The sequence below is a fragment of the Pseudomonadales bacterium genome, from assembly GCA_024234165.1.
Taxonomy (GTDB): Bacteria; Pseudomonadota; Gammaproteobacteria; order Pseudomonadales; family UBA5518; genus UBA5518.
Window position 1 is genome coordinate 220,172 of the sequence record JACKOP010000004.1, and the last position, 114,962, is coordinate 335,133.

General features: G+C 64.6%; 110 protein-coding genes and 1 tRNA gene (2 of these 111 running past the window's edge). 47 read left to right on the top strand and 64 right to left on the bottom strand.

Annotated features, from left to right (window positions below):
* A protein-coding gene (locus H7A12_13810; protein ID MCP5321879.1) for a DUF1631 family protein crosses the window boundary here: on the bottom strand, positions 1-273 show its start. 1,749 nt of this gene lie to the left of the window's left edge; the window shows 273 of its 2,022 coding nt (coding positions 1-273); its start codon is at positions 271-273; its stop codon lies off the left edge, out of view.
* Positions 274-444: 171 nt separating this feature from the next.
* Here H7A12_13810 and H7A12_13815 point away from each other — a divergent pair, with 171 nt between their 5' ends.
* The 4 genes from H7A12_13815 to H7A12_13830 all read left to right on the top strand — a co-directional run bounded on the left by H7A12_13815 (position 445) and on the right by H7A12_13830 (position 2,366).
* The gene (locus tag H7A12_13815; protein MCP5321880.1) at positions 445-702 is read left to right on the top strand and encodes a type II toxin-antitoxin system Phd/YefM family antitoxin; all 258 of its coding nucleotides are present in this window, start codon (positions 445-447) and stop codon (positions 700-702) included.
* A 5-nt stretch (positions 703-707) separates the two neighbouring features.
* A complete protein-coding gene (locus H7A12_13820; GenBank protein MCP5321881.1) occupies positions 708-1,151 on the top strand; it encodes a type II toxin-antitoxin system VapC family toxin in 444 nt (147 codons plus the stop codon).
* Between the two features lie 94 nt (positions 1,152-1,245).
* A complete protein-coding gene (locus H7A12_13825) occupies positions 1,246-2,085 on the top strand; it encodes a carboxylating nicotinate-nucleotide diphosphorylase (GenBank protein MCP5321882.1) in 840 nt (279 codons plus the stop codon).
* Entirely contained in the window at positions 2,085-2,366 is a 282-nt protein-coding gene (locus H7A12_13830; protein MCP5321883.1) for a DUF503 domain-containing protein, read from the top strand. The genes H7A12_13825 and H7A12_13830 overlap by 1 nt, the downstream gene beginning before the upstream one ends.
* Positions 2,367-2,558: 192 nt before the next feature.
* Here H7A12_13830 and H7A12_13835 read toward each other — a convergent pair whose 3' ends face one another.
* The 7 genes from H7A12_13835 to H7A12_13865 form a co-directional block, all read right to left on the bottom strand.
* Positions 2,559-3,818, bottom strand: coding sequence for an ATP-binding protein (locus H7A12_13835; GenBank protein MCP5321884.1), 1,260 nt, complete (start codon positions 3,816-3,818; stop codon positions 2,559-2,561).
* A 287-nt stretch (positions 3,819-4,105) separates the two neighbouring features.
* Entirely contained in the window at positions 4,106-4,816 is a 711-nt protein-coding gene (locus H7A12_13840) for an RES family NAD+ phosphorylase (protein MCP5321885.1), read from the bottom strand.
* Positions 4,809-5,483: a DUF2384 domain-containing protein gene (locus H7A12_13845; GenBank protein MCP5321886.1), complete on the bottom strand. Its 675-nt coding sequence runs from the start codon at positions 5,481-5,483 to the stop codon at positions 4,809-4,811. Before H7A12_13845 ends, H7A12_13840 begins: the two co-directional genes overlap by 8 nt.
* Positions 5,484-5,786: 303 nt before the next feature.
* Positions 5,787-6,077, bottom strand: coding sequence for a type II toxin-antitoxin system RelE/ParE family toxin (locus H7A12_13850; protein MCP5321887.1), 291 nt, complete (start codon positions 6,075-6,077; stop codon positions 5,787-5,789).
* A gap of 6 nt (positions 6,078-6,083) precedes the next feature.
* Positions 6,084-6,332, bottom strand: a complete 249-nt coding sequence (locus H7A12_13855; protein MCP5321888.1) for a type II toxin-antitoxin system ParD family antitoxin — start codon at positions 6,330-6,332, stop codon at positions 6,084-6,086.
* A gap of 348 nt (positions 6,333-6,680) precedes the next feature.
* Positions 6,681-7,103, bottom strand: coding sequence for a type II toxin-antitoxin system VapC family toxin (locus tag H7A12_13860; protein MCP5321889.1), 423 nt, complete (start codon positions 7,101-7,103; stop codon positions 6,681-6,683).
* The gene (locus H7A12_13865) at positions 7,100-7,354 is read right to left on the bottom strand and encodes an Arc family DNA-binding protein (protein MCP5321890.1); all 255 of its coding nucleotides are present in this window, start codon (positions 7,352-7,354) and stop codon (positions 7,100-7,102) included. Before H7A12_13865 ends, H7A12_13860 begins: the two co-directional genes overlap by 4 nt.
* Before the next feature lie 341 nt (positions 7,355-7,695).
* Between H7A12_13865 and H7A12_13870 the strand changes: the two genes are divergently transcribed.
* Complete coding sequence (locus H7A12_13870) at positions 7,696-7,929, top strand: CopG family transcriptional regulator (protein ID MCP5321891.1); 234 nt, start codon at positions 7,696-7,698, stop codon at positions 7,927-7,929.
* Positions 7,916-8,179, top strand: a complete 264-nt coding sequence (locus H7A12_13875) for a type II toxin-antitoxin system RelE/ParE family toxin (GenBank protein ID MCP5321892.1) — start codon at positions 7,916-7,918, stop codon at positions 8,177-8,179. Before H7A12_13870 ends, H7A12_13875 begins: the two co-directional genes overlap by 14 nt.
* A gap of 163 nt (positions 8,180-8,342) precedes the next feature.
* Here H7A12_13875 and H7A12_13880 read toward each other — a convergent pair.
* A tRNA-Thr gene (locus H7A12_13880) sits at positions 8,343-8,418 on the bottom strand.
* Between the two features lie 272 nt (positions 8,419-8,690).
* Between H7A12_13880 and H7A12_13885 the strand changes: the two genes are divergently transcribed.
* The 4 genes from H7A12_13885 to H7A12_13900 all read left to right on the top strand — a co-directional run bounded on the left by H7A12_13885 (position 8,691) and on the right by H7A12_13900 (position 13,467).
* A complete protein-coding gene (locus H7A12_13885) occupies positions 8,691-9,584 on the top strand; it encodes a glycosyltransferase family 4 protein (protein MCP5321893.1) in 894 nt (297 codons plus the stop codon).
* Between the two features lie 4 nt (positions 9,585-9,588).
* Positions 9,589-10,560 carry an NAD-dependent epimerase/dehydratase family protein gene (locus tag H7A12_13890; protein ID MCP5321894.1) on the top strand — a complete coding sequence of 324 codons (972 nt, stop codon included), beginning with the start codon at positions 9,589-9,591 and terminating at the stop codon, positions 10,558-10,560.
* 30 nt (positions 10,561-10,590) lie between these two features.
* Entirely contained in the window at positions 10,591-11,661 is a 1,071-nt protein-coding gene (locus tag H7A12_13895) for a glycosyltransferase family 2 protein (protein ID MCP5321895.1), read from the top strand.
* Between the two features lie 87 nt (positions 11,662-11,748).
* Entirely contained in the window at positions 11,749-13,467 is a 1,719-nt protein-coding gene (locus tag H7A12_13900) for an ABC transporter ATP-binding protein (protein MCP5321896.1), read from the top strand.
* A 51-nt stretch (positions 13,468-13,518) separates the two neighbouring features.
* Here the strand turns inward: H7A12_13900 and asnB are convergent, their stop codons facing one another.
* The 9 genes from asnB to H7A12_13945 form a co-directional block, all read right to left on the bottom strand.
* A complete protein-coding gene (gene asnB / locus H7A12_13905) occupies positions 13,519-15,510 on the bottom strand; it encodes an asparagine synthase (glutamine-hydrolyzing) (protein ID MCP5321897.1) in 1,992 nt (663 codons plus the stop codon).
* 46 nt (positions 15,511-15,556) lie between these two features.
* Entirely contained in the window at positions 15,557-16,693 is a 1,137-nt protein-coding gene (locus H7A12_13910) for a glycosyltransferase (protein MCP5321898.1), read from the bottom strand.
* Positions 16,690-18,063 (bottom strand): glycosyltransferase, encoded by a 1,374-nt coding sequence (locus H7A12_13915; GenBank protein ID MCP5321899.1) that lies wholly within the window; start codon positions 18,061-18,063, stop codon positions 16,690-16,692. The genes H7A12_13910 and H7A12_13915 overlap by 4 nt, the downstream gene beginning before the upstream one ends.
* The gene (locus tag H7A12_13920) at positions 18,060-19,151 is read right to left on the bottom strand and encodes a DegT/DnrJ/EryC1/StrS family aminotransferase (protein ID MCP5321900.1); all 1,092 of its coding nucleotides are present in this window, start codon (positions 19,149-19,151) and stop codon (positions 18,060-18,062) included. The genes H7A12_13915 and H7A12_13920 overlap by 4 nt, the downstream gene beginning before the upstream one ends.
* A gap of 2 nt (positions 19,152-19,153) precedes the next feature.
* Positions 19,154-19,741, bottom strand: a complete 588-nt coding sequence (locus H7A12_13925; protein MCP5321901.1) for an N-acetyltransferase — start codon at positions 19,739-19,741, stop codon at positions 19,154-19,156.
* Positions 19,735-20,664: a Gfo/Idh/MocA family oxidoreductase gene (locus tag H7A12_13930; GenBank protein ID MCP5321902.1), complete on the bottom strand. Its 930-nt coding sequence runs from the start codon at positions 20,662-20,664 to the stop codon at positions 19,735-19,737. The genes H7A12_13925 and H7A12_13930 overlap by 7 nt, the downstream gene beginning before the upstream one ends.
* A gap of 10 nt (positions 20,665-20,674) precedes the next feature.
* Positions 20,675-21,574, bottom strand: a complete 900-nt coding sequence (locus tag H7A12_13935) for a glycosyltransferase family 2 protein (protein ID MCP5321903.1) — start codon at positions 21,572-21,574, stop codon at positions 20,675-20,677.
* 11 nt (positions 21,575-21,585) lie between these two features.
* Positions 21,586-23,487 (bottom strand): hypothetical protein, encoded by a 1,902-nt coding sequence (locus H7A12_13940; protein ID MCP5321904.1) that lies wholly within the window; start codon positions 23,485-23,487, stop codon positions 21,586-21,588.
* Positions 23,488-23,642: 155 nt separating this feature from the next.
* On the bottom strand, positions 23,643-24,104 hold the full coding sequence (locus H7A12_13945) for a pilin (GenBank protein ID MCP5321905.1): 462 nt from the start codon (positions 24,102-24,104) through the stop codon (positions 23,643-23,645).
* Positions 24,105-24,531: 427 nt separating this feature from the next.
* On the opposite strand from H7A12_13945, the gene pilB reads away from it, so the two are divergent.
* From pilB to H7A12_13960, 3 genes are all read left to right on the top strand, one after another.
* Complete coding sequence (gene pilB, locus H7A12_13950; protein ID MCP5321906.1) at positions 24,532-26,253, top strand: type IV-A pilus assembly ATPase PilB; 1,722 nt, start codon at positions 24,532-24,534, stop codon at positions 26,251-26,253.
* A 2-nt stretch (positions 26,254-26,255) separates the two neighbouring features.
* Complete coding sequence (locus H7A12_13955) at positions 26,256-27,491, top strand: type II secretion system F family protein (protein MCP5321907.1); 1,236 nt, start codon at positions 26,256-26,258, stop codon at positions 27,489-27,491.
* 304 nt (positions 27,492-27,795) lie between these two features.
* On the top strand, positions 27,796-28,686 hold the full coding sequence (locus tag H7A12_13960; protein MCP5321908.1) for a prepilin peptidase: 891 nt from the start codon (positions 27,796-27,798) through the stop codon (positions 28,684-28,686).
* A gap of 372 nt (positions 28,687-29,058) precedes the next feature.
* On the opposite strand, the gene H7A12_13965 is transcribed toward H7A12_13960, so the two are convergent.
* Together H7A12_13965 and H7A12_13970 are read right to left on the bottom strand one after the other, a co-directional pair.
* Entirely contained in the window at positions 29,059-29,682 is a 624-nt protein-coding gene (locus tag H7A12_13965) for a dephospho-CoA kinase (GenBank protein MCP5321909.1), read from the bottom strand.
* A 32-nt stretch (positions 29,683-29,714) separates the two neighbouring features.
* Positions 29,715-31,127 carry a tetratricopeptide repeat protein gene (locus H7A12_13970; protein MCP5321910.1) on the bottom strand — a complete coding sequence of 471 codons (1,413 nt, stop codon included), beginning with the start codon at positions 31,125-31,127 and terminating at the stop codon, positions 29,715-29,717.
* A gap of 250 nt (positions 31,128-31,377) precedes the next feature.
* Here H7A12_13970 and H7A12_13975 point away from each other — a divergent pair, with 250 nt between their 5' ends.
* The 4 genes from H7A12_13975 (at position 31,378) to H7A12_13990 (ending at position 37,163) form a co-directional block, all read left to right on the top strand.
* Positions 31,378-32,856: a MinD/ParA family protein gene (locus tag H7A12_13975; protein ID MCP5321911.1), complete on the top strand. Its 1,479-nt coding sequence runs from the start codon at positions 31,378-31,380 to the stop codon at positions 32,854-32,856.
* A gap of 231 nt (positions 32,857-33,087) precedes the next feature.
* Positions 33,088-35,166, top strand: a complete 2,079-nt coding sequence (locus tag H7A12_13980; GenBank protein ID MCP5321912.1) for a M13 family metallopeptidase — start codon at positions 33,088-33,090, stop codon at positions 35,164-35,166.
* A gap of 52 nt (positions 35,167-35,218) precedes the next feature.
* A complete protein-coding gene (gene lipA, locus H7A12_13985; protein ID MCP5321913.1) occupies positions 35,219-36,208 on the top strand; it encodes a lipoyl synthase in 990 nt (329 codons plus the stop codon).
* 268 nt (positions 36,209-36,476) lie between these two features.
* Positions 36,477-37,163: a glutathione S-transferase family protein gene (locus tag H7A12_13990; protein ID MCP5321914.1), complete on the top strand. Its 687-nt coding sequence runs from the start codon at positions 36,477-36,479 to the stop codon at positions 37,161-37,163.
* Between the two features lie 172 nt (positions 37,164-37,335).
* On the opposite strand, the gene H7A12_13995 is transcribed toward H7A12_13990, so the two are convergent.
* From H7A12_13995 to miaB, 8 genes are all read right to left on the bottom strand, one after another.
* Positions 37,336-38,337: a DNA polymerase III subunit delta gene (locus H7A12_13995; protein MCP5321915.1), complete on the bottom strand. Its 1,002-nt coding sequence runs from the start codon at positions 38,335-38,337 to the stop codon at positions 37,336-37,338.
* Between the two features lie 15 nt (positions 38,338-38,352).
* Positions 38,353-38,865, bottom strand: a complete 513-nt coding sequence (locus H7A12_14000) for a hypothetical protein (protein MCP5321916.1) — start codon at positions 38,863-38,865, stop codon at positions 38,353-38,355.
* 5 nt (positions 38,866-38,870) lie between these two features.
* Positions 38,871-41,369 (bottom strand): leucine--tRNA ligase, encoded by a 2,499-nt coding sequence (locus H7A12_14005; protein ID MCP5321917.1) that lies wholly within the window; start codon positions 41,367-41,369, stop codon positions 38,871-38,873.
* A 78-nt stretch (positions 41,370-41,447) separates the two neighbouring features.
* The gene (lnt, locus tag H7A12_14010; GenBank protein MCP5321918.1) at positions 41,448-42,944 is read right to left on the bottom strand and encodes an apolipoprotein N-acyltransferase; all 1,497 of its coding nucleotides are present in this window, start codon (positions 42,942-42,944) and stop codon (positions 41,448-41,450) included.
* A 5-nt stretch (positions 42,945-42,949) separates the two neighbouring features.
* A complete protein-coding gene (locus tag H7A12_14015; protein ID MCP5321919.1) occupies positions 42,950-43,807 on the bottom strand; it encodes a CBS domain-containing protein in 858 nt (285 codons plus the stop codon).
* A gap of 18 nt (positions 43,808-43,825) precedes the next feature.
* Positions 43,826-44,266: an rRNA maturation RNase YbeY gene (gene ybeY / locus H7A12_14020; protein ID MCP5321920.1), complete on the bottom strand. Its 441-nt coding sequence runs from the start codon at positions 44,264-44,266 to the stop codon at positions 43,826-43,828.
* Positions 44,267-44,280: 14 nt separating this feature from the next.
* Positions 44,281-45,435: a PhoH family protein gene (locus H7A12_14025; GenBank protein ID MCP5321921.1), complete on the bottom strand. Its 1,155-nt coding sequence runs from the start codon at positions 45,433-45,435 to the stop codon at positions 44,281-44,283.
* 223 nt (positions 45,436-45,658) lie between these two features.
* Positions 45,659-47,005 carry a tRNA (N6-isopentenyl adenosine(37)-C2)-methylthiotransferase MiaB gene (gene miaB, locus H7A12_14030; GenBank protein MCP5321922.1) on the bottom strand — a complete coding sequence of 449 codons (1,347 nt, stop codon included), beginning with the start codon at positions 47,003-47,005 and terminating at the stop codon, positions 45,659-45,661.
* 122 nt (positions 47,006-47,127) lie between these two features.
* Between miaB and H7A12_14035 the strand changes: the two genes are divergently transcribed.
* On the top strand, positions 47,128-47,481 hold the full coding sequence (locus tag H7A12_14035) for a DUF1820 family protein (protein MCP5321923.1): 354 nt from the start codon (positions 47,128-47,130) through the stop codon (positions 47,479-47,481).
* Between the two features lie 124 nt (positions 47,482-47,605).
* Here H7A12_14035 and H7A12_14040 read toward each other — a convergent pair whose 3' ends face one another.
* Positions 47,606-48,880, bottom strand: coding sequence for an aminotransferase class I/II-fold pyridoxal phosphate-dependent enzyme (locus H7A12_14040; GenBank protein ID MCP5321924.1), 1,275 nt, complete (start codon positions 48,878-48,880; stop codon positions 47,606-47,608).
* 221 nt (positions 48,881-49,101) lie between these two features.
* On the opposite strand from H7A12_14040, the gene H7A12_14045 reads away from it, so the two are divergent.
* From H7A12_14045 to H7A12_14055, 3 genes are all read left to right on the top strand, one after another.
* Positions 49,102-50,253, top strand: a complete 1,152-nt coding sequence (locus H7A12_14045) for an aminotransferase class I/II-fold pyridoxal phosphate-dependent enzyme (GenBank protein MCP5321925.1) — start codon at positions 49,102-49,104, stop codon at positions 50,251-50,253.
* Positions 50,241-51,020: an amidohydrolase gene (locus H7A12_14050; GenBank protein ID MCP5321926.1), complete on the top strand. Its 780-nt coding sequence runs from the start codon at positions 50,241-50,243 to the stop codon at positions 51,018-51,020. Before H7A12_14045 ends, H7A12_14050 begins: the two co-directional genes overlap by 13 nt.
* A 247-nt stretch (positions 51,021-51,267) precedes the next feature.
* Positions 51,268-51,657, top strand: coding sequence for a helix-turn-helix transcriptional regulator (locus tag H7A12_14055; protein ID MCP5321927.1), 390 nt, complete (start codon positions 51,268-51,270; stop codon positions 51,655-51,657).
* Here the strand turns inward: H7A12_14055 and H7A12_14060 are convergent.
* Positions 51,644-52,405 (bottom strand): enoyl-CoA hydratase/isomerase family protein, encoded by a 762-nt coding sequence (locus H7A12_14060; GenBank protein ID MCP5321928.1) that lies wholly within the window; start codon positions 52,403-52,405, stop codon positions 51,644-51,646. The genes H7A12_14055 and H7A12_14060 overlap by 14 nt on opposite strands.
* A gap of 94 nt (positions 52,406-52,499) precedes the next feature.
* Between H7A12_14060 and H7A12_14065 the strand changes: the two genes are divergently transcribed.
* On the top strand, positions 52,500-53,651 hold the full coding sequence (locus H7A12_14065; protein ID MCP5321929.1) for a 1-acyl-sn-glycerol-3-phosphate acyltransferase: 1,152 nt from the start codon (positions 52,500-52,502) through the stop codon (positions 53,649-53,651).
* Between the two features lie 18 nt (positions 53,652-53,669).
* On the opposite strand, the gene H7A12_14070 is transcribed toward H7A12_14065, so the two are convergent.
* The gene (locus H7A12_14070; GenBank protein ID MCP5321930.1) at positions 53,670-54,620 is read right to left on the bottom strand and encodes an MBL fold metallo-hydrolase; all 951 of its coding nucleotides are present in this window, start codon (positions 54,618-54,620) and stop codon (positions 53,670-53,672) included.
* Positions 54,621-54,695: 75 nt separating this feature from the next.
* Between H7A12_14070 and dinG the strand changes: the two genes are divergently transcribed.
* From dinG to H7A12_14085, 3 genes are all read left to right on the top strand, one after another.
* Complete coding sequence (gene dinG / locus H7A12_14075; GenBank protein MCP5321931.1) at positions 54,696-56,774, top strand: ATP-dependent DNA helicase DinG; 2,079 nt, start codon at positions 54,696-54,698, stop codon at positions 56,772-56,774.
* 1 nt (position 56,775) lies between these two features.
* Complete coding sequence (locus tag H7A12_14080; protein ID MCP5321932.1) at positions 56,776-57,096, top strand: YqcC family protein; 321 nt, start codon at positions 56,776-56,778, stop codon at positions 57,094-57,096.
* Positions 57,097-57,604: 508 nt separating this feature from the next.
* Positions 57,605-58,249, top strand: coding sequence for an MBL fold metallo-hydrolase (locus tag H7A12_14085; protein ID MCP5321933.1), 645 nt, complete (start codon positions 57,605-57,607; stop codon positions 58,247-58,249).
* Positions 58,250-58,451: 202 nt separating this feature from the next.
* Here H7A12_14085 and H7A12_14090 read toward each other — a convergent pair whose 3' ends face one another.
* The 4 genes from H7A12_14090 to H7A12_14105 form a co-directional block, all read right to left on the bottom strand.
* Positions 58,452-58,880 (bottom strand): hypothetical protein, encoded by a 429-nt coding sequence (locus tag H7A12_14090; protein MCP5321934.1) that lies wholly within the window; start codon positions 58,878-58,880, stop codon positions 58,452-58,454.
* Between the two features lie 62 nt (positions 58,881-58,942).
* Positions 58,943-59,911 (bottom strand): alpha-L-glutamate ligase-like protein, encoded by a 969-nt coding sequence (locus H7A12_14095; GenBank protein MCP5321935.1) that lies wholly within the window; start codon positions 59,909-59,911, stop codon positions 58,943-58,945.
* Position 59,912: 1 nt separating this feature from the next.
* Entirely contained in the window at positions 59,913-61,445 is a 1,533-nt protein-coding gene (locus H7A12_14100) for a UUP1 family membrane protein (GenBank protein ID MCP5321936.1), read from the bottom strand.
* 32 nt (positions 61,446-61,477) lie between these two features.
* Positions 61,478-62,185 carry an ATP-dependent zinc protease gene (locus H7A12_14105; GenBank protein MCP5321937.1) on the bottom strand — a complete coding sequence of 236 codons (708 nt, stop codon included), beginning with the start codon at positions 62,183-62,185 and terminating at the stop codon, positions 61,478-61,480.
* 136 nt (positions 62,186-62,321) lie between these two features.
* Between H7A12_14105 and glpK the strand changes: the two genes are divergently transcribed.
* The gene (glpK, locus tag H7A12_14110; protein ID MCP5321938.1) at positions 62,322-63,842 is read left to right on the top strand and encodes a glycerol kinase GlpK; all 1,521 of its coding nucleotides are present in this window, start codon (positions 62,322-62,324) and stop codon (positions 63,840-63,842) included.
* A 212-nt stretch (positions 63,843-64,054) separates the two neighbouring features.
* Here glpK and lipB read toward each other — a convergent pair whose 3' ends face one another.
* The 11 genes from lipB to H7A12_14165 form a co-directional block, all read right to left on the bottom strand.
* The gene (gene lipB, locus H7A12_14115; protein ID MCP5321939.1) at positions 64,055-64,702 is read right to left on the bottom strand and encodes a lipoyl(octanoyl) transferase LipB; all 648 of its coding nucleotides are present in this window, start codon (positions 64,700-64,702) and stop codon (positions 64,055-64,057) included.
* Positions 64,702-64,971 (bottom strand): DUF493 domain-containing protein, encoded by a 270-nt coding sequence (locus tag H7A12_14120; GenBank protein MCP5321940.1) that lies wholly within the window; start codon positions 64,969-64,971, stop codon positions 64,702-64,704. Before H7A12_14120 ends, lipB begins: the two co-directional genes overlap by 1 nt.
* A gap of 28 nt (positions 64,972-64,999) precedes the next feature.
* Entirely contained in the window at positions 65,000-66,241 is a 1,242-nt protein-coding gene (locus H7A12_14125) for a D-alanyl-D-alanine carboxypeptidase (protein ID MCP5321941.1), read from the bottom strand.
* Between the two features lie 290 nt (positions 66,242-66,531).
* Positions 66,532-67,428 carry a septal ring lytic transglycosylase RlpA family protein gene (locus tag H7A12_14130; GenBank protein ID MCP5321942.1) on the bottom strand — a complete coding sequence of 299 codons (897 nt, stop codon included), beginning with the start codon at positions 67,426-67,428 and terminating at the stop codon, positions 66,532-66,534.
* The gene (gene mltB / locus H7A12_14135; protein ID MCP5321943.1) at positions 67,425-68,303 is read right to left on the bottom strand and encodes a lytic murein transglycosylase B; all 879 of its coding nucleotides are present in this window, start codon (positions 68,301-68,303) and stop codon (positions 67,425-67,427) included. The genes H7A12_14130 and mltB overlap by 4 nt, the downstream gene beginning before the upstream one ends.
* Positions 68,304-68,449: 146 nt before the next feature.
* Positions 68,450-69,598, bottom strand: a complete 1,149-nt coding sequence (gene rodA / locus H7A12_14140) for a rod shape-determining protein RodA (GenBank protein MCP5321944.1) — start codon at positions 69,596-69,598, stop codon at positions 68,450-68,452.
* On the bottom strand, positions 69,585-71,579 hold the full coding sequence (gene mrdA, locus H7A12_14145; protein ID MCP5321945.1) for a penicillin-binding protein 2: 1,995 nt from the start codon (positions 71,577-71,579) through the stop codon (positions 69,585-69,587). The genes rodA and mrdA overlap by 14 nt, the downstream gene beginning before the upstream one ends.
* A 9-nt stretch (positions 71,580-71,588) precedes the next feature.
* Positions 71,589-72,050, bottom strand: a complete 462-nt coding sequence (gene rlmH, locus H7A12_14150) for a 23S rRNA (pseudouridine(1915)-N(3))-methyltransferase RlmH (GenBank protein ID MCP5321946.1) — start codon at positions 72,048-72,050, stop codon at positions 71,589-71,591.
* The gene (rsfS, locus tag H7A12_14155) at positions 72,050-72,394 is read right to left on the bottom strand and encodes a ribosome silencing factor (protein MCP5321947.1); all 345 of its coding nucleotides are present in this window, start codon (positions 72,392-72,394) and stop codon (positions 72,050-72,052) included. Before rsfS ends, rlmH begins: the two co-directional genes overlap by 1 nt.
* Entirely contained in the window at positions 72,391-73,080 is a 690-nt protein-coding gene (nadD, locus tag H7A12_14160) for a nicotinate-nucleotide adenylyltransferase (GenBank protein ID MCP5321948.1), read from the bottom strand. Before nadD ends, rsfS begins: the two co-directional genes overlap by 4 nt.
* 9 nt (positions 73,081-73,089) lie before the next feature.
* On the bottom strand, positions 73,090-74,346 hold the full coding sequence (locus tag H7A12_14165) for a glutamate-5-semialdehyde dehydrogenase (protein MCP5321949.1): 1,257 nt from the start codon (positions 74,344-74,346) through the stop codon (positions 73,090-73,092).
* Between the two features lie 165 nt (positions 74,347-74,511).
* On the opposite strand from H7A12_14165, the gene H7A12_14170 reads away from it, so the two are divergent.
* Positions 74,512-75,111, top strand: coding sequence for a 2-hydroxychromene-2-carboxylate isomerase (locus H7A12_14170; GenBank protein MCP5321950.1), 600 nt, complete (start codon positions 74,512-74,514; stop codon positions 75,109-75,111).
* A gap of 75 nt (positions 75,112-75,186) precedes the next feature.
* Here the strand turns inward: H7A12_14170 and H7A12_14175 are convergent, their stop codons facing one another.
* Positions 75,187-77,175: a hypothetical protein gene (locus tag H7A12_14175; GenBank protein ID MCP5321951.1), complete on the bottom strand. Its 1,989-nt coding sequence runs from the start codon at positions 77,173-77,175 to the stop codon at positions 75,187-75,189.
* An 80-nt stretch (positions 77,176-77,255) separates the two neighbouring features.
* The gene (locus tag H7A12_14180) at positions 77,256-77,873 is read right to left on the bottom strand and encodes a CoA pyrophosphatase (GenBank protein ID MCP5321952.1); all 618 of its coding nucleotides are present in this window, start codon (positions 77,871-77,873) and stop codon (positions 77,256-77,258) included.
* An 86-nt stretch (positions 77,874-77,959) separates the two neighbouring features.
* Here H7A12_14180 and H7A12_14185 point away from each other — a divergent pair, with 86 nt between their 5' ends.
* The gene (locus H7A12_14185; GenBank protein MCP5321953.1) at positions 77,960-79,450 is read left to right on the top strand and encodes an ATP-binding cassette domain-containing protein; all 1,491 of its coding nucleotides are present in this window, start codon (positions 77,960-77,962) and stop codon (positions 79,448-79,450) included.
* 11 nt (positions 79,451-79,461) lie between these two features.
* Here the strand turns inward: H7A12_14185 and H7A12_14190 are convergent, their stop codons facing one another.
* From H7A12_14190 to H7A12_14205, 4 genes are all read right to left on the bottom strand, one after another.
* Positions 79,462-80,181: a tetratricopeptide repeat protein gene (locus tag H7A12_14190; protein ID MCP5321954.1), complete on the bottom strand. Its 720-nt coding sequence runs from the start codon at positions 80,179-80,181 to the stop codon at positions 79,462-79,464.
* A gap of 75 nt (positions 80,182-80,256) precedes the next feature.
* Positions 80,257-82,746: a penicillin-binding protein 1B gene (gene mrcB / locus H7A12_14195; protein ID MCP5321955.1), complete on the bottom strand. Its 2,490-nt coding sequence runs from the start codon at positions 82,744-82,746 to the stop codon at positions 80,257-80,259.
* Between the two features lie 231 nt (positions 82,747-82,977).
* Complete coding sequence (locus H7A12_14200; protein ID MCP5321956.1) at positions 82,978-84,018, bottom strand: DUF2333 family protein; 1,041 nt, start codon at positions 84,016-84,018, stop codon at positions 82,978-82,980.
* Between the two features lie 2 nt (positions 84,019-84,020).
* A complete protein-coding gene (locus tag H7A12_14205; protein ID MCP5321957.1) occupies positions 84,021-84,467 on the bottom strand; it encodes a copper chaperone PCu(A)C in 447 nt (148 codons plus the stop codon).
* 154 nt (positions 84,468-84,621) lie between these two features.
* Here H7A12_14205 and H7A12_14210 point away from each other — a divergent pair, with 154 nt between their 5' ends.
* From H7A12_14210 to purD, 10 genes are all read left to right on the top strand, one after another.
* The gene (locus H7A12_14210; protein ID MCP5321958.1) at positions 84,622-86,403 is read left to right on the top strand and encodes a protein-disulfide reductase DsbD; all 1,782 of its coding nucleotides are present in this window, start codon (positions 84,622-84,624) and stop codon (positions 86,401-86,403) included.
* A 209-nt stretch (positions 86,404-86,612) separates the two neighbouring features.
* Positions 86,613-87,056 (top strand): type II 3-dehydroquinate dehydratase, encoded by a 444-nt coding sequence (gene aroQ / locus H7A12_14215; protein MCP5321959.1) that lies wholly within the window; start codon positions 86,613-86,615, stop codon positions 87,054-87,056.
* 20 nt (positions 87,057-87,076) lie between these two features.
* The gene (locus tag H7A12_14220; protein ID MCP5321960.1) at positions 87,077-87,544 is read left to right on the top strand and encodes an acetyl-CoA carboxylase biotin carboxyl carrier protein; all 468 of its coding nucleotides are present in this window, start codon (positions 87,077-87,079) and stop codon (positions 87,542-87,544) included.
* Between the two features lie 34 nt (positions 87,545-87,578).
* The gene (gene accC / locus H7A12_14225; GenBank protein MCP5321961.1) at positions 87,579-88,919 is read left to right on the top strand and encodes an acetyl-CoA carboxylase biotin carboxylase subunit; all 1,341 of its coding nucleotides are present in this window, start codon (positions 87,579-87,581) and stop codon (positions 88,917-88,919) included.
* Between the two features lie 7 nt (positions 88,920-88,926).
* The gene (gene prmA, locus H7A12_14230) at positions 88,927-89,823 is read left to right on the top strand and encodes a 50S ribosomal protein L11 methyltransferase (protein ID MCP5321962.1); all 897 of its coding nucleotides are present in this window, start codon (positions 88,927-88,929) and stop codon (positions 89,821-89,823) included.
* On the top strand, positions 89,820-90,833 hold the full coding sequence (locus H7A12_14235; protein ID MCP5321963.1) for a zinc-ribbon domain-containing protein: 1,014 nt from the start codon (positions 89,820-89,822) through the stop codon (positions 90,831-90,833). Before prmA ends, H7A12_14235 begins: the two co-directional genes overlap by 4 nt.
* Before the next feature lie 46 nt (positions 90,834-90,879).
* Positions 90,880-91,926, top strand: coding sequence for a tRNA dihydrouridine synthase DusB (gene dusB / locus H7A12_14240; protein ID MCP5321964.1), 1,047 nt, complete (start codon positions 90,880-90,882; stop codon positions 91,924-91,926).
* Positions 91,923-92,228: a DNA-binding transcriptional regulator Fis gene (gene fis / locus H7A12_14245; protein MCP5321965.1), complete on the top strand. Its 306-nt coding sequence runs from the start codon at positions 91,923-91,925 to the stop codon at positions 92,226-92,228. Before dusB ends, fis begins: the two co-directional genes overlap by 4 nt.
* A gap of 58 nt (positions 92,229-92,286) precedes the next feature.
* Positions 92,287-93,864, top strand: a complete 1,578-nt coding sequence (gene purH, locus H7A12_14250; GenBank protein MCP5321966.1) for a bifunctional phosphoribosylaminoimidazolecarboxamide formyltransferase/IMP cyclohydrolase — start codon at positions 92,287-92,289, stop codon at positions 93,862-93,864.
* A 17-nt stretch (positions 93,865-93,881) separates the two neighbouring features.
* Entirely contained in the window at positions 93,882-95,174 is a 1,293-nt protein-coding gene (purD, locus tag H7A12_14255) for a phosphoribosylamine--glycine ligase (protein ID MCP5321967.1), read from the top strand.
* A 43-nt stretch (positions 95,175-95,217) separates the two neighbouring features.
* On the opposite strand, the gene H7A12_14260 is transcribed toward purD, so the two are convergent.
* Positions 95,218-96,714, bottom strand: a complete 1,497-nt coding sequence (locus H7A12_14260; protein MCP5321968.1) for an AAA family ATPase — start codon at positions 96,712-96,714, stop codon at positions 95,218-95,220.
* 2 nt (positions 96,715-96,716) lie between these two features.
* The gene (locus H7A12_14265) at positions 96,717-97,196 is read right to left on the bottom strand and encodes a VOC family protein (protein ID MCP5321969.1); all 480 of its coding nucleotides are present in this window, start codon (positions 97,194-97,196) and stop codon (positions 96,717-96,719) included.
* 127 nt (positions 97,197-97,323) lie between these two features.
* Here H7A12_14265 and coq7 point away from each other — a divergent pair, with 127 nt between their 5' ends.
* Positions 97,324-97,965 (top strand): 2-polyprenyl-3-methyl-6-methoxy-1,4-benzoquinone monooxygenase, encoded by a 642-nt coding sequence (gene coq7 / locus H7A12_14270; GenBank protein ID MCP5321970.1) that lies wholly within the window; start codon positions 97,324-97,326, stop codon positions 97,963-97,965.
* 11 nt (positions 97,966-97,976) lie between these two features.
* Here the strand turns inward: coq7 and H7A12_14275 are convergent, their stop codons facing one another.
* Positions 97,977-98,390 (bottom strand): OsmC family protein, encoded by a 414-nt coding sequence (locus tag H7A12_14275; GenBank protein MCP5321971.1) that lies wholly within the window; start codon positions 98,388-98,390, stop codon positions 97,977-97,979.
* Between the two features lie 182 nt (positions 98,391-98,572).
* Here H7A12_14275 and crp point away from each other — a divergent pair, with 182 nt between their 5' ends.
* Complete coding sequence (crp, locus tag H7A12_14280; GenBank protein ID MCP5321972.1) at positions 98,573-99,211, top strand: cAMP-activated global transcriptional regulator CRP; 639 nt, start codon at positions 98,573-98,575, stop codon at positions 99,209-99,211.
* A 1-nt stretch (position 99,212) separates the two neighbouring features.
* Here the strand turns inward: crp and trpC are convergent, their stop codons facing one another.
* From trpC to rpe, 7 genes are all read right to left on the bottom strand, one after another.
* On the bottom strand, positions 99,213-100,016 hold the full coding sequence (gene trpC, locus H7A12_14285) for an indole-3-glycerol phosphate synthase TrpC (GenBank protein ID MCP5321973.1): 804 nt from the start codon (positions 100,014-100,016) through the stop codon (positions 99,213-99,215).
* Positions 100,013-101,050 (bottom strand): anthranilate phosphoribosyltransferase, encoded by a 1,038-nt coding sequence (gene trpD, locus H7A12_14290; GenBank protein ID MCP5321974.1) that lies wholly within the window; start codon positions 101,048-101,050, stop codon positions 100,013-100,015. Before trpD ends, trpC begins: the two co-directional genes overlap by 4 nt.
* Before the next feature lie 3 nt (positions 101,051-101,053).
* Positions 101,054-101,650 (bottom strand): aminodeoxychorismate/anthranilate synthase component II, encoded by a 597-nt coding sequence (locus H7A12_14295; GenBank protein MCP5321975.1) that lies wholly within the window; start codon positions 101,648-101,650, stop codon positions 101,054-101,056.
* A 40-nt stretch (positions 101,651-101,690) separates the two neighbouring features.
* Positions 101,691-102,284, bottom strand: a complete 594-nt coding sequence (locus H7A12_14300) for a D-sedoheptulose 7-phosphate isomerase (GenBank protein ID MCP5321976.1) — start codon at positions 102,282-102,284, stop codon at positions 101,691-101,693.
* Between the two features lie 150 nt (positions 102,285-102,434).
* Positions 102,435-103,922, bottom strand: coding sequence for an anthranilate synthase component I (locus tag H7A12_14305; protein MCP5321977.1), 1,488 nt, complete (start codon positions 103,920-103,922; stop codon positions 102,435-102,437).
* A 30-nt stretch (positions 103,923-103,952) separates the two neighbouring features.
* Positions 103,953-104,639 (bottom strand): HAD-IA family hydrolase, encoded by a 687-nt coding sequence (locus H7A12_14310; protein MCP5321978.1) that lies wholly within the window; start codon positions 104,637-104,639, stop codon positions 103,953-103,955.
* 4 nt (positions 104,640-104,643) lie between these two features.
* Positions 104,644-105,321, bottom strand: a complete 678-nt coding sequence (rpe, locus tag H7A12_14315; GenBank protein MCP5321979.1) for a ribulose-phosphate 3-epimerase — start codon at positions 105,319-105,321, stop codon at positions 104,644-104,646.
* Between the two features lie 257 nt (positions 105,322-105,578).
* Here rpe and H7A12_14320 point away from each other — a divergent pair, with 257 nt between their 5' ends.
* Entirely contained in the window at positions 105,579-106,298 is a 720-nt protein-coding gene (locus H7A12_14320) for a DUF3530 family protein (protein ID MCP5321980.1), read from the top strand.
* Here the strand turns inward: H7A12_14320 and H7A12_14325 are convergent.
* Positions 106,231-106,953 (bottom strand): nucleotidyltransferase family protein, encoded by a 723-nt coding sequence (locus tag H7A12_14325; protein ID MCP5321981.1) that lies wholly within the window; start codon positions 106,951-106,953, stop codon positions 106,231-106,233. The genes H7A12_14320 and H7A12_14325 overlap by 68 nt on opposite strands.
* On the bottom strand, positions 106,950-107,966 hold the full coding sequence (locus H7A12_14330; protein ID MCP5321982.1) for a phosphotransferase: 1,017 nt from the start codon (positions 107,964-107,966) through the stop codon (positions 106,950-106,952). Before H7A12_14330 ends, H7A12_14325 begins: the two co-directional genes overlap by 4 nt.
* Before the next feature lie 181 nt (positions 107,967-108,147).
* Between H7A12_14330 and H7A12_14335 the strand changes: the two genes are divergently transcribed.
* The 6 genes from H7A12_14335 to H7A12_14360 form a co-directional block, all read left to right on the top strand.
* Positions 108,148-110,703, top strand: a complete 2,556-nt coding sequence (locus H7A12_14335) for an LPS-assembly protein LptD (GenBank protein MCP5321983.1) — start codon at positions 108,148-108,150, stop codon at positions 110,701-110,703.
* A 13-nt stretch (positions 110,704-110,716) separates the two neighbouring features.
* On the top strand, positions 110,717-112,003 hold the full coding sequence (locus H7A12_14340) for a peptidylprolyl isomerase (protein ID MCP5321984.1): 1,287 nt from the start codon (positions 110,717-110,719) through the stop codon (positions 112,001-112,003).
* The gene (gene pdxA / locus H7A12_14345) at positions 111,975-113,003 is read left to right on the top strand and encodes a 4-hydroxythreonine-4-phosphate dehydrogenase PdxA (protein ID MCP5321985.1); all 1,029 of its coding nucleotides are present in this window, start codon (positions 111,975-111,977) and stop codon (positions 113,001-113,003) included. Before H7A12_14340 ends, pdxA begins: the two co-directional genes overlap by 29 nt.
* Entirely contained in the window at positions 113,003-113,809 is an 807-nt protein-coding gene (gene rsmA, locus H7A12_14350; protein ID MCP5321986.1) for a 16S rRNA (adenine(1518)-N(6)/adenine(1519)-N(6))-dimethyltransferase RsmA, read from the top strand. The genes pdxA and rsmA overlap by 1 nt, the downstream gene beginning before the upstream one ends.
* Positions 113,809-114,615, top strand: a complete 807-nt coding sequence (locus H7A12_14355; GenBank protein MCP5321987.1) for a symmetrical bis(5'-nucleosyl)-tetraphosphatase — start codon at positions 113,809-113,811, stop codon at positions 114,613-114,615. Before rsmA ends, H7A12_14355 begins: the two co-directional genes overlap by 1 nt.
* Before the next feature lie 62 nt (positions 114,616-114,677).
* Positions 114,678-114,962: the 5' end (the start) of a multifunctional CCA addition/repair protein gene (locus H7A12_14360; GenBank protein ID MCP5321988.1), read on the top strand. The gene runs 975 nt beyond the window's last position; 285 of the gene's 1,260 nt are visible here — the first part of the coding sequence; its start codon is at positions 114,678-114,680; the stop codon falls past the right edge of the window.

Consider the following 114,962-nt stretch of genomic DNA (forward strand, 5'->3'; position numbering starts at 1 on the left):
CGCCGCTGAGGCGCCCGCGTTCGATGCGGGCACGAACGCATCGAAGCCCGCCAGCACGGCCTGCATGAAATGTTCCCCCACCCGCGCACGCCGGATCTCCCACTCGCGCGCACCGGCGTGCAGGTCCGCCCGCTCGACCTTGCTCTGCGCCTTGGTCGCCAGCAGTTGCAGGTGCGCGTCGCCGTTGGCGTTCAGAAAATTCAGCATGAAACGCAAGGCCCGCCGCACACCCTCGCGCAGCGTCGCCAGTCGATCATCGGATGTATCGGTCATCGCGGTATCTGTCCCGGTTCATGAGAAGTCCGCCGTCCCACCTGGCCGCCTGGTGGCACAAGGGGCATTGTTGTCGGCAAAGAGTATAGATATGAAGAAAGAAGGCTGCGCTTGATCCTGCTTCGATCAGGGAATAAACTAGTCATCCAACTAGTCATCTGAAGATAGGCAATGCGTAACTGGCCGGTCCAGAATGCCAAGGCGAGATTCAGCGAGCTCCTGGATGCCTGTGTCAACGATGGTCCTCAGATGATCAGCCGTCGTGGCACCGAGACTGCGGTTCTGATCCCTATCCACGAGTGGCGGCGACTTCAGGCAAGCGCGCAACCCTCGCTGAAGCAATTGCTTCTGGACGATTTCGCTCGTACTGACACGCTGGCGCCCACAAGGGGCAAGGCTCGGCGCCGGCAGACTGCTGCGCTCGGGTAAGTGCCGTGTACCTGCTCGACACCAACATCGTTTCGGAACTGCGAAAGCCACGTCCGCACGGCGCGGTTGTCGCGTGGCTCGAATCCGTCGATGACGCCAGGCTTCACCTTGCAACGGTCACGCTGGGCGAGATCCAGGCCGGCATAGAACTGACCCGGGAGCGTGATCCACACAAGGCAGAGGAAATCGAAGCCTGGCTCAACCTCATTGCAGGCGTCTACAACCTATTGCCCATGGATGGACCTGCATTTCGATGCTGGGCAAGATTCATGCACCGCAAATCGGACTCGCTTTATGAAGACGCCATGATCGCTGCGGTCGCCCATACCAACGAGCTGACGGTGGTTACCCGCAATACCGGCGATTTCGCGACCTTCGGCGTTCCTTTGCTCAACCCCTTCGAGTTCGGCAGCAATCTCTCCGCACCATCCAGCGAATCGGGTGCGTAGCCACCCACGCTCTTCCGCCGTGGTCTCCGCCGACCGCCTTTCTCCCGCTCTTACACGCTAGAATGCCCCGACATCGCCGCGCGGGAGTCCACCGATGAATCGCGACCTGCTGCAACCCGAAGTGATCGCTGCGAACGTACGTGCCGCGCTGGCCGAAGACATCGGCAGCGGCGACATCACGGCGCTGCTGATTCCTGCGAGCCAAGCCGCCCACGCGTGCGTCATCACGCGCGAGCGCGCGATCGTATGCGGCCGCGCATGGGCGGAAGAAGTCTTCCGCCAGGTCGACCCTGGCATTCGGCTCACCTGGCACTGTGACGATGGCGACACCGTCGATCCGGGCAAGGTGCTGTTCGAGGTCCGCGGTTCCGCCCGTGCGCTGCTCACGGCCGAACGCACCGCGCTCAATTTCCTGCAACTGCTGTCGGGCATCGCCACCCGCTGCCGGCGCTTTGCCGATCTCGTGATCGGCCTGCCCACGAAGCTGCTCGACACACGCAAGACGATCCCGGGGCTGCGCATCGCGCAGAAATACGCCGTGAGCTGCGGCGGCTGCCACAACCACCGACTCGGGCTGTACGACGCGTTCCTGATCAAGGAAAACCACATCGCCGCCTGCGGTTCGATCCACGCTGCGATCGCCACCGCGCGCCGCCAGGCGCCCGACAGGCCGGTACAGGTGGAAGTGGAGACGATCACGCAACTGACCGAGGCACTGGAAGCGCGCGCCGACTCGGTCATGCTGGACAACTTCAACCTCGAACAGATGCGCGAAGCGGTGCTGTTCACCGCCGGGCGCACCCCGCTCGAGGCAAGCGGCGGCGTGCGCGAACTCACGCTGCGCGCGATTGCCGAGACCGGCGTGGACTATGTCTCGATCGGCACGCTGACCAAGGACTGCAAGGCGATCGACCTGTCGATGCGACTCACCTGATGCACATCGCCGTGCTCAGCCTGCGGCTGCACCTCGAAGGCTGCGCCTCACTGAAGGAAAAACGCCACCGCGTGAGCGGACTGCGCGAGCGCTTCGGCAGACTACCCAGCGTCGCCGTGTGCGAGAGCGGCGATCAGGACGCGCTGCAACGCAGCGAGTGGAGCTTCGTCGTCGTGGGCGGCACGCGATCACTGGTCGACCGCCAGGTCGCGGAGATCGAGCGCTTCATTGCCGAGTCGGTGGATGCACGCGCCAGCGAGCGCAGCCTGGATTTCCTGTAAGACCGCCGGGCGACCGCGGGTCGCCCCTACGGATGTGGAGTCGCGCCGCGGGGGCGGGGTGTACGGGCGATCGGCGGTCGCGCTCCTACGGATGCGGGGCATCGCCGTGGGGTGTACGTGTACGGGCGACCGGCGGTCGCCCCTACGATACCTGCGGCACTGCCCCCCCCCACATATCCCGAGCCATGCCCGTCATCCCGTTTCACTTCTGAACCACCAGGCCGACAGCGGAACTGCAAACATCGCATCGCCGAAGGCCACGCACTCACGGCCGGTATGGAACACGATGCCGCGCCCGAAGCGTTCGGGTTCCGTGTCGCGCAGATGGCGCAGTCCCTTGAAATCCCCCTGGGTCACCGTCGCGGCGGCCTTGACTTCGATACCCGTCAGTCGGCCCCGCCTGTCTTCGAGCAGGAAATCGACCTCGATGCCCGACTGGGTGCGGTAATGCCACAGCGTGAGTCCGCGAGCGGAGAAAGCCAGGTGCTTCAGCAGTTCGCCGTACACGAAGGTTTCGACCATCTCGCCCGGCAAACCGGGGCTTGCCGTGAGCGTATCCAGCGCATGACCCCGCAGGTGCGCGAGCACGCCCGAATCGGGCAGAAACACCTTCGGCGCCTTGACCAGGCGCTTGCCCGGATTGCGCTCCCAGGCCGGCACGTGCCCGATCAGGAACAGCGTTTCGAGCAGCGCGAAGTAGCGCTTCAGCGTCGTTTGCGGCAGCGCACTGCTGCGCGCAAGTTCGGAAAAGTTGAGCAGGCTGGCGCTGCGATGGGCGAGCAACCGCAGCAGGTTCGGCATTTCGAGGAACTGTTCGAGATTGGCCAGATCGCGAACATCGCGTTGCAGCACGGACTGCAGGTAGCTGTCGAACCAGGCATCACGGCGGTGTGGCGCGCTGCGGGCAACCGCCTCGGGAAACCCACCGGCCAGCAGTTCGCCAATGAGCAGGCCCCGATCGCAGGGAGGCAGTGAATGCACCGAGAGATCGCCATCGAAAAGCCAGTCGACGCGATTGAACAAGGGATCACCGCCACGCTCCGCGCATGACAGCGGCAGCAACGGCACGATTTCCATGCGCCCTGCAAGGGATTCGGCCAGAGCAGGCAACAGCACCACATTTGCCGATCCGGTCAGCAGGAAGCGCCCGGCCGCCTGACCATGCAGGCGAGCATTGTCGACCGCAGCCTTGATGGCGAGAAACAGTTCGGGGGCTCGCTGGATCTCGTCGATGGTCACCGGCCCGGCAAGCGCCCCGATGAAACCGACCGGATCGGTACGCGCGGCAGCCAGCGTGGTGTGGTCATCCAGAGTCAGGTAGCGGCGTGACACCGTCTCCGAGAGCGACTGCGCGAGCGTGCTCTTGCCCGTCTGCCGCGCACCGTTGAGCAACACCACGGGCGTATCGGTCAGCGCTTCGAGCAGCAATGGGGCAATATGGCGGTCGTACATACTCGCACTGTACAAACAATTTGATGAAATTCAACCACTGTCTGGATGAATATCAGCCATTCGATGGTTGACAATCATCCGCACACCTTCTGGTGTCGCGAGGTGTATCCGGGCGACCGCGGGTCGCCCCTACGGATGCGGCGCATCGCCGCGGGGGCGGGGTGTGCGGGCGATCGGCGACCGCGGGGTGTGCGGGCGATCGGCGACCGCGGGGTGTGCGGGCGATCGGCGACCGCGGGGTGTACGGGCGACCTGCGGTCGCCCCTACGGATCCGGAAGCACTCCATTCAGCTTTTCCCCGGCACGATGTTGACGCCGATGCGATCGGCCAGGTCGAGCACCGCATCGTAAGCGTCCCCATCGTCCAGCAGGCTGCGTGAGTTGCCGCCCGGTTGAAGGGCTCCATCGGGGATGCGGTCACCGAAAAGAATGACAGCGCGCGCCGAGTCGTCCTGCCTTGAGACCCAAGACAACCCCTGGGCCTGTGGACATTGGCGATGGATCGCCTCCGCCCACTTGCGGGTGGCGGGATATTGGTCCTTCCCGGTGTCGATGAGCTGCTTACGTGTCACGCCCAGTTTACGCAGCGGCACGCTCGCCAGATCGACGAGTTGAAGCTCCTGTTCGACCTGGACAGTGGAATGCACCTGGCCAACCAGTTTGTCCTTGTCGAAGCTCTTGAAACCGGCGGTATGCGGAACGTCATGGAAGACCGTCTCCATCAAGGCACATTCCATCGTCGTGCCGCCGTACAGCATGGGAATCGGCTTTTCATGTTCATCCTGAATCGGGCTGAAACGCGCATTGCCATGTGCGCCCGGGTTGAACTGGTCAGCCCGATATTTGCTCTGATGCACACGATGCAGCACCGCGCCCTGCGCGAGCGCGGTGAGCGTGGCATGGAGCTTGTCTGGAGGAGCTGGCGTGCTGGAAGACACCTCGCCGGCAGGGAGCGACGGGGTCGTGCCGCCCACCCGCCTGGCGCTTCGCTTAGCCATGGGCTATTTCCTGAATCTCGTCCATCGCCGCTTGAATCACCTGCTCGGGCGCCGATGCCAGCAGATCCTGTGGCCGCTTACCGCCCAGGAAGCTGTTGTCCGAGCGGAACCAGTAGGCCATGCCCCAGCCATCCTTGTGTCCACCAAAGATCTCGATGACCCTGGCGAGCGCCTTCACCGGCCGGAAGCCGGCGTCACAGTCCAGCCCATAGCCAGGGAAGTAATCAACGCCCCCATGCTTGATGGCGAAGATCAACCCTTGCTTCTTCCATTTGTTGGGCTGTGCGCTGGGATTCCGGGTGCTCAGGCCCGCCAATTGCGCGATGTCGGCCGCGGTCAACCAGTCCCCGCTTTCCAGCACGGCTTTGCGTGCCTGCACCAACATGGCCGCCTCCCTGAGCAGACGGGGAGACGGTGGTGTGCGAGGCACCAAGACCTCGGCCAGGCGCTCCAGCGACTCCCGGTCTTGATGCTTCAGTAATACCTCGAACATGGAGGACGCCACATTGGCGAAGTTCTCCGCCAGGGCCTGGAAGACGTTCGGTTTGATATGGTCGAACGCGACCACGAGCACGCGATCGGCATGCGATTTCTCAAGACGAGCCTGCACTTCTTTCGGGGTGCCAACCAGGGTCGAGACTCCCGGATGGTCTACAGCGACGCTCATGGATGCTCTCCTTTGGAGAGTTATCAAGGTTATGGAGTTTTATCATATTCTCGATAACCTTAAAAGCAACCGTACCAAATGTCGCACTAACCCGTAGGGTATCGCGACGTGTACACGGGCGACCGCCGGTCGCCCCTACGGATCGTGAAACTCGTAGGGTGCAACCATCCCTACGGTGCTGCGGCGCTCTGCACCGTACGGTCGGCCGTTCTACCAATCCCGTACGTGAGGTTCAACAACACGGACGGTGCAACGAACGAGATCTCGCCGAAGGACCAATCGCACCGATCCAAGCCATGAACGCTACAGATGCAACGACGCAAGCATGCATTCGTGCAAGATACGAATCACAGCGATGCCATAGCTCGTGGTGCGGTAGTAGATGAAATGATGCTCGACCAAACGACGCCGGTATCCTGATCGAATATGCCCGCAGTCTTGCCCCTGCAAAGGAGACTCGGCAAGGTCTGTACACGTGGCTTCGAGCAGTCGCGTATAGCGTATGGCTTGCTCAAGCCCCCACTCCGCCACCGTATAGTCGAAAATACCGTCCAGGTCGGTTCGAGCTGCGGGACCGAGACGATATTCAGCCACGCGCGTTCAACCGTCGTGCTGCACAATTTTCCTGCGAATGAAAGCACCAAAGTCAAAAGTTTGCGGCTCTCCGCTGCGCTCGCCTTCGATCAGTGCCTGACGCACCGCGTCGACCTGTGCGACCCGCTCCTGTTCGCGACGGATAAGGTCACGGATCAACTCACTGTCATTGGTGAAGTGGCCCGCCTGGACCTGTGCGGCGATCCATGCATCCTGAGTCCGGGTAACGGTAATGGTCTTGCGTACAGTGCTCATGACTGGCTGCCTCTTCCAGGACCGACTGCCACGATAGCGATCAGTTCGGCCTGGATGCGTGAATGATCATACTATTTCATGCAACATCAGAAAGAGTGCAACGGTACGGCACGAAATACGGCATAGCCGCCACCAACCCGTAGAGCGCAGCGGTGCCGCACCGGATGCCGCACCAACCCGCAGGGTATCGCGACGTGTACACGGGCGACCGCCGGTCGCCCCTACGGATGTCGTCAAGGTGGAGCATCGCCGTGGGGTGTGTACGGGCGACCCGCGGTCGCCCCTACGAATCGTGAAACTCGTAGGGTGCAACCACCCCGTAGGGTCAGCGGCGCTGCACCCTGCGGGCTACCGTTCCTCCCAGGGATTGATGACGGTCAGCCCGGCAGCCCGAAACGGGCTTGCATCACGCGTGGCCACGGTAAATCCATTTGCCAGGGCTACGGCGGCAATGCACGCATCGAACGCCTCGATGCCATTGCCGGCCTTGCGAACTGCCACCAGCAGCTTGGCATAGGCGCTCGTGCAAGCCAGATCGAACGGCAACACGCGTCCGACGAACGAGGGCAGCACACGCCTTTCCAGATCTTCATGCAGTCTGTCCCTGCGCTTTCCCGCCGGCAGCAACGCTACGCCCGCGCGCAGTTCGGCAACGGTCATTGCGGATAAATAAAGCGTTTCCAGTGGCTGCGCGTCGATCCATTCGATGACGCTGGCCTCGGGTGCTGGCCGCAACGGCTCTGAAACCACGTTGGTATCAAGCAGGATCATTCAAAGCTCACCGTACGGGCCGGGGTCTTGCCGCGTGCACTCTCGAAAATGGCAAACTCTTCTTCGGTCAGATTCACTTCACGGCCGATCTCGGCCAGCAACGAGCCGAGCTTGACCCGGCCTTGCGGCTTTACCGCGGATTCCAGAATGTTGCGTATTTCGGCCTCGATGCTGCGCCCATGCTGAGCGGCTCGCACACGAATGGCACGATGCACCTCATCGGGCACATTGCGGACAGTGACGGATGGCATCTTTCAAAAGCTCTCGATGATGCGAATGCTTGCACTTTAGTGAGCTGCAAGCATTGCTGCAATCATCAGCGGTGTACTACGGGCGACTGCGGGTCGCCCCCACGGACGTCGTCAAGGTAGATCATCGGCGCGAGGTGTGTACGGGCGACCCGCGGTCGCCCCTGCGAATCGTGAAACCCGTACGCTGCAGCCAACCCGTAGAGCACAGCCGCGCGGTACCGGATGCAGCCAACCCGTAGGGTGCAGCGGCGCTGCACCCAATCACCTTGCCTTTGACCTCAAAACATCACAACGCCATAATGTTACAACGTCATAGCGACCACCACTCAGGAGCCACCATCGTGAGCGAGCCTTCAACCCGCGCGACCATCTATTTCGAACCCGACCTGCACAGGGCACTGCGCCTGAAGGCAGCCTCGACGCGCCGCTCCCTGTCTGAACTGGTCAATGAGGCCGTACGAGCCGCTCTGGCCGAAGACCAGGAAGACCTGTCGGCCTTCGAGGAACGCGCAGCCGAACCGACCCTGAGCTACGAAACCCTACTGAACGAGCTCAAGGCAGATGGCAAGATTTGAAATCGTCTTCAAGCGGTCGGTAACAAAGGATCTGCGTGGCATCCCCAACCCGGACGTGGCGCGCATCCTGGCACGCATCGAGGCGCTGCAGGATGACCCGCGTCCACCCGATTCCCGCAAGCTCTCCGCACAGGGGCGCTACCGCATCCGCCAAGAGATCTATCGCATCCTGTACGAGATCCGGGATACGCAAGTACAGGTGATCGTCGTCAAGATAGGCCATCGCCGCGAGGTGTATCGCCACACATGAAATACCCCGCAGGGTGCAGCGGCGCCGCACCAAATGCCGCACCAACCCCGTAGGGTGCAGCGGCGCTGCACCAAATGAGGTCCGGTGATCTATAGTTGGCGGGACTTGCAACCTCGCGCAGAACGCGCGCGAGGCCAGGCGGCGCCAAACGAACGAGAGAGGATGGTGCCGGAGATAGGAGTCGAACCTACGACCTTCGCATTACGAATGCGCTGCTCTACCAGCTGAGCTACACCGGCGTGGGGCGCGAATTCTAGGCTGAGATCACCTCAATGGCAACCACGATCCAATGACACGGGTTCTGTTCTCATCCACCTCATACCCTCGTAGCCAAACCGACTGGCAGGGAATTTTCATCCGCCGAATGGCAGACAGTCTCGCAGCTCGCGAAGACATCCAGCTACGCGTCTGGGCACCTCCAGGTCCTCTCCATCCAAACGCCAACTATGTATGTAATGAGCGAGATATCAGATTTTTGTCACGCCTTGCCGAGAAAGGCGGAATCGCACACTTGCTCCGCAGCACACCACCACGTGGCGTTTGGTACGCCGCGGAGCTGCTCGTACGCCTGCACAATGCATTCCGGCGCAACAGGACATGGACCGACGTTTGCCATGCGAACTGGTTGCAATGTGCACTCGGGCAAGTTGGCTTGGCCAATCCAATTGTCGCAACAGTACTCGGCAGCGACCTGGCATTGCTCGATCGCCCGGGAATTTCTGCAGCTCTTCGACTCACCTTCCGGAACAGAAACGTCGTTCTTTGCCCAAATGCGCCCTGGATGATTGAGCCGCTACGCAGGCATTTTGGTGACAATTGTCCGAAGGTAGTATGTGTTCCGTTCGGAATCGATGACGTCTGGTTCAATGTAGAAAGGAATCCGTCCCAAGGCCGGAACGTGTGGATAATAGTTCTGCGAGTCACACGCGCAAAGCTCGGACCTCTTTTCGAATGGACCAAAGACCTGGACCCGAATCGACACGAATTCCATCTGTTCGGTCCGCGTCAAGAGGCAATCGAAGCCCCACCATGGATCAATTACCATGGTGCGGCAACACCAGAGCAACTCGCAACGCAATGGTTTCCGATAGCCACCGGCATGATTTCACTCAGCCATCATGCCGAGGGGCGCCCGCAGGTAATGCTGGAAGCAATGGCGGCAGGGCTCCCACTGGTAGCGTCCCGCATAGCAGCACATGAAGATGTCATGCAGGGCGGCGACTTCGGGCTGCTCGTTTCAGATAAGGAGCAGTTTTATTCCGCACTGTCTGAATTGGCAGATCCTGACACGAACAGGGCAATAGCCTGCCGCGCTCGGGACCACGCTCGGATCACGTATGGAAACTGGGCAAAGTGCGCCGAGCGGTTCGCACACATCTACCAAACGATCAGCGCGAGCAGCTAACCACATGCGGATTGCGATTCTGGGTGCACGCGGATTTCTAGGACAGAAATTGACGCACAGCCTGTCTGCGCAAGGTCATGATGTCATCGCCGTTTCGAGAGGAGCGCCGCCTGCTGGTCTACCTACGTCCGTGCATTACATCCAAGCGCCCATAGACGATGCCGTGGTCATAAAATCAGTTCTGGCGATTTCAGACTTCGCAATTCATCTTGCCTGGGACACGACACCGGGTACGTCTGAAAGACAGCCCTTGCTGGAAGCCAGTTGCAACATCCTCAGCAGCGCACGTTTGCTTGAGTTACTGCATGATCAGCCATCATGCAATTTGATTTTCATATCAAGCGGCGGTGCTCTCTATGCCGATCTAGTCGCCCCCCGTACCGAGTCATCTCCCATCGCTCCACGGTCCTACTACGGCGCAGCCAAGGCTGCGGTCGAACAGCTGATTCATGCGTTCCACTGTCAATCCAGGAATACGACACTGGTGGTGCGTCCATCAAACATCTACGGCCCTGGTCAGATCGCAAAGCGCCAATTCGGCGTGGTGCCGACACTCATGCGCTGTGCCAGTGACGGAACATTGTTTTCAGTCTGGGGCGATGGCTCTGCAATTCGTGATTATCTTTATATCGAAGATTTCGAACAATTCATATCGAACCTTCTGAGTTTTTCCTGGCCACACGGATCATTCGAGTGCTTCAATGTCGGAAGCGGGTTTCCACTCAGCATGAACGCGCTGCTGCACCAGGTAGCGGTCGCAACCGGGCAGCGCATACAATTCGAACACAAGAAGCCTCGTCTCATCGATCCTCTATCAATCGTTCTGGATTCATCCAAGGCCAGGAAAATGCTGGGATGGGAACCCCGCATAGCGATAGAGACCGGCCTACGCAAAACATGGGAATGGATGGAAAAACAGGCGCACACACCGTACTCCGTTGCCCCTTCGATATCATGTAGCGGCAACGCCAACTAATTCGTGGTTGAAGTGAAAATATACTGAGTAATGATAGCTGCCACGCGCGCACAAGATAACACTCACGATGACACCTCGGCCTGCCACCTCGATGCACGCCCCTTGGTATCCGTTTGCATCGCCAATTACAACGGTGAAGCCTTCATAAGGGAATGCCTCGATTCCGTTCTCAATCAGACTGGTTCCCCTTCGTTTGAGATCATCGTGCACGACGACGCCAGTACTGATGGCTCGCTCGACCAGATCACATCTTATCCCATGGTGCGCGTGATTCGCTCCGCAACAAATGTCGGCTACTGCGTAGCAAACAACCGTATGGCAACCGTCGCACGAGGTGCATATCTCCTGCTCCTGAACAACGACGCCGTATTGGAACCAGATGCGCTGTCCACTCTGATGGCATCTGCGACCACAATGGCCACACCCGCAATATTAGGCTTGCGTCAGTACGACTACCATTCACGAAACTTCATCGACGCAGGGGCATGGCTCGACCTGTTCATGAGTCCCATTCCAATCCGGAGAGACGAACCGACTCATCCAGCAATGGTTATCGGTGCCTGCCTGTGGATTCCACATTCACTCTGGGATGAACTCGGCGGATTTCCCGAATGGTTCCATACCAACGCCGAGGACGTTTATCTATGCTGTGCAGCACGCATGCGAGGATATGACATCTTCGTACCGAACGTCTCGGGCTACCTGCATCGAGTTGGAGCGACGCTGAGCAACCGCAGCGGAGACTCCGATAAGCTCACAACGACGATTCGTCGACGCTATCTGAGCGAACGCAATCGAACTCGATTGATGCTGATATTCTATCCGTGGCCGTTACTGATTGTGGCCCTGATGCTTCACCTCTCAACCCTGTTAATCGAAGGCATCGTTGTTGCTGCCGCCAATCGCGACTCAAACATCCTGATTGAAATATATATGCACGCAATGCGCGATGTTGAATGGAGATCCCTGCAGCTATCAGCCGCACGTCGCCAGGTCGCCGCAACTCGTCAAATCCCGTTCTATGCATTCTTGTCCAGATTCCGCGTCATCCCAAGCAAGATCCGCTCTGTGGTCCACTTGGGTTTACCACGGGTAAGATGATATTTTCGATGCTAGGGTCGCTTCCGACATAGAGCATCACACCCGAACCCAATAACCCCACCCAACGACAGCCAACCCATATTTCACATGCTAATCACTCTGAAAAAGCTCCGAGCAATCCTTACGCCGGGCGAGCAGCGCCAGGCAGTGTGGATGCTTTTCATAGCACTGTTAATGGCAATGGCTGAAATGGTCAGCGTGATTTCAATTATGCCATTCCTATCCGTGCTGACGCGCCCGGGTATAGTTGAACAAAATCCTTGGCTTCATCGACTTTACAGTTACACGGGATTTCCAGAGCCGCATACATTCATATTTGCCCTCGGCGCCGCGTCAATTGTACTCGTCGCCGGATCGTCCTTATTCAAGACAGTCACTCAGCATCTTCTTAATCGATTTGTTCAGCTTCTGCGACATTCCATCAGTCATCGCCTCCTTGCGACATACCTGCGTCAGCCATACGAATTTTTTCTTGATCGCCATAGCGCCGACCTGTCAAAAGCCATCCTGACCGATGTCGACCTCCTTCTCGGAAGCCTAATCCAACCCTTATCCCAACTCATAGTGCAAGGGATAATCGTGATTACCATACTGATTTTGATATTTTCCTATGATGCACCCACCGCACTGATTACAACCTTGGTGGTCGGCAGCCTGTACGGCTCCCTGTATGCATTGATTCGACGGCGACTACGCAGAATGGGTGAGGAACTGCAAGACGTTAACGAACAGCGCTATCGGGCGTGTAGCGAATCATTGCATGGGGTTCGCGACATTAAGATAAATCACGCAGAATCCGCATATTTGGACCGATACTATCAGGCTTCTCGCACGCAAGCTCGACATCTGGCAGCGACTGATACGCTCAGCCAGGTTCCGCTTTATTTCGTGGAGTCCATTGCTTACAGCGGACTCATCCTTATTGCCCTGATGCTACTGAACAAAACGGGAGATGTTGCTCATATCATGCCAGCGCTGGGCTTATATGCGTTTGCCGCATATCGCATGCTACCTGCCGCACAGCTCATGTACCGAGGTTTTGCTCGTCTGGAATTTTCATTGGCATCGCTTAATGCGATTTACGACGATCTCACATTATCCGGCTCAATGACAACACAAACAGATGCCACTGCAATGCCGGTATCGGTAAAATCGGAAATCAGACTCCGTGGGATCAAATACTCTTATCCTTCCAACCCTGACAAATTCGTTCTGGACGAGTTCAACTTGGTCATTCCCGTGAATACCAGCATCGGCATCGCGGGAGCCAGTGGCTCCGGCAAAAGCACAATCATGGATATTCTGCTCGGATTATTGAGACCTCAAGCCGGGAGCGTGATCGTTGATGGAGCAGTCATTACAGATGATGATATTTCGACCTGGCAGCGCTCTATCGGCTATGTACCACAACACATTTATCTGGTTGATGCGAGCATCGCCGAGAACATCGCCTTCGGAGTTCCGAGGTGCGACATTGACATGGCATCCGTCAAGCGCGCGGCGTGTGCCGCCCAAATCCATGACTTCGTTATCGCAGAACTCCCGAACGGCTATGCAACCACTGTCGGCGATCGCGGAATTCGATTATCGGGTGGCCAACGGCAACGGATTGCGATCGCACGAGCACTGTATAGGGATCCTCCCATACTCTTCATGGATGAAGCCACATCCGCGCTTGATCACCAGACAGAGACGGCTGTAAATGAGGCAATCCGATTCTTGTCTGGCCGCAAGACCATTGTTGTTATTGCGCACAGGGAAAGCAGCTTGAAATACTGCAATCATATCATTTCAGTAGGAAAGTAATAGTGACAATTTGCGACTCGCAGATCAAATACATTGGCCTCGCTCGCCGACCTACCCACCTATCATGGCGGCAGATCCGACATCAACTGCAAAGCGGTCGATCCAGTCACTGAAACTGATGACTCTCCACGGCAAGAAACTGAAGCGCGCTTGACCGTGCATCATCTCTTGCAACAACGAATGGATTTGTGGTCGGATGATTCCATGGGACGTTTCGATAGCACTATCGATTGCAGTCTCGAAGCGCCGTGCTCCGGTCGATTTCAACCAGAACTCCTCCGCTGTCGCAAACCCGATTTTGTCCTTCCTGCACCGAATCGATTCGGGCAACACGCCATACATCGCCTCTCGCAATACGCGCTTGGTGACACCCCGGTGGAGCTTGTATCGAGCCGGCAACCCAAGAACGAACTCCACCAGATCATGATCAAGAAACGGCATCCGCGCCTCCACGGAGTGTGCCATTGAGCTTCTGTCTTCCCAATGGAGCAACATCGGTAAGTTAGTGCGCCGGAGCTGTGCAGCCGACAGACCTTGTACCGTAGAATTTCGGACGCCTGACGAGACAAATGGATCACGGGGAACTGCTTGCAGTCGCGCGAGATCCAGCCAGCTTGGTTCGTGAGGAAAGAGTCCGAGCAGAGCAGCCCCAGCCCTCACGAGTCGAGGGGGAAAAACATGGTGGCATGTCATGATTGCAAGCGATCGCATCTTGATATCATGATTTTGTAAAGCGGCTAAAGCGTCCCGACCGAACTCGAGTAACGCGCCTCGTTTCAGTTGCTCCCCCAGCGAGGCTCCAAAAAAGTTAAAATATCCGCCGAAAAGTTCATCGGCGCCTTGTCCGTCCAGCATCACGCGGATCTGCTCTTCTGCTGCAAGCTGAAACACACTCCATTGTGCATGTATGCTCGTGGACCCGTACGGCTCATCCTGATGCCAAACAATCTGACGGCGCTGGTCAAAAACCTCATCCATCCGGGGCATCACGGTCTTCGATTCCAGACCTGTGTGTCGTATCACCTCGTCAATCCATCTCCCTTCATCCACAAGCGATGATTCGGAGCGGGCCGAAAACGTCAGTTGCGATCCATTCATGCCGCGATCCTGTCGGATCGATTTCAGAAGGCATACAATCGAAGAGGAATCCAGCCCGCCCGACAGACACGAACCCACGGGGATATCCGAACGCATGTGCCGTGCGACCGAATTGGTCAAAAGATCACGTACGGCACTGGTCGCGACGTCAAAGCCTGGAGGAATGGATGCCGTTGGCAATTCGTACCAACTGGTTATCGGAACCGCACGGCCCGAAGAGCCGCGTCCGACCCATTCATCCACGTCGAGCCTGGCAAAGCAGCCAGCGGGCAACTGCATGACACCTTCGAACATCGTCTCGTCTGTATGATCAGCAATGCCCCACACCAGAAAATCGTAAAGGCGCTGACCGTTTCCTTTCGCACTCCAGCCCGGAATCGCAGTGAACTGCTTGATTTCAGATCCAAATGCAAACACGCCAGACGGCGAGACCCAGTAATACAGCGGCTTGATACCGAAGCGATCGCGCGCCAGAAACAGCTCTCGTCGACTGGTATCGTAGATTGCGAATGCCCACATCCCATTGAACCGCTGGAGACACGCCGGCCCCCATTCCGCATAGGCCGCGAGTATTACCTCCGTGTCTGTGCGGGAAACAAAGCTATGCCCCAGGGATTCCAACTGCAGGCGCAATTCGGGAAAGTTGTATATTTCGCCATTATAAGTAATCCACAAGTGCCCCTTGTAGCACATCGGCTGATGCCCGGCAGCAGACAGGTCCATGATCGCAAGGCGCCGATGACCCAGCGCCACACCTGCAAACGCTTCACCGTTGGGAGACGATGATGCTGCTGCGAGGCTGGAATTTTCCTGCCGAACTGCCTCTGCTGTTTCCGGGCCAAAGAGCGACTGCACTCCCGTTTCCGTCTGGACCAGGAATCCCTCATCATCTGGCCCCCGGTGGGCAACCAGTTTGTTCATCGCCAATATCACGTCCCTGGACATGGGGACTGGCGACAATAGCCCGGAAATGCCACACATGCGGACTTCCCTATTTCGCTTCTAGATTGGATGCAACAAGCATTTCGAATCTCTGCGCATACGTGGAAAACGCGAGCGACTGCGCTGCCGCATGAGCGTTCTGCTTGTATCTCCAGCAATCATCTTCAGTCATATGATTCAGGGCAGTTGCAAAATTTTTGGCATCAAAATCATCGGACACCACGCCAAGCCCATGATCATGGACATAACGCATCATCTCGGGTGAAGGGCCAATCGCAACGGCAAGCCGTGCCTGTACAAATTCGAAAAACTTGTTTGGCAACGCATGAGCATAATTGAAATTCATCGGCGGCAGCAGAAAGATTCCCACATCGAAACGGTTCGTGGCCCTGCATATCTCCGTAACAGGTACCGGTTCGGCAAACCGAATCCGGTGGTATTCCGCAGCGCGTCGCTTGAGTTTTTCCAGATATCCTTGCGGTCCGGGAAGCAACATGAATGTCAGGGCAAATCGATCATCCAGGTATGCGAACATGTCAACCATCCGCTCCAGGCAGCGCGAGGGCAGCGCCAATCCGTGATGCACCAGCTCGATGCGACCCGGCTCGGGTACAACCGGATCCAGATCTACCGAATCGCAGGCGTTAGGGAAGACGGAAACGGCATCGCAATAATGTTTGCGATATTCCTCAGCGATACCTTCAGACACTGTGGTCACTCCCGCACACATCCGCATATACCGGGCACATAGGTAACGACGATAAGGAGCAATCAGAATCCGCCAGAACAGTTGGTCGTCGAATTCCGCAGGTGCATATTCATGAGCATCGAGGATCACTGGCGACTGCTGCGCCAATGTCAAGGCTAGTGGCAGGCATTCGAGATCATTCGCCACCACGAGGTCGAAGTGGTCGCCACCCAACCTCGCGAGGGCATCACGCACCAGGGTCTGGGACCAATAGCACGCATCGAATGCTCTGACGCCCAGTCGAAACGCTGTGAGCAGCCGATCCGTCAGACTACGCTTGCAGCCTTCGCCCAACGCCACGTGGTCAATATTTTCAAAGGGATTCGATCCTGGCGATGCGAGCACGACCCTTCCGTGTTTTGCTACCAGGCTGCACTGACGCCGCACACGAGGATCACGAGCAACATCGCTGAATGTGAGTACAAGAATCCGCTTCACGAACGAACCATCCAATCCGGGCGCAGGAGAGAATCGGGTTGCTCTCCGAGCAATCGATACAGCGCATCCCCACACCGTTCTGAATCCACAAATTCGCGCGTCGATGCAAGCACGTATTTTTCTTCCGTGGCAGAATGCGATGCCAATCGCTCAATTTCCTTTGCAAGCTCCGAAACATCATCCCCGAAATCCAGGCCACGCTCGCTGCGAGCCAGCATCGCAGCAGTCGAAGGATCCTTTTTTGTTCCCATCGACAGAATGCGCGTGCCCGAGACCAGATATTCAAACAGCTTCGATGTCAGGATTCCTGCATGACCGTCGGCACAGAAATTAAAAAAGATCAGAACGCCTGCGTCCCGCTGCATTCGCAATGCGAGATCACGCGAGACCTGTCCGGGTTGATCCAGGATATCGGTCATTCCGTAATGACTCGCGAGTTCCCGGATACTTGATTGGGACTTCCCGGCGAACACCATGCGAAGGCGTGCAAACTCCGTCGGCGCGCGGCTGCGTACCAGCGCAAGCGCCCTGAAGAGGATTTCCGGATCTTGTCCAACTGGATAAACCGTCCCGGTATACACGAGGCGAACACATTCGTCCGAGGGAAAAGCCGGAGTGGCATCCAGGTGGCGCCACATATCCAGATCGATCGTATTATGTATCACTTCGACCTGGCGACCGTGTCGCGACGCCAGGCGAGCCGCCAACCCGTCGCTGACCGTGGTGATCACGTCAGCGTTATGACAGAAAACGGCTTCCAGGTAACGTTCCAGCGACGTAAAAGGGAACAAACCTGGATAGATATGATTATCCACCCAAAGGTCTCTGTAATCGGAAATCCATCGTCGGGCGCGGCCGCGACGCCGCAAGTAGTAGCCGACGAGGTGACAGGCATAAGGACCATGCGTGCTTATCACGACATCCCAGCGTCGTCCCCTGATTCGCCATAATGCCGCGAGCATCCATAGATCATGGTGGTCCGGCATTCGTGCAGACGTGAAGACTCCTCGCGATCGACGCAGCCAGCTTGTCAGCCGTGCAATCATTCCCGGTCGATGCTGCGATCGCTCCCCTCTGCCACTTCCTGGCTCCGCAAATGGGGAATCCAGTCGGGCTATCAGTCTGCTGCCGGGGACCGCAACCCGAATCAGTTCGCCAGGCGGAACCGTTAGATCATAGCCCTGCAGACTTCCCTCACGTATTGCTGTGGTCAACACAGAAACAACGCATCCTCGCTGCGACAGCAGGCGTGCCCACTGAGCGGGCCTTGTGGCCGCAACGGAATTCACTGGAGGGTAATGGGCAGCAACAATCAACACCCGCATTGGTGATGCATCGAGTCGACTGCCGTTGCTGGCCGTATCAGTCATCCATTGATGGACCAGTATTCGCGTATGACGTGCCCAATCCGCGCGATATCGTCTCGCTGCAAGTACGGATGCATCGGCAGGCTGAGCACTTCAGCCGCCGCCCGCTCTGCGGCCGGCATGGACGAAGCCGACCGGATCGCGCCCTGCTGATGCAGCGCCATCGGGTAGTGGACTGCTGTAGGGATTCCCGATTGCCGCAACGCGGCGGCAAGCGAATCACGCCCTTCCACGCGTATCGTGTATTGTGCCCAGACACTGACATTGCCTTCTGCGACGCAAGGCAACGTCAGCGGCAAACCGTCCAATTCTTCTCCATACCACCCTGCGACCTGTGCTCTTGCTGCGATTTCATCTTCAAAGACCGTCAGCTTTTCCAGCAATACGGCCGCCTGCAGTGTGTCGAGCCGACTGTTCATGCCGATATGTTCATGATGGTAGCGGCGAGTCTGTCCGTGCTGGGAAAGAGCGAGCAGACGCTCTCCGAGACCGGAATCCCGGCTGAAAATCGCACCACCATCACCAAAACAACCGAGGGGTTTGCTCGGAAAAAAGGATGTACATGCAATATCGCTCAGCGAGCACGACCGCTTTCCCTTGTACGTTGCACCAAAGCTCTGCGCGGCATCCTCGATCAGGGCCAGGCCCCGTGATGACTTGATGTCAGTCAATGTATCGAGATCCGGGCATTGCCCGAACAATGACACCATGATGATCGCTCGCGTACGTGCCGTGATCGCTCGCTCAACCAACGCGACATCCATGCAGAACGTCACGGGATCGATATCAACGAAAACTGGTTCTGCTCCAACCAGCAAGACCGCTTCTGCGGTAGCGAAGAACGAAAAGGCGGGAACGATCACTTCATCGCCTCGGCCGACGCCGAGAGCCATCAATGACAGTTGCAGCGCATCGGTCCCATTCGCACAGGATACACAATGAGGAACACCCACGAAGGACGATAACAGGCGTTCGAGTTCATCGACCTCCGGACCCCGAATGAACATCCCATGATCAACAACCTTCGTCATCCGCGAATCGATTCCACGTCGAAGACGGCGTGTCTGAGCCGCAATACCTGCAAACTCGATACTCATGCCGACACCTCGGTTACCATCCCATCCATCAATCGATATCGTTCCCCCGTGCGAGGACACGTTGCCGTATTATCCACCTCGTTTGAAAAATTCAATCTTTCTCCCACACGACTGACCCATCCCGTTCTGCGTGCAGGCACTCCGGTTACCAACTCGAAATCAGCAACGTCATGCGTTACCACGGCTCCTGCACCGATCAGGGCATAGCGTCCGATTGTGACGCCGCAGACGATCGTACAATTCGCCCCGAGACTCGCCCCTCGCATGACTCGCGTTACCCGGAACTCGGCCTTTCGGTCGACGAACGCTCGGGGATTGATTACGTTGGTAAATACCGCACTGGGACCGCAGAACACATCATCTTCGAGAACCACACCATCGAAAACCGACACATTGTTCTGGATCTTTACGTTGTTTCCGATCACGACTCCGGGACCAACGTAAACCCCTTGACCCAATATGCAACTTCTCCCGATGCTCGCTCCCGAACACACATGAACCCAATGCCATACCCTTGTGCCATCTCCAATGGCAGCATCCGCATCGACGATCGCGCTCGGATGCAACACAGGACCGTTCAACATATTCCACCTTCCGGCAGTGCTGCTGGGTTCAACGCACAATTACGGATCTGGTGAGCCAACACGATCGATGGCTCGACATCGTCGATCCGAAAGCCACCCTTTTCGATCGCATGTCGATATGCCTGCGTATGGAGATCGACGAACCCGTCCGAAAACTCGACCGGATTGCCATCGACCGTAAGCTGGCGGAACGCCGTCCTGGCGCGCCCCCGACGCGTACAGTCGGCTGGATCGGCAGAGAGGTGCCAACGTACATGAGCCCTGGCCAGCTCGAGCCTTCCCGCCGCTCGCAACGGCTCACGTATGGCGACTTCGCTGTGACGAACAGGGCCGAACAGCCACAACAGCAGGTCGAACAGGTGAATGCCAATATTGGTCGCAATTCCTCCGCTCTTGGCCTCATCGCCCTTCCATGAAGCGAGATACCATTTTCCGCGCGGAGTCACATAAACCAGATCGACCTCGTGGTGTCTCTCAGGCCCTGTCATCAGGTCTTCGCGCAACTGGAGCAGCGCCGGGTGCAGGCGCAGCTGCAGCACACAGGCAACTCGCCTGCCCGTCACGATTTCCATTTCCTTCAGGCCATCCAGATTCCATGGATTCAGCACGAGTGGCTTCTCGCAAACCGCATTCGCTCCGCAGCGCAAGGCAAACCGGACATGAGCATCGTGAAGGTAATTCGGTGAGCAGACGGAAACATAATCGATGCGCTGGTTGCCGCCACGCCGCTGCAGTTTGTCTACATGGCGGTCGAAACGCTCGAACTCGGTAAAAAAGTGCGCATTTGGAAAATAGCTGTCGAGCACACCCACCGAATCGCTCGGATCGTACGCAACAACGAGATCATTACCGGATTCACTGATGGCACGCATATGTCGCGGCGCCACATACCCCGCCGCACCAATCAACGCAAAGTTGGCCACGCGAGCCCCCTTACATCCTGTCCCGTTTATAAATCAACGACGTTATCTGTTCCGACAACAAGCCAAACAAGAACGTGACCAATGAACCGATCAATAACAGTGCGCTCATGTTGGTGAACCTTCCGTACGTAAGGAAAGTGTATGCGTAGTATCCCAATCCCAAGACCCCCAACGCGAATGCCACCGGAAAGTAAATACGCAATGGCGAGTACAGTGTGCCGACCCTGAAGATGATCAGCAGGAACTTGATGCCATCACGAAGAGCAAAGATATGTGATCGCCCGTGGCGCGGCAGTACGCGAATTGGAACGTAACTGACCGAATACCCTGACCTGAAGAATGCCATCGTACTGGTTGTCGGGTAGGAAAATCCGTTAGGCAAGAGGTACAGAAACTCGACGAATCGCTCACGATATGCAGCACGAAAACCGGAGGTGAGGTCCATTATCTGGTGCCCGACCATCCATGACGCGAAGCGATTGAACACTCCGTTTGCAATGCGGCGTGAGCTATTTGCCTGTCCGGTGGCACAACGCGCACCGACGACCATGTCATAGCCAGACTGCAGCCTGAGCAAAAGCGCACCGATGTCTTCAGGCAGATGCTGCCCGTCACCGTCCATGAACACCAGAACATCACCCGTAGCGCTTCGCACTCCGGTCTTGATCGCCGCTCCGTTTCCCTTCGAATACGGATGCGATACGACTGCGGCCCCAGCCGCCTTTGCCTCCGAAACGGTTCCATCAGACGACCCATCGTCGATGACGAGTACCTCAAATTCCGGATGCCGCGCCAGCACGTCGGAAACAATGGCTCCGATGCGTGACTCCTCGTTTTTCGCGGGAATGATGACCGAAACTCGCACTGGCGTCCTTTCTCCTGACAACTCTACCGCAAGCGCCGGATCCATCTCCTGGGTGCTCACTGAACGTCTCCATCGGGTAGCACGGAGGATTCTGCTTCATGTACACCTTCCAGCAGCTCGATACGCATCTCGAGACGCTCGATATTCTTCACCCACCAAGAATACACCCAGGGTCGCCGTGGAGCGTACGTCGCGATCCAGGACAGCAAATTCCTCGCCTCGTGCGGAAGCTGCGCGGACAGCAGCAGCTCGACCATCAATTCGGCACCCGGTACGTCAGGGGCGAGTTCAAACCGCTTTCGCGCATGATACATCGCTTGTTCGAGGTTTCTCTGATCAATCCAGTAGTCACGAAGATACTGGTACGCAAATGCGCGAAGCTCCGGACTGAACCGCGGGCTCGGCTCGCTGACCATTTCAAAGAGTTGTCGCACATCATCCTGAGCAACGGCGTGGCACCGGCCATCGGCTATGCGCTTCGCAATGCTTGTCAGAAGCAATCCCAGATGATGACTTGCAGAACGGGTCTCCAATTCGTCCCGCAGGCGATGGAGAGTGCTCCTGATTTCCGCCTCGGACATCAGGGAGCAATACACATCAAGCTTATAGGCCATGAAGTCTGGCTGTGCCACCAATCGAGCATCTGCATCGCGTACCACTGCGAGCATCCCGTCAATATCACCATTACTCGCCAGCACTGATGAGCGAAACATCAGCGCACGCTGGGACGCCGGATTGTCCCTATGCCACACGGCGGCCGCAGTGTCGCGGTTCGACCATACACGAGCTGACTGGACGAGCACCGTAAGTTGCGTCAGCGCGATTACGGTCAGTGCAGCAAAACGAAGAGCGGGCGCCGCAGAACCTGATGCGATCCATCCTGCAATCGCAAGCCAGACCCCCACGGAAGGTAGATAATTTCGATGTTCGAAATATAGTTCGAGTCCCAGAACAGTCGATTCGAGCAGGTGGCCGAGCAGAAACCAGAACACTGCAAAATGCAGCCAGGAACAGTGCCGCCGCCTGGTCCACAACCCGGCAATGACCATCCCGGCCCAAGTCAGCAACGACAACAATCCGGTCGGCGGGTCGATGACACTTTCGGAGACATCGAACCCGTCCTGATACGGCCCGATTCCCGAGCGAACGGGAAGGAGCAGCATGCGCAGATACCGGAACAGGATGCGGGATTCCGTAATCAAACGTTGCGGCAGGTCAAAATTGCGTCCTGGAAAAATTCCCTCGCTCAACCACGAGTAGCGCAACAAATAGGCAACCACAAAGGCCAGTGGGAAATAGAGAAAGCAGATCTTCCACCACAACGGGAAGCGCCCCCCAAGGGGCCTGCCTGCCTGGACCGGTAAAAACATGACGATGCAAAATGCATAAACCGGCAAAAGAATCGCATTTTCCTTTGCGAACACACCAAGCAATGTTCCGAACCCGAGGCTTGCGGCCGCGAGCGTCAGCCCCCGCCATCGTACAGCGCTGATGAGCTCGGCGCCCTTGAGAAAACCGATCAAACCCGTCAGCACAAAGACCGATGCGAGCAGATTCATTCTCTGCACGATCATCAGGGTGCTGGATAGAATCAGGGGGCTTGCGCCCCACAACAAGGCTGCAGTGACGGCAAAAACGAGGCGCCTGCGCTCGTCCAATATCGCAGCCCGCGCCACGAGCAGACCGAGCCACAGGACCAGCAGGATGTTGATCAGATGGATCAGTGTGTTGGTACGAATGAAGCTGGCCGGATCATCTGGCCAGTAGGCGATATCGATCAGGAACGATGCCATCGAAAGCGGACGCCCGAGCGGCCCCGCCGATCCGCCAAACACGAACAGCATTGCAGATTCGAAATCGACCACTTGCCCCAGTCCCTTGAGATTGGGTTCGTCGTCAAATGAAAGACCAAAGGAAAATCCAATCGAATAGATCTTGTAAATGAGAATGAGGCCCACCACGACTGCAGCGACGGCCCCTATTCCAGCAACGCCACGTCGCGCCGTGACCTGCGTTCTCGGTTGCACGAACGGCCATACCTGATATGAAACAAAAAAAGCAAGGGCCCCGAAGAGCCCTTGCCGGAAGTGGAGAAGCAGCGTGCTCTACTGCATCACTTGCAGCTTCCGGGACGGTACTTGGCAGGCACCGTGGTGTTGTTGTCTTGTCCACACGCCCATGTAATAACGCCAGAACCGGTAACGGTTGCGCCAAATGCCAGCGTATTCTCGGTATTTGCGAGTTCTGAAATTCCATTGGACGCAGCAGTGTTAACGATCGCAAGTTCGATTCTACCGTGCGTAGCATCAACTTTTGTCCAGGAAACACCACGAACCTTTCCGGCAGGCCCAGTATTGAATACGGCGGTGGAAGCGCTCGTCGGCAGTGCGCCTTTTGCAGCATAGTATTCGGTCAGTGCCGTCTTCGCTTCCGAACCACGCGCCATCACTTCACTCAACTTCGCCCTTACCGTGTAATCCTGATACGCCGGCAGTGCCACTGCCGCCAGGATGCCCACGATCGCGATCACGATCATCAATTCAATGAGGGTAAAACCCTTCTGTACTTGCTTCATGCTTCTGCTCCTTTGGTTTGCAGAGAGGTTGGTCAGCGCCGGTTTGAATATAGAACCGTTTCCGGTTCACGCAAGTTGATGGTCAAGTTGCGTGCCAAAAGATCACGAAGACAAACAAAACCTTCTGAAAACAATGTGTTATGCGTCTGGATACACGTCTCGAAGGGCTGCGATGCGTGCTGCAGGGAACGCCTTGCGGCCTCGTACGGTGCCCGAATGCGCCGATGACTGACAAATTTTGTCAGTTTTGCTTGATGGTTTTTGAGCAATGCGGGGGACGCAAGCTGCGTTCTTGGAGTGGAAGCAGTGACAGGGAGGGACCAGACACCTGCGCGAATGCAGACTGGCACGCGGCAGGCTCCGACGCACGTCGATTCGGCGGCTATACTGAACGCCGTCATTGCGTGCGGTTAAATATAGAGGCTTCATGAACGTGAACGCGGCACCACCGCTGACCGGGCTGGCCCGGAGACTGGTGCAGGACGGCATCCTCGAGGAGCAGGTCGCCCGTTCGGCAGTGCAGGATGCGCGCACGCGCAAGCTGCACTTCGTCGCGCACGTAGTCGAGAGCGGCCTCGCGAACAGCATGCGGGTGGCGGAGTCGGCCTCGGACGAGTTCGGCACGCCGCTGCTCGACCTCTCGGCATTCAACCTCGACACGTGCCCGAAGAGCCTCGTCGACGTCAAGCTGATCGAGAAGCACCGCACCATTCCGCTGTTCAAGCGCGGCAACCGGCTCTACATCGCGGTGTCGGACCCCACCAATCTCTTCGCGCTGGACGAGATCAAGTTCCATACCGGGATCAGCACCGAGGCGGTGCTGGTCGACGAGACCTCGCTCGCACGCGCGATGCAGAAGTTCCTGAAGGCGGCCGAGGAAGCCTCGGGTGGCGCCTTCAGCGATCTGGACGCGGTAGGGCTGGAAGACCTCGACATCGAGGGTGGCGAAGCGAAGGCGGATGAAGGGGACGTTCGCACCGACACCGACGAGACGCCCATCGTGCGCTTCGTGAACAAGGTGCTGGTGGACGCGATCCGCGGCGGCGCCTCCGACGTGCACTTCGAGCCCTACGAGAAGACCTACCGCATCCGTTACCGCACCGACGGTATCCTGCACGAGGTGGCCAGGCCGCCGGTCGCCCTTGCTCCACGGCTTGCAGCACGCCTGAAGGTGATGTCGCAGATGGACATCTCCGAGCGGCGTGTTCCGCAGGACGGGCGCATCAAGATGCGGCTGTCGAAGACACGCGCCATCGACTTTCGCGTGAACACGCTGCCGACGATCTTCGGCGAGAAGGTGGTGCTGCGTATCCTAGACCCGGCAAGCGCGCAGCTCGGCATCGAGGCGCTCGGTTTCGAGGCGTACCAGCGCGAGCTGTACATGCACTACCTGATGCAGCCGCAGGGAATGATGCTGTTCACCGGCCCCACCGGCAGCGGCAAGACGGTGTCGATGTACACCGGGCTCGGCATCCTGAACACCGACGAGCGCAACATCTCCACCGCGGAAGATCCGGTGGAGATCAACATGAGCGGCATCAACCAGGTGCACGTGAACGCGCGGGTCGGGCTGACGTTCGCCGAGGCCTTGCGCTCGTTCCTGCGCCAGGACCCGGACGTGATCATGGTGGGGGAGATCCGCGACCTGGAAACCGCCGAAATCGCGGTGAAAGCGGCGCAGACCGGCCACATGGTGATGTCGACGCTGCACACCAACTCGGCCTGCGAGACGATCACCCGTTTGCTGAACATGGGCGTGGCGCCGTTCAACGTGGCCACCTCGGTGAACCTGATCATCGCACAGCGCCTCGCGCGCCGGCTGTGCCAGCACTGTGCGACGGAATTGCGCCTGCCCGAAGAGGTGCTGCTCGACGAGGGGTTCCGGCCCGACGAACTGCCCACGCTGACGATCAAGAAGCCGGTGGGTTGCGACAAGTGCCTGAACGGCTACAAGGGCCGGGTGGGTATCTACGAAACGGTTCCGGTCACGAAGGAGCTGGCCGAAATCATCCTGGCAGGTGGAAATGCGATGGAACTCTCGGCCATGGCGCGCAAGCAGGGCTACGATGACCTGCGACGCTCCGCCTTGATAAAGGCAGGCCGCGGGCTCACCAGCCTGGAAGAAGTCAACCGCGTTACGAAGGACTGAACATGGCACAGGCGGCGCACGCGTCCCAACTTCTCAAGACCGAAACCTTCCATTACCAGGGCAAGGACCGGCGCGGCAGCCCGGTGCAGGGCGAGATCAAGAGCGAGAGCATTTCCCTGGCGAAGGCGCAACTGCGCAAGCAGGGCATCCTGGCGCAGACGGTGCGCAAGAAGGGCAAGCCGCTGTTCGGCGAGCGCAAGAAGGCGATCACGCCGGCAGACATCGCCGTTTTCTCACGCCAGCTCGCAACGATGATGAAGGCCGGCGTGCCGCTGGTGCAGTCCTTCGACATCGTGGCCGACGGGCAGGACAACGCGGCATTCCGCGAGCTGATCGTGACCCTGCGCAACGACGTGGCGGGCGGCAACAGCCTGGCGTCCGCGCTCGCGAAGCATCCGCGCCAGTTCGACGACCTGTTCTGCAACCTGGTGCACGCCGGCGAACAGTCGGGAAAGCTGGACTCGATGCTCGATCGCGTGGCGACGTACAAGGAGAAGACCGAGGCGCTGAAGGCCAAGATCCGCAAGGCGCTGACCTACCCGGCGGCGGTGATCCTGGTCGCGATCATCGTGACCACGATCCTGCTGATCTGGGTGGTGCCGCAGTTCGCCGAGACCTTCAGCAGTTTCGGTGCCGACCTGCCGGCGTTCACGCTGCTGGTCCTGAAGATGTCGCAGTTCATGCAGGCGTACTGGTGGGTCGTACTGGGCAGCCTGGCGGCGGCGGGCTTTGCGTTCCGGGAAGCGCGGCTGCGAAACAAGAAATTCGCTGACCAGGTCGATGCGCTGACGCTGCGGATTCCGATCGTCGGGCCGATCGTGAAGGAAGCCGTGGTGGCGCGCTTTGCACGTACGCTGTGCACCACCTTCGCGGCCGGTGTGCCGCTGGTGGAGGCGCTGGAGTCGGTGGCGGGTGCTGCCGGCAACGCCGTTTACGCAAAGGCGATCCGCCAGATCCGCGACGACGTGACGGTGGGTACGCAGCTCAACCACGCAATTCGTTCGACCAACATCTTCCCGATGATGCTGCTGCACATGGTGGCGATCGGCGAAGAGTCCGGCGCGCTCGATTCGATGCTGGACAAGGTGGCGACGCACTTCGAGACGGAGGTCGACAACAAGGTCGATGGCCTGACCTCGTTGCTCGAGCCGCTGATCATGGCGGTGCTGGGCGTGCTGGTAGGCGGGCTGATGGTGGCGATGTATCTGCCGATCTTCATGCTTGGTTCCGTGATGTGATGTCGGGTTCTGTCGGCATGAATGCCGACCTACGGCGATGTCCCGTCGGCATGAATGCCGACCTACGAACATCTGTCGGCATGAATGCCGACCCACACGTAGGTCGGGTTTCAACCCGACGGATTGTAGGTCGGGTTTCAACCCGACGAATGCCGATGCAAATTCCTGTCGGCATGAATGCCGACCTACGGCGACACATCGTCGGCATGAATGCCGACCCACGAACATCCGTCGGCATGAATGCCGACCCACATGTAGGTCGGGTTTCAACCCGACGAATGTCTTGCAACAACCAACAGGCCCCATGCAGACCGCCACGCTGATCGAATTCCTCGCTGCCAACCCCACCCTCTTCGGCACCGGCATTGCGATCCTGGCACTGCTGATCGGCAGCTTCCTGAACGTGGTGATCCTGCGCCTGCCGCGCATGATGGAACACACCTGGCGGCGCGAGGCGCTGCAGTTGCTGCAATCCGACGTCAGTCTTGGTGGCGGCAGCGGTGCCGAGGCGCTGAGCCTTGCCCACCCGCCGTCGACCTGCCCGAAGTGCGGGCATCTGATCCGGCCGTGGGAGAACATCCCGGTCATCAGCTATCTGTTCCTGCGCGGGCGCTGCGCGAAGTGCCGCGAACCCATCTCGGCGCGCTACCCGCTGGTGGAGGCGGCAACGGCGGTGCTGTCCGTAGTCGTGGCGCTGCACTTCGGCGTTAGCTGGACCTGCGTGCTGGCGCTGCTGTTCACGTGGGCGCTGATCGCGCTGACGATGATCGACTTCGATCACCAGTTGCTGCCCGACAGCATCACGCTGCCACTGCTGTGGCTCGGACTGCTCGTGAATTCCTTCGGCGTGCTGGTGCCGCTGGTGGACGCGGTGTGGGGCGCGGCGCTCGGGTATCTGTCGTTGTGGAGCGTCTACTGGGCATTCAGGCTGCTGACCGGCAAGGAAGGCATGGGTTTCGGTGATTTCAAGCTGCTGGCCGCGCTCGGTGCATGGCTGGGCTGGCAGGCACTGCCGCTGGTGATCATCCTGTCGTCGCTGGTCGGCGCGGTGATCGGCGTGGTGCTGATCGTCGCGCTCGGGCGCGACCGCAATGTGCCGATTCCGTTCGGTCCCTATCTGGCCGCAGCGGGCTGGATCACGCTGCTGTGGGGAGATGCCATCAGCGGCGTGTATTTGTCCACCGTAGCGCCGTAGGGTGGCATTCGTCGGGTTGAAACCCGACCTACGTCACACCGCATTCGCAGGTCTGCATTCGTCGGGTTGAAACCCGACCTACATGTGGGTCGGCATTCATGCCGACGGGTTGTCGCCGTAGGTCGGCATTCATGCCGACGATGGATGGCGGCAAAATCCGTCGGGTTGAAACCCGACCCACGTCACACCACATTCGCAGGTCTGCATTCGTCGGGTTGAAACCCGACCCACGTCACACCACATTCGCAGGTCTGCATTCGTCGGGTTGAAACCCGACCCACGTTACACCGCATTCGCAGGTCTGCATTCGTCGGGTTGAAACCCGACCCACGTAGGTCGGCATTCATGCCGACACGGATCACGGATCACGCGTCACTCACCGCCCATTGCGGCGGCAAGCTCCAGATAACGCGCGTGCAGCGCGAGCACCTGCGGGTGCAGCTCTTCCAGCGTGCCTTCGTTGACGATCACATCGTCGGCGCGCTCGAGCCGTCCGGCGCGGTCGATCTGAGCGGCGATGATCGCTCGCACCTGTGCTTCGTCGTTTGCATCGCGGCGCATCGTGCGTGCCAGTTGCGTCTGCTCGCTGACATCGACCACCAGCACGCGGTCGGCAAGCACGCTCTGCTTCGCCTCGAACAGCAACGGCGAGACGAGCATCGCGTACGGGCTGGCGGCCTGCTCGAGTCCGCGCCGGATTTCAGCACCGATCGCCGGATGCGTCACGCTCTCGAGCCAGCGTCGCTGCCCGGGGTCGGCGAACACGAGACGCCGCAGCGCTGCCCGGTCCAGCGTGCCGTCGGCGGCGATCACCTCCGCCCCGAAGTGCTCAGCGATCTGCGCCAGCACCGGCGTACCCGGCTCGACGACCGTGCGCGCGGCGACGTCGGCGTCGACCACCGTGATGCCGAGCTCCTCGAACAGCGCCGAAACGGCGCTCTTGCCACTGCCTATGCCTCCGGTGAGGCCGACTACGAGTTTGTGTCTGGATGCCATCGTGCGTGCCGTGCGAGCGGTTCGCCGGCACGTTAGCCGAGGCCGCCGCGCGCCGCAACGACAGGCGACACGACAGGCGATGAGCGTCCTTCACGCACGCACGCCCAGGTCGTGACCAGGCGCAGCAGTTCGTCGATCACCGGCTTCCAGTCACCGGGGTCCGGTTGGCGCAGCAGCCGCAGCGTCGGGTACCACGGCGTCGTGTCTGCCCAGCGGCCGTAGATCCAATGCGCACTGTACGGCAGCAGGATCAGTGCGGGCTTTTCCATCGCAGCGGCAAGGCGCGCGACCACCCCATCCGTGGCGATCACCAGGTCCATCCGCTCAAGGATCGCAGCCGTATCGCCGAGATGGCGGCACCGCGTGCCGGCGTCGATCAGCAGGCCATCCGCATGCCCGGCGTGCGCACCCCCGGGCACGGGTTGTTTCTGCAGTGAAAACAGTTGCACGCCCGGCAGTGCCGCGAGTCCGAGCAGGCGGCGCAGCGGCGGCGTGTCGCGCTCTGCGCCGGTATTCGAGCACACGACGCCGATTCGCAACGCCGCTCCGGAATCGGCGAAACGCTGCGCAGCCCACGCACGCGATTCGGCCGGCACGCTTACGGCCGCAGGCTCGGGAATCAGCCGTCCGCGCGGCTCGACCAGCCCCGGCAGGCTGAGCAGTGCGCACTGCAGATCGTGCTCGCGTTGGGCCGTGCCGGCATCGATGCTGGCCAGCAGGCGCACCGGCAGCGCCGCCAGCACCGGGTGCAGCGCGGCTGGGCAAACCAGGGTGGGCTCGGCACCGCGACGTACCAGTTGCGGGATGAAACGTGTTGCCCACAACGTGTCAGCCAGGCCACGCTCGGCGAGCAGCAGCAGGCGCTTGCCACCGATGCGCTCACCGCACCAGCGCGGCAGCGGCAGCTCCGGCACGCGAGCCGGCCGTAACCGCAGCCGTGCGTCGAAGTCCGGCCACGCCTGCGCCTGGTGTCCGCGCCGCAGGCGTATGCAGGCGCGTTCGAACAGCAGATCCGCACGCTCCGGCTCCGCGATCAGGCACTCGTCCAGCACCGCTTCTGCCTGCTCGAGGTTGCCGATTGCACCCAGGGTACGCGCATACTCCAGACGTGGACGGATGTGCCTGCCGTCGAGTGCCATCGCATTGCGGTGGCAACGCAGCGCCTGCTCGTGATGGCCGAGCACCAACCACAGCATGCCGAGATTGGTCCACGCCGCCGCACAATGCGGTGCAAGACGCAGTGCACGCTGGCAGCAAACCAGCGCTGCATCGGTGCACGCGCTGCTGCGCAACGCACTTGCCAGCGTCAGCCATCCGTCCACATCGTCCGGATGCTGCGCCAGATGACGCTCGTAGTGTTCGATGGCGCCGCTGGTGTCGCCGGCGCGGTGACACGCGATTGCGATGCTCCAGTCATCCGCTACTGGCAGCGCCACCACGTTCATCGACGATCGCATTCCCCCGTCCATGGCCAAGGCTCCCGCGTCATTTACATCCCTGTAATGTTCGAGCACGCCCCGACAGTACGCCCGCCGCCCGGGCCATACAAGCGCCGCAGCGCGAATTGGCCGCAACTCACCCGGTGGCTGCGCTCCACGGCGCTTCACGAGGCGCGTCACAGGACGGTTGGCGACCCCGAGGCAGTCCGTATAATGCGCCGAACCCTCACACACCCAGGCCCTGATGCAGAACACGGTGACGTCACTGTTCGGTGATTCAAAGCCACCCGCCACCGCCACCCGCCGGGCGCGGGTGATCGCGATCACCAGTGGCAAGGGTGGGGTCGGCAAGACCAACATCACCGCCAACCTTGCGGTGGCGCTCGCACTGGGCGGCAAGCGCGTGTGTATCGTCGACGCCGACACCGGACTGGCGAACGTCAACATCGTGCTCGGTCTCAGGCCGAGCCACACGCTGGAGGATTTTCTCGACGGCGGGCTGCCGATCGAGGCGATCCTGATGGAAGGCCCGCGCGGTGTGCGCGTGGTGCCCGGCGCCTCCGGGATCGTCGAGTACGCGGACCTCGGCCGGCATCACCAGCAGTCGCTGCTGAACGGGATGCAGCGCCTCGAGCAGCAGTTCGACTATCTGCTGATCGATACCGCAGCAGGCATTGCCGACTCGGTGATCCGCTTCGTGCTTGCCGCAGAGCGCGCGCTGCTCGTGGTCTCGCCGGATCCGACATCGCTGACCGATGCCTTTGCGCTGACGCGCATTCTGAAGCGTAACCACTACAACGGTGCGCTGCACGTGGTGGTCAACATGGCCGACAGCGAAGCATCGGCACAGAAGATCTACCAGCGCTTTGCCCAGGCCGCGCTGAAGTACATGCAGATCGAGACCGACTGGTTCGGCCACGTCGCGGCGGACCGCGCGCTGGTCACCGCGGTGCGCCTGCAACACCCGGTACTGCTGGTGCAGCCCGATGCGCCGGCGAGTGTGTGTCTCCGCGCGCTGGCGCACCGTCTGGAGGAAGCATGCGCCGGTGAAGTTGGGCCCGGCATCGCGGAGCATCTGCGCTCGCTGCAGCCCGAAACCGCGGTGGATCCGGCGAGTGCGGCGATCGAGATGATCCGCAACGCGCAGCCCACGCCACCGCTGGTGCGCGAAGCGAATCTCGGCGAACTGCACCGGCGCTTCATCGACTGCATCCAGGACGATCGCGGCAGCCCGGAGGAACTCGTCGCCGCGATCAAGCCGATCATCGACGCCTATGTGGCGCGTTTCCACTCGTTCCCGCTCGATATGCGCGAGGCGATCTACCGCTACCTCGAGATGGCGGATTTCCCGGATCACGAGATCCGCAACCAGGTGATGCTGCTCGAACACCTGTACGAGAAGCGCTATCAGCGTCCGCTGATGGACAAGGAAGACAGCCTGTTCCGGCTGTTGAACCAGGTGCGCAACTCGGAGCCGGAATTTGCCGAGACGATCGCACGCCTGCAGCAGAGCTACGAGCGCCAGTACCGGCCCGGACCGCAGGAAGCGTTGCTGGCGCTGCTGGAGCGGCTGCGTCAGCCGGAGACCGGCGAGCGGGATCTGGCCGAATGCATCGAGGCGTTGCAGGCGCTGGGTATGGAGCGCTTCGGGCGCCGATTGTCACCCGATGCGGACGCGTTGCGCGAACGCATCCGTGCGTTGATCGAAGAGCCGTCGCAAACCCCGTCGGCATGAATGCCGACCTACGAACATCCGTCGGCATGAATGCCGACCTACGTGGACCGGATTTCGTCATGTAGGTCGGGTTTCAACCCGACAGGTGTCGGCGTCGATCGTCGGCATGAATGCCGACCCACGAACATCCGTCGGCATGAATGCCGACCTACGAATATCCGTCGGCATGAATGCCGACCCACGTGGGTTATGATCGCGGCCTGCCACTGCCCGATGCACAGGAGCCCCCGCATGACGCGTTTCGTTTCGTCCGTCGTACTGAGCGTCGCGCTGCTGCTGACAGGCTGCAGCGAAACGGCGCGGCGGGCGTCGGCGCCGCCCGCACCGACCATCGGCGACGCTGCCCCGCTGTACGCGAACGCGACGGGCATCGATCGCAGCGGCTTCGATGAAAACGTGCGGCCGCAGGACGACTTCTTCGCGTGGGTGAACGGCGGCTGGGTTGCGCACACGCAGATTCCTCCCGACCGCACGTGGTGGGGTGTGGTGCCGGAGCTGCGAGCCGAGAGCGAGGAACGCCAGCGCCTGATCATCGAGGAAATGGGCGCGCGCAACGATCGGGACACCACCTCGGTCGCGACGCAGATCGGTGCGTTCTTCACCAGTCTCACCGACCAGGCTCTGGTCGAAGGCAAGGGGGTGGAGCCGATTGCAGCCACGCTGGCACGTATCGATGCGATCGACTCCTACGCCCAGCTCGCCGCTGCATTCGGCGCTGCCACTCTGCTCGGTGCCGATGCACCGCTCGCGGTCGGCGTGGTGCAGGATCCGGGCAGCCACGACCGCTATGTTCCCTACATCTGGCAGAGCGGGCTCGCACTGCCGGACCGCGAGTATTACCTGCGCGACGATGTGAAATTCCAGCGCATTCGCGCAGCGTACCCCGCCTACATCGCGCGGCTGCTCGCGCTCGGCGGCTATGGCGGCACGCCGGAGCAGGCTGCTGCGGTGTACGCGATCGAGCAGCGTCTTGCCGAGGCGCAATGGCCTGCCGAAGAAAACCGCGACATGAAGAAGCTGTACAACATGGTGCGTGTCACGGAACTGCCGCAGATCGCACCGGACTTCGCGTGGCCGCAGTACGTCGACGCCGCCGGACTCGGCGCACGGCCGGAACTGATGGCAGCGCAGTTCGATTACGTACGCGGCATCGGCTCGATCGTCACCGCGTTCCCGCTTGCTGCGTGGAAGGATTATCTGCGCTACCACGCGCTGAACGAAGCCGCTCCCTGGCTGTCGAGCGAATTCGAGCGCGCCCAGTTCGAATTCATGCAACGCGATGTATTGGGGCTCGCGGAGCTGGCGCCCGAATGGAAGCGCGCGGTGCGCGCGATCGACACGCTGGTCGGCGAGGCCGTGGGGCAGGTCTATGTGGAGCGCTATTTCCCGCCGGCCTACAAGCAGGCGATGCTCGAGCTGGTCGGCAACCTGATGGAGGCGTTTCGCGTCGGCATCACCGAGCTCGACTGGATGAGCGAGGAAACGAAGCGCAAGGCAGAAGCGAAGCGCGCGCGGCTCGTGACCAAGATCGGTTACCCCGACCGGTGGCGTGACTATTCGGGACTCGAGATCCGCGCCGACGATCCGCTCGGCAACCTCGCACGCGCGAACGCCTTCGAGTACCGCTACCAGCTCGGAAAGCTCGACCACCCGATCGATCGCGACGAGTGGGAGATGACGCCGCAGACCGTGAACGCGTATCACCAGCCGTTCATGAACGAAATCGTGTTTCCGGCCGGTTTCCTGCAGCCGCCGAACTTCAACATGGCGGCGGACCCTGCGGTCAACTACGGCGCGATCGGCTACGTGATCGGTCACGAGATCGGGCACGCATTCGACGACAAGGGGCGCGCCTTCGACCCGTACGGCAAGCTGAACGACTGGTGGAAGGCAGAAGACGCCGAACACTTCGATCGCACCGCCGCTCGGCTGGTGGAGCAATACAACGCTTTCAGCCCGGTGGCGGGAATGACGATCAACGGCAAGCTGACGCTCGGCGAGAACATCGCCGATCTGACCGGGGTCACGATCGCCTATCGCGCGTATCGCGCTTCGCTCGGCGGCAAGGAGGCGCCGGTGATCGCTGGCCTGACCGGTGACCAGCGTTTCTTCATCGGCTTTGCCCAGGCCAACCGTGCACAGGTGCGCGAGGAGATGCTGCGCGCGATGCTGGTCAGCGATCCACATTCGCCGGCGCGTTTTCGCGTGATCGGGGTGCTGCGGAACTTCACCCCGTTTTACGAGGCCTTTGGTGTCAGCGAAGGCGATGGCATGTATCTGTCGCCTGCCGAACGGGTAGCAATCTGGTGAATGCACGGCGACGCGCGATGCTGCGTATACTGCACGCCATGCCGTCGGGGGAATGCAGATGAGCGAGGATCGCGCCCAACCGGAACGTGCGCGCCGGCGTCTGGTGCAGGGCGAAAAGCTGCGCGGCGCCGAGAAGGTGGCGCGCATCCCGGTCAAGGTGATCCCGACCGTCGAGCTGCCGCGCAAGCCCGACTGGATTCGCGTGCGCATGCCGGTGTCGCCGGAGGTTGCGCGCATCCGCGACGTGCTGCGTCGCCACCGGCTCGCGTCGGTATGCGAGGAAGCCGCGTGCCCGAACCTCGGCGAGTGCTTCAGTCACGGCACGGCGACGTTCATGATCATGGGCGAGATCTGCACGCGGCGCTGCCCGTTCTGCGACGTTGCGCACGGTAAACCCAACCCGCTCGATCCCGACGAGCCACGCCAGCTCGCCGAGGCGATCGCCGAGATGCGGCTGAATTACGTGGTCGTCACCTCGGTGGATCGCGATGACCTGCGTGACAGCGGCGCAGGGCATTTCGCCGATTGCATTCGCGAAGTGCGTGCGTACAACCCGGGTATTCGTGTCGAGGTGCTGGTGCCCGATTTCCGCGGTCGCATGGACATCGCACTGGATATCCTCGAACGCGAACGACCGGATGTGTTCAATCACAACCTGGAGACGGTGCCGCGGCTGTACCGGCAGGTACGCCCGGGGGCCGATTACGCGTGGTCGCTGGAGCTGCTGCGCCAGTACAAGCGCCGGTGTCCCGATGTCATCAGCAAGTCCGGGCTGATGCTCGGGCTCGGCGAGACCAACGGGGAAGTGATCGAGGTGATGCACGATCTGCGTGCGCACGACGTCGATATGCTCACGCTGGGACAGTACCTGCAACCGAGTCGCAACCACCTGGCGGTGGAGCGTTTCGTACCGCCCGATGAGTTCGACGAACTCGGCGCGATGGCGCGCTCACTCGGGTTTCGCCAGGTCGCCAGCGCGCCGCTGGTGCGTTCCTCGTATCACGCCGATCGCCAGGCCGGGGAGGTTCCACCCGATTCGTGACGCGTGTGCCGAGTCGGCATGAATGCCGACCTACGAACAACGTCGGCATGAATGCCGACCTACGTGGACCGGGTTTCGTCATGTGGGTCGGGTTTCGTCATGTAGGTCGGGTTTCAACCCGACGTGTCGTGTGGGTCGGGTTTCAACCCGACAGGTGTCGGCGTCGCTCGTCGGCATGAATGCCGACCCACGAACAACGTCGGCATGAATGCCGACCTACGTGGACCGGCGGACAGATCGGCGAAAGGGTTGCAGGGAGGTTCGGTTCATGTACACGTTGCATATAGCGAACAAGAACTACTCGTCCTGGTCACTGCGTCCGTGGGTGTTGATGCGCACGCAGGACATCGCGTTCGAAGAGCGGCTGTGGACCTTCGGTGATGGCTCGAACCTGGACCGGTTCCGCGTGTTTTCACCATCTGGCCGGGTGCCGTGTCTGCACCATGACGGTTGCGTGGTCTGGGACTCGCTGGCGATCGTCGAGTATCTGGCAGAACACCACTGCGGCGTGTGGCCCGCCGATGTGCGAGCGCGCGCGTGGGCGCGCAGTGCCGCGGCCGAGATGCACTCCGGATTCACTGCGCTGCGCAGCGCCTGCGGCATGAATTGCGGCGTGCGTGTGCGCCTGCACGCGTATTCGCCCGGACTGCAGGCCGATCTGGCGCGACTCGAGGCACTGTGGAGCGAGGGGCTGGAGCGCTTCGGCGGCGACTGGCTTGCGGGAGCAGCGTTTACGGCCGTGGACGCCTTCTTTGCACCGGTGGCGTTCCGTATCCAGACCTACGGGCTCGAGTTGGGCAACCCCGCAGCGCGCTACGCCGAACGCCTGCTGCAGTTGCCGGCAATGCGGGAGTGGTACGAGGCGGCGCTTGCCGAACCCTTGCGTGATGCCGGCCACGAAGCGGAATTGCTCGCGAGCGGCACCGTGCTCGAGGACCTGCGCGTTCCGGCGTAGGTCGGGCGTCGACCGTCGGCATGAATGCCGACCTACGAACATCCGTCGGCATGAATGCCGACCTACGTGGACCGGGTTTCGTCATGTAGGTCGGGTTTCAACCCGACAGGTGTCGGCGTCGACCGTCGGCATGAATGCCGACCCACGAACAACCGTCGGCATGAATGCCGACCTACGTGCGGGCGGCGGACAGGCGGGCGACCAGTTCCAGCAACGCGTCCCACGCATCGCGGCGATCCAGCCCCTTGATACAGCGGTCCACGTCGGCGGCGAGGCGCAGCGCCCGGTGCAGCCCCTGCGCCCCGAGCCGGCGCAGCGCGGCGTCGGTAGCCGGCTTGCCACGCTCCGCCCTCGTCGCCTGCTCAGCGCCCTCACCATCGGCACGCCGACGCGCGATGCGCAACACGCGACGGATCTCGTCGGTCAGCGCCCACAGCACCAGCGTTGCCTCGGTGCCCTCGGCCCGCAAACCCGAGAGCGTGCGCACGGCGGCCGCACGATCGCCCTCGAACACCCGGTCGCTGAGGTCGAATATCGAGTAGCGCGCGGAATCGGTCACCAGGGCTGCCAGCGCAGTTGCGTCGAGTGGCCCCGGCTCCGCAAGCAGTGCGAGCTTCTCGATTTCCTGGCGTGCCGCGAGCAGGTTGCCTTCGACACGCTCTGCGAGCAGTGCCACGGCGTCGCGCGCGGGCTGGAATCCGGCTGCGCGCAGGCGCTGTGTGATCCAGCCGGGAAGCTCGTTGCGGCGCAGTGGCCACACGCGCAAGGTGGCGCCCGCCTCCTCGATGGCGCGCACCCACGCAGATTTTTCGACCTCACGATCGAGCTTGCCGGCGAGTATCAGCACCACGTCTTCCGACGGTGGCAGGGCCGCGAGTTCACGCAGCGCCTGGCTGCCGACCGGGCCGAGCTTGGCACCGGCCAGGCGCACTTCGATCAGCTTGCGCTCGCCGAACAGCGACATGCCGCTGAATTCTGCACCGAGACGGTTCCAGTCGAAGTTCGCGTCGGCATCGAAGACCTGACGCTCGCTGATTCCTTGCGCCCGACATGCCGCGCGCAGCGCGTCGGCGCACTCCTGGATCAGCAGCGGCTCCTCGCCGTGGATCAGGTAGAACGGAAACAGCCGGGCCTTGAGGCGGGTGTGGAATTCCTCGACGCGCAGTATCCGCACCGGTTGTCCCCTGCCCTACGGCCCGGTGGCTGCAGACGGCACGTAACGCAGTTGGCGCAGGATCTGCGCGGCAACGTCGTCTCGCAGTTCGCGGTGGATCAGTTGTTCCTCGCCCTGCAGCGCGATGATGCTGTTGGGGTCGAACGCATAGATGCGGCTCGACGTGACGGTGCGCGGGCCGAATACGGTCTCTCCGTCGGCGCTGCGCACCTCGAAGTCGATTGTCACGCGCATTTCCTGCTCGGCGGCGCGAGCGCGGCGGTCGAGTGACACCTTGCGGGTCGTAAGGTGCTCGGTGCCTAGATGCAGCAACGGGCTGTGGCCCGCATCAGTCACCACGTCGACCCCGGATGCCTCGAGCAGGCGTCTCATCTGTGCCGACAGCGCATCGTCGGCCTGCACGCTTTCGATACGCAGTTGACGCATCGGCAGCGTCGCCTCGCCGCTGCCGCGCGGATGCCAGCCGCAGGCGAGCAGCGCAAGTGTGGTGACGGTGATGCAGGCGGCCCGCAACAGGGTGGTATGCATGGGAATCATCCGCTGACGACGTTCACGAGTTTGCCCGGAACCACGATCACCTTGCGTACCGGCTTGCCGTCGATGAAACGCTGCACCTGCGGGTCGGCGAGTGCGCGACGTTCGAGTTCCGCGTGTGGCGCATCCGCCGGCACGTCGATGCGCGCGCGCAGCTTGCCGTTGACCTGCAGCACCAGTTCGATCGTGGTGCGGCGCAGCGCCGACTCCTCGACCCGTGGCCATGGCGCGTCGATCACTGCATCCGTGTGCCCCAGTGCCTGCCACAGCGCATGACAGGCGTGCGGCACCACCGGTGCGAGCAGCAGCACAGCCGATTCGAGCGCCTCGCGCTCCACGGCCAGCGCGGCGACCGAACCGCGATCGGCGCGCTTGCCGATCTCGTTCAGCAACTCCATCACCGCTGCGATCGCGGTATTGAACGTCTGCCGTCGGCCGTAGTCGTCGCTCACCTTCGCGATCGTCTCGTGCGTCTTGCGACGCAGCTCCCGCAGGTTGTCCTCTGCAGCCGCAGAGGCAACGGGCAACCCGGCGCGAGCAGCACCCGGTGCGGCCCCGCTCGCCTGCTCTGCCTCGAGGTGGGCGTGCACCGCTTTCCACAGCCGCTTCAGGAAACGACTCGCGCCGGCCACGCCTTCGTCAGACCATTCCAGCGTCTGTTCGGGCGGCGCTGCGAACATCATGAACAGGCGCACGGTGTCGGCACCGTAGCGTTCGATCAGCGCCTGCGGGTCGACCGTGTTGCCCTTGGACTTCGACATCTTCGCGCCGTCCTTCAGCACCATGCCCTGGCAGAGCAGGCGCGTGAACGGCTCGTCGCTGGCAACGAGCCCCTCGTCGCGCATCAACTTGTGGAAGAAGCGCGCGTACAGCAGGTGCAGGATCGCGTGCTCGATACCACCGATGTACTGGTCGACCGGCAGCCAGTAGTTGGCTCGCGCGGGATCGAGCATCGCCGTGTCGAGATCAGGGCAGGTAAAGCGCGCGTAATACCACGACGACTCCATGAAGGTGTCGAAGGTGTCCGTTTCGTGCTCGGCGTCGGTGCCGTCGATTTGTGTGCGGCGCCACGCCGGATCCGCCTTGATCGGCGACTGCACGCCACTCATCTCGACGTCTTCCGGCAACAGCACCGGCAAGCGATCGAGCGGCACCGGGATCTCGCTGCCGTCGGTCAGGTAGAGCATCGGAATCGGCGCGCCCCAGTAGCGCTGGCGCGACACGCCCCAGTCGCGCAGCCGGTAGTTGAGCTTGACCACGCCGTTGTCTTTCGCCACCAGGGCCGCAGCGATCGCATCGAAGGCCTGCTCGAAGTCCAGGCCATCGAACTCGCCGGAATTGACCAGGCGTCCCGGATCGACGAATGCCTCGCGTTCGAGATCACACGCCGTGCCCGGGTCGATCGGGACGATCACCTGCTCGATCGGCAGCCCGTAGGCGCGCGCGAACTCCCAGTCGCGCTGGTCGTGCCCAGGCACGCTCATCACGGCGCCGGTACCGTAGTCCATCAGCACGAAGTTCGCGACCCATACCGGCACTTCGCGTCCGTTCAGCGGGTGCCGCACCTTCAATCCGGTATCGAGACCCTTCTTGGCCATCGTCGCCATGTCGGCCTCGGCGACCGAACTGCGCCGGCACTCAGCGATGAAGTCGGCCAGCTCGGGGCGAGTACCTGCCAGCGCCTTCGCGAGCGGGTGCTCGCCGGCGATCGCGAGGTAGGTCACGCCGAACAGCGTATCGGGCCGCGTGGTGTAGATCGGAATCGCGTCGATGCCGTCCAGTGGCGTCGCCAGCGCGAACGACATCTCGATGCCGCGGCTCTTGCCGATCCAGTTGCGCTGCATCGTGCGCACCTGCTCGGGCCAGTGTTCGAGCTTGTCCAGATCCGTCAGCAGTTCTTCGGCATAGGCCGTGATGCGGATGAACCACTGCGGAATTTCGCGCCGCTCCACCGGCGTGTCGCAGCGCCAGCAGCAGCCGTCGATGACCTGTTCGTTTGCCAGTACGGTCTGGTCGTTCGGACACCAGTTCACGGCCGAGACCTTCTTGTACGCGAGCCCCTTCGCGTAGAGTCGGGTGAAGAACCACTGCTCCCAGCGGTAGTACGACGGCGCGCAGGTCGCGATCTCACGGTCCCAGTCGTAGGCAAAGCCGAGCCGCTTCAACTGCGAACGCATGTAGTCGATGTTCGCCCAGGTCCAGCGTGCAGGTGCGGTGCTGTTGCGGATCGCGGCATTTTCGGCCGGCAATCCGAACGCGTCCCAACCCATCGGCTGCAGCACATTGCGACCCTGCATGCGCTGGAAACGCGCGACCACGTCGCCGAGCGTGTAGTTGCGCACGTGGCCCATGTGCAGGCGGCCGCTCGGGTACGGAAACATCGACAGACAGTAGAACTTCGGGCGTGAAGCGTCCTCGACGACCCTGAAACTCGCGTTGTGCTCCCAGTAATCCTGCGCCTCGGCCTCGATGCGCGCGGCGTCGTAGTGTTCATCCATTGCGGGGGGGGGGTAATGCCGTGAAAAGGCGCACAGAATACCGCAGGCAGTCGCGCTGCCGCCAGCGAGCGCGAGGCTTCAGCGCCGGCGCAGCAGCGTGATGCAGAGCAATCCCAGCAGCAGCACCACCAGCGGCAGCGAACCGTAGCGGGCAAACGGCGTCAGGCCGCGCGTGGGTTGCACGCTGCCACGCACGACTTCACGCGTGAACTGCGCGCCACGGACGGTGATTCTCCCGCGCGCGTCGATCAGTGCCGAAACGCCGTCGTTGGTGGCACGGATCAGTGGCCGCCCGGTCTCGATCGCACGCACGCGCGCGATCTGCAGGTGCTGCAGCGGCCCGATCGACGCGCCGAACCAGGTGTCGTTGCTGACCGTGAGCAGCAGCGCTGCCTCGCGTGCACCGGCAGCGACCTGGTCCGCGTAGGCGATTTCGTAGCACACGGACGGCGCGATTGCCACGCCGTGCGCGCGCAGTGGCGCCTGCGTGCGCGGCCCGGCGGAGAAGTTCGACATCGGCAGGTCGAAAAACGCGATCAGCCCGCGCAGCCCGCGCTCGAGCGGCACGTACTCGCCGAACGGAACCATCCGGCGCTTGTGATACAGACCGCTGCCCTCACCGAGCACCGCGACGCTGTTGTAGGCGTCGAAGCCGCGCCGGCGTTCATGGTTCGTGTCGCGGGTCGGCACACCGAGCAGCAGTGCGCTGCCTGCCGCATGTGCGCGTGCGGCGATCGGTGCCAACCGGTCGACGACGAGATCGAGGTACGCAGGTACTGCCGACTCCGGCCACACCACCAGCGCCGTACCCCACAGCGCCTCGCTGAGTCCGCTGTAGAGGTCAAGGATTTCATCGAGTTGCCCCGGCACCCACTTCAGGTTCTGGGCCACATTGCCCTGCACCAGCGCAACGCCGAGCGCGTCACCGTCGGCCCTGGTCCACTCGATCCGCTCGAGCAGCGGTGCACCCAGCCACAGCGCAGCCGCCAGCGCGAGCGCCACCAGTCCGCGCCGGTTGCGGCGCAGCGTGAGATAGAGCGCTGCGGCGCTGAATGCCGTGATGAATCCGGTGCCGATGGCACCTGCCACGGGCAACCAGCCGGCAAGTGGGCCGTCGACCTGGCCGTAGCCGAGGTAGAGCCACGGAAAGCCGGTCAGGAACCAGCCACGCCACCACTCGCCAAGGGTCCATGCGAGCGCGAAACCCGGCACGATGCCGCCGGCACGATCGCGTAGCCAGCGTGCCCAGACCCAGAACGTGAGCGCGGGAAACAGGGCAAGGCCCATGCAGAACGCGGCGGTCAACCCCGCCGCGAGCGGCACCGGTGCCGCACCGTAGTCATGGATGCTGACGTAGACCCACGACGCGCCGGCGCCAAACATGCCGGTTCCGAAGAACCAGGCGCGGCGCGCCGCAGCGGCGGGGGCGAGGTCGGCAAGCAGCGCGAGCAGCGCGAGCGGTACCAGCAGCGCGAGCGGCCAGCAGTCGAACGGCGCCAGCGCCAGCGGCAGCAGTGCGCCGGCACCAAGCGCGACGAAATGCCCGGCCAGCCCCGGCCGTGCGAGTGCGCCCAGGCGGCTCATCGGCCGGCGTTGCCCGGTTGCAGATTCAGACGCAGCAGGTGGATCTGGCGGCTGTCGGCGTTCAGCACCTTGAACTGGAAACCGCCGACTTCGGCGATCTCGTTGCGTCGCGGCAGGTGCCCGAAGGTGCGCATCACGATGCCGCCGATGGTGTCGAACTCCTCTTCGCTGAGGTTTGCGTTGAAATACTCGTTGAAATCCTCGATCGGCGTCAGCGCCTTGATCAGGTAGTCGTTCTCGGACAGCTTCTTGATGAAGCTGTCCTGCTGGCGGTCGTGCTCGTCCTCGATGTCACCGACGATCTGCTCCAGCACGTCTTCGATGGTCACCAGTCCGGCCACGCCACCGTACTCGTCGATCACCACCGCGATGTGGTTGCGCTGCTGGCGGAATTCGCGCAGCAGCACGTTCAGGCGCTTGCTTTCCGGGATGAACGTCGGCGGGCGCAGCAATTGCGCGATGTCGATGCTGCCCGGGCCGTGCGAGAACAGTTGCGTCAGCATGTCCTTGGCCATCACGATGCCGAGCACGTCGTCGCTGCTCTCGCCGATCACCGGGTAGCGCGAGTGCCCCGAATCGATCACGCGACGCACGATCTCGTCCGGAGCATCGTCTGCGTGCAGGCACACCATCTGCGGGCGCGGCACCATCACGTCGCGTACCTGCATGTGCGCGACCTCGAGCGCGCCCTGCATGATGTCGTGGGTCTCGGAGTCGATCACATCGTTTTCTGCGGCAACTTCGAGGATGTCGATCAGATCCTTGCGCGTGCGCGGATCGGAAGAGAATGCCTGCGTCAGTTTCGCGAGCCAGGAGCGCTCGTCCTGGTCTTCGTCGTCGTACTCATCGGACATGGTCGGTCGGCCCGTTCTTCACGTTCGGTAGGGATCGGGAAATTTCAGGGTGGCGAGGATGCGCGTCTCCAGCGCCTCCATGCGTGCGGCCTCGCGTGTGCGCTCGTGGTCGTGACCCAGCAGGTGCAGCATCGCGTGCACCAGCATGTGCGCCCAGTGTGCGCGCGCCGGCTTGTGCTGTTCTGCGGCCTCGCGCGCCACCACCGGCGCGCACACCACGATGTCACCGAGCAGCGGCAGATCGACCGCAGGCGGCAATTCGGCTGGAAAACTCAGCACGTTGGTTGCGTAGTCGCGGCCCCGGTAGCGCGCGTTCAGATCGCGCATCTCGGCCTCGTCGACGATGCGCACACAGATCTCGGCGTCGGCGTGGTCGGCATCGAGCGCAGCGCGCGCCCACGCCCGGATGCTGCGTGCAGCCGGAATCGCAGCCGCGCTCGATGCACAATCCACGCTGATACGCCCCGGTGGCCTCACGGCGGGGTCGGCCCGCGCTTCGGCGTGGCCGGCGCGCGGGCTTCCCGGTTGTCGAAGCTCTCGTATGCCTCGACGATGCGCTGCACCAGCGGGTGACGCACGACGTCGCGTGGCGTGAACCAGTTGAAGCCGATACCGTCGATGCCGTCGAGAAACTGCACGACCTGCGCGAGGCCCGAGGGCGTGCCGCGTGGCAGGTCGACCTGGGTGATGTCGCCGGTGATCACCGCCTTCGAACCGAAGCCGATGCGCGTCAGGAACATCTTCATCTGCTCGGGCGTGGTGTTCTGTGCCTCATCGAGGATCACGAAGGCGTGATTCAGCGTGCGCCCCCGCATGTAGGCAAGCGGACAAACCTCGATCACGTGCCGTTCGATCAGCTTGTTCACGTGGTCGAAGCCGAGCATCTCGTAGAGCGCGTCGTAGAGCGGACGCAGGTAGGGATCGATTTTCTGTGCGAGATCACCGGGCAGGAAGCCGAGCTTTTCTCCGGCCTCGACAGCGGGGCGTACCAGCAGGATGCGCCGCACCTGTTCGACCTCGAGCGCGGCAACCGCGCACGCAACCGCGAGATAGGTCTTGCCGGTACCGGCCGGACCGATGCCGAAATTGATGTCGTTCTGCTGGATCGAGCGCACGTAGAGCTGTTGACTCTTGCCGCGCGGGCGGATCAGCGCACGGCGCACCCGCAGCACGCCCAGCGAGGTCACGTCTCCATCCGCCGCTCCGGGCGTCTCTTGCGCCTCGCGCAATGCGTCGATACCGGACTGCTGCAGACGCAGGTGCACCTGCTCGGGATCCAGTTCCAGGTGCCGGGCGGTTTCGTCGTAGAGATGGATCAGTACCGCACGTGCCGCGTTGCGGGCGTCTTCCGGGCCTTCGACCGTGAAGTGATTGCCGCGATTGCGGATGTGCACTCCGAGCCGTTGCTCGATCAGGTGCAGGTGCTCGTCGAATTGCCCGCAGAGCCGCGCAAGACGGCGCGTGTCGCCGGGTTCGAGAACGAACTGGAGTCGCTGGTCGTCGTTCAAGGGAGCAGCCGGAGCCTCTTGTGGCCGTTCACAGGGGGCGAAGGATACCGTCAAAAGCCGTGGTGTCGATACCCGCAGGTCGGCGTGTCGGGTTGAAACCCGACCTACGCGGGCTGACATCCCACCCGTGGGTCGGCATTCATGCCGACGGATGTTCGTGGGTCGGCATTCATGCCGACGACGGGAATGTCGGGTTGAAACCCGACCTACACTGGCTGACATCCCACCCGTGGGTCGGCATTCATGCCGACGGAATTGCCGCCGCGCCCTGTCGGGTTGAAACCCGACCTACGCAGGTCGGACTTCAGTCCGACGATTTCTTGTCGTCGGCATGAATGCCGACCTACGGCAGCAGTTCGGCGCGCAGGGAATTCGGCAACGCCTCGGTGATGCGCACATCGACGAACTCACCGACCAGCGCCTGGTCGGTACTCGGGAAATGCGTGATGCGGTTGTTTTCGGTGCGCCCCTGCAGGCGTCCGGGATCGCGCTTCGACACGCCGGTGACCAGGACGCGCTCGATACCGCCCACCATGCGCCGCGAGATCTCGAAAGCCTGGCGATTGATCGTCTCCTGCAGCCGCGCCAGGCGTTCCTTCTTGAGTTCCTCGGGCGTGTCGTCGGGCAACTCGGCCGCCGGCGTGCCGGGACGCGGGCTGTAGACGAAACTGAACGAATGATCGAAGCCGATTTCGGCGATCAGGCGCATCGTGTTTTCAAAGTCCTGCCCGGTCTCGCCGGGGAAGCCGACGATGAAGTCCGACGAAATGCAGAAACCGGGGCGCAGGCGACGCAGCCTGCGCACGATCGACTTGTACTCGAGCACCGTGTGGTTGCGCTTCATCGCAGCCAGCACGCGGTCGGAACCACTCTGCACCGGCAGATGCACGTGCGCCACGAGCTGGGGGATCGTCGCGTAGGCGTCGATCAGTGCCTGGCCGAATTCGACCGGGTGCGAGGTCACGAAACGGATACGTCCGATGCCGGGCACGGCCGCCACGAGGTGCAGCAGCTCGGCGAAATCGACGGCCTCGCCGCGATGATCCGGTCCGCGGTAGGCGTTGACGTTCTGCCCGAGCAGCGTCACCTCGCGCACACCGCGGGCAGCCAGGTGCGCGATTTCGGCGATCACGTCGTCGACCGGCCGGCTGACTTCCTCGCCGCGCGTGTACGGCACCACGCAGAAGCTGCAGTACTTGCTGCAGCCCTCCATTACCGAGACGAAGGCTGCCGGCCCATCGACCGACGGTTCGGGCAGGCGATCGAACTTCTCGATCTCGGGGAAACTCACGTCGACCACCGGGTGGCTGCGTTCGCCGGCGAGCACCGAATCCAGCATCTCGGGCAGGCGGTGCAGTGTCTGCGGCCCGAAGATCATGTCCACATACGGCGCGCGCCGCCCGATGTCGCTGCCTTCCTGGCTCGCCACGCAGCCGCCGACCCCGATCACCACGCCGGGGCGACAGCTTTTCAGCTTGCGCCAGCGTCCGAGCTGGTGGAACACCTTCTCCTGTGCCTTCTCGCGGATCGAACAGGTGTTCAGCAGCAGGACGTCGGCCTCCTCGGCGCAGGCTGCCGGCTGCAACCCATGACTCTCGCGCAGCAGATCGAGCATGCGAGCCGAGTCGTACTCGTTCATCTGGCAGCCGTGCGTCTGCACGAAGACCTTGCGCGTGGAGTCGTCGCTCATCGCTGTCGGGGAGGTGCGGAAAAGGGCCGCGATTATAGCTGCGGGGTCGGGGATAAGCACAGGCAGCGCTGTGCTATGCTGCGCGCCCCTCCAAGCCACCCCCACCCGCGAGCGACGTGCCCATGGCGGCTGAACCGATATACAAGGTCATCTTTGTCAACCAGAACCAGGTATTCGAGCTGTACGCCCGGCAGATCTACCAGAGCGACCTTTACGGTTTCATCGAGATCGAGGACTACATCTTCGGCGAGCGCACGCAACTGGTGGTCGATCCGGCCGAGGAGAAGCTCAAGGGCGAGTTTGCCGGCGTGAAGCGCAGCTACATCCCGATGCACGCGATCATTCGGATCGACGAAGTGGAGAAGGAAGGATCGGTGAAGATCCGCGAATCCAAGGGCGGCGACGGCAAGATCATGACGTTTCCGATGCCGGGGATGCGCCCGCAGCTCGGCGGCGAACCTCCCTCCGACGCCTGACTCCGGACCGTTCCCGCAGGTCGGCATTCATGCCGACATGCCCGGCTCCGAACCGTTCCCGTAGGTCGGCATTCATGCCGACATGCCCGGCGCGACGTCGATTCCCGTCGGGCTGAAGCCCGACCTACGCCAGGCGCTGGCGCACGCTGGCGAGCTTCACGCAGACCACGAACACCTCCATCGCACGCTCGATTTCGGCGACCGTCGGAAAGCTCGGGGCGATGCGGATATTGCGATCCTCGGGATCCTTGCCGTACGGGAAGGTCGCGCCGGCCGGGGTCAGCTTGACTCCCGCATTCGCCGCGAGCCGTACCACTTCCTTCGCCAGGCCCGGCAGCGTGTCGAAGGACACGAAGTAACCGCCCTGCGGGCTGCTCCAGGAACCCATCCCGCTGCCGCCCAGCTCGCGCTCCAGCGTACCGAGTACCGCAGCGAAGCGTGGACGCAGCAACGCGGCGTGTCCTTCCATGTGCGCGAGCAATCCGGCGAAATCGCCGAGCAGCGCGACGTGGCGACGCTGGTTCACCTTGTCGGGCCCGATGCTCGAAAAGCCCATGTGATGGCGGATCGCGCGCAGATTCGCCTCGGAGGCGGCAAGGAACGCCACGCCTGCGCCGGCATACGTGATTTTCGACGTCGAGCCGAACAGCAGCACGCTGTCCTCGGTACCGTTGCGTCGGCAGGCCTCCCACAGCGAAGCCAGTCGCGGCGCAGCGGGCTCGAGCGCGTGTACCGCGTAGGCGTCGTCCCAGAACAGGCGGAATCCTGCCGCTGCACGTCGGCCGAGCGCTGCACAGCGCTCCACGGTCGCCGCGTCGCAGACCGCACCGGACGGGTTCGAGAAGCGCGGCACCACCCACATGCCGCGGATCGACGGATCGTTGGCGAGCAGCGCTTCGACGGCATCCATGTCGGGGCCGTGCGGGGTCATCGGCACCGTGACCATCTCGATGCCGAGGTGTTCGCAGATGCTGAAATGGCGGTCATAACCCGGTACCGGGCAGATGAACCGCACCTTGCCGCTGCCTGACCACGCGGAAGCCGGCCCGTCGAAACCGAAATGCATGCCGTACAGCGCACACTGCCACATCAGGGTCAGGCTGCTGTTGCCGCCTGCCAGCATGTTCTGCTCCGGCACCTGCAGCACCGGCGCAAACAGGCGCCTGGCTTCGGGGAGTCCGTCGAGCCCACCGTAGTTGCGCAGGTCCGTACCATCCTCGCCGCGGTAATTGCCGGCAAGGACCCCGTCGATGCGGTCGGAAAGATCGAGCTGGGCCGCCGAAGGCTTGCCACGCGTCACATCCAGCGCGAGCCCGGCACCGGCGAGTTCTGCGTAGCGGGTTGCGAGAGCGGTCTCCCAGCGGGAGAGGGTGTCCTGGTCGGCCTCGTCGATACGCACGGGCGCTTTCCTCCGGTGGATGGCTGCTGCGAGAAATCGCCCGCGGCGGGGCGCATTCTAAGCGCCTGCCACCCGCGCCTCACGGCCGGGTTTCGGTGAAAATATGCGTTTGCGCGTGCTGCCGTGCCGCAGCGGTGGTAGCGTGAACTCATGGAGGGCCGGATCATGCGGACCACACCCGTCTTGCGTATCGACAGTATGTCCGTGATGCAGGCACCGTCATGAAGCCGGCGATCGTCTCCCGGCTGCCCGACGTCGGCACCACGATCTTCACGGTGATGTCGCAGAAGGCGGAGCAGTACGGCGCGTTGAACCTCGCGCAGGGCTTCCCGGACTTTCCGCTGCCGCCGGCACTGGCCGAGGCGCTGGCACGCAGCGTGGCGGCCGGCCACAACCAGTACGCACCCATGGCGGGGTTGCCACGACTGCGCGAATGTATCGCCGCCGACCTCGAGCGCCACTTCGGTTGCCGTGCGGATCCGCTCGCCGAGGTGACCGTGGTGCCCGGAGCGACCGAGGCGATCTTCTGCGCGATCATGGCCAGCGTGCGTGCCGGTGACGAGGTGATCCTGTTCGACCCGAGCTACGACAGCTACGAACCGTCGGTGCGCCTGGCCGGTGCGCGAGCGGTGCGCATTCCGCTCGCGCAGCCGGATTTCACGATCGACTGGCAGCGGGTGGAAGCCGCGATCGGGCCACGCACCCGTCTGGTCGTGATCAACTCGCCACACAACCCGAGTGGCAGCGTGCTCGCGCGCGAGGATCTCGATCGCCTCGGCGAACTCGCCGAGCGGCACGACCTGCTGGTGCTGTCGGACGAGGTCTACGCACATCTGGTCTACGACGGCACGCCGCACCACAGCGTGCTGGCGCATCCGCTGCTCGCACCGCGTTCGTTCGCGGTGTTCTCCTTCGGCAAGACCTATCACGTCACCGGCTGGAAGACCGGCTACTGTGTCGCGCCCGCGCCACTCACGACCGAGCTGCGCCGCGTGCACCAGTTCGTCGCGTTCGCCGCCATCACGCCGATTCAGCATGCACTGGCCGACTTCATGCAATCCGAACCGCAGCACGTGGCTGCGCTGCCGGCGTTCTACCAGGCGCGACGCGACCTGTTCTGCAAGGCGCTTGCGGGTTCGCGCTGGAAGCTGGTGCCGTCGGCAGGAACCTATTTCCAGTTGCTCGACTACGCCGCGATCAGCGGTGCCGACGATCTGAGCATGGCGGAGTTGCTCGTCAGCCGGCACGGTATCGCGGCGATCCCGGTTTCGGTGTTCTACGCGCAGCCACCGGCGCGCGGGTTGCTGCGTTTCTGCTTCGCCAAGCAGGAACAGACGCTGCTGCAGGCGGCGGAGGTCCTATGCACGATCTGAGCGTGGTGCTGTTGCAGCAGGATCTGGACTGGCAGGACCCGCCGGCGAACCGCGCACGCTTCGACCGCCTGCTGTCGCAGACGGTTGCAGGTGAACTCGCCGTGCTGCCGGAGATGTTCACGACCGGCTTCACGATGGAACCGGCCGTCTGCGCCGAAGCTCCCGACGGTCCGACCGTCGCGTGGTTGCGTGAGCAGGCACAGCGCCGCGGAGTCGCGATCGCGGGCAGCCTGGCGCTCGGCGAGGCTGGCGTGTTTCGTAACCGGCTGCTGTTCGCGCACCCCGATGGCACGTTCGAGCACTACGACAAGCGTCACCTGTTCCGCATGGCTGGCGAGCAGCACCACTACGCGCCCGGGAGCGTACGGCGCGTGGTGACGTGGGCAGGATGGCGCATCTGCCTGCAGGTCTGCTACGACCTGCGCTTCCCGGTGTGGAGCCGTAACCGCCGGGACTACGACGCATTGCTCTACGTCGCGAACTGGCCGGCACGTCGGCGCGAGCACTGGCGCGCGCTGCTGATTGCGCGCGCGATCGAAAACCAGGCGTGGGTGCTCGCGGTGAACCGCACGGGCGTCGACGGCAAGGGGGTCGATTACGCGGGTGACAGCCTGGTGGTGGATCCGTGGGGGCGGGTGGTGCTCGATGCAGGCGCAACGCCGGGAGTCTACCGCGCAGTGCTGGCAGCCGAGACGCTGGCACAATGCCAGCGGACGTTTCCGGTACACCTCGATGCGGATGCGTTCACGCTGGCCGGGTGCCCCTGAGCGGGTTGCGATATTTCGGCTGTTGCGCGTCCCTGCAGCAAGTTAGCGTGCACCCATCGGAACCCGTGCAACGGTTTGAAGCGACACGTGATGGTGGGTTCAGGTCGCAGAGACGCATGCCGCATGGATGCGGCAGACGAAGCGGCAGGGATGCTTGTGCTGCGTCTCGCCGGCATGAACCCACCATCGCGTGCCAGCTTTGCACCGCGCACGTCGTTTCACGACGATCTCAGCGAGGGCACAGCCCGTGGGCGACACCAACACACTGCTCCACGACGATCCGTTCGCCGCTCCCCGGTGCGAAGCTGCGTTCACCGCACGCGTGTGGCACTGCCTGCTCGCGACCCCCGGCCGGCTGCCCGATGAGCAGGAGGCCGGACGGCGGCTCTGTGTCAGCACGCGTACGCTGCGCCGTCGGCTTGCCGCCGAGCGCACCAGCTACCAGGAGTTGCTGCGCGTGATGCGCTGCCGGCTCGCGCAACAGCACCTGCTCGATGCCTCGCTGTCGGTCGCTGCGATTGCACGCATTGCCGGCTACCGTGATCCGGCCAACTTCCGCCATGCCTTCGTGCGCTGGTACGGCTGCCCGCCGAGCGTGTACCGGCAGCGTCTGCGCGGCGAACCTACTCCCCGTTGAACTGCGCGGGACGCTTCTCGCGCTGTGCCGCCAGCCCTTCCTGCAGGTCGCGTGACTGCGAGCAACGCAGTACCAGCTCCTCGGCAGCCCCGCTGTCCAGCGAGTTGCCGCTGACGCCGTCGAGGATCCGCTTCATCGCGCGCACTGCCAGCGGCCCCAGCCCCGCAATATGACGCGCCATCGCCTCGGCCTGCTCCGCAAGCTGCTCGCCCTCGACCACCCGGTGCAGGAAGCCGGTCTGCAGCAGCGCGTCCGTATCGAGCTCCTCGCTTGCGACCAGCAATCGCGTTGCGTTTGCGTGCCCCAGACGTTCGACAAACCGGCGGATTCCGTTCACCGGATAGCAGATCCCGATCCGTGCCGCAGGAACCAGCAGGCGTGAACCGGTCACGCCGATGCGGTAGTCGCAACACAGCGCAATCTCGGCACCGCCGCCGAAAACGTCACCATTCAGCGCGCACACGACCGGAATCGGCAGCGCCGCAAGCTGGTCGGTCAGCGTGCTGAACAGCTCACCGCTCATCGTGCCGCCGCGAAACTGATCGAGTGATGCACCCGCGCAGAAGGTGCGATCGCCCGCTCCGGTCAACAGCAGCACGCGCAACGTATCGTCCAGCGCGATGGCATGCAGGTGTTCGCGCAGACCGCGGATCTCACCGATACCGAGGGCGTTGTGCCGTGCCGGAGCGTTCAGCGTGATGCGGGCGATGTAAGCGTCGCGCGCGAACAGGATCGTGTCATCGGCCATGGCGTGCCATCGGGGCGTGGAGTGCCCGCATCCTAGCCTATAATTCGCGCCATGACGCCCCGTGGCGGCAGCAATGACAGGATATTCACAACCGATGGCAGAAGATCGTTTCGCACAGATCCGGCCGTATCACGACGACGAGGCGCGCGCCGTGCTCGACCGCCTGCTCGGGAATCGCGAGCTGGTCGCGGCGATGACACGCCTGCGCTTCCCGCGCTGCAGTGGCCCGAGCGGTGCGCTGCTGCGCCCGCTCGTCGGGTTCTACCTGCGTCGCCAGTTTGCCGGGGTGCACGACGTCGCGTCGTTCCAGAAGGTCGTCGAAAGATACATGACGGCGATGATCCAGGAGAGCACCAGCGACTTCACGGTCAGCGGACTGGAGCGGCTGGATCCTGCCTGCCCCTGCCTGTTCATCGGCAACCATCGCGACATCGTGCTCGATCCGGCGTTCGTCAATTACGCGCTGTACAGCGGCGGGCACGACACGGTGCGCATCGCGATCGGCGACAACCTGCTGACACGCGATTACGTGGCCGACCTGATGCGGCTGAACAAGAGCTTCATTGTGCGCCGCTCGGCGAAGGCGCCACGGCAGATGCTCGCGGCGTTGCAGGAACTGTCGGCGTACATCGCACATTCGGTACTCGACGAGCGTGCGCCGGTATGGATTGCGCAGCGCGAGGGACGCGCCAAGGACGGCTGGGACCGCACCGATCCGGCGATCATCAAGATGCTTGCGCTGGCGAAGCCGCGCAAGCTGTCACTGACGGCGCATGTGATTGCGCTGAACGTCGTGCCGGTTTCGATTTCCTACGAGTGGGATCCCTGCGATGCCATGAAGGCGCGCGAGCTGTATCTGCGTACGACGCAGGGAGGCTACACGAAGGAGGACAACGAGGACGTCGCCAGCATCGGCCAGAGCATCACCCGGCCGAAGGGTGCCGTGCACGTAAGTTTCGGCGAACCACTCGCAGGCGAGTTTGCCGACCCCGAAGAGGTTGCCGCCGAAATCGACCGCCAGGTACTGGCCCTCTATCGTATCCACGACAGCAACCTGGCAGCGTATCGGCGCTTGCGCCATCAGCTCCCGGCGGGATTCGGCGACGGCAGTACGCTGGTCGTCGCCGATGCGGAGCTCGATGCACGGCTCGCCGCGTTGCCGCCCGAACATCGGCCGTTCCTGCTCGCGATGTACGCGAATCCGTTGCTGAACCGCGCGGAATTCGACGCGGAGGCGAAGGCCTGAGAGGCGTCCGCACCCGGCTCAGCGCTGCCGCTCGAGCCACACCAGCAGGCCCTGCGCATTCAGGTCCATGTCCATTGCCAGCAACTCGCGCAGCTCGGCTGCGCTCGATGAGTTGCCTGCCGCGCGCAGCAGTCCGACCGTATGGTCGAGCAGCGCCGCGGCGAGGCGTTGCTGGCGCTGCTCGCCCGGCTCGCTGGCCTGCGCGAGGCGCAGGTACTCGCGCAACTGGCGCTCGAGCGCGTCCGTGCATTTCCTGCTCGCTGCGACGCGCCCGAAATGCGTCAGGTAGCAGTAGCGCGGTTCTGTTGCCATCAGCAGCTCGAGCGAGGACAGCATGGCCTCGAACTCGAACTGCACCGGCGTCGTGGTCGGAATCAGGAACGGTTCGCCACGGCAATGCAGTTCGCGATAGCCGATGCCGTAGGTATCGCCCGTGAACCAGCCACGGCTTGCTTCATCCCAGATGCAGTAGTGATGGCGCGCGTGGCCGGGCGTGTCGCGTATCAGCAGTTCGCGCCTGCCGAGCGGCCAGCGGCTGCCGTCAGGGGCCTGGCGTACCCGTTCGGCCGGCGCCGCGACGATCTCGCCGTACATCTCGCGTACACCCTGCTCGCCGTAGACCGCCATCGCACCGGCGATCAGCCGTGACGGGTCGATCAGGTGGCGCGCGCCCTGCGGATGCACGACCAGGGTGGCGTTCGGGCAGCGCGCGAGCAGCGCGCCGGCACCGCCGGCATGATCGAGATGCACGTGCGTGGGCATGATCCAGCGCACCTGCTCGGGTGCCACTTCGCAGCGTTCCAGCGCCGCGAGCAGCGTCGGCAGCGTCGGCGCCGTCGCGGTCTCGATCACGGCCGCCTCGCCGTCGTCGACCATCAGGTAGCAGGCCGCGAGTCCCGGACGGTGATAGCCGCTGTCGATACAGCTGATGCCGTGCGAAAGTGCCTCGATCATGTGATTCCCCGTCATGTCGTCATTCTCGTGGTCGCCGCTGTCGTCGATGGGCTGCTATAGTCGCCCGCCTGTTCCGCGCGAGGATGTTGCGTGCTCACCGCCGACGTCAAGAACGCGATCCAGACGGCTTACAGCAACTGGCTCGCTGCGCGCGGCGTGCGCCCGCGTGGCGGTCAGCGTGCCATGATCGCACACGTTGCCAATGCACTGGCGCGTGCCGGCGATCCCGAGGCAACCGGCAGCCCGGTCTGCGTGGTCGAGGCTGGCACCGGTACCGGCAAAACGATCGCGTATACCGTAGCCGCGATCCCGATTGCACGCGCGCTCGGCAAGACACTGGTCGTTTCCACCGCCACCGTGGCGCTGCAGGAGCAGCTCGTGCTGCGCGACCTGCCGGATCTGCAGCAGGCGGGTGCTCTCGATTTCAGCTTTGCGCTGGCCAAGGGGCGCGGGCGCTACGTCTGCCCGGCCCGCCTCGACGCCTTGCTGCGTGGCAATGACAGTGCCCAGCTCTCGCTGGTCGAGCAGGTCGCGCCACCCGTGGATCGCGAGACGCGTGAATTCGCTCGCGAGCTGCTCGACGCACTCGACGATGGCCGCTGGCCCGGCGATCGTGATTCGTGGGCTGCTGCGATCCCGGACGCTCGCTGGGCGCTGGTCACGACCGATCACCACCAGTGTGCCGCGCGGCGCTGTCCGTGGGTTTCGAACTGTCCGTTCTTTCGCGCACGCGACACGCTCGACGGTGTCGACTGCGTGGTCGCGAACCACGACCTGGTGCTCGCCGACCTCGCACTCGGTGGCGGCGCGGTACTGCCCGAACCACAGGATGCGATCTTCGTCTTCGACGAGGCGCACCACCTGCCCGACAAGGCCTGCGCACACCTCACGTTCCATGCACGTCTCGGGCTGGCGCGCCAGCACCTGGCAGAGTGCGGGGTGCTGACGAGCAGCCTCGGCAGCATGCCGGCAGCCAGCGAGACGCTGCGCCGGCGACTGGCCGAGGTACCCGTGCTGTGCGAGGAGATCGACGCCGCACTGGGCGAGGCCGGGCGTCTGCTCGCTGACGTGCTGGGCGCGACCGCGGCGCCCGAACACCGGTTGCCGCACGGCGTGGTACCGCAGGGGATCATGGCGGTGGCCGCCGTGCTGGCCCATGCGCTCGGCAAGCTCGACGACGCGCTGGTGGCCGGCGGCGACGAACTCGCATGCGAACTCGACCAGGGCGGCGCCAGCGCGCAGGAACGCCACGCTGCGCTGGGACTGGCGACCGGGCGGGTGCAGCGGCTGCGCGGACTGTGGCGTGCCTGGGCCGAACCGGATCCGCCGGGCGAGGCGCCGCAGGCACGCTGGATCCGCGCCATCTCCCAGCTCAGCGGGGAAGACATCGAGGTCTGTGCCGCACCGGTGCTCGCCGCGAACGTGCTGCGCGAGCACATCTGGTCGCGGGCTTCGGCTGCAGTGCTCACCTCGGCGACGTTGACCGCTCTCGGCAGTTTCGACCGCATCAAGCTGCGTGCAGGCCTCCCCGAGGACTGCCTGTTCGCCAGCGTGCCCAGCCCGTTCGATTACGCCGGGCGCGCGTGCCTCGCCGTGCCGCGCCTGCTCGCCGATCCCGGCAACCCGGAGGCACACACGCGCGAAGTCGCATGCTGGCTCGACGACAACCTCGATCTCGCCGAGGCGAGCCTGGTGCTGTTCGCCTCGCGGCGGCAGATGCGCGAGGTCTACGATCGCGCCAGGCTCGCGCTGCGCGATCGCATCCTGCTGCAGGACCATTTCGCGAAGCAGGAGCTGCTGCGCCTGCACCGCGCGCGCGTCGATGCCGGTGAGGGTTCGGTGATCTTCGGGCTGGCGAGTTTCGCCGAGGGCATCGACCTGCCGGGCGCGTACTGCCGCCACGTGGTGATCGCGAAGATTCCGTTCGCGGTGCCGGACGATCCGGTCGAGGCTGCGCTGGCCGAATGGGTCGAGGCACGCGGCGGCAATCCGTTCATGGAAATTTCGGTGCCCGATGCGGCGCTGCGCCTGGTGCAGGCCAGCGGCCGGTTGCTGCGCACCGAGGAAGACAGTGGACGCATCACGCTGCTCGACCGGCGCGTCGTGACGCGCCATTACGGCCGGCGGATCCTGGATTCACTGCCGCCATTTCGACGCGAGGTGGCCTGAGATGCAGGCACATGCGCGGGTCGCCGCGTTGCTGCTCGAACTCGAAGCGATGCTGCACGATCTCGGGTTGTGGGCCGAGGACATGCCGCATCCGCAGGCGCTTGCGAGCGTGCAGCCGTTCTGTATCGACACCCTGCCGTTCGAGCACTGGTTGCAGTTCGTGTTCCTGCCGCGCATGCGCACGCTGCTCGACGCTGGAGCGGTGCTGCCGCCGAGCTGCGCGATCGCGGAGATGGGCGAAATCCGTTTTGCCGGTGATGCGCACGCCGGACTGGTCGTGTTGTTGCGGGCAATCGACGTTGCCGTGACTGCGTCGGGATGAATCCCGACCTACGCCTATCCCGGGATTCGTTCCGGCACGCCCTTCCGTAGGTCGGGATTCATCCCGACTGCGCCTATCCCGGGATTCGTTCCGGCACGCCCTTCCGTAGGTCGGGATTCATCCCGACATACGCCTATCCCGGGATTCGTTCCGGCATGCCCTTCCGTAGGTCGGGATTCATCCCGACATGCGCCTATCCCGGGATTCGTTCCGACACGCCCTTCCGTAGGTCGGGATTCATCCCGACATACGCCTATCCCGGGATTCGTTCCGACACGCCCTTCCGTAGGTCGGGATTCATCCCGACATGCGCCTATCCCGGGATTCGTTCCGGCACGCCCCTCCGTAGGTCGGGATTCATCCCGACATGCGCCTATCCCGGGATTCGCTCCGACACACCCCTCCGTAGGTCGGGATTCATCCCGACAGGAGCCGCAGCGCTCCCCCCGCCATAGACCATGGCTGCATGCTATCCTGCGCCGCCACTCGTGTTGGAAGCCGTCTCCCGATGTCGCTCGATGTCTACGTCACTCCGGTCACCCCGTTTGAACAGAATTGCACCGTGCTGGTGTGCGCGAACACACGCACTGCCGCGGTGGTCGATCCCGGTGGTGACCTGGACCGCATCCGTGCCGGCATCGAGAAGGTGGGAGCGCGCATCGTCAAGGTGCTGCTCACGCACGCGCACATCGACCATGCCGGTGGTGCCGGCGAGCTCGCGCGTACCAGCGCCGTGCCGATCGAAGGCCCGCAGCGCGCCGACGAGTTCCTGATTGCTGGGCTGGCCGACCAGAGCCGCATGCTCGGCTTTGCCCCTGCGGAACCATTCACGCCAGATCGCTGGCTGGAGCACGGGGACACCGTGAGCTTCGGCGATTGCGAACTGCAGGTACTGCACTGCCCCGGCCACACCCCGGGGCACGTGGTGTTCTTCTCTGCCGCACGGCGCATCGCACTCGTCGGGGACGTGCTGTTCGCGGGTTCGGTTGGCCGTACCGACCTGCCGGGTGGCAATCACCGACAGCTCATCGCGTCGATCCGCAATCATCTGTGGCCACTGGGGGATGACGTGGTGTTCATCCCCGGGCACGGTCCACGTTCGACGTTCGGTCAGGAGCGACGCTGCAATCCGTTCGTCGGCGACGCAGTGTAGGTCGGGTTTCGACCTGCGTGGGTCGGGCTTCAGCCCGACGGAGGCAGCAACCCCGTCGGCATGAATGCCGACCTACGTAGGTCGGGTTTCAACCCGACAAATGTGGGCGTGGATTGTCGGCATGAATGCCGACCCACGAGTCACATCGTCGGCATGAATGCCGACCTACGAATATGGCATCGATGCCGTCCGGCATGGTGATCTACTTCGGCTCGAGCTTGCCCGTGTCCGTACCGGTCTTGTCACCGGCCGGTTCCACGTAGGGTTCGAATTTTCCAAGACCGCAACTGGCACCCCGCTCGGGGCTGCCGGCAGTCTGACGCACGACCCAGATGATGTCGGTGTTGCAGAGTTCGCTCAGGCTGGTCTTGTAGCCGAAGGCCTTTTCCATGCGCAGGCCCGGGCAACGTTGCGGCAGGTGATTCACCAATTTCTCGCCGCCGGTGAGGTTGAACAGGATCGTTTGATCATCCAGCACCTTGGTGCTGTCGATGCGGCTGAGCGGAATGCAGTTCTGCGCCTCGGCGTTGGTCGCGGGAGCGGTATCTGCGTTGCCAGCGGCGTAGAGCCCGGCAGACGCACTCAGCAGGGTTGCGGCCAGCAGCGGTATCGAGCGATGCGAGCGTGACATGACACATGCCTCCTCTGGAAGCGATTGATCTGCATGCGGCGCACGGGATTGCGCCGTGCAAATCAGACTGCCGCGGCCACGGGCAGTTCCGACCCGAACATTTCCATGCTGAATTTTACCCGCTCTTCCACGCTGCGCTGACGCACCTTCGCTTCGGCGGCGATACGCCGGATGCGCGGCGACAGGCCGGTATTGTTGGCGATCTGGATCGACAGCCCGGGACGTGCGTTGAGCTCCATGATCAGCGGGCCACGATGATGATCCATCACGATATCCGCGCCCAGGTAGCCCAGACCGGTCATCTCGAAGCAGCTCGAACCGAGGCACATCAGCTCGTACCAGTGCGGAATCGTGAGCGTGTTGAGCGGCAGTCCGGTGTCGGGATGCAGCTTCAACGGGCGGTTGTACTGCACTGCGAACAGCGACTTGCCGTTCGCGAGATCGAGACCGACGCCGACCGCGCCCTGGTGCAGGTTGGCCTTGCCGTCGGATGCGCGCGTCGCCAGGCGCATCATCGACATCACCGGGTAACCCATGAACACGATGATGCGGATATCCGGGATGCCCTCGTAGCTCAGGCCCTCGAAGTGCGGATCCATCTCGACCAGCGCCTCGATCATCGCCACGTCGGGTTTGCCCGCAAGACTGTACAGACCACTCAGGACGTTCGAGACATGGCGCGTGAGATCGAGCCGCGAGACTTCTTCCCCGCTCGACTTGATGAACGCGTCACCGCGCCGACCGGCGATCACCTTGATGCCCTTGCCGCCGCTGCCACGACTCGGCTTGATCACGAAACTGTCGTGGCGGTCGAGCAACTCGTCCATCTTCTCGACTTCGTGCTGCTCGCGTACCACCCCGTAGAGCTTGGCTACCGCAAGCCCGTTCTTCTCGGCCAGCAGCTTGGTCTTCATCTTGTCGTCGACCAGCGGATAGAGCTGACGGCGGTTGTAGCGCGAAATGAAGAAGTTGCGTTCGTTCATTCCGAGCAGACCGATCTCGCGCAGCCGGCGCGGGTTGGCAAACAGCATCTCAGCGGTTCTCCACCAGCGGCCGGAAACGCCGCAGTTCCGTGAGACGGTAGCCGGTGTACTGACCAATCAGCAGGATCAGCGCGAGTTGCACCAGCAGCAGTTCCGGGAAATTGAACGTCAGGTGCGCGACCAGCGAATTGCTCATCATCAGGTACGCGGCAGTTGCAACCAGCAGGCTCCCCCCGCCCTGGATCGCGACCTCCTTCGGCCCTTCTTCCTCCCACAGGATCGACATCCGCTCGATCGTCCACGACAGGATGATCATCGGGAAGAAGGTCACGGTGAGGATCTGGTTGAGTCCGAGCTTGTAGCTGAGGATGCTGATGCCCGACATCAGACCGATCACCACCGTCACCACCGCCGATATGCGCCCTATCAGCAGCAGGTTGAGCTGGGCAAGGTGGAAACGGATGTACAGGCCTGCGCCGACGACGATCAGGAACAGCAGCAGCCCCCACAGCAGCGTGGTCTGGATGAACGCCAGCGCGATCAGGATAGGCATGAACGTCCCGGATGTGCGCAGGCCGATCAGAATACGGAAGATCGCCACCACCAGCGTGCCGATCGGCACCAGCAGAATCGTCTTGAACGCGTTCTGCTCTTCGATGGGCAGCGAATAGATCGAGAAATCGACCAGCGTTGCGCGGTTGTCGGTCGCGGTCGACAGCGAGACATTGCGCGCCGAGCGGTAGCTGCGCAGGATCGAGAACGTCACCTGCGAGTTGCGCCCGCCTTCGACGTCGAGCAGCGAGACGTCACCGCGTCGCCAGATCATGAAGTCCTTCGGCACACCGGCGCTGGCGGTGCCGGGGTCATAGATCTGCCACCGATCACCGTCCCACACCTCGACGAGGTCGATCAGCTTCTGGCGGCGGCGGCCGTCCTCGAGCACCAGACCGCGCACGATGCGGTTCGGTATGCCGGCCAGCGACAGCAGTTGCAGCGCGGTTGCCGTGATGTGCTGCGGGCTGTGGTGCTCGCCGAGCAGGAAGGCAGCGTTCTCGTTCAGCGGCTCGACGGTGAGCGAGCGCAGCAACTGGGTGACGAAGGTTTCGTTGTTGGCCGAAAGTTGATGGATCTCGTCGAGCAGTGCCGACGCTGACGTTGCCTGCGCACTGTCGAACTCGGGTGGCATCGGCGGCCCCGGCGGCGCGACATCCGGCGCCTGGTCCAGCACGGCCGGATAGATCTGCAGGCGGTAGTACAGCACCTGGCGGCCGTCGGCCTTGCGGCGGGTCCATTGCGCGCGTCGGCTGCCGTCGGGCTGGTCGACTTCCGTGAAGCCGTAGCCGGAGGTCGTGAAGTTCTCGTTCGTGATCTCGATGCCCTGCTGCGAATCGGGCAGCGCGAGCGAAACGAGTACCTCGGAGCCGGCGGCCTCGAACTCGACTTTGGATTCAACGGTCCAGATGCCGACCTTCTGGTCGGGAAACAGCGGGAACCCCAGCGCGAAGTGCTTGTAGAGCGCCATGCTGACCCCCACGAGCGCGAGCAGCAGTGCCACCACATAGACCTTGAGCTTGTCTTTCATGCGCTATGCGTCCCGCTCTGGCGTGTGTCTTGTCAGGGTTTCGATTCGGGTTTGCTGAAGCGGCGCCCCACGTCGACCACCGCCTGGTCGCGCAGGAAGTTCCGACCGATCAGCGCCGGGTAGGAGGACTGCCCGCGATCGATCAGCACGAAGTCGGCGAACTGCGTCACCCCGGCAATGGTCGCCTTCAGGCTCACGACGTAGTGCTTGCCCGCGCTCGGGTCGTGCCCGGAGATCGTGCGCACCAGCGGGCGCGTGACCTCGATCGTCGTGCCGTCCTTGCCGCCGACGAGCTGGAATCTGATCCAGGTCTTGCCGTCGCGTTCGAATTCCCTCACGTCCAGTGCGTGCAACGTGGACAGTGCACGCCCCGTGTCCAGACGCGCCCGGTACGTGATTCCGGGCGGCTCGATCTGCACGTTTTCGATCTCGCCAAGCACGACGAGCGGCGTCTTCGGCCCCTCGGGGCGCACGGGAGCGGGCGGCGGCGGCGGCGGTGGCGGCGGTTCGCATACCGGTGGTGGCACCGGAGCTGGCGGGGGTTCGGGCACCTCCGGTGGCGCCGGGGGCTGTTCGCGGGCGGGCGGTTCTTCTGCTGGCGGAGCCGGCGCTGGCGCAGGCGCAGGCGGCGGCTGCACCTGCGGCGGCGTCGTGGGCTGCGTCGGTGTCGTGTCGCAGCCCTGCAGCACAAGTGCGAAAGCGAGGAACAACCCCGCACCGAAGCGTTTTTTGATCGTCATGCCGGGTGTGATTCCACGCAGTCTGGATGCAGGGCAAACTATAGAACCCGTGCGTGCGAAGAGGCAATCACGACCCGCTCGTCCGCGTCTTTATGACAAACATCATGCCGCCGCACGGCGCAGGGGAGGATCCCGCATGCAAGTACTGCTCGCGCTCGACCAGGGCACCACCAGTTCGCGCTGTGTCGCGTTCGATCTGGCAGGCAATGCCGTCGCACTCGCGCAACGCGAATTCACCCAGCATTTTCCGCGTGATGGCTGGGTCGAGCACGACCCCGAAGACATCTGGCAAAGCACCCTCGTCTGCCTGCGCGAGGTGATCGACACTCTCGAACAGGGGGGTCATGCAGCGCTCGGCATCGGCATCGCGAACCAGCGTGAAACCACGCTGGTGTGGGATCGTCGCAGCGGCGAGGCGGTGGCCCCGGCCATCGTCTGGCAGGACCGGCGCACCGCCGATGCCTGCGAGCAACTGCGCCATGACGGACTGGAGCCACTGATCGCGGCTCGCACCGGGTTGTTGGCAGATCCGTATTTTTCCGCGACCAAGCTCGCGTGGATACTCGACCACGTGCCCGGTGTGCGCGCGCGGGCCGCGACCGGTGAGCTCGCGTTCGGCACCGTCGACAGTTTCCTGCTGTGGCGCCTGGGTGGGGGCGCGCGACACTGCACCGACGCGAGCAACGCCTCGCGCACGATGCTGTTCGACATCCACGCGCAGCGCTGGGACGAGGAACTGCTCGAACGCTTGCGCGTCCCGCGTGCGATGCTGCCCGAGGTACTCGACTCGGCAGCCGATTTCGTCCGTGTCGCGACCGGGCTGCCGGGCGCTGGCCTGCCCGTTGCCGGCGTGGCCGGAGACCAGCAGGCGGCGCTGATCGGGCATGGCTGTCTGCGCCCCGGAGAGGCGAAGGCAACCTACGGAACAGGCTGCTTCCTGGTGCTGAACACCGGCGAGCGGCCACTGCGCTCGCAGAACCGCCTGCTGACCACGCTGGCGTGGCGCCTCGGCGGTGCGCCTACCTACGCGCTGGAGGGCAGCATCTTCGTCGCCGGCGCCGCGATCAAGTGGCTGCGCGACGGCCTCGGGCTGATTGCAAGCGCTGCCGACAGCGAGCGGGCGGCGCAGCGCGCGGGTGACGCTGGCGGCGTCTACCTGGTGCCGGCGTTCGCGGGCCTTGGGGCGCCGCACTGGGATCCGCACGCACGCGGCGCGATCGTCGGGCTCACGCGCGACAGCGACGCAGACGCGATCGTGACGGCAGCGCTGCAGTCGGTGGCATACCAGACACGCGACGTGCTCCACGCGATGGCTGCCGACGGATCGCAGATCGACACGCTGCGGGTCGATGGCGGCATGGCGGTCAACGACTGGCTGTTGCAGTTCATGGCCGACGTGCTCGGCATCGCGGTGAGCCGTCCGCGGGTCACCGAGGCGACCGCGCTTGGCGCCGCCAGCCTGGCCGGCTACCGGCTCGGTGCGCTGCCGACGCTCGATCACCTTGCCACGATGCGTGGCGAGGAGCACCGCTTCGAACCGCGCATGCCGCAGGCCGAACGCGATCGCCTGTACACCGGCTGGCTGGACGCCGTCCGCCGTGTCCGCATGCAGGTCGGCATTCATGCCGACGATTCACGCCCGCACCTGTCGGCATGAATGCCGACCTACGGGTACATCCCCGCCCGCGTGGGTCGGGTTTCAACCCGACATGAACGTCGGCATGAATGCCGACCTACGGGTGCATCCCCGCCCGCGTGGGTCGGGTTTCAACCCGACATGAACGTCGGCATGAATGCCGACCTACGGGTGCATCCCCGCCCGCGTGGGTCGGATTTCAACCCGACATGAACGTCGGCATGAATGCCGACCTACGGACCGGGGTACCCGAATGCTTCGGCAAGTGCCGCGAGGAGCAAGGATTCGACACGTGCGCGCGAGATGTCGGTACCGGGCACCACGTGGTCAGCGACACGCGTGACGGTCAAGCCGCGATAACCGCAGGGGTCGATGCGCGCGAATGCTTCGAGCGAGCAGTCCACATTCAGCGCCAGTCCGTGAAAACAGCAACCGCGGCGCACGCGCAGTCCCAGCGCCGCGATCTTGGCGCCATCGACGTAGACGCCGGGCGCGTCACGCCGCGGGTGTGCGCTGATCTGCAGCTTCGCCAGCGTGGCGACCAGCGCGGACTCGATGCGATCGACCAGATCGCGCACACCGATTCCGAGGCGGCGCAGATCGAGCATCAGGTACACCACGCATTGCCCCGGACCATGCCAGGTCACCTGACCGCCACGATCGACATGGATCACCGGTGTTGCGCCCGGGTCGAGCAGGTGCTCCCGCCGACCCGCCTGCCCGAGCGTGAACACCGACGGATGCTGCAGCAACCAGATGCGATCCGGACTGTCGGCGTCGCGTGTATCGGTATAGCGTTGCATGGCGCGCCAGGCGTGCTCGTAGTCCACGCGGTCGGAGCGCTGGACCTCGAGTCGTGGCTGCACCACTGCTGCCGACATCACAGCACCATATGCACGCGCCCGGTGGCCTTCAGGTCATCGAACAGCGCCTGCAACTGCTCCGGTCCGGTAGCCACGATCGTCACCGTCACCGAGACGAAGCGACTGTTGGCGCTGAAACGCTCCGTAGTGCGCGCGCGTACGAAGCCGGCAGCATGACGCTCGACGATATCCTCGACCAACGAACGGAAATCCGCGCTCGCATCACCGACGATCTTGACCGGATAGTCGCACGGGAACTCGATGCGCGGTGTGTCGCAGTTGCTCATTTCTCGGTCTCCGGCGATCGGCCCCGCGTCACAACCCGCCGAACAGACGCAGGAAGAACAGCATCAGCGAGTCCCACAGCACGCGAAAGAAGCCACCGCGCTCCACCGCATCCAGTGCCACCAGCGGCGCTTCGGCCACCGGCTCACCGCCCAGATCGACCACGACCCGCCCCATCACCTGTCCGGTGCCGACCGGCGCCTCGATCGCCTGATAGCCATCGTCGAGCACATACGCGGCCTTGAGCTCGTTCGCGCGACCGCGCACCACGGTCACCATCAGGTCGGAAGCAACCCCGAGCCGCACGCTGTCACTGCTGCCGGCCCAGACCTTGCGCGGTGGTTCGCTGAGGCTTTGCCCTGCCGACAGCACCTTCACCGTTTCATAGAAGCGGAAGCCGTAGCCGAGCATCTTGCGGCTCTCTTCCTTGCGCGCAAGCTTGCTGTCGGTGCCCAGCACCACCGCGATCAGCCGCATGCCGTCGCGCTTCGCCGAAGTGACGAGGCAGTACCCCGCCTCGCTGGTATGACCGGTCTTGATGCCGTCGACCCCCGGTTCGCCGAGCAGTTCGTTACGGTTCATCTGACGGATGTTGTTGTAGGTGAAATGCTGCTGTGCATAGACCGCATAGTCGTCGGGATGATCCTTGATCATCGCGCGGGCCAGGATCGCGAGGTCGCGTGCCGTCGTGTAGTGCTGCGGGTCCGGCAGGCCGTGGGAATTGATGAAATGCGTGTTCGTCATGCCGAGCCGTGCCGCCTGCTCGTTCATCATCGCAGCGAAGGCATCCTCCGACCCGGCGAGATGTTCGGCGATCGCCACCGAGGCATCGTTGCCTGAGGAGATGACCAGGCCGTGATAGAGGTCGCTCAGCGAGACATCGCTGTCGATATCCACCCACATCAGCGACGAACCGGCGAACAGGGGGTTCTGCGCCCATGCAGCATGACTGATGTGCGCCTTGTCCTCCCACTTGACCTTGCCGCTGCGCACCGCCTCCGACAGCACATAACCGGTCATCATCTTGGTCAGGCTGGCCGGCGCCATCCGCTCATCGGCCAGGTGCTCCATGATCACCTTGGCGGAATCCGCATCGACCAGGATCCAGGCTCGCGCGGCGACCGCCGGTGGTGCGGGAACGATCGGCTGTTGCTGTGCCTGCGCGGGTGTCGCTGCAGGGGTTGGCGTCGGAACAGGCTCTTGGGCGACAAGGGCCAACGGTGCACAAATGCCGAGCAGGACGATGACGAAGCGTGCGAAAACTCTGATCACGGTATCTCCGGGCGAGGTTTGTCGATATGCAGGAAAGCGGACAGCGCCGTGCTGCACGACGGCGCACGACGCCCCTTCAGAGCGTGTCGCAAAACATTGCGAGGCGTGTGGCGACACCGTCGCATCGGGGGGCGGCGGCCGCCGGGATGCGGCACTCGAGCCTGCAGGGATGCATTGACGGCGTCCCACCGGTACGAAGGTGTCGTCACGCGCAGATCACATGAACACTCAAGGGGTTTTGCGATACGCCTCTTCAAGGCGTCCGGCAGTATATCACCCGGTGTGCGCCACTACTCCGTGACCACCTGTGCACCGGCGATGCTCGCCGCTGCGAGGCGTCGCCTGGCATCCTCGAGCGCCTCGGTGCTCTCCAGCGGGCCAATGCGTACCCGATACCACGGACTCGCGGCATCGGCCGAGCGGTGGATGAACACCTCGTGTCCGAGCAGCGAAGCGAGCGTCTGCTGCAGGCTGCGCGCACCGTCCATGCTGCGGAACGCACCTGCCTGCAGGTAGGTCTTGCGCGCCACCGGCTGGCTGGCGACGAGCCGCGCATCACCGGCCATTTCGCGGCGCTTCGCAACCCACTCGGGCGCCATCGGGTCGAGCACTTCCAGCTCGACCAACGCCGTACCCTTGTTCGCGTAGCCAAGTCGATAGGCGGCAGCGTACGACAGATCGAGAACCCGCCCCTCGTGAAAGGGGCCGCGATCGTTCACGCGCACCACGATGCTGCGCCCGTTCTCGACGTTCTTTACACGCACATAGCACGGAATCGGCAAGGTCTTGTGCGCAGCCGTCATCGTGTAGACGTCGTAGGGCTCCCCGTTCGAGGTGTACTGCCCATGGAACTTGGTGCCGTACCACGACGCAAACCCACGCTCACGGTAGCCGGGACGCGCCGGCGCCACACGGTAGGTCGTGCCAAGCACCGTGTACGGGCTCTTGTTGCCGGCACTGGTCACCGGCTCCGGACGTGGCACCGCATCGGGAATCGTCATGATATCGGCACGAAACTCCGGTGTGCCATCCTGCTGCGGGCGATCGGAGCCCCCGGCAACCGGAGCGCCCGGTGACGTGCCCGGCTGCGAGGCGCAGCCAGCGAGCATCACGACCAGGGCAACAACTCCCGCGTACGTACGCCGTCGCGCCCTCGACTCGATGCCGCAACGTTGCGTCACGCTCATGGCCGCTCGTACCCGGTGCGGATCGCCTGGCTGAGCTGATGCACCGCCATGGCGTAGAGCGCGCTGCGGTTATAGCGCGTGATCACGTGGAAATTGTGCAGACCGAGCCAGTATTCGGTGCCTGCGTCCGTGTCGAGCATCAACGGCAGCACGCGCTCGGTCGCATCGATCGTGCCATCGGCCGCGATGCCGAGCGCCGCCAGCTCGCTGACCGCCACGTCCGGCTCGAGCCCGGGATTCATGCGCTCCTTCACTACCGGCCCGACCACGCGCGCCGGCAGCACGACCGGAGCACCGTACTCCCAGCCGTGGCGCTTGAAATAGTTTGCAACGCTGCCGATCGCATCCGTTCGACTGTTCCAGATGTCGGCATGTCCATCACCGTCGAAATCGACGGCGTAGGCGCGAAAGCTGCTCGGGATGAACTGCCCCATGCCCATCGCTCCGGCGTAGGATCCGCGCAGCGACAGCGGATCGAAACCCTGCTCGCGCACCATCACCAGGAACTGTTCGAGCTCACCGGCAAAGAATTCGCTGCGTGGCGGATAATCAAAGGCGAGCGTCGCCAGCGCATCGATCACGCGGTAGGAACCCATGTTGCTGCCATAGCGCGTCTCCACACCGATGATCGCGACGATCACCTCGGGCGCGACACCGTAGGTGGCTGCAGCGCGCACCAGATCAGCCGCATTGGCGCGCCAGAACGCGATGCCCCCATCGATGCGTGCGGGTGTGATGAAGACCTTGCGATATTCACCCCAGCTCAGACGCTTTTCGGCCGGTCGCGAAATCGCCTCGAGGATGCTGTCCTTGCGCTCGGCCGCCGTGAACCAGGCACGAAGCTGCCCACGCGTGAAGCCGTGCTGCTCCACCATGCGGGCCTCGAACGCTGCATAACCGGCATGATCGACATAACCGGCGGCAAATGCCCGGGTCGTGACCAGCAAAAACAGGAAGGCGACGAAACGAAACAATGCGATACCTCTGTGGATCACGGTCGTAGAGCCACCGTGACGGGCAGTCAACCCAGCATCCGACGGTGCTCGGTGGCGACTGCCATGATAATGCCGAAGCCCGCGAGCAACGAGACCAGCGAGGTCCCCCCCTGGCTGATCAGTGGCAGCGGCACGCCGACCACCGGCAGCAACCCCGAAACCATGCCCATGTTGACGACAATATAGACGAAAAACGTCAGGCTGAGCCCGCTGACTGCAAGCCGTGAAAACATGTCCTGCGCACGCAATGCGATCCACAGCGAACGCGCCATCAGCGCGACATAGAGTACGAGCAGCAATACCACGCCGCGAAAACCCAACTCCTCGCCGAGCACCGCAATGATGAAATCCGTATGCCCTTCGGGCAGGAAATCCAGATGCGATTGCGTGCCATGCAACCAGCCCTTGCCGTCGACACCACCGGAGCCGATTGCCGTCTTCGACTGGATGATGTTCCATCCCGCACCGAGCTTGTCGCCCTCGGGATCGAGCAGCGTGAGCACCCGGGTCTTCTGGTAGTCATGCAGCACGAAGGTCCACATCAACGGCGCTGCGATCGCCGCCGCCAGCAGCACCACCGCCACGTAGCGCCAGCTCAGCCCCGCAAGGAACAGCACGATGAAGCCCGAGGCTGCGATCAGCACCGCAGTCCCCAGATCCGGCTGCAGAAGTACCAGCACCGTCGGCGTGATCACGAACCCGATCGTGACGAAGACGTGCAGCATCCTCGGTGGCAGCACGGTAGCGGCCAGGAAGCTCGCGACCATCAGCGGCATCACCGGCTTCATGATCTCCGAAGGCTGGAATCGGGGCAGGCCCGGAATCTCCAGCCAGCGCTGCGCGCCCTTGGCGTCGATACCGGCAACATCGACCGCCACCAGCAGCAACACCGCGAACAGATAGGCCCACGGTGTCAGGCGCCGCACCGTCTGGGGGTCGAACTGCGCGATCGCGATCATGACCACGAGACCGAACGCCATGTAGCCGCCCTGACGCATCACGCTGTCCACATCACGCCCGCTGGCGCTGTAGAGCACGACGAGTCCGTAGACACACAACGCCGCAAGGATGATGAGCAGAGGCGGGTCGATGTGCAGCCGGCGCGACAGTGAAGGTTTCGGACCAAAGTCGCGCGACGAACCCGGCAACTGGCGGATGAAATCACCACGCGCCATGCCGGTCACCTCCCCGCGCACGCTGCGCGATCGTCTCGGGCAGTCCCGGGCTGCGCATCCCGCGCTGTACCCCCGCTATGGCGGGCAGCCGCGCCTGCGGCGCATCGCCGTCCGGCTCCTGCGATGGAGGCACCTCCGGCGTGGCGTCCTCCGCGGGTGCCAGCAGATACGCATCCATCACCCGGCGCGCAATCGGCGCTGCGGTCGAACTGCCATGCTCGCCATTCTCGACGATCACGGCCACCGCGATGCGTGGATCCTCCACCGGTGCAAATGCCACGAACAGGGCGTGATCGCGCTGCGTCTTTGCCAGTGCCGCAGCGTTGTAGGTCGCGTTCTGCGCAATTCCGACGACCTGCGCAGTGCCGGTCTTGCCCGCGACATGGTAGCCGAGCCCTGCCGCAATGCCCTTGGCCGTACCCCGGGGGCTGTGTACCACCGCCTCCATCGCCTGGTGCACCACGTCCCAGTATGCGGGATCGCTCAGCTCCACCGTGTGCAGCAACTCCGGTTCGACCGGTTTGCCGTCGATTGCGGCCAGCAGATGCGGGCGGAACGCATGGCCGCGATTGGCGAGCGTCGCCGTCATCTGCGCGAGCTGCATCGGCGTGGTCAGCACATAGCCCTGGCCGATGCCCGCGCTCAGCGTCTCGCCCGGATACCACCGCTGCCCTAGCGCCTTGCGCTTCCAAGCATCGGACGGCATCACCCCCGGGCGCTCGCTGGTCTGATCCACGCCGGTGGGCGCACCGAAACCGAACTGTACGGAGAAATCATGCAGACGCTGGATGCCGAGGCGATGCGCCAGGTCGTAGAAATACACATCGCAGGATTGCTCGACTGCCGTGCGCAGATCGACCGCCCAACCGTGACCCCACTTTTTCCAGTCACGATAGCGCCGCCCCTGGCCGTTCAACCGATACCAGCCGGGATCACGTACCGAACGCTCGGGCGTATTGATGCCGTAGTGCAAGCCAGCCAGTGCGAACATCGGCTTCACAGTGGAACCCGGCGGATACTGGCCCTGCATGGTGCGATTCAACAATGGACGGTCCGGTGAGTCGCGCAGTCGCGCGTAGTCGGCCACCCCGATTCCAGACACGAAAGGGTTCGGATCGAAACTCGGTGCGCTCGCGATCGCGATCACCGCACCGTTGCGCGGATCGAGCGCGACCACGGCGCCCAGCTCGGCGCCGAGAGCCTCGTATGCCACGCGCTGCACGCGCATATCGAGCGTCAGCGTGATGTCCGCGCCACGCACCGAGTCGGTGTGATCGAGCACGCGCAACGCCCGCCCGCGCGCATCGGTTTCCACGTTCTCGTAGCCGACCGTGCCGTGCAGCAGATCCTCGTAGTACTTCTCGATACCGTTCTTGCCGATCAGGTGCGTACCGCTGTAGTTGACGCGATCGATCTCGGCCATCTCCTGTTCATTGATTCGCCCCACGTAACCGATCACATGGGCGAGCAGCGCGGCAAACGGGTAGTGGCGCACCAGCTCGGCCTCGACCTCGACGCCGGGCAGCCGGTGACGGTTGATCGCGAGCATCGCGATCTCTTCGGGGGACAGATTGAACTTGAGCGGCACGGCCTCGAACGGCAGGTAACGCACGAGCTGGCGACGAAAGCGCTGCTCATCGTCTTCCGACAACGGAATCGCCGTGCGCACTTCGGCAAGCATCGCGTCGATGTCGCCCGAGCGTTCGCGCGTCACCATCAGGTTGAACGTGGGCCGATTGTCGGCCAGCACCGTGCCGTCACGATCGAAGATCAGTCCGCGTCGCGGCGGGACCGCACGGGCGTGAATGCGGTTGCGATCCGACGCCGTGCGGTAATTGTCGTGTTCGACGACCTGCAGGTGAAAATAGCGCCCGAGCAGCAACGCCACCAGCAGCAACACGCCGGCCGCAGCAAACACGACGCGCTTGCTGAAAATGCGCACCTCGGTCAGCGTGTCCTTGATCGCCAGCTGCTCCGCCATCGCGCCTGCTCAACGGTGATAGGGATGGCCGCCGAGGATCGTCCACGCGCGGTAGAGTTGTTCGATCAGCACGATACGGACCAGCGGATGCGGCAGCGTGAGTGGCGACAACGACCACTGTCGTGCGGCCCGCGCGCGACACGCCTCGGCGAGTCCAGCGGGGCCGCCGATCAGGAACGCGATGCGGTTGCCATCGTCATGCCAGCGGCGCAGGCTGGCTGCGAGATTCTCACTGCTCCACGCTTCACCGTTCACCTCGAGTGCGATCGCCTGCTCGTCCGCATGCAGCGCCGCCAGCAGTGCATCACCCTCTTCGTCGATTGCACGTGCGCCCGTGCGTCGCGACAACGGCAGCTCGCGCAGTTCGACAGCGTACTCGCGCGGCAGGCGCTTGCGGTATTCGGCAAACCCCTCCTGCACCCAGTCGGGCATGCGCGTGCCGACTGCGAGGATGCGCAGGCGTGCCGCCATCAACGCGGCTCCGCAAGTTCCGACCAGAGCCTTTCCAGTGCGTAGAAACGCCGCGCCTCGGCGCCCATCACGTGCACGACCAGCGCGCCGAAATCGAGCAGGACCCACTCGCCTGCATCTTCCCCCTCGACGCCGATCGGACGCTCACCCGCCTTGCACAGCTCCTCGCGCACATTGCCGGCAATCGACTTCACGTGCCGCGACGAGGTACCGGTGGCAATCACGATGCGGTCCATCACGTCGGTGAGCGCACGCACGTCGATTGCGACGATATCGTGCCCCTTGAGATCCTCGATCGCTTGCACGGCAAGACGCGACAGCGCAGCGGCATCCAGCTTGCTCATCGGCCTCCCGGGTGCGCATCGGCGTAATGGTAGATGCGGTTTTCGCGCGCGTAGTCGAGCACCGCGTCCGGCAACAGATAGCGCGGCGAGCGCCCCGTCGCGAAGAGTTCGCGGATCTGCGTCGCCGAGACGGCGAGCTGCGTCAGCCCCAGGCGCAGGATCGAACCGTGCGCAGCACCGCCGAGCGCGTCCTGCGGATCCGCGGCGAGATGCGCCTGGGCCCATTGCGCCATTTCACCCGTGAGCCCGAGTGCAGCACCCGGGCGCTGCATCACGACGATATGCGCGTGGTCGAGCAACTGGCGCCACTCCTTCCAGGTATCGATACGCACGAACGCATCGAGTCCGATGAGCAGGCACAGCCGCGCGTGCGGACCCTCGCTGGCGCGCACGGCGCGCAGCGTATCGATCGTGTACGAGGCTCCGCCGCGCACCAGCTCGATGTCGTCGACGACGAAGCCCGGATTCGCGTCAGCCGCGAGCTGCAGCATGCGCAAGCGCTCGGCACCGGTCGCCACCGGTGCTTCGCGGTGCGACGGCATGTTCGACGGAACCAGCCGCAACTCGTCGAGCGCGAGCAGTTCGGCGACCTCGAGCGCGGTACGCAGATGCCCGTTGTGGACCGGGTCGAAAGTGCCGCCAAAGATGCCGATGCGACGATTCACTACAGCGCCCACGCTGCTCACCACGCCACGTCAGCCACGTACGTGCCCGTTGCCAAGCACGACGAACTTCTGCGAGGTGAGGCCCTCGAGGCCGACCGGGCCGCGCGCATGGAACTTGTCGGTGGAGATGCCGACCTCGGCACCCAGACCGTACTCGAAGCCATCGGCAAAGCGTGTCGAGGCGTTCACCATCACCGAACTCGAATCGACCTCACGCAGGAAGCGCAGCGCACGCGAATAGTCTTCGGTGACGATCGCGTCGGTGTGCTGGGAACCGTAGCGCGCGATATGCTCCATCGCTGCGTCGATGCCGTCGACGATGCGCACCGCGAGGATCGGCGCGAGGTATTCGGCACCCCAGTCCTCCTCGGTTGCGGGTACTGCCTGCGGCAGCAACTCGAGCGCATGCGGACAGGCGCGCAGTTCGACGCCGCGCTCGCGGTACGCGACCGCCAGCCGCTGCAGTATCTGCGCCGGGGCGCCTGCCGCGACCAGCAGTGTCTCCATCGTGTTGCAGGTGCCGTAACGTTGCGTCTTCGCGTTCAGCGCCACCACGAAGGCCTTCTCCGGATCCGCCGCGTCGTCGATGTAGACATGGCAGACCCCGTCGAGGTGCTTGATGACCGGAATGCGCGCCTCGGCCGAAATGCGCTCGATCAGCCCCTTGCCGCCGCGCGGAACGATCACATCGACGTACTCGGGCATCGTGATCAGGTGGCCTACGGCCGAGCGATCGGGCGTCGCCACCAGTTGCAGCGCACGTTCCGGCAACCCGGCTGCACGCAGCCCCGCGTGCATGCACGCGGCGATCGCGCGGTTCGATTCCAGTGATTCCGACCCGCCGCGCAGGATCGCTGCGTTACCGGACTTCAGGCACAGGCTGGCCGCATCGGCGGTCACGTTCGGGCGCGACTCATAGATGATCCCGACCACGCCAAGCGGCACGCGCATGCGTCCGACCTGGATGCCGCTCGGACGGAACGCAAGGTCGGTAACCTCGCCCACCGGATCAGGCAATGCCGCGACCTGCTCCAGCCCCTCGACCATCGCGTCGATGCGCACATCGTTCAGTCGCAGGCGATCGAGCCCCGCGGCATCGAGCCCTTGCGCTGCGGCACGTGCCATATCGTCGGCGTTCGCCGCCGCGATCTCGCCGCGGTTCGCGGCGATTGCCGCTGCAGCCGCATCCAATACGGTGTTTCTGGCCCGGGTGGTCGAGCGTGCCATCAGCCGCGAGGCGGCACGCGCCTCGCGACCCAGTTCGGCCATGTACGCCCCTGTATCCATGCGATGTCCCGCACCGGTGTGAAAATTCCAGCCGCCTGCAACGACAGGCGCTCCCGGCATTATATCCATGCCCCCTGCGCCCCGCATCCGCTGCGGCCATTCCGTTCGGGCTCGGCGTTGAACCGCATACAATGTCCTACCTACCCACCACGGCGAGGAAAGGCCATGACCCTGGAATTCTTTTTCGACTGCTCGAGCCCCTGGACCTACCTCGCCTTCGAAGGCGTGCAACCGATCGCCGAACGTCATGGTGTGGCGATCGACTGGCGTCCGATCCTCGTCGGTGGCGTATTCAACACGGTCAACCGGGAAGTCTACTCCGCGCGCGCGAATCCCAACCCGCGTCGCGCCGCGTACACGCGCAAGGATCTGATGGACTGGGCGCGCCTGTATGACCTGAAGATCGGCTGGCCGGAAGTGTTTCCGGTCAACAGCGTGAAGGCCATGCGCGGTGCGCTGGTGGCACTCGACGCCGGCAGGCTGGTGCCGTATGCCCGTGCGGTGTTCCGGCGCTACTGGGGCGAACTCGCCGACATCTCGCAACCGCACGTCATCGCGGACATCGCACGCGAGACCGGTTTCGACGCAGACGACTTCCTGCGACGCATCGATGAACCCGCGATTCGCGAGCGGCTGCGTCGCAACACCGACGAGCTGATCGAGCGCGGCGGCTACGGCACGCCGACGATGTTCGTGAACGGCAGCGACATGTATTTCGGCAATGACCGCCTGGTATTGGTGGACGCTGCACTGTCGCGAGTCTGAGCAGAATCTCGCAAGACATTGCGGGGCACGTGGCGACGCCTTCGCATCGGGCGGGCGCGAGACGCCCGCCACCGCTCATCCGCTGCGCTGTGCCAGCTTGCCGTGCGGGTGCGCCAGCACCACCAATTCAAACACCAGCAGCGCGAACACCACCGCTGCCGTCGCCGGCAACAGCGCGGCACGCGCGGTGGCGAACACTCCGATCGCTGCCAGCAACGGTGCAATGGCATCGAGCACGAGATCGCGCGCCGGCCTGCGCAGCATGAACAGCGACAGCAGCACGAACACCGCCGTGGCGACACCGAGCCCCAGCGCCAGCGCCACGCCGACCAGCCGTTGCATCGCCGGCTGCGATGTGTCGGTGCCTGCGTGCACCTCGACCTGCCCAGGCGCGAACCCGAACTCGTGCACGAGTTGCTCGCGGATGCCGTGTGCACGCTCGCCCGCCGACGGCGCGCCGCCAGCACGCGGACTCAAACCGACGGTCAGCAGGGTTTCCGGCGTGACCGCCGACAGGCAGGAACCGACGAGCCGTTCACGGCGTGCCCTGGGCAACCGGTGCCACAGCGCCGTGAGCTCGCGATCGTCCGCATCGTGGCCATACAACTGCGCAACGGTCTGCTGCAGCAACGCGAGCGAACGCACGCCGCTCACCCCATCCAGCGACTGCAGGTAAGCGTGTACCCTGCGCACGCGCTGCATCCCTGCGGCACTGAACCACGGGTTGCTGCTGCCTGCTCCAGCGCGCCCGGAATCGTCACGCAAGACGACATGCATCGCTTCGACGCCACCGAATTCATCCGCGATGTGGCGCAGATCTGCCTCGGCCTCGGTGTCGATCCCCGTGCGCGACAGCGGGCCGTCGGCGAACCACGCCGGGCCGAGACCGAGGACGCCCAGCAGCAACACCAGCATGCCGACGGGCAGGCGCCAACGCCGCGCGAGCAGCGATCCGGGGTCGATCGCGATGCGCAGCAACGGCGGCGTCACCATCGTCGCGATCAGCGCACCCGACACGATCCCGACGGCGGCGATGATCCCGATGTCGGCGAACCGTGCATCGGAGCCGGCAGCAAGCGCGAGGAACCCGCTCACGGCGACCGCGATCGCGAGTCCGGACACCGGCATGGAGTCGTCGAGCGCACGCATCACCCGGGCATCCGGCTCCGCTTGCGTGCCTGACCGGCACACGACGGCCAGACGCAACGCCAGTGCACCCGATGAGATCGCTGCCACCACGACGCCGATCAGTACCGCGTCATCGAGCCCGCGCCCGCCCCAGCCGAGCAGACCGGCCACCAACACGGCGTTTGCGCCCGCACTCGCCGGCACCACAACGCCCCACGCGATACCACGCAGCAGCACGGCAGCAACCAGCATGACGAGCGCCAGCGCAGCGATTGCAAGCCGAGGCAGATCGGCGCGCTGCTGGCGCACGGCAGCCGCGTGCGCCAGTTCGGGCGCAGCGAGAAACAGTTCCGCTTCGAGCGCGTACGGCGCGAGCGCACCCTGCAGCGCAGCGATCACGGCACCGCGTTCGGCACCCTGTGCCAGCGTGATGCGCAGCGCCGCCTGACGACCATCGCCGGCGAGCAGTGACTGGCGATACAGGGGGTTGGTACGCAGTTCGTCACGTGCCAGGTCGATGTCGACGCCCACGTCGGCGACGCGCAACAATTCACCTCCCGCATCGACCGGCCGGATCTGCGGGCTGAACAGCAACGGCACGTCGAGCAACGTGGCCACGTGGTGCACTCCGGGCAGGGCCGCCAGCGCATCACGCAGCGCTGCGATGCGCGCCAGTCCTCCCTCCGACAGCAGATCGACCTCGTGCGGGCGGTAGCCGAGCAGCAAGGTCTCCTGTGGCCCGAATCGCTCGATCAGGGCATCGTCGGCACGCTGGGCGTGCGCAGGCACACCGGCGTCCCGTGCCGGCAGGGATTCGGGCGCCGAGGTATCGATGCCGGCCGCCACGATCAGCATCACCCCGAAGATCAGCAACAGACTGTGCCAGGGAAGGGCGAGCAGCGACCGCAGGCCGCGTCCCGGTGATCGGTGGGTCATCGTGCAGATCTGTTTCCGATGCGGGTCGATACGACAGGCCACCCGCGAACGGGGCGCGACTCTAGCATCATCGGCCGGGCTCAGACCAGCACATCGAGCAGCTCGTCGAGCATCAGCAGCGACAGCCCCCAGATGCGGTATTCGCCGTAAAGGTAGCACGGCAGTTCGATGGGCACGCCGTTCGGCGCCCAGCGCATCTTCTGGCGGTTCGCCCGCTCGGCAAGGTACGCCAGGGGCACCCACACGATTGCCGCGACCTCATGGTTCGGGCTCAACGCCGGAACGGCACGCAACTGGAACACGTACGGCGTGATGACCATGGAGCCGCCACGCAGATGCGGCAGCGTGATCACGTCCGACAGGCGTGTGAGCAGGCGTCCGTGGTGCTCGATTTCGAGTCCGATCTCCTCGCTGGTCTCGCGCCTGGCGGTTGCCAGGCTGTTGCGATCCACCGGGTCGCGCCGCCCACCGGGAAACGCCATATGACCGGACCAGGGGTCACCTTCCCGTTCGGCACGCTTGATCATCAGCACCGAGAGCCCATCCCGGAGGTGATCACTGAGGAACAGCGCTACCGCCGAGCGCGCCAACACGTGGCGCATCGGCTGGCGTCGCGCCCTGTGCTCCCCGAGCAGTTGCACGGCCAGACCGAAGTCGTGCAACGCAGCGCACTCCTGTTCCCTTTCGGTATCCTGCATCATCGATCCTGCGATGCCACGCACGACGCCCTTGTCGCGCGACCTCCAGCCAGGACAATAGCCGATCGGTGAAGGATTTTCATTGCATGAACGCTCACGACGCATGGCTCGCGCTGGAGAGGGTGTCACTGCGTCTGCACGGGCGGCTGTTCCTGCGCGACTTCAGCTGGCAGGCGCACCACGGCGAACAGTGGGCGGTGCTCGGGCCGAACGGCGCCGGCAAGACCGTGCTGGCCCGACTGATCGGCAATGAGCTGCAGCCCGCAGGCGGCACCCTGTATCGCGCGCCGGCAATCACACCGCAAACGACCGCCTGGGTGTCGTTCGAAGCCCAGCGCGCGCTGTGCGCCGAGGATGCACGCCACGACATTGCCGACTTTCTCGAGGAAGCGGTCGACCCGGGAACCACGGTCGGCGCATTGCTGGCGGCGACGGCGCGCGATCCGCAGCGCGTGGGCACGGTGTGCGCGCGGCTCGGCATCAGCGCGTTGCGCGAGCGCGGCGTGCGTTTCCTGTCGAGTGGCGAGGCGCGGCGCACGCTGTTTGCGCGTGCGCTGCTGATGGAGCCACGCCTGCTGGTGCTGGACAACCCGTATGAAGGCGTCGATGCGGCATCGCGCGGTGTGCTGCGTACCTGTGTCGATGAACTGCTCGCCGGACCGACCCACGTGCTGCTGCTGACGCGCCGCGTACAGGATATCGCCAGCCGCTTCACCCACGTGCTGCTGCTGGAAAACGGAGCCGTGCTGGATTGCGGGCCCCGCGCCGAGGTGCTCGGAGGTGCCGCATTCGCGAGGCTGCAGGCACACGCGACACCCATCGGCAAGGCCCCGTTGCCCGCAGCCACCGAGGAAGTGCCGGCGCAGCGTCATCCCGGCCCCGTGATCGAGCTGCGCAACGTCCACGCGCACTACGGCGGGCATGCGGTACTCGATGGCGTCAGCCTGCGCATGGATGCCGACGAGCATCTCTGCATCGCCGGCCCGAACGGCTGTGGCAAATCGACGCTGCTCGCACTGATCTGCGGCGACAATCCGCGCGCCTACGGACAACACGTGTCGCTGTTCGGGCGCGCGCGTGGCAGTGGCGAATCGGTGTGGGAGATCAAGCAGCGCTTCGGCATCGTCAGCAACCAGTTGCACCTCGACTACCCGTCACGGACACGCGCGCGCGACGTCGTCGCGAGCGGCTGCTTCGATACGCTCGGCCTGTACGACACCTGTGGCCCGCTGCAGACCCGGCTGGTCACGGCGTGGCTCGACGTGCTCGGCCTGGGAGCACGCGCCGATGCCCGCTTTGACGCGCTATCCTTCGGCGAGCAGCGCATGATGCTGATCGCGCGCGCGATGGTGAAGTACCCGCCGCTGCTGATCCTCGACGAGCCCTGTTCCGGACTCGACGAGGCAAACCGCACCCGCGTGCTCGAACTCATCGATCGCATCGGACGCGAGACGCGTACGCAACTGCTTTACGTGAGCCACGAAAGCGACGAGATGCCAGGCTGCATCACCCGGCGCGTCGAATTTCGGCCCAACCCCACCGGTGGTTACACGCTGGTGTCGTCGCCCCTGGCGTGACGCAGGCGCGCCTAGCGACGGCTGCTTTCGGCAACGGCTTCGAGACGCGCACGCAACTCGGGACCGGGACCATTACTGAGCCCCTTGCGCGCAAGCTGTTCCGCCTGTGCACGCTCGCCGCGCGCAAGCCGCAGCTCGGCGAGCTGGCAGTAGGCTGCGGGGTCGGACGGCGCGATACGCACCGCACGCTCGGCGGCTGCGATCGCACTGTCCAGATTGCCGTCGCGGCGTGCGCTGTCAGCCTGCGCCAGCAGGATCGTCACCGCCCGGTTGCTGCTCGGCGGCGGCGCCAGCCCTTCTGCCACAGCCGCCGGAGGGGGCGCTGCCGCAGCCGGCATCTCGATCGTGAAGGCATTCTCGTCTGCCGGTGGCGTCACAACGCCGGGCCCCGGCGAACCGTGCTCCGCAGGTGGCAACTCACCCGCCTGCGGGTAGGCGCTATCCACCGGCGCTGCCGGCGTCGCGATCACCTGCGGGGACCCTGCTTCCGCTGCCGGATAGGTGGTGGCACCGGGCGCCGGATGCACGCTGGCGTTGCCCGCGCGCGGCGGCGCCGGGCGCACCGGAGCCGCGACGGCCGGACGCCCGGCAGCGCGTGCAGCGCCGGGTTCCGGTACGTCGACACGCGGCGGGGAACGTGTCGCCGTATCGAGTGGCGTCGCGCAGCCGGCGAGCAGCAGCACCAGCGCTGCGCCCAGAGCACGCGTCAACCTGTCGGATCGAACCTTCATTCGGACTCTCCTTGCTGCCAGACCTGCTGATCGGCAATCGCCTGCTCGCCTCGGCTCCACCAGGCATATCGACGGTCAACCACCCCCGAACCAGCGCTTCCACCAGCGCTGCGGTGGGGACGGCTCACGCTGCTGCCGTGGCTGCGGAACGGCCTCCTCGCGCGCGGGCGGGGGCGCCGAACTGCTGCCCGGCCACAGCGAAGCGCCACTGCACGGCGCTGCATACGCCGGCTCCGTACCGACCAGAAACGGCACGCGGCGGGCGCCCGGGCACTCCTCGGCGCTCACGCCACCACTGCCCGGATCGACCCAGACTTCGTCGACCCCTTCCGGCGTCTCGCTACGACGCGGCTCGCGACTGGTCGCTGCCATCAGTTCGGTCCACGCAGGCAACGCGCCGGTCGCACCGGTCAGCGCGGTCACGCCATTGTCGTCCCGACCGATCCACACCACCGCGAGCAGATCGCCCGAATAGCCGGCGAACCAGCTATCCCGCTGCTCATCGGTGGTGCCGGTCTTGCCTGCCACGACCAGTCCCGGCGGCAGGCGCGCGGCGGCCGATCGGGCGGTACCCGAACGAACCACTTCCTTCAGCGCGTACTCGAGCAGGTAGACCGCCGACTGGCGCACGCGCTGCTGGACCGCCACAGGATAGCGCGTCAGCGGCTGGTTCGAATCGTCCATCACTTCGCGGATCGAGCTGAGCGGCGACGCGAACCCCCCGGAGGCGATCGTCTGGTACATGCCGGCGACCTCGAACGGAGTCAGCGCAACCGCACCCAGCGTCACCGAAGGCAGCGCCGGCACCTCGCGCTCGACACCAAGCCGATGAATGACGTCGACGACGCGATCGATGCCCATATCCAGACCGAGCCGTGCCGTCGACTGGTTGTACGATTGCGCCAGCGCACGGTACAGGCGCACCATGCCGTGGTCTTCGCGGTCATAGTTGCGTGGGCGCCACACTTGGCCATTCGCGCCCTTGTATGCCACCGGACCGTCGTCGAGCGGACTCATCAGCGTATAGCGCCCGCTCTCGAGCGCCGCCAGATAGACGGCCGGCTTCATCAGCGAACCAACCGGTCGCTGCGCATCGAGCGCGCGGTTGAAGCCGGCGATACGCGAATGGCGCCCCCCGACGACCGCCAGCACCTCGCCGCTGTCGACGCGGGTCACGATCACGGCACCCTCGAGCGCCCCCTGCAGCTTGCCACGCGCACCGTAATCGCGCTCGATACGCGCCAGCGTCTGCTGCAGCGCCTGCTCGGCGGCGCGCTGCACGGCGGGGTCGAGCCCGGTGAACACCCGCAAGCCCTCGGAGGCCAGCACATCTTCCGGGTAGTCGCGGCGCAACTGGCGACGCACCAGATCGAGATACGCGGGATAGAAGCGCGAGCGCGCAACGTCACGCGCCCCGACGCCGACCGGTTGCTGGCGGATCCGCTCGGCAGTCGCGGCGTCGATCACGTGCTCCTCGACCATCAGCGCGAGCACGGTATCGCGCCGTGCCCGGCTGCGCTCGGGATGGCGCCACGGGTCGTAGTACGAGGGCCCTCGCACCAATCCGACCAGCAGCGCCACCTGGGCAGCGTCGATCTCACCGATCGGCCGGTTGAAGTAGTAGTGGCTGGCCAGTCCGAAACCGTGGATCGCACGATGTCCGTCCTGACCGAGGTAGATCTCGTTCAGATACGCCTCGAGGATTTCCTGCTTGCTGTAACGCATCTCGAGCACGATCGCCATCGCGAGTTCGAGCAGCTTGCGCGAGATCGTGCGCTCACGCGTCAGGAAGAAGTTCTTCACGAGCTGCTGGGTCAGCGTGCTGCCACCCTGCTCCAGCGCACCGCTGCTCACGTTCACCCACAGCGCACGCGCCATACCCTTCAGGGAAACGCCGTGGTGATGCAGAAAATTCTGGTCCTCGACCGCCATCAGCGCGGCGACCAGCACCGGCGGTACGTCCGCCACCCGCACCAGGATGCGATCCTCATTGTGCGCCGGGTAGATGCCACCGATGTGTACCGGTTCGAGGCGTGCCAGCGCGACTTCTGCACCACCGCCGTCACGCACCGCCGCCACCGCGTCGGCAGCGAACGTCACGCGCAACGCCCGCGCCGGCTCCTCGGCATCCCAGAAGCGAAAACCCCGCGTGGCGACACCGACCGTAGCGCCGTTCACGGCGTAACTGCCCGCCGCAGTACCCGAGCCGGCACGGTAACCCAGCGCCTCCAGCTCGGCGAGCAGTGCGCGCTGGCTCAGCGGAGCGCCGGCGTAGAGCTCCAGCGGGCGCGCGTAGACCACCGCCGGCACGGCCCATTTCCTGCCCGAGAACTGGCGCTGGATGCGCGCGTCGAGGTACATGAAGGCGAGCGCTGCGACCACCGTCAGCGCGAGCACAACACGCAGCAGCACCCACGGCCAGCGGCGCTGGCGCGATGCAACGCGCGGGCGTGCGGAGCCGCCGGGCCGCCCGGGCGCCGGTCGGCGTGGCGCCCGTTTCGACGTGCTCGGGGAAGAAACGTGGGCAACGCCGCGCTGCGGGCTGCGATCGGATAGGGACGGCATGGCGCGCAAGTCTAGTGACTGCCCCCGCGAGCCACAATGAAATGCAGGTTTTCACATCCGGCGCCGACGCTGCGGCGGCTGTCGCAGCAGCCTCCGATCATCGATGCATGCAGCGCGTGACGAGGCCTTCACACCGGTGGGACGCCGTAAATGCCTCCCTGCAGGCGCGAGCGCGGCAGCACGCTGCGCCAGCGTGCGGAATGACTGTCGGCAAGCCGCGTGGGCGCAGCCTCAGCCTTGCGCCAACAGCTCGCGCAGGTCGATCACTCCGGCGTTCGCACGCGAAATGTAGGAGGCCATCACCAGCGAATGGTTCGCGAGCGGGCCGAAGCCGGAGCCGTTCAGGATCAGCGGACTGCGCATCGGCTGCTGGGTGCCTTCGAGCTCGCGGATGATCTGGCGCAGGCTGACGGCGGCGTTCTTGCGCTCCAGCACATCGGCAAAATCGACCTCGACCGCCTTCAGGAAGTGCAGCAGCGCCCACGTCGAACCACGCGCCTCGTAGAAGATGTCGTCGATCTCGTACCAGGGAGTCTTCGACTCGAACGCCGTGCGTCGGGGAGCAGATCGCTCCGCAGTGGCGTCGGACGTCGCCACGCCGACCTGCAGCGGCGCCTTGCCTACGCTCGCACTGAGGCGTTGCGACAGGCTACCGAGGCGGGTCTGCACGGTATTCAGCCAATAACGCAGATTGTCGGCACGCGCGTAGAACTGCGCATCCGCGCTGCCTGGATCCGCCAGGCGGCGAGCGTAGGAGCGCAGGCGCCGCACCCCCGAGGCGTATTCCGATTCCGTCGCCGGCAGGATCCACGACTCGCTGTCGAAATTGAACTGCGGCTCGGCGAGCACCAGATCGGGATCTTCCTTCGACTGCGACTGCGAGCGGCTCAGTGTCTCGCGCATCGCCTTCGCCAGATCACGCACCTGCACCAGTGCACCGAACTCCCAGTTCGGCATATTGTCGAGCAGCACTCCGGGTGGCAGCACGTCGTTGCTGAGGTAGCCGCCAGGCTTGTCGAGCAGCGTGCCCGCGACCCGGATCAGCGCCGCCGTGGTCGTCGATCCGACGACCACGGCGCGGCCGATGCGCGCGGCATCGCTGCGTGCGTTCTCGCGTACGTCGAAGGCAGACGGCTCGTTCGACCACAGCAGCGAGAGCGCTACATCCCCCAGCACCAGCAACGCGACCAGCCCCGCGATCACGCGCGCCAGCGCACCACCCGGCACCAGCGTCTTGCCGAGCGCACGCAACCTGCCCTGCTCCACGTCCATGCTCACTCCTCCCCGAACTTCCTGACGCGCGCGTCGGCGCAGACTTCCTCTCCACCCTCAAGGCGCAGGCAGAACGGCAGCAGCGCGCCACGCTGCAGTGCCCCGCGCACCTCGCCCAGCATCAGGTGGTAGCCACCGGGGCGCAGCTCCACGCTGCTGCCGGCAGGAATCTCGAGCCGTTCCACCGCGTACATGCGCACCATTCCAGCCTCCTGGCGATGGCCGTGAATCGCCGCGCTGGCGGCGGCATCACTGCGTGCACCGACGACCGCGAGCGGCGCGGATCCACGGTTGTGCAGCTCCATGTAGACGGCAGCGATCGGTCGCCCCGGCGGGGGCTCGTCCAGCCACGGCGCGACGATCTCGAGCGTCGCGGCGTGCGCCCCGGCAGCGGCAGCCATGCACGCGGCAAGCAGTATCCGGACCAGTCTTGGGCGGCTTCGGCTCATCCCGACAGATTCTCCAAGCATCGACCACCGGCATTCTGCCATAGTGCCCCCGGAACACGGCTGGTAATAAATCGCGCTTGCTCGAAAGCGCGCGCCGCCACTGGCTAGAATGCCGGCTGGCGGCGCACCCGGGCGCCACGCAACGGATCTGATCATGTCTCGCATCCTTTTATTGGTTGTCTGGCTCAGCCTCCCGTTCACGGGGGCAGCGCTCGCCGGCACCGACATCCTGCTGCAGGCACCACGGGCCAGCACGCTGCTCGACGACGAGCCGCACTTCCTGCCGGTGGAGCAGGCTTATGCAGTCAGCCCGGAAGTCGTCGACGATCGGCTGCTGCTGCGCTGGCACATCGCCGACGGTTATTACCTCTATCGTGAAAGGCTGCGCCTCGCTCTCGGCAGCGAAGCCGCCATGCAGCCAGCGCCGATCACGCTGCCAGCGGGCGAACCTTACGAGGACGCGTTCCTGGGTGCGACCGAGGTCTACCGTGGCACGCTGGAACTCTCGGTTCCGCTCACGGGCACGGAGACGCTGCTGGAACTCAAGTCGCAGGGTTGTGCCGACGCCGGGCTGTGCTATCCGCCACGCACACAACGGTTTCGCATCGACCAGGCCAGCGGCAGCGTGACTGAAATCGCCAGGCCGCCGCGGCGTGCCGCGGCGGCGGCAAGCCGCACGCAAACCGGGACCGGGGATGCGGCGCCGGCGCCGCTGCCCGCGCACGGCAAGCTGCTGTGGATGGCCGTGCTGGCTGCCCTGGGCGGCATGATCCTGAATCTGATGCCGTGCGTGTTTCCGGTGCTGTCGCTGAAGGTGCTGGCGATTGCGGCCAAGGGCGGTGATCGCAGCGGCAAGGCGCTGCACGGTCTGCTGTATGCGGCAGGTGTGGTCGTCAGCTTCGTGCTGATCGCGGCCTTGCTGCTCGCGCTGCGCAGTGCAGGCGAGGCGATCGGCTGGGGCTTCCACCTGCAATCGCCACCGTTCGTCGCCGCTCTGGTCTATCTGTTCGTGGCGATGGGCCTGAGCCTGTCGGGCCTGAGCAATCCGGGCTCCGGACTGATGGGTCGCGGCGATGCGCTGGCACGCCGCAGCGGTTACGCCGGGTCGTTCTTCACCGGGGTGCTTGCAACCGTGGTTGCCAGTCCATGCACGGCGCCCTTCATGGGCACCGCGCTCGGCTGGGCAATGACACAGGACACGGTGCGCGCGCTGGTCGTGTTCGCGGCACTCGGCGTCGGGATGGCCACGCCCTTCGTGCTGCTCGCGCTCAGCCCGACGCTGCTCGCGCGATTGCCGCGCCCGGGCGCCTGGATGGAGGGTTTCAAGCAACTGCTCGCATTTCCGCTCTACGGCGCAGCCGTATGGCTGCTGTGGGTGCTGGGCAAGCAGAGCGGCGTGAACGCGATGGCAGCAGCGGCAGGCGGCTGCGTATTGCTCGCGCTCGCGCTGTGGAGCCTGGAGCGCGCCAAACTGGCACGACGTCCGCTACCCGCCCGCGTAGTGGCCGTGCTTGCCGGCGCGCTGGCGCTGGCAACCCTCGCTTCGCCCGTGTTCGAACGCCACGCCACGCCGGACCAGGCGGCGGCAGACGAGGGCTGGGAGCCCTACAGCACACAACGCTTCGAGCAACTGCGCTCGCGCGACGCGGCGGTATTCATCAACGTGACCGCCGACTGGTGCATCACCTGCCTCGCCAACGAGCGATTCGCACTCGCCTCACCAGCGGTGCGCGATGCCTTCGCCAGGCGCAACATCGTGTACCTGAAGGGTGACTGGACCAACAGCGACCCGCAACTCACGCAACTGCTGCAGGCGCATGGCCGCAGCGGCGTGCCGCTCTACATCTACTACCCGGCGGGCAGCACCACCCCTGCCCGCATCCTGCCGCAACTGCTGACACCGTCGATCGTCCTCGCGGCACTCGAACGCGCATAGCGCGATGCCGGCCGGCTGCGATGCCGGCCTGGCCGCACCGTCGGCGACGCCACGGAACCGACAAACTGCTGCCATCCTGCAGCCATCGTGATCGAACTTTGGCGATCTATGGACGGGCAAAACGAATTCGTTCAGAATTCCGGGACCATTCGGCAGACCCGTATCGCAGCAGATGCAACGATCCGGGACGCCCGCGAGCGAGACACGACATGCCGACCATACTGGTGCTCCACGGGCCCAACCTGAACCTGCTCGGCACGCGCGAGCCACAGACTTACGGTTCGGTGACGCTCGAGCAGATCAACCAGCGTCTTGCCTCGATCGCGGTGGCCCACGGGCACCACCTGCAGACCATGCAGAGCAACGCCGAACACGAACTGATCGAACGCATCCACGCCGCGCGCTCCGAAGGCATCGGCTGCATCGTCATCAACCCGGGCGGCTTCACGCACACCAGCGTCGCGCTGCGCGACGCGCTGCTCGCCGTTGCGGTACCGTTCATCGAGGTTCATCTTTCCAACGTGCACGCACGCGAACCGTTCCGCCGTCACTCCTACTTTTCCGATGTCGCGGCCGGCGTGATCTGCGGCCTTGGACCACTCGGCTACGAACTCGCGCTGCAGGCCGCAATCGCACGTATCGACAACAATTGAACAATCACCGGGGACACACCATGGACATCCGCAAGATCAAGACCCTCATCGAACTGCTGGACGGCACCGATATCACCGAGATCGAGATCTGCGAGGGGGAAGAGTCGCTGCGCATCAGCCGCGGCCACGCCGCCACGGCGTACCCGGCTGCCACCCTGGTGGCACACGCGGCACCGGTCGTCGCCGCAGGACCCGCTGCGAGCGCTGCAGCGCCACCTGCCGCCGCGCCTGCAGCGACCCCTGCGGAACCTTCCGGACACCTGGTGCGTTCGCCGATGGTCGGCACTTTCTACCGCTCACCCTCGCCCGGTGCGGCCGCATTCGTGGAACCCGGGCAGAGCGTGAAGGCCGGTGACGTGATCTGCATCGTCGAGGCCATGAAAATGATGAATCACATCGAGGCTGACAAGAGCGGCGTCATCGGGGCAATCCTGGTCGAGGACGGCGAGCCGGTCGAGTTCGATCAGCCACTGGTGAGCATCGTCTGAGACCCGGCAACCATCGCGTACAGGATTGCAGCCCATGCTGAAGAAAGTCGTGATTGCGAACCGCGGCGAGATCGCCCTGCGCATCCTGCGCGCCTGCCGCGAACTCGGTATCCGCACCGTCGCCGTGCACTCGCAGGTCGACCGTGACCTGATGCATGTACGCCTTGCTGACGAAGCGGTGTGCATTGGCCCCAACCCCTCGGCACAGAGCTATCTGAACGTGCCGTCGATCATCAGTGCCGCCGAGATCACCGATGCGGTCGCGATCCACCCCGGCTACGGCTTTCTTGCCGAGAATGCGAATTTCGCCGAACAGGTGGAAAAAAGCGGTTTCGTCTTCATCGGCCCCACACCCGACGTGATCCGGCTGATGGGTGACAAGGTGCGTGCGAAGGAGGCGATGAAGGCATCCGGCGTACCCACCGTTCCCGGTTCCGATGGTGCGTTGCCAGAGGACAACGACGAGATTCTTGCGATGGCGCGCGCAGTCGGCTATCCGGTGATCATCAAGGCGGCGGCGGGCGGCGGCGGGCGCGGCATGCGCGTGGTGCACAGCGAGGCCTCGCTGCTCACCTCGGTGTTCGTGACCCGCAACGAGGCGCAGGCAGCCTTTGGCGACGGCACGGTCTACCTGGAGAAATACCTCGAGAATCCGCGCCACGTCGAAATCCAGGTGCTGTGTGACGGCCAGGGCAACGCGATCCATCTCGGCGACCGTGACTGCTCGCTGCAGCGTCGCCACCAGAAAGTGCTGGAGGAAGCGCCGGCTCCGGGCATCCCGAGTGCAGTCAAGCGCTCGGTCGCCGAAAGCTGTGTGCGTGCGTGTCGCCAGATCGGCTACCGGGGCGCCGGCACCTTCGAATTCCTGTACGAGAACGGTCAGTTCTTCTTTATCGAGATGAACACACGCGTGCAGGTCGAGCACCCCGTCACCGAAGCGATCACCGGCATCGACATCGTGCGCGAGCAACTGCTGATCGCCGGCGGCTACCCGCTGTCTATCCGCCAGGAAGACGTGCTGTTCCGCGGCCACGCGTTCGAATGCCGCATCAACGCCGAGGATCCACAGACCTTCGCACCGTGCCCCGGCAAGGTGAACCGTTTCCACGCACCGGGCGGCAACGGCGTGCGCGTGGACTCGCACCTCTACAGCGGCTATACGGTGCCACCGAACTACGATTCGCTGATCGGCAAGGTGATCGCCTGGGCCGACGACCGCGATGCGGCGCTGGCACGCATGCGGGGCGCGCTCGACGAAGTGATCGTCGACGGCATCCGTACCAATATTCCGCTGCACCAGCGTCTGGTGCGCGACGAGGCGTTCCGGCGCGGTGGCGTCAGCATTCACTACCTCGAAAAGAAGCTCCAGACCTGAGAGTGCCATGGGGTGGCTGCAACTGCGCCTGGTCGCCACCAGAGATCGCGTCGAGCTGCTCGAGGACGCGCTGCTGACCGCCGGCGCGCTTGCGGTCACGCTGGGCGACCACCGCGACGCGCCGATTCTCGAACCCGGCGTCGGTGAAACACCGCTGTGGCCCGAAGTCGATCTGACCGCACTGTTCGAGCGGGACACCGACCGGGCACGGGTGGCGACCGTGCTCGGCGACACCCTCGGCAGCAGTGCACCGGAACTGCGCTGGGAGCACCTGGAAGAGCGGGTCTGGGAGCGCGAATGGCTGCAGCACTTCAAGCCGCTGCGCTTCGGTGAGCGCTTCTGGGTCTGCCCCGGCGACATGGCAGCTCCCGACCCCGGCGCGACCGTGCTGCGCCTCGACCCGGGGCTGGCCTTCGGCACCGGCACCCACCCGAGCACCGCGCTATGCCTGGAGTGGCTCGCCTGCAACCCACCCGCAGGCGCAACCGTGATCGACTACGGCTGTGGCTCCGGAATCCTCGGTATCGCCGCCCTGCTGCTCGGCGTCGCGCATGTGTATGCAGTCGACATCGACCCGCAGGCGTTGCTCGCCACGCGCGACAACGCCGCGCGCAACGCGCTCCCGTGCGGATCACTGGACGTAGGCACGCCGCAGATGCTCGATACCGCCGCTCCCGCGGACCTGCTGCTCGCCAACATCCTCGCCGGGCCACTGATCGAACTTGCACCACGGCTCGCGCGGCTGCTGCGACCCGATGGCACTGCGGTCCTGTCCGGCATACTGCACGAGCAGGCGGCCGAGGTGCTGGCGGCGTGGGCACCGTGGTGCGCACACATCGCGACGGTGGAGCGCGATACCTGGTGCCGGATCGAACTGCGACGCACATCGAGCGCCGCGCCATGAGCGAGGCGGTCACGCGCTGCCCGGGCTGCCAGACCGCGTTTCGTGTCAACGCGGAGCAGCTCGCGTCGGCCGAGGGGCTGGTGCGCTGCGGCGTCTGTGCGCGGGTGTTCCGTGCCGATCTGCACCTCGTCGCCAACGAACCCGTGCCTGGCTGGCAGGCCGGTCAGCCCGCCGTGCCCGGAGCTGCGATCGAGGAGATATACATCCGGGAACTCCTTGGCGAGCATGACCACGCGGAACAGCCCGCACCAATCGTCGTCGGCCACCATGCGCCCGACCCCGGGGAGGGTGTCGCAAAACCTCACGAGACGTGTGGCGACGCCCCCGCATCGGAGGGCGTGTGCCGCCGGGATGCGACACCCGAACCTGCAGCGGCAGCCGTACCCGAGCCGGCAACCGGATCCGACACGCCGATCGGAGCAGAGACGGTAGACGCAACCGACGAACCGGCTGCAGCCGCGGAACCCGCACCCGTTCCGCCATTCACGCCGCCACCGATCGAGATCGACCAGACGCCGGCGCCGCGACGCGCGCGCAATGCCGCCTGGGGGCTGGGCTGCGCGGTCGCGATGCTCGCGCTCGCGGTGCAGTACGGCTGGCACCAGCGCACGCGGCTGCTCGAAGACCCGGCAACCCGCCACGGGCTGGAGCGCGCCTGCGCAACGTTCGGCTGTGCGCTGCCTCGCCCGCCCGCACCGCAGGCGATCCGCGGCGAGGCACTGCTGGTCCGTCCGGCACCCGATCGGGAAGGCGTGCTGCTGGTCGACGCGCTGCTCAGCAACCATGCCGCGTACGCACAACCCTGGCCCGGCCTCGCCATCAGTTTCCAGGACCTGCGCGGGCACACGCTGGCCGGGCGCGTGTTTGCCGCCGCCGAGTACCTGCCGGAGCCGCCACGTGTGGACATGCCGATCGGACAGGCGGTCGCCGTGCACCTGGAACTGCACGACCCCGGCGAGCGCGCGACCGGCTACCGCATGGAGATCCTGCCGCCGGCGGCGGCGCGCTGAGCCAGCGTCGACTGCCTGGCCCTTTAATCACCCGCCGCCCGCCGGTATGATTCCGCCCCCCGAGAGGGATTCCCGACTCCACCGTCTCAAGAGGCATCAGTTGCTGCGCATCGGGCCATTCCGTTTCGACACCCGCGTCGTGCTCGCGCCGATGGTCGGCGTGACGGACACACCGTACCGCGCGCTGTGTGCGCGTCTGGGTACGCGGCTGGCGATCGCCGAAATGGTCGCGGCGGATGCACGGCTGTGGGATACGCGGCGCACCCGGTTGCGGCTGCAGCAGGCTGGGTCCGAATTGCCGTGCTGGGTGCAGATCGCAGGCAACGATGCACACACGATGGCCGCAGGTGCACGCCGCCAGGCCGACCTGGGCGCGCAGATCATCGATATCAACATGGGCTGCCCGGCGAAGAAAGTCTGCAGCCGGGCGGCAGGTTCTGCCCTGCTGCGCGACGAGCGGCTGGTCGCAGACATCCTTGCCGCGGTGGTCGCAGCCGTGCCGGAGGTGCCCGTGACGCTGAAGATGCGTACCGGCTGGAGTCCGGGCGAACGCAACGGTGTGCGCATCGCCCGCATCGCAGAGGACTGTGGCGTGCGTCTGCTCAGCGTGCACGGACGCACGCGCGCCTGTCGCTTCGAGGGCGCAGCCGAATACGACACGATCCGCGCCATCGTGCAGTCGGTTTCGGTGCCAGTGATCGCCAACGGCGACATCACGGACACGGCAGGCGCACGCGCGGTGCTCGCACACACCGGCGCCACTGCGGTGATGGTGGGGCGTGCAGCGCAGGGACGCCCCTGGCTGTGCGGATCGATCGACGCAGCACTCGCCGGACAGCCGGCGAGGTGCACACCGCAAGGTCCGGAACTGGCTGCGATCGTCACCGGTCATATCGATGCGCTGCACGCGTTCTACGGCGAGACGGCTGGCGTTCGCATTGCGCGCAAGCACGTCGGCTGGTACCTGCGCTCGTGCGGTGAGGACCGCAGCTTCCTGCACGAGTTCCACCGCCTGGACGCGGCACGCGCGCAACTCGCTGCGCTACACGAACATTTCGCCGCCATCGGCGACGGCGAAGCGAGGGCAGCATGAACGGAAGCGAGGACCCTGCGTGCAGGCCATGCGCCGGGGCCGACGAGCCACAGCAGGCGGAGGCAGCGGGCGAGCGGCACTCGCTGCGCTGCTGTGTGCGGATCGCGCTGCAGGACTATTTTGCACAGCTCGACGGCCAGATGGTCAGCGGCGTCTACGAGATGGTCCTCGCCGAGGTCGAGGCACCGATGCTCGAAACGGTGCTCGAATACACGCGCGGCAACCAGACGCTCGCCGCGGAAGTGCTCGGCCTGAACCGCGGCACGCTGCGCAAGAAGCTCAAACGCTACGACATGCTATGAACCGCCGCCACGCACCTCGTGCGCGGCTCCAACCACCAGTGCACACGGACTGCTCTCCATGAACCACCCAGCCGATATCGTCGCGGTCCGCCGCGCCCTGATCAGCGTCTCGGACAAGACCGGCGTGGTCGAATTCGCACGCGAACTCGCCACGCTTGGCGTCGAGATCCTTTCGACGGGCGGCACGCAACGGTTGCTGGCCGATGCCGGCATCCCGGTGCGCGAAGTATCGGACTACACCGGCTTCCCGGAAATGATGGACGGGCGCGTGAAGACACTGCACCCGCGCGTGCACGGCGGCATCCTCGGTCGCCGCGGTGAAGACGACGCGGTGATGGCTGCGCACGGAATCGCGCCGATAGACCTCGTGGTGGTGAATCTTTACCCGTTCGAGCAGACGGTGGCGCGCCCCGATTGCGACCTTGCCACCGCGATCGAGAACATCGACATCGGCGGCCCGACCATGGTGCGCTCGGCGGCCAAGAATCACCGCCACGTGGGAATCGTCGTCGACACGGCCGATTACCAGCGCGTACTGGCCGAACTGCGTGCGCACGGCGGAACCCTTGCCGCGACGCGGTTCGATCTGGCCGTGAAGGCCTTCGAGCACACGGCGCGCTACGATGGCGCCATCGCGAACCATCTCGGCGCACTCGATGCAAGCGCTGCGCGCAGCGCCTTCCCGCGCACGTTCAGCCTGCAATTCAGCAAGGCGCAGCAGATGCGCTACGGCGAGAACCCGCACCAGACGGCTGCGTTCTACGTCGAGCACGAGCGCGGTGAGGCAAGCATCGCGAGCGCCCGCCAGTTGCAGGGCAAGGAGCTCTCGTACAACAACATCGCCGACACCGACGCGGCGCTCGAGTGCGTGAAGCAGTTCCACGGCGACGCGGCCTGCGTGATCGTGAAACATGCGAACCCCTGCGGGGTTGCGCTGGCACCGACGCCGTTGCAGGCGTACGAACTCGCGTGGAACACCGACAGCGAGTCGGCCTTCGGCGGCATCATCGCGTTCAACCGCGAACTCGACGGCGAGACCGCGGCAGCAATCGTCGAGCGGCAGTTCGTCGAGGTGATCGTTGCGCCAGCGGCAAGCGCAGACGCCGTAACGGCAGTGGCTGCGAAGAAGAACGTGCGCCTGCTGGTCTGCGGCGAACTGCCACGGCAAAGCGCACCGCGCCTGGACTACAAGCGCGTCACGGGCGGCCTGCTGGTGCAGGACGCCGACCTCGCGCTGTACGCCGGGCTGCGCGTCGTGAGCCGCCGTCAACCGACCGAGGCAGAACTGCGCGACCTGCTGTTCGCATGGCAGGTGGCGAAGTTCGTGAAATCGAACGCCATCGTGTACGCACGCGACAATCGCACGATCGGAGTCGGCGCGGGGCAGATGAGCCGGGTGAACTCGGCACGCATCGCGGCGATCAAGGCCGAACAGGCGGGGCTCGCGGTAACCGGTGCGGTGATGGCATCGGACGCCTTCTTCCCGTTTCGCGACGGCATCGACAACGCAGCGGCGGCAGGCATCCGCGCGGTGATCCAGCCCGGTGGCTCGGTGCGCGACGACGAGGTCATCGCTGCTGCCGACGAGCACGACATGGCGATGGTATTCACCGGCATGCGCCACTTCCGCCACTGAACGGAGACGAGCGGAGCATGAACGTTCTGATCATTGGCAGCGGCGGACGCGAGCACGCACTCGCCTGGAAGGTGGCGCAAAGCTACCGGGTGGACACCGTGTTCGTGGCGCCCGGCAACGGCGGCAGCGCACGCGAGCCCGGCGTGCGCAACGTCGCGATCGACATGATGGACTTCGGCGCACTCGAACGCTTTGCGCGCGAAAACACGGTAGGGCTCACGATAGTCGGCCCCGAAGCACCGCTGGTCGCCGGCATCGTCGATCATTTCCGCGCTGCCGGCCTGCGCTGCTTCGGCCCGACCCGCGGTGCCGCGCAACTCGAGGGATCGAAGGCGTTCACCAAGGATTTCCTGGCTCGTCACGGCATTCCGACGGCGGCATACGCCAGCTTCACGTCGGTGACGGAGGCACAAGCGTATATCCGCGCCCGCGGCGCACCGATCGTCGTGAAGGCCGACGGACTGGCTGCCGGCAAGGGCGTGATCCTCGCCATGGACGAGGACACCGCGATCGCGGCGGTGCGCGACATGCTGGCCGGCAACGCGTTCGGCGAGGCCGGGCACCGGGTGGTGATCGAGGAGTTCCTGGTCGGCGAGGAGGCAAGCTTCATCGTGCTCGTCGACGGCGAGAACGTGTTGCCGCTGGCATCCAGCCAGGACCACAAGGCACGCGACGACGGCGACCGCGGACCGAACACGGGCGGCATGGGCGCGTATTCACCGGCGCCGGTGGTGACCCCGGAAATCCATGCGCGCGTGATGAATGAAGTGATCCTGCCTACCGTGCGCGGCATGGCACGCGAAGGCAACACCTATACGGGCTTCCTTTACGCCGGCCTGATGATTGCAGCCGACGGCACGCCGAAGGTGCTGGAATACAACTGCCGCTTCGGTGATCCCGAGACGCAGCCGATCCTGATGCGGCTGCGCTCCGACCTGACTGCACTGTGCGATGCCGCACTCGACGGGCAGCTCGACGTCGTCGAGGCCGAATGGGACCCGCGCGCCGCGCTCGGCGTGGTGATGGCCGCCGGCGGCTACCCCGACGCCTACGGCAAAGACGACACGATCGAGGGTCTGCCGACGCATGCCGATCCGCTGACACACGTATTCCACGCCGGAACGGCGCTCGCTGCCGATGGCACGGTACGCACCAGCGGTGGGCGCGTACTGTGCGTGACCGCCCTCGGCGACACGGTTGCCGCCGCACAGGAACGCGCCTATGCGCTGTGCCGGCAGATCCACTGGGACGGCTGTTTCTACCGCCGCGACATCGGCCACCGTGCGATTGCACGCGAACGCAGCCGCTGATCCCTGCCCGGGCTGATCATCGGACGCAGCAGACCGGTTCGCCTCAGGCCGCAGGTACGGTACGCCCGGCGGCCCAGAGACGCAGTGCGTCCATGCGTTCAGCCATGGTGACCGACAGCGGCACCGTGGCGCGGATTTCGGTCAGCAGATGCATGCCGTCGATCGACTGGTGTGCCGCCGCAGCGCGATAGCGCGCACCGACCACGACCTGCTCGATCTCGGCACCCGAAAAGCCCACACTCGCAGCGGCAAGCGCGGCAACGTCCAGAGCCTCGCTGGCCATGCCGCGCCGACGCAGGTGGATGTGGAAGATTTCGGCACGTGTGCTCTCGTCGGGCAGGTCGACGAAAAAGATCTCGTCGAAGCGGCCCTTGCGCAGCAGCTCCGGCGGCAGCTGCGCGACGTCGTTCGCGGTGGCAACCACGAACACCCCGCCACGCTGCTCGGACATCCAGGTCAGCAGGCTGCCGAGCACGCGACGCGACACGCCCGCATCGGAATCACCGGTACCGATACCCTTTTCGATCTCGTCGAGCCACAGCACGCAGGGCGCCATCAGTTCGGCGGATCGCAGCGACTCGCGCAGGTTGCGCTCGGTCTCGCCGATGTACTTGTTGTACAGCGCTCCCATGTCGAGCCGCAGCAGCGGCAGGGACCACGCACCGGCGATCGCGCGCGCACTCACGCTCTTGCCCGCCCCCTGTACGCCGAGCAGCAACACGCCGCGCGGGCGATCGATCTGCTGCGCCAGCGTCGTGGTCGCCGCTTCACGGCGCTGGTCCAGCCAGGCACGCAGACGGCCCACTCCGGCGACGTCGGCGAACTGCTCGGTGCGATATTCGAAACTCAGCACGCCGTCGAGGTTCATCAGCTCGAACTTGGCCCGGTTGATTTCCGGCAACTCCGACTCGGTGATGCTGCCGTCATCGAAGATCGCGTTGCGCACCAGCCGCCGGCAGTCGGCATGGGTAAGACCACGCAGGCTGCGCGTGAGCTGTGCCAGGGTCCGGCTGTCGGTACGCACCCGCTGCCCTGCGTTGGCCTCCTGCCAGCGCTGCGCCTCCTCGCGCACGATCGCCACGATCCCCTCCTCGTCGGGCAGCGAGAGTTCGACGCGCGCCGCGAGCCGCGTCAGCTCCGGCGGTATGCCCAGACGGTGGCTCAGCAACACCAGCGTGCGCGGAAGTTCGCGATAGCGCAGCGCCACGTCCTTCAGCAGCCGCACCAGCCGCGGATCGGCGAGGTACGGGTGCAGATCGCAGAGCAGGTACAGCGCCGGCTCGCGGTGCGCCTTGACTGCCCTCAGCATGGCTTCGGGCTCGAGCAACGCATCGGACGACGGAAGTTCACCGAAATCGAGCCGCTGCAGCCCCTCGGTGACCGACCACACGAACAGCGGCAAGGCCTCGCGAATCGCCAGGCGGGTCATCATTTCGCGAGCACGATTCTCGTCGTGTGTTTCGACGACCAGGATCGGCACGTGCGAGCGGATCAGCAGTTGCAGGTCGCGGAAGTCGTTGCCGCTGTCGGCCTCCGGCATGCTCATGCCATGCCGGCGCCGCTGATGGCATGCAGGGCGTGCAGGCGTACCGTGACCTGCTCGGGCGTGAGGTCCTCGATATGCGTGGCGACGATCCAGACGTGTCCGAACGGATCGCGCAGCGCTCCGTTGCGGTCACCGTAGAACTGGTCCGCGACCCCGCGCAACTGCACACCGCCAGCAGCCAGCGCACGCGCAAAGCACGCGTCCACGTCGTCGACGTACAGCCGCACGGCAACGGAAGTGCCGGCCAGTGAAGACGGGCTCCGCTGTGGGCTGCCCACCATCTCGTCGGCCAACAGCAGCAGCGCATCGCCGATGCGGATCTCGGCGTGGGTGACCAGACCGGAGGCGCTTTCCAGCCGCAGCACTTCCTCCGCCCCGAACGCCCGCCGGTAGAAATCGATTGCTGCCACGGCCCCGCGCACGCCGAGATACGGGGTGATGGTCGAGCAGACTCGCGACTGTGAAGCCATGGTCATCGTCTTTCTCCGTTGTTCTCCTCGCCCCGCCGCCGTGCAGCATCGGTGTCGCCCGGGTTTCAGGGGTGGTATCGCCGTTTCCCGGCATCACTATAGAATCTCCGCAACCTCACGTCAGCGCCTCGCCATGCAACGCCGCCTTTCCCTGCTCGACCAGATCGTGATCGGACTCGACCACGCACGACGGCACGCCACCGGCGAGGCGCCGACTCCTGCACGCCACAGCCCTGCGCTGCTGCACGATGAACCGGCGCTCGACGCCGCCGAACGGCGTCATGTCGCAGGACTGATGCGGGTGAATCATACCGGCGAGGTCTGCGCGCAGGCGCTCTACCAGGGGCAGGCACTGACCGCGCGCCTGGACGGGGTGCGCGCCACGATGGAGCGCGCAGCCGACGAAGAAATCGATCATCTCGCATGGTGCGCTGACCGCGTGCACGCAATGGGTGCGCGCACCAGCATGCTGAACCCCCTGTTCTATGCGCTGTCGTTCGGCATCGGCGCGATTGCCGGGGCAGCCGGAGACCGCTGGAGCCTTGGCTTCGTCGCCGCCACCGAGGATCAGGTCTGCAGGCACCTGCGCGAGCATCTCGAGAGCTTGCCCGCAGCCGATACGCGCTCGCGAGCGATCGTGCAGCAGATGCTCGAGGACGAGGCACGTCACGCAACGCACGCACGCGAGCACGGTGCCAGCGAATTCCCGGCACCGGTGCGTGAAGCAATGACGCTGCTGTCGCGCGTGATGACCGCGACGACCTACCGTATCTGAGCGCGCGGAATTCAGGCGATCTCGAAATCGTGCGTGACCTCGACACCGGCCTTGGCGAGCATGATCGAGGCCGAGCAGTACTTCTCGGCCGAGAGCTGCACCGCGCGCTCGACCTGCTTCGGGTTCAGGTCCTGTCCGGACACCACGAAATGCAGATGGATGCGCGTGAATACCGCCGGGATCGCATCGGCACGCTCGGCGCTCAGCTCCACCCGGCAGTCGCTGACCTGCTGGCGCGATTTCTCGAGGATGCTCACCACGTCGTACGCAGAGCAGCCGCCCACACCGAGCAACAGCATTTCCATGGGCCGCAGCCCGATATTGCGTCCACCACCATCCGGTGGTCCGTCCAGAACCACCGCGTGCCCGCTGCCCGATTCGGCGACGAACGCCCGATCGCCCAGCCACGTCACTGTGCCTTTCATGCCCGGCCCCCCCCTGTAGCGCGCGACGAACCGCACCGCTGTGAACGAAAGGCGCGCAGCGTAGCAAGCCGCTCCGCGCACGCCCAGTGGCCCCCGGCATCACCGCGTCCGTGATCGCGGGTTCGCGTTGCGGCGACTATCATTGCCTTGACCGTGTCGCGTACTACCGAGCAGAGGTGAATATCGTGCCGATCGTTCCTCCAGCGCCGCGCATCCGCCATCTCGACGCGTTCCTGCAGCAGTGCCACCTGCGGCGCTTTCCGGCACGCAGCACGATCATCCACGCCGGCGAGCGCGGAGAAAGCCTGTTCTACATCATGAAAGGCTCGGTGACCGTGGTGATCGAAGGCAGCGACGGCAAGGAGATGATCGTCGCGTACCTGAACAAGGGCGATTTCTTCGGCGAAATGGGCCTGTTCGACAGCGACGAGAACCGCAGCGCATGGGTGCGCGCCAAGACCGAATGCCATGCTGCGGAGATCGGCTACACGCGCTTTCGCGAATTCGTCGAACGCCACCCCGACGTGCTGTTCGAACTCGCGACCCAGATGTCGACACGCCTGCGCACGACGACGCGCAAGGTCGGCGATCTCGCATTCCTCGACGTCACCGGCCGGGTCGCACGCACCCTGCTCGACCTGTGCCGGCAACCGGACGCGATGACTCACCCCGATGGCATGCAGATCCGCATCACGCGCCAGGAGATCGGGCGCATCGTGGGTTGCTCGCGCGAGATGGTCGGACGCGTGCTGAAGACGCTCGAGGAGCAGGGTCTGGTGCACGTGAAGGGCAAGACGATGGTGGTGTTCGGCACGCGTTGACCTACGTGGCGAACAACTCGCGCAGGCGCTCACCCGGGTCGGGCGCACGCATCAGGCTCTCGCCGACCAGGAAGCCGCGCACGCCGCGCACGCGCATCGCCGCGACATCGTCCGCACTGGCGATGCCACTTTCGGTGACGACGATACGCCCCGCAGGGATGCGATCGAGCAGTCCGAAGGTGGTTTCCAGCGAAGTCTCGAAGCTGTGCAGATCCCGGTTGTTGATGCCGATCAACCGCCCGGGCACCGCCAGCGCCAGCGCGAGTTCGGTGGCATCGTGTACCTCGATCAGCACATCGAGTCCGATCTCCGCGGCGAGCGCTGCCAGTTCACCCATCAGCGCGGGCTGTTCACGGAATGCTGCCGCGATCAGCAGCACGCAGTCGGCACCGAGCACGCGCGCCTCGACCACCTGATAGGCATCGAGCGTGAAGTCCTTGCGCAGCACCGGCAGCGCGACCACGGCACGCGCAGCCTGCAGATACGCGTCGGCACCCTGGAAGAAATCGACATCGGTGAGTACCGACAGACAGGTCGCGCCGCCGCGCTCATAGGAGCGAGCCAACTGCGCCGGATCGAAATCGGCACGGATCAGGCCGCGACTCGGCGAAGCCTTCTTGATCTCGGCGATCACCGCGTTGGCGCCGCTGGCGATGCGTTGCGCGAGTGCGTCGGCGAAACCACGCGGCGGCGGCGCATCAGCAAGCGCGGCGCGCAGCTCGCCAAGCGGCCGCACGCGACCGCGCATCGCGACCTCCTCGTGCTTGCGCGCCAGGATGCGGCGCAGGATCGTCGGTGTACTCATGCTTCGTCCAGGCAGGAACAGAAACCGGCGAGCGCTTCGATGCGCTCGAGCGCGAGACCGGAGTGGATCACGTCGTGCGCCAGCGCGACTCCGCGGCGTACCGTGTCGGTGATGCCGCAGAGATGGATCCCGGCACCTGCGTTCAGCGCGATCAGGTCGGCGGCCTTTGCCGCATGCGGTCCTTCGCGACGCCCGAGCGCATCGCGGATCAGCGCGGCAGATGCTGCTCCCGAATCCACCTCGAGCCCGATCAGGCTCTGGCTCGGGATACCGAGCTCCTCCGGCGACCAACTGTGCTCGCCGAGTCTGCCATCGCGCAATTCGACCACGTGGGTGCGTGTGGCGAGGCTGATCTCGTCGAGCCCGTCGTCTGCGTGCACCACCAGCACATGTTCGGCGCCAAGCTTCTGCAGCACCTCGGCCATCGGGCGGCACAGGGCACGGCTGAACGTACCGACCAGCAGCCGACGTGCCCCGGCCGGATTGGTCAGCGGCCCCAGAATGTTGAACACCGTGCGCAGCCCGAGCTCGCGCCGTGGCCCGATCGCATGACGCATGGCATCGTGGTGCGCCGGTGCGAACATGAAGCCGATGCGCAGTTCACGAATCCCGCGCGCGACCAGCACGGGCTCCAGACCCAGCCTGATGCCCAGGTGCTCGAGCGCATCCGCACTGCCACTCGAGCTGGAGACGCCCCGATTGCCGTGCTTGGCCACGTACCCACCGGCGGCCGCCACGACGAAGGCTGCCGCACTCGATACATTGAACAGCCGCGCTCCGTCGCCGCCGGTACCGACCAGATCGACCAATGGCGCCACGCCGACGTCCACCGGCGTCGCCAGTTCGCGCATCACTTCGGCCGCGGCGGTGATCTCGTCGATCGACTCGCTCTTCATGCGCAGCGCGACCAGCAGCGCACCGATCTGTGCGTCGGTGCAGCCGCCTGTCATCACGGTCTGCATCACCGCTCGCATCTCGTGGCGTTCGAGGTCGATGCGGTTGACCACCCGATCCAGCGCTGTCCGTATGTCCATGTGTCAGCCTGCTGCCGCGCGTGCGGGTCGCGGTAATCCGAGAAAGTTGGCGAGCAGGGCGTGACCGTGCTCGGTAAGGATCGATTCCGGGTGGAACTGCACGCCTTCGACCGCCAGCTCACGGTGGCGCACGCCCATGATCTCGTCGATCCCGCCGTTTGCGGCTTCGGTCCACGCCGTAAGCTCGAGGCAATCGGGGCAGCTCGCGCGCTCGATCACCAGCGAATGGTAGCGCGTCGCGACGAACGGATCGGGAAGTCCGCGGAACACCCCCGCGCCGCGGTGACGGATCGGCGAGGTCTTGCCGTGCATGACGTCGCGTGCGCGCACGATACGGCCACCGAAGGCCTGTCCGATGCACTGGTGGCCAAGACAGATGCCAAGGATCGGAATACTGCCCGCGTAGCGGCGAATCACCTCGAGCGAGATGCCTGCCTGGTCGGGGGTACACGGCCCCGGCGAGATCACGATCCGCTGCGGCGCGATCGCCGCCACCTCACTCACCGCGATCTCGTCGTTGCGTACGACCTTCACGCGCGCGCCAAGCTCGCCCAGGTACTGCACCACGTTCCAGGTGAAGGAGTCGTAGTTGTCGATCATCAGGATTTCGGCCACGGCTCCCTCTCGTTCCATTTGCGGTTCACGCTTGCGGAAATGCGGCGCGCTCGACGAGCTCACACAGCACGTGCCCCAGCAGCAGGTGCGCCTCCTGGATGCGCGGTGTCGCCCGCGAGGGCACCGCCAGCAGGTGATCGCACAGTGCCGTCATTCCGCCGCCATCCGCGCCACACAGCCCGATCGTGACCAGGCCGCGTGCCCGCGCCTCGGCGAGTGCACGCAGGATGTTCGGTGACCGGCCGGAAGTCGAATACCCGATGAACACGTCGCCGGCAGCGCCCAGTGCCTGCACCTGGCGCGCGAACACCGCCTCGTAGCCGTAGTCGTTCGCGACGGCGGTCAGGATCGATGTATCCACGGTCAGTGCGACCGCCGGCAGGCCCGGGCGATCGAATGCGAAGCGCCCCACCAGCTCACCGGCGACGTGCTGCGCGTCGGCAGCGCTGCCGCCGTTGCCGGCCAGCAGGATCTTGCCGCCGGCAGCAAGGCGCCCTGCACAGGCTGCTGCTGCAGCGGCCAGCGCCGCGCGCAGCGAATCCGACGCGATCAAGGCATGCACGATCTGCAGGTGCTCCTGCAGCGCGACTTCGATTGCGTTTGTTCCGGTCTGGTTCATGCGTATTGCTCCCTCGAATCGATGACTAGCGTGCGGCCATTCGTGCCTGACCGTGCGCGCACGCCCCCCACCCCACCACAGTGACGCCGGCAAGATGACGATACGCCTGCCCGCGGCGCCCTGAACATGGCGTCCATTTCACCACCGTGTTCACTTGCGCGACACCATCGCCGCGGCGCGGAACATCGCGCGCGCCTTGCTCATCGTTTCTTCCCATTCGAGCGCCGGCACCGAGTCCGCCACCACACCCGCACCGGCCTGCACGTGCAGGCGGCCGTCCTTGATCACCGCGGTGCGAATCGCGATCGCAGTATCCATCTCGCCATGCCACGACAGATAGCCGACCGCACCGCCGTAGATCCCGCGTCGCGAGGGCTCGAGCTCGTCGATGATCTCCATCGCGCGGATCTTCGGTGCACCCGACAGCGTTCCCGCCGGCAACGTGGCGCGCAGCACGTCGATTGCCGTAAGTCCCTCGCGCAACTGCCCGGTCACATTGGACACGATGTGCATCACGTGCGAGTAGCGCTCCACGATCATGCGCTCGGTGACGCCGACGCTGCCGATGCGTGCAACCCGCCCCACGTCGTTGCGCCCCAGATCGATCAGCATCAGATGCTCGGCGATCTCCTTCGGATCGGCCAGCAGTTCGGCCTCCAGCGCCAGGTCTTCCGCGACCGTGGCGCCACGGCGCCGCGTGCCGGCGATGGGGCGTACCGTCACTTCCCCGCCCTGCAGTCGCGACAGGATTTCGGGCGACGAGCCGACGATGTGAAAATCGGCCAGATCGAGGAAATACAGATACGGCGACGGATTCAGGTTGCGCAGCGCGCGGTAGAGGTTCAGCGGGTGGCCGTCGAACGGTGCGCTGAGACGCTGCGAAGGCACCACCTGCATCACGTCGCCGGCCAGGATGTACTCGCGGATACGCGCCACGGCAGATTCGAAACGTTCGCGCCCGAACTCCGACACGAACGCCGACTCGATCGCGCGTACGCGCTCGCCATCGCCCCGGCCGGCGTCGATGTCGACCGGCGGCAGGCGCGGTGCCGGCTCTTCCAGGCGGCGCTGCAGTGCATCGAGCCGTGCCTGCGCGGCGGCCGGCGCATCGGCACTGCGGGGATCGACCGTGACCACCAGCAGGATCGCGCCGGCGAGATTGTCGAAAACGAGGAATTCCCCCGCATCCAGCAACAGGATGTCGGGCGTGCCGAGCACATCGGGAGGCGTGCCGGCTGCGAGCCGGGGCTCGACGAGACGCACGCAGTCGTAGCCGAAATAGCCGACCAGTCCGCCCGAGAACATCGGCAGGTCCGGGTGCTCGTACACGCGCTCGAGCGCAATCGTCTGTTCGATGAACACGAGCGGGTCGGCATGCGTGAACGAGCGCTGCTCATCACCGTCGCAAAGAGTGATCTCGCGCCCACGCACGACGATACGCCGCCGGCACGGCAGCCCGATGATCGAATAGCGGCCCCACTTCTCGCCGCCTTCGACCGACTCGAACAGGAAGCTGAACGGACCGGCGAATCGCAGGTACGCTCCGAGCGGTGTATCGAGGTCGGCAAGCAGACGGCGTACCAGTGGGACGCGGGTATAGCCCTGGCGGGCAAGGTGCTCGAGATCGCTGGGATTCATACAGGCTCCGGATTCTACTGCAAGCGGCACTCAAAGCAATTCAGACAGACTTTGTACCACCAGATCCGGGTGCTCGTCGCGCACGTCCTCGCCGTGGTTGTAGCCGTTTGCAACGCAGATCACGGCCACGCCGGCGGCCCGCGCAGCGTGCACGTCGTGACGCGAGTCACCAATCATCAGCGCGTCCTGCGCAGCGACGCCGCAGCGCGTCAACACCGCGCAGAGCGGCCCAGGCGCCGGCTTGGTACCGGCGCCCGAATCACCACCGAGCAGCACATCGAAGCGGATGGCCGGGAAAACCTGCTCGACCACGCGCGCCGCGATCCGTTCGGGCTTGTTGGTCACGCACGCCAGGCGTACGCCCTCGCCGGCAAGCGCGTGCAGCAACGCACCCGCCCCGGGCATCGCACCGGTCCGTGCGGTGCAATCCGCACCGTAGCGCCCGAGGTAGGCTGCGAGCACCGCATCGATCCCGGCCTGCGGAACTTCGGCACCGCGCACATGCTGCAGCGCGTGTTGCACCAGCACGCGCGAGCCGCGCCCGACCCAGACGCGCACCCTTGCTGCGCCGACCGTCGCGTAACCGGCCGCGGCCAGTGCACCGTCCAGAGCGTGCGCGATATCCGGCACGCTGTCGACCAGCGTACCGTCCAGGTCGAGCATCGCCAGTGCGGGCAGGCGATCCGCAAGCACGCTGCGCAAACGATCGAATGCCATCACCTCAGCCGTGCTGCACTTGCGCCAGCTCGGCGCGCATCGCTGCGATCGTGCGTGCGTAATCGGCAGTGCCGAAGATCGCCGAGCCCGCGACGAAGGTGTCGGCCCCAGCCTCGGCAGCCGCACGGATGTTGCCGACGCCGATACCACCATCGACCTCGAGACGGATCGGGTAGCCGCTGGCATCGATCAGTGCTCGTGCCTCGCGCAGCTTGCCGAAGGTGGCCGGTATGAATTTCTGCCCGCCGAAACCAGGGTTTACCGACATCAACAGGATCATATCGAGCTTGTCCATCACGTAGCGCGCCGCCTCGAGTCCGCTGGCCGGATTGAAGACCAGCCCGGCCTTGCAACCCGCATCACGGATCACCTGCAGCGTACGATCGACGTGGGTGCTCGCGTCGGGATGAAAGGTGATGTAGGTGGCACCCGCCGCGGCGAAGCTGGCCGCGAGCGCGTCCACCGGCGTGACCATCAGATGCACATCGATCGGTGCCTGCACCCCATGATCGCGCAGCGCACGACACACCATCGGTCCCAGCGTCAGGTTCGGCACGTAGTGATTGTCCATCACGTCGAAATGCACGATGTCAGCGCCGGCAGCGAGCACTGCATCGACCTCGGCGCCGAGGCGAGCGAAGTTCGCCGACAGTATCGACGGGGCAATCTGAAAGTCAGTCATCGCGGGATTCCATGCACGTACCAGATCCATCATTGCAGGGTCGGGCGAGTGGTCACCCGGACGGGCGCGTGCCGGTCAGACCATCCTGGAGGCGACCGGCCGGTCCCCGCACGCGCACGCTCCGGTCGGGCAGCGATTCTACCGGATGGTGTTGCCGAAAAGCTGCCGCGACGCATCGGGGCCAGCCCTCGTATACTCGCAGCATGCATAGTGCAGTCCGCTGCTTCGCCGCCTTCGTTCTTGGGTGCCTGTGGTGCATGGGCAGCGTGGCCGACGATGAAACGCGCGCGCTCAACGCTGCCGGCGGGGAATTCACGACGTTCGTGCGTACGGCGCGGGGCACGCCCCACGGCACACTGGTGCTGTTGCCGGCCGACGGCGCACACCCCGAGGCAGTCGAGGCGATGGAGCGCCTGCGGCGTGATCTGCCGACGCATGGCTGGACGACCTGGCTGATCACGCTCGACCCGCCTCCCGGCATCCGGTCAGGACGGATCGATCCCGGGGTGCAGCAGGAGCCATCGCAACCGCCCCCCGACGCCGGGCATGCCGAAGCGCTCGCGCGCTGGGCGGAGCATGGCGAGGCGCGCATCGCGGCAACGCTGACTGCTGCACGCGCAGCGAACCCGACGGTGGTGCTGGCAGCGGCGGGACCTGCGGCCGCGCTGCTGCTGCACGCGCTTCCCGGCGCCACGGCAGCGCTGTTGATCGAGCCGGTGGAGTTGCCGGGCCTCGCCCTCGCGTGGCCACAACCACTGCCGGCACCGGTCATGGAAATACTGCGTCCGGCACTTGCGATCCAGCGTCCCCCACCGGCGCGAGGCAGCAGCGACCACGAGGCAGCACGACGCTATCGCCGCCTGCTGATCGATGTCACGAACGTGGAGCCTTTCGGCGTGGAGACGCTGCTCACCCGCCGCGTGCGCGGCTGGCTGTCGACGCTGCAGCCAGCGTCCGCTGCTGCAGCCGCCGATTGAGTGCCGCATAGCGCTCCGGGGTGCCGACGTCTTCCCAGTCTCCCGTCCACAATTCCGCGCTGAGCAGCCCTGCTGCCGCCGCACGACGCAACGGCTCGCGCAGCGGGAATATCTCATCGTTCCAGCCGTCGAGCAGCGCCGGGGCAAGCAGCCCGATGCCGGCGTAGGTACAGCGCACCCCTTCATCAGCCAGACCAACGCTGCCTGCTGCATCGAGACTGAAGTCGCCAGCGGCATGCTGTGGCGGATTGGGCACCAGCACGAGATGAGCGACGCGCGGCCTCGCGAGCGCATGGCGCGCAAGGCGCGCCAGCGGGTAATCACTCCAGATATCACCGGCAATCAGCAGGAAAGGATCGCTGCCGAGCAGCGGCAGCGCGCGACGGATGCCGCCGCCGGTATCCAGCGGAACGCCCGGCTCACGGCTGTAGACGATACGCACACCGAAGGCGCTGCCATCGCCGAGCACCTGCTCGATCTGCTCACCGAGCCACGAGACGTTGATCACCAGTTCACGCACGCCCGCACCGGCCAACGCATCGATGTGATAGCGGATCATCGGTTTGCCGGCGAGCGGCAGCAGTGGCTTCGGCGTGACTTCGGTGAGCGGACGCAGACGCGTACCAAGCCCGGCGGCAAGAATCATCGCCTTCATGGTTCGTGGTACCACGGCTGCATGCGCGCTACCGGCAACACACGCGAGGCGAACCAGCGACCGAATTCGGCGGTTTCCGGGTGCGCGAGCGCAACCTCGAGCGTGTAGCGCATCACCAGCGGCAGATCACGCAGGTATCCGCGCTTGGCATCGCGCAGCCACAGGCGCGCAAAGATGCCGAGCACCTTGATGTGACGCTGCAACCCCATCCAGTCGAACCAGCGCATGAAGGTGCCAACGGACACCTCCGGCGGCAAAGTGCCCGCTGCACGCGCGCGCGCCGCGAAATGCCCTGCCCACGCTGCAACCCGTTCGGCAGGCCACGCCACATAGCAGTCGCGCAGCAGCGACACCGCGTCGTAGGTCAGCGGACCGCTGACCGCGTCCTGGAAATCGATCACCCCGAGCCCGCCTTCGGGCAGCAGCATCAGGTTGCGCGAGTGGTAGTCGCGGTGCACGAAGACCTGCGGCTGTGCGAGCGCGCTGGCAATCAGGCGATCGAACAGCGCGCCCAGCAGGGCTTCTTCACCGACATCCAGCGTGATGCCCAGCAGCCGTTCGAGGTACCAGTGTGGAAACAGCGCCATTTCCTGCTGCAGCAACCCGGCCGAATAGGAGGGCAGCTGCCAGCCATCGTGCGAGGTCCGGGCTCGCTGCATGCACAGCAGGACATCGAGCGCGCGCCCGTAAAGCACGTCGACGCTCGACTCATCGAGCGCCGCGAGCAGCAACGCATCACCCAGGTCTTCGAGCAGCAGAAAACCCTCGGCAGCTCCGTGCGCAAGCACCTGGGGCGCATGCACGCCGGAGGCGCGCAGCATCGCGGCGATGCGCGTGAACTCGATGTTGCGCTCCGTATCTGGCGGAGCGAACACCGCGATACGCGACGGTGTGCAGCCGAGCAAGCGGAAATAGCGCCTGAAACTGGCATCGCCCGCCACCGCGACGAGCCGCAGGTCTTCGCCCGGCACCGCCGCGATCCGATTCGCGCACCAGCGCAACAAGGCTTCCATCGTCGATCCGGTTCTCCGCAGTCACAGTAGAGAGGGCGTCGGTGCCGCCAGTCGATCCGCGCGCCACGATGCCGCTATAATGCCGGCCTTGGCCGAAGCGTGGTGCATTATCCACGGCCCATCGCAAACGAAAAGATCCGCGGCGAGGCGGCTACCTTTCCGAGGAACGGACCCGGACCGAATGCAGAGCAAACCCTTTCTCATCCTGTGCTGCGCGATCGCTGGTCTCGGCGCTCTGGCCGCGCCATGCGTGAACGCAGGCAACGGCGAGTGGCAGTGCCGGGCCGGTGCAGACGGCAACTGGGACTGCGTCAGCGTCACGCCCGCGGGAACCCCGTCGTCCGCAAGCACCGCAGCACGGCCAGCGCAGGCTCCCCGCCAACCGGTCGCGACGGGCGCCGATGCCCGGGCACAGTCGATGGACTGGGTGAGCATCGAAAACCTGACGCCGGAGCAGCGATCGGCGATCTCGGCACAGTGCCACGGCGCCTATGTCGAGCCGCCCGTGGGTGCGGCCGAGCGCGGCGAAACGGTTTTCGGCTCGATTCGTGCGTATGCCGCCGAATCGGAACTGCGACAGAACCCCGAGACGGCGAACTTCAGCGGTGACGTCACACTGAGCCTGGACAGCCGGCAGATGCGCGCCGACCGCGCGAGCTATTCGCGCGCCGAGGATCGTATCGACATCAGCGGCAATGTGCAGTACCGCGAACCCGGACTGCTGCTGCGCGGCGATTCGGCCTCGATCGAGGCAGCACGCAACGCCGGCGAGATACGTGCGGCGCGGTTCGTGATGCACGCCGAGCATGCCCGCGGCGAAGCGGAACTCGTGCAGCGCAACAGCGACGGCAGCATCGATCTCAGCGAGACCGTCTACACCCGCTGCGAACCCGGACGCGACGACTGGCAGCTTGCGGCGGACGCGCTGCACCTCGACCGCGCGACCGGACAGGCCACCGCACGCAACGCCCGTCTCGAGGTGGGCGGCGTACCGGTGCTGTACACACCGTACCTGCGCTTTCCGATCGACGACCGCCGCATGAGCGGTCTGTTGTGGCCCACGATCACGAACTCCACGCGAAACGGCTTCGACATCACGGTGCCGTACTACTTCAACCTTGCTCCGAACTACGATGCGACGCTGGTGTCGCGCTACACGAGCAGGCGCGGCATGCTCCTGGGCGGGGAAGTGCGCTACCTGAACCGCTGGAGCGAATGGAGCGCGAGCGGCTCCTATCTGCACAACGACGACACAGCAGATCGGGAACGCTGGATCAGCGGCATCGAGCACGCGGGAACGCCGATGCCGGGCATGCTGACCCGCATCAGCTACGCCAAGGCGAGCGACAGGCTCTACCTGCGCGACCTGAGTTCGACCGGACTCGACGTGAAGCGCTCGACCCATCTGGAACAGATGGGGGAGCTTTCCTACCGCGTTGGTGAACGCTGGCTGGTCGGTGCCACTGTGCAACAGTACCAGGTGCTCGATCCCGAACTCGCCGAACCCTACCGCATGCGGCCGCGACTGCAGGCCGAACGCGCAGCAGGAGGTGAACCATTCGTGGTCGATTACGGTCTGATCAGCGAAATGACCGTGTTCGACCACCCCGATCCAACCGCACTGACCGGTGAACGGTTGTACCTGGAGCCGCGCATCACCTATCCGCTGGAGTGGGCCGCGCTGTTCGTACGCCCGATGCTCGGCTATCAGATGATCCGCTACCGTCTCGACGAAAAGGCGTATGGCAGCGACTCTCCGTCGGCGGCAGCCCCGATGGCGAGTCTGGATGTCGGATATTTCCTCGAACGCGACACTCGCATGTTCGGTCGGAGCTTCCTGCAGACGCTGGAGCCCAGGCTCTACTATCTGCGGGTCGGTTACGACAGCCAGAACGACGTGCCGAACTTCGATTCCTCCGACCTGACGTTCAGCTTCAACCAACTGTTCCGCAACACCCGCTTCAGCGGCCATGACCGTATTGCCGACGCGAACCAGCTGTCGCTCAGCCTGAGCTCGCGGCTGATCGACGAGGCGAGCGGTCGTGAACTGCTGACTGCCAGCGTGGGGCAGATCCTCTATTTCGAGGACCGTCGCGTGACGGTTTGCGACGGTTCGATACGCACCTACGACAAGCCCGGATGCCGCAGCCCGCAGACGCTTCCAGGTCCTCTTCCATGGCATGGCCAGACGGTGGCCGACCCTTCGGCGTCGAGCTCGCAGATCGCGGCGGAAGTGCAGGTCCAGCCGTCGCAGGCGTTGTGGCTGAGCGCCACCACGCTCCTGGACACCGGCAGCAGCCGCATCAATGAAGGCGGCGTGCTGATGCACTGGATCCCGGCCGAGGATACCGTGCTCAATTTCGGCTATCGCTACCGGCGCGAACAACATTCCTTCGATGCCGCCGGTCGGGCCATCGACGAGAACATCGATCAGGCCGACGTCTCGGCAGCACTGCCCGTGGCAGACAACTGGCGGGTCTTCGCGCGCTATCAATATGACATCACGAACAACCAGAATCTCGAGTCGCTCGCCGGCCTGGAGTACAGCGCCTGCTGCTGGACGGTGCGCATGGTGTACCAGGAGGGACTCGACTGGTACAAGGGACGTGACGCCGGGTTCTACCTGCAGTTCGTACTGCGTGGCCTGGGCGGCCTGGGCAAGGACATCGACCAGTTGCTGCAGCGCAGCATCTTCAACTTTGGCGAACGACGGGGGGCAGGCGGGTTTGCGTACTGACAGGAATTCGACGATGGGCCGACTGCTTGCGACTGCCGTGGCGCTGCTGTGCTGGTTCGGCATGAGTGCTGGCGCGTTGGCACAGGTGCAGCCACTCGACCGCGTGGTCGCGATCGTCAACGACGACATCATCCTCGCCAGCGAGTATCAGGCCCGGCTGCACCAGGTCCTGGAAAACATTGCCCGGCAGAACATCGAACAACCGCCTCGTGACGTGGTTGCGCGACAGGTACTCGACCGCCTGGTGCTCGAACATATCCAACTGCGCATGGGGCAACGCGCCGGGGTTCGCATCAGCGACGAGCAACTGAACGAAGCGATCAGCAACATGGCCCACCAGAACGGAATGAGTCTGGAGCAGTTCCGCGCACGCCTGGAGGCCGAAGGCGATTCCTACGCAGCGGTGCGCGAACAGGTGCGCCAGGAAATGATTCTGTCACGCGTGCAACAGGGCAATGTGCGCAGCCGGGTACAGGTCACGGAACGCGAAGTCGACGACTTCCTGGCTTCCGAAGAAGGCCAGAAGCGCACGGCTGCCGTCTACCACATCGGTCACCTGTTGCTGCCGCTGTCGAAGGACGCATCCCTCGAGGACGAGCACGGCGCGATCGCATACATGGAAGGCCTGCGTGAACGTCTCGCCGATGGTGACGCCTTCGAGCGTTTCATGCATGCACCGGACAAATCGCGCTACGCCCTGACCGGCGGTGATCTGGGCTGGCGCCTTGCGAGCGACCTGCCAAACGTCTTCAGCGACACGGTGCCGGCACTGGGCGTCGGCGCGATCTCCGAACCGGTGCGCAGCCCGAGCGGTGTGCACCTCGTGAAGCTGTTCGAAAAACGCGGTGGCAGTGAACAGGTCACACAGCAGACCCATGTACGCCATATCCTGGTCAAGCCTTCCGAAATCCGTACCGACGAGCAGACACGCGAGCTCGCACAGAGCCTGCACGATCGCCTGGTCGCCGGAGAAGACTTCGGCAAGCTCGCGCGCAAGTACTCCGAGGACATCGGATCGGCCCTCGAGGGTGGTGACCTTGGCTGGACCAACCCGGGCCAGATGGTGCCGGAATTCGAACAGGTCATGAACCAGACCGGAGCGGGCGAGATCAGCGCACCCTTCCACACCCAATTCGGTTGGCATGTGCTGCAGGTCGAGGAACGCCGCAGCGAGGATCTCAGTGACGAGATGCGTCGCAACCAGGCGCGCAACATCCTCTACGGCCAGAAATACGATGAAGAGCTGAACAACTGGCTGCAGAAAATCCGGGATGAGGCCTTTGTCGAGATCAAGATCTGACCCAACCGAGGCGGTCATCGCACTGACGCCGGGCGAGCCGGCGGGGATTGGTCCAGAACTCGTCCTGACGCTGGCGCGGGAAGGCTTCGACTTTCCGCTGGTTGCAATTGCCGACCCGAAGATGCTCACCGAGCGTGCCCGGCAGCTCGGATTCGCACTCGAGCTGCTGCCTCCCGCACCCTTGCCGTCGCCGCCGGACAGCCTGCGCGTGCTGCCGGTGCCACTCGCGAGCACGACTACGCCCGGACGTCTCGATCCTGCCAATGCCGCAGGCGTCCTGGCCACACTCCAGGCAGCGGTCGATGGCTGCCTGCAGGGGCGCTTCGCGGCGCTGGTGACGGGTCCGGTACACAAGGGTGTGATCAACGAGGCCGGGATCGCGTTCACCGGTCACACCGAATTCCTGGCGCAAGCAACGTGCGTACCTCGCGTGGTGATGATGCTGGCGACGCCCGGACTGCGCGTGGCGCTGGCGACGACGCACGTGCCACTGCACACGGTACCCCGACTGGTCACGCGTGGCATGCTGGAAGAAGTGCTGCGCATCCTGCATCACGACCTGCGGCACCATTTCGGCATCGAGCGCCCGCGCATACTGGTAGCCGGCTTGAATCCGCACGCTGGCGAAGGGGGGCATCTGGGGTGCGAAGAGATCGAGGTGATCTCACCGGCGCTCGAGGCGCTGCGTGCCGACGGCATGGATCTCATCGGCCCGCTGCCAGCCGATACCTTGTTCACGCCGGCACGGTTGTGCACGGCAGATGCCGTGCTGACGATGTACCACGACCAGGGGCTGCCGGTACTGAAGCACATCGGCTTCGGCAGATCTGTGAACATCACTCTCGGGCTGCCGATCATCCGCACCTCGGTCGACCACGGCACTGCGCTCGATCTGGCCGGCAGTGGCACTGCCGACACCGGCAGCCTGCGCTGTGCACTGCAGACCGCACGCGACATGGTGGCCGGGAGCCGTGCACGACGTGCGGCGGATGCACGCTGATGCACCGCGCAAATCCCGCGCATCGTCCACGCAAACGCTTCGGACAGCATTTCCTGGTCGACCGACAGGTGATCGAGCACATTGCGGGTGCGATCGCTGCGCGCGCCACGGACACGATCGTCGAGATCGGGCCTGGCCTTGGCGCACTGACCCGTGCACTGATCGCGAGCGGCGCACGCCTGCACCTCGTCGAACTCGACCGCGACCTGGCCGCCAACTGGCAGCAGCACGCGGGTGAACGGCTTACCGTACATCCGGTCGACGCACTCGATTTCGACTTCGGGGCGCTTGCACCGACGCCGGCCGCACTGCGCATCGCTGGCAACCTGCCATACAACATTTCGACCCCACTGCTGTTCCACCTGCTTGCACAGGGTGAATGCATCCTCGACATGCACTTCATGCTGCAACGCGAGGTGGTTGCACGTCTGGCGGCGCAACCGGGATCGGCGGACTACGGCAGGCTCAGCGTCATGGTGCAGTACCGCTGCCGCGTGGAGCCGCTGTTCGACGTGCCGCCACGAGCTTTCGAACCACCGCCCCGCGTGATGTCAGCAGTGGTGCGCCTGCTCCCTCAACCGTTCGTGCACGGTCGCGCCAGGGATTACCGCATGCTGGAAAAGGTGGTCAGGGATGCCTTCGGCCAGCGGCGCAAGACGCTGCGCAACGCACTGTCGACGGTACTCGACGCCGAGGTCTTGCGCGCTATCGGCATCGAGCCGGCACGACGCGCAGAGACCCTCCAGATTGCCGAGTTCGTGGCGATCGCAAACGCGGCCACAGGCGCCGTGCCGGAGCAGCACTGATGGCAACGTATGCAATCGGCGATGTGCAGGGATGCTTCGATCCGCTGCGTCGTCTGCTCGACACGGTGGGCTTTGATCCGTGTCAGGACCGCCTGTGGTTTGCCGGCGATCTGGTCAATCGTGGCCCGGACTCGCTCGAGGTGCTGCGCTTCGTGCGCGCGCTCGGAGAGCGGGCAGTCACCGTGCTCGGCAACCATGACCTGCATCTGCTGGCGGTTGCCGAAGGCGTGCGCAAGCCGACACGCAAGGACTCGCTGAATGCAACCCTCGAGGCGCCCGATCGCGAAACGCTGATCAACTGGATTCGCACCTGGCCGCTGGTTCATCGCGAAGCGGCGCACCCGCACGTGATGGTGCATGCGGGAATCCCGCCGCAGTGGGACATCACCGACGCATTGCGGCTCGCGCACGAGGTCGAACTCACGTTGCGCGGTCCGGATTACAGCGGATTTTTGCATCACATGTACGGCAATTTTCCCGATGCCTGGGACGAATCCATCACGGGATTCGAGCGTCTGCGACTGATCACGAACTACCTGACGCGCATGCGCTTCTGCTCGCCGGAGGGACGGCTGGACCTCGACAACAAGGGCGGCCCCGCCGACGCCAACCCCGGCTTTGCACCGTGGTTCACGCATGCTGCACGACGCAGCACATCGATCCCGGTCATCTTCGGTCACTGGGCTGCGCTCGAAGGCGCACCCGGGATCGCCGGTGTCCACGCGCTCGACACCGGATGCGTGTGGGGCGGCCGGCTGCGCGCGCTATGCCTCGACGATGGCCGGTTGATCCATTGTGACTGCTGATCGGCGCCAGCACCGCGGAATTGGTTAGACTGCCGGCATTTCCACCCCTGCGACAGACGACTGTGCGCGTATTCCTTGTCGGTGGCGCCGTGCGCGATACCCTGCTCGGACTTCCGGTCACCGAACGTGACTGGGTGGTCGTCGGTGCAACCACGGAGCAGATGCTTGCACGCGGCTATCGCCAGGTGGGGCATGATTTTCCCGTGTTCCTGCATCCACAGACCGCAGAGGAATACGCGCTCGCGCGCCGCGAACGCAAGAGCGGCCACGGATACCACGGCTTCAGCGTCGAGAGCGATGCCTCCGTGTCGCTGGAAGAAGACCTGTCGCGGCGCGACCTCAGCATC

Excerpts from the sequence above, each read along its gene's own strand:
- H7A12_13815 (MCP5321880.1), top strand. The coding sequence starts at position 445 with ATGCGTAACTGGCCGGTCCAGAATGCCAAGGCGAGATTCAGCGAGCTC.
- H7A12_13825 (MCP5321882.1), top strand. The coding sequence starts at position 1,246 with ATGAATCGCGACCTGCTGCAACCCGAAGTGATCGCTGCGAACGTACGT.
- H7A12_13830 (MCP5321883.1), top strand. The coding sequence starts at position 2,085 with ATGCACATCGCCGTGCTCAGCCTGCGGCTGCACCTCGAAGGCTGCGCC.
- H7A12_13835 (MCP5321884.1), bottom strand. The coding sequence starts at position 3,818 with ATGTACGACCGCCATATTGCCCCATTGCTGCTCGAAGCGCTGACCGAT.
- H7A12_13840 (MCP5321885.1), bottom strand. The coding sequence starts at position 4,816 with ATGGCTAAGCGAAGCGCCAGGCGGGTGGGCGGCACGACCCCGTCGCTC.
- H7A12_13845 (MCP5321886.1), bottom strand. The coding sequence starts at position 5,483 with ATGAGCGTCGCTGTAGACCATCCGGGAGTCTCGACCCTGGTTGGCACC.
- H7A12_13855 (MCP5321888.1), bottom strand. The coding sequence starts at position 6,332 with ATGAGCACTGTACGCAAGACCATTACCGTTACCCGGACTCAGGATGCA.
- H7A12_13860 (MCP5321889.1), bottom strand. The coding sequence starts at position 7,103 with ATGATCCTGCTTGATACCAACGTGGTTTCAGAGCCGTTGCGGCCAGCA.
- H7A12_13865 (MCP5321890.1), bottom strand. The coding sequence starts at position 7,354 with ATGCCATCCGTCACTGTCCGCAATGTGCCCGATGAGGTGCATCGTGCC.
- H7A12_13875 (MCP5321892.1), top strand. The coding sequence starts at position 7,916 with ATGGCAAGATTTGAAATCGTCTTCAAGCGGTCGGTAACAAAGGATCTG.
- H7A12_13890 (MCP5321894.1), top strand. The coding sequence starts at position 9,589 with ATGCGGATTGCGATTCTGGGTGCACGCGGATTTCTAGGACAGAAATTG.
- H7A12_13895 (MCP5321895.1), top strand. The coding sequence starts at position 10,591 with ATGATAGCTGCCACGCGCGCACAAGATAACACTCACGATGACACCTCG.
- H7A12_13900 (MCP5321896.1), top strand. The coding sequence starts at position 11,749 with ATGCTAATCACTCTGAAAAAGCTCCGAGCAATCCTTACGCCGGGCGAG.
- asnB (MCP5321897.1), bottom strand. The coding sequence starts at position 15,510 with ATGTCCAGGGACGTGATATTGGCGATGAACAAACTGGTTGCCCACCGG.
- H7A12_13915 (MCP5321899.1), bottom strand. The coding sequence starts at position 18,063 with ATGACTGATACGGCCAGCAACGGCAGTCGACTCGATGCATCACCAATG.
- H7A12_13925 (MCP5321901.1), bottom strand. The coding sequence starts at position 19,741 with ATGTTGAACGGTCCTGTGTTGCATCCGAGCGCGATCGTCGATGCGGAT.
- H7A12_13935 (MCP5321903.1), bottom strand. The coding sequence starts at position 21,574 with ATGGATCCGGCGCTTGCGGTAGAGTTGTCAGGAGAAAGGACGCCAGTG.
- H7A12_13945 (MCP5321905.1), bottom strand. The coding sequence starts at position 24,104 with ATGAAGCAAGTACAGAAGGGTTTTACCCTCATTGAATTGATGATCGTG.
- pilB (MCP5321906.1), top strand. The coding sequence starts at position 24,532 with ATGAACGTGAACGCGGCACCACCGCTGACCGGGCTGGCCCGGAGACTG.
- H7A12_13955 (MCP5321907.1), top strand. The coding sequence starts at position 26,256 with ATGGCACAGGCGGCGCACGCGTCCCAACTTCTCAAGACCGAAACCTTC.
- H7A12_13960 (MCP5321908.1), top strand. The coding sequence starts at position 27,796 with ATGCAGACCGCCACGCTGATCGAATTCCTCGCTGCCAACCCCACCCTC.
- H7A12_13965 (MCP5321909.1), bottom strand. The coding sequence starts at position 29,682 with ATGGCATCCAGACACAAACTCGTAGTCGGCCTCACCGGAGGCATAGGC.
- H7A12_13970 (MCP5321910.1), bottom strand. The coding sequence starts at position 31,127 with ATGAACGTGGTGGCGCTGCCAGTAGCGGATGACTGGAGCATCGCAATC.
- H7A12_13980 (MCP5321912.1), top strand. The coding sequence starts at position 33,088 with ATGACGCGTTTCGTTTCGTCCGTCGTACTGAGCGTCGCGCTGCTGCTG.
- lipA (MCP5321913.1), top strand. The coding sequence starts at position 35,219 with ATGCAGATGAGCGAGGATCGCGCCCAACCGGAACGTGCGCGCCGGCGT.
- H7A12_13990 (MCP5321914.1), top strand. The coding sequence starts at position 36,477 with ATGTACACGTTGCATATAGCGAACAAGAACTACTCGTCCTGGTCACTG.
- H7A12_14000 (MCP5321916.1), bottom strand. The coding sequence starts at position 38,865 with ATGCATACCACCCTGTTGCGGGCCGCCTGCATCACCGTCACCACACTT.
- H7A12_14005 (MCP5321917.1), bottom strand. The coding sequence starts at position 41,369 with ATGGATGAACACTACGACGCCGCGCGCATCGAGGCCGAGGCGCAGGAT.
- H7A12_14015 (MCP5321919.1), bottom strand. The coding sequence starts at position 43,807 with ATGTCCGATGAGTACGACGACGAAGACCAGGACGAGCGCTCCTGGCTC.
- H7A12_14025 (MCP5321921.1), bottom strand. The coding sequence starts at position 45,435 with ATGTCAGCCCGCGTAGGTCGGGTTTCAACCCGACACGCCGACCTGCGG.
- miaB (MCP5321922.1), bottom strand. The coding sequence starts at position 47,005 with ATGAGCGACGACTCCACGCGCAAGGTCTTCGTGCAGACGCACGGCTGC.
- H7A12_14035 (MCP5321923.1), top strand. The coding sequence starts at position 47,128 with ATGGCGGCTGAACCGATATACAAGGTCATCTTTGTCAACCAGAACCAG.
- H7A12_14045 (MCP5321925.1), top strand. The coding sequence starts at position 49,102 with ATGAAGCCGGCGATCGTCTCCCGGCTGCCCGACGTCGGCACCACGATC.
- H7A12_14050 (MCP5321926.1), top strand. The coding sequence starts at position 50,241 with ATGCACGATCTGAGCGTGGTGCTGTTGCAGCAGGATCTGGACTGGCAG.
- H7A12_14060 (MCP5321928.1), bottom strand. The coding sequence starts at position 52,405 with ATGGCCGATGACACGATCCTGTTCGCGCGCGACGCTTACATCGCCCGC.
- H7A12_14065 (MCP5321929.1), top strand. The coding sequence starts at position 52,500 with ATGGCAGAAGATCGTTTCGCACAGATCCGGCCGTATCACGACGACGAG.
- H7A12_14070 (MCP5321930.1), bottom strand. The coding sequence starts at position 54,620 with ATGACGGGGAATCACATGATCGAGGCACTTTCGCACGGCATCAGCTGT.
- H7A12_14080 (MCP5321932.1), top strand. The coding sequence starts at position 56,776 with ATGCAGGCACATGCGCGGGTCGCCGCGTTGCTGCTCGAACTCGAAGCG.
- H7A12_14085 (MCP5321933.1), top strand. The coding sequence starts at position 57,605 with ATGTCGCTCGATGTCTACGTCACTCCGGTCACCCCGTTTGAACAGAAT.
- H7A12_14090 (MCP5321934.1), bottom strand. The coding sequence starts at position 58,880 with ATGTCACGCTCGCATCGCTCGATACCGCTGCTGGCCGCAACCCTGCTG.
- H7A12_14095 (MCP5321935.1), bottom strand. The coding sequence starts at position 59,911 with ATGCTGTTTGCCAACCCGCGCCGGCTGCGCGAGATCGGTCTGCTCGGA.
- H7A12_14100 (MCP5321936.1), bottom strand. The coding sequence starts at position 61,445 with ATGAAAGACAAGCTCAAGGTCTATGTGGTGGCACTGCTGCTCGCGCTC.
- H7A12_14105 (MCP5321937.1), bottom strand. The coding sequence starts at position 62,185 with ATGACGATCAAAAAACGCTTCGGTGCGGGGTTGTTCCTCGCTTTCGCA.
- glpK (MCP5321938.1), top strand. The coding sequence starts at position 62,322 with ATGCAAGTACTGCTCGCGCTCGACCAGGGCACCACCAGTTCGCGCTGT.
- lipB (MCP5321939.1), bottom strand. The coding sequence starts at position 64,702 with ATGTCGGCAGCAGTGGTGCAGCCACGACTCGAGGTCCAGCGCTCCGAC.
- H7A12_14120 (MCP5321940.1), bottom strand. The coding sequence starts at position 64,971 with ATGAGCAACTGCGACACACCGCGCATCGAGTTCCCGTGCGACTATCCG.
- H7A12_14130 (MCP5321942.1), bottom strand. The coding sequence starts at position 67,428 with ATGAGCGTGACGCAACGTTGCGGCATCGAGTCGAGGGCGCGACGGCGT.
- mltB (MCP5321943.1), bottom strand. The coding sequence starts at position 68,303 with ATGGTGGAGCAGCACGGCTTCACGCGTGGGCAGCTTCGTGCCTGGTTC.
- rodA (MCP5321944.1), bottom strand. The coding sequence starts at position 69,598 with ATGGCGCGTGGTGATTTCATCCGCCAGTTGCCGGGTTCGTCGCGCGAC.
- mrdA (MCP5321945.1), bottom strand. The coding sequence starts at position 71,579 with ATGGCGGAGCAGCTGGCGATCAAGGACACGCTGACCGAGGTGCGCATT.
- rlmH (MCP5321946.1), bottom strand. The coding sequence starts at position 72,050 with ATGGCGGCACGCCTGCGCATCCTCGCAGTCGGCACGCGCATGCCCGAC.
- rsfS (MCP5321947.1), bottom strand. The coding sequence starts at position 72,394 with ATGAGCAAGCTGGATGCCGCTGCGCTGTCGCGTCTTGCCGTGCAAGCG.
- H7A12_14165 (MCP5321949.1), bottom strand. The coding sequence starts at position 74,346 with ATGGATACAGGGGCGTACATGGCCGAACTGGGTCGCGAGGCGCGTGCC.
- H7A12_14170 (MCP5321950.1), top strand. The coding sequence starts at position 74,512 with ATGACCCTGGAATTCTTTTTCGACTGCTCGAGCCCCTGGACCTACCTC.
- H7A12_14175 (MCP5321951.1), bottom strand. The coding sequence starts at position 77,175 with ATGACCCACCGATCACCGGGACGCGGCCTGCGGTCGCTGCTCGCCCTT.
- H7A12_14180 (MCP5321952.1), bottom strand. The coding sequence starts at position 77,873 with ATGCAGGATACCGAAAGGGAACAGGAGTGCGCTGCGTTGCACGACTTC.
- H7A12_14185 (MCP5321953.1), top strand. The coding sequence starts at position 77,960 with ATGAACGCTCACGACGCATGGCTCGCGCTGGAGAGGGTGTCACTGCGT.
- H7A12_14190 (MCP5321954.1), bottom strand. The coding sequence starts at position 80,181 with ATGAAGGTTCGATCCGACAGGTTGACGCGTGCTCTGGGCGCAGCGCTG.
- mrcB (MCP5321955.1), bottom strand. The coding sequence starts at position 82,746 with ATGCCGTCCCTATCCGATCGCAGCCCGCAGCGCGGCGTTGCCCACGTT.
- H7A12_14200 (MCP5321956.1), bottom strand. The coding sequence starts at position 84,018 with ATGGACGTGGAGCAGGGCAGGTTGCGTGCGCTCGGCAAGACGCTGGTG.
- H7A12_14205 (MCP5321957.1), bottom strand. The coding sequence starts at position 84,467 with ATGAGCCGAAGCCGCCCAAGACTGGTCCGGATACTGCTTGCCGCGTGC.
- H7A12_14210 (MCP5321958.1), top strand. The coding sequence starts at position 84,622 with ATGTCTCGCATCCTTTTATTGGTTGTCTGGCTCAGCCTCCCGTTCACG.
- aroQ (MCP5321959.1), top strand. The coding sequence starts at position 86,613 with ATGCCGACCATACTGGTGCTCCACGGGCCCAACCTGAACCTGCTCGGC.
- H7A12_14220 (MCP5321960.1), top strand. The coding sequence starts at position 87,077 with ATGGACATCCGCAAGATCAAGACCCTCATCGAACTGCTGGACGGCACC.
- accC (MCP5321961.1), top strand. The coding sequence starts at position 87,579 with ATGCTGAAGAAAGTCGTGATTGCGAACCGCGGCGAGATCGCCCTGCGC.
- prmA (MCP5321962.1), top strand. The coding sequence starts at position 88,927 with ATGGGGTGGCTGCAACTGCGCCTGGTCGCCACCAGAGATCGCGTCGAG.
- H7A12_14235 (MCP5321963.1), top strand. The coding sequence starts at position 89,820 with ATGAGCGAGGCGGTCACGCGCTGCCCGGGCTGCCAGACCGCGTTTCGT.
- dusB (MCP5321964.1), top strand. The coding sequence starts at position 90,880 with ATGATTCCGCCCCCCGAGAGGGATTCCCGACTCCACCGTCTCAAGAGG.
- fis (MCP5321965.1), top strand. The coding sequence starts at position 91,923 with ATGAACGGAAGCGAGGACCCTGCGTGCAGGCCATGCGCCGGGGCCGAC.
- purH (MCP5321966.1), top strand. The coding sequence starts at position 92,287 with ATGAACCACCCAGCCGATATCGTCGCGGTCCGCCGCGCCCTGATCAGC.
- purD (MCP5321967.1), top strand. The coding sequence starts at position 93,882 with ATGAACGTTCTGATCATTGGCAGCGGCGGACGCGAGCACGCACTCGCC.
- H7A12_14260 (MCP5321968.1), bottom strand. The coding sequence starts at position 96,714 with ATGCCGGAGGCCGACAGCGGCAACGACTTCCGCGACCTGCAACTGCTG.
- H7A12_14265 (MCP5321969.1), bottom strand. The coding sequence starts at position 97,196 with ATGACCATGGCTTCACAGTCGCGAGTCTGCTCGACCATCACCCCGTAT.
- coq7 (MCP5321970.1), top strand. The coding sequence starts at position 97,324 with ATGCAACGCCGCCTTTCCCTGCTCGACCAGATCGTGATCGGACTCGAC.
- H7A12_14275 (MCP5321971.1), bottom strand. The coding sequence starts at position 98,390 with ATGAAAGGCACAGTGACGTGGCTGGGCGATCGGGCGTTCGTCGCCGAA.
- trpC (MCP5321973.1), bottom strand. The coding sequence starts at position 100,016 with ATGAGTACACCGACGATCCTGCGCCGCATCCTGGCGCGCAAGCACGAG.
- trpD (MCP5321974.1), bottom strand. The coding sequence starts at position 101,050 with ATGGACATACGGACAGCGCTGGATCGGGTGGTCAACCGCATCGACCTC.
- H7A12_14295 (MCP5321975.1), bottom strand. The coding sequence starts at position 101,650 with ATGATCGACAACTACGACTCCTTCACCTGGAACGTGGTGCAGTACCTG.
- H7A12_14300 (MCP5321976.1), bottom strand. The coding sequence starts at position 102,284 with ATGAACCAGACCGGAACAAACGCAATCGAAGTCGCGCTGCAGGAGCAC.
- H7A12_14305 (MCP5321977.1), bottom strand. The coding sequence starts at position 103,922 with ATGAATCCCAGCGATCTCGAGCACCTTGCCCGCCAGGGCTATACCCGC.
- H7A12_14310 (MCP5321978.1), bottom strand. The coding sequence starts at position 104,639 with ATGGCATTCGATCGTTTGCGCAGCGTGCTTGCGGATCGCCTGCCCGCA.
- rpe (MCP5321979.1), bottom strand. The coding sequence starts at position 105,321 with ATGACTGACTTTCAGATTGCCCCGTCGATACTGTCGGCGAACTTCGCT.
- H7A12_14320 (MCP5321980.1), top strand. The coding sequence starts at position 105,579 with ATGGGCAGCGTGGCCGACGATGAAACGCGCGCGCTCAACGCTGCCGGC.
- H7A12_14325 (MCP5321981.1), bottom strand. The coding sequence starts at position 106,953 with ATGAAGGCGATGATTCTTGCCGCCGGGCTTGGTACGCGTCTGCGTCCG.
- H7A12_14330 (MCP5321982.1), bottom strand. The coding sequence starts at position 107,966 with ATGGAAGCCTTGTTGCGCTGGTGCGCGAATCGGATCGCGGCGGTGCCG.
- H7A12_14335 (MCP5321983.1), top strand. The coding sequence starts at position 108,148 with ATGCAGAGCAAACCCTTTCTCATCCTGTGCTGCGCGATCGCTGGTCTC.
- H7A12_14340 (MCP5321984.1), top strand. The coding sequence starts at position 110,717 with ATGGGCCGACTGCTTGCGACTGCCGTGGCGCTGCTGTGCTGGTTCGGC.
- pdxA (MCP5321985.1), top strand. The coding sequence starts at position 111,975 with ATGAGGCCTTTGTCGAGATCAAGATCTGACCCAACCGAGGCGGTCATC.
- rsmA (MCP5321986.1), top strand. The coding sequence starts at position 113,003 with ATGCACCGCGCAAATCCCGCGCATCGTCCACGCAAACGCTTCGGACAG.
- H7A12_14355 (MCP5321987.1), top strand. The coding sequence starts at position 113,809 with ATGGCAACGTATGCAATCGGCGATGTGCAGGGATGCTTCGATCCGCTG.